The sequence below is a fragment of the Robiginitalea myxolifaciens genome (genome assembly GCF_900115205.1).
Classification (GTDB): domain Bacteria; phylum Bacteroidota; class Bacteroidia; order Flavobacteriales; family Flavobacteriaceae; genus Robiginitalea; species Robiginitalea myxolifaciens.
In genome coordinates, this window is record NZ_FOYQ01000001.1 from 1,383,982 (window position 1) to 1,499,324 (window position 115,343).

Genomic DNA, 115,343 nt, shown 5'->3' on the forward strand with positions numbered 1-115,343 from the left:
TTATCGGGGCCACCGGCGACCAGATCGACAAAATGGGCGATAAGGCAACGGCGAAGGCTACGATGAAAAAGGCAGGCGTGCCGACGATACCCGGTTCGGAAGGACTCCTCAAAGACTTGGATGACGCTAAAAAAGTTGCTGCGAAAATGGGCTATCCCGTGATGATCAAAGCCACGGCAGGTGGTGGAGGAAAGGGAATGCGCGCCATCTGGAAAGAAGAGGAAATGGAAAAGAATTTCGAAAGTGCTGTCAAAGAAGCGACAGCGGCTTTCGGAAATGGCGGGATGTATATGGAGAAGCTTATCGAAGAGCCGCGCCATATCGAAATCCAGGTGGTCGGTGACCAGTTTGGAAAGGCCTGTCACCTCTCTGAGCGGGATTGTTCTGTGCAACGTCGCCACCAAAAACTCACCGAGGAAACTCCTTCTCCTTTTATGACGGACAAGCTCCGGGATGCCATGGGGAAGGCCGCAGTTAAAGCTGCGGAATACATCAAGTACGAAGGTGCCGGAACCGTTGAATTCCTGGTAGATAAGCACCGGAATTTCTACTTCATGGAGATGAATACACGGATCCAGGTAGAGCACCCAATTACCGAGCAGGTAATTGATTATGACCTGATTCGCGAACAGATCCTGGTAGCTGCAGGAGTTCCGATTTCCGGAAAGAACTATGTTCCGAAATTGCACTCCATCGAATGCCGTATCAACGCGGAGGATCCTTATAACGATTTCCGACCCTCACCGGGGCGCATTACGACCCTGCACACGCCGGGAGGCCACGGGGTTCGTCTGGACACTCACGTTTACAGTGGATACATTATCCCCCCGAACTACGACTCCATGATCGCCAAATTGATTACCACCGCCCAGACCCGGGAGGAGGCTATCAACAAAATGAAGCGTGCCCTGGATGAGTTTGTGATCGAAGGGATCAAGACCACCATTCCGTTCCACCGGCAACTTATGGACCACCCCGATTACCTGGCTGGGAATTACACCACCAAGTTTATGGAGGACTTCAAGATTAAGCCCGAGGAGGAGTAAAATTTTCCTCAGATGAGCCAGTCGGGAGCGCTTTCTTTTAGCTACTGGGAAACCAAAACCTGGTTGGCGGGTATTGACTATTGCATTGTCGGCAGTGGAATTACAGGACTCAGTTGTGCCCTGAAATTGCGCCAACTGAAGCCGGATGCCCGGATCGCAATCCTGGAACGAGGCGTATTGCCCTATGGGGCCAGTACACGGAATGCCGGGTTTGCTTGTTTTGGTAGTCCTACCGAAATCCTCGACGATCTCAACACCCACTCCGAAGCGGAATTGATCGCCCTTGTAACACAACGGTACCAGGGCATTCAACGATTGCGATCTTTGGTAGGGGATGCAGCAATGGCCTTTCAGCAACAGGGAGGTTATGAAGTGTTTCGGGAACACGAAGCTGCTTTGTACGAAGAAGTCCTCGAGCAGCTTCCCTATTTAAACGACTTACTTCGTCCTGTATTTGGCCAGGATGCTTTTCTGCGGCGCAGCACCCGTTTTGGTATGGGTAAAATCCTTCCGGAAACGATTTGCAATCCGCTGGAGGGACAGCTGAATCCGGGGCTGATGATCCGGGAATTGATCCGTAAGGCCCAAGAGGCAAACATCGATATCTTTTACGGGATGCAACTCTTGCGCTATGAAGATGCAGGGGACAGTGTTAGTTTGGAAGTGGGGAGGGGCGGAGCCCCCGGCAAAAACGAAGCGTCCCTTCAAATTCGATGCAAAAATCTGCTTCTGGCGACCAATGGATTCGCCGCACTGCAGGCTCCAGAGCTTGCGGTTGAGCCGGCCCGCGCCCAGGTACTCATTACCGAACCGATTCCGGAGCTACACATAAAGGGGACCTTTCATCTCGAGGCCGGGTATTACTATTTCCGAAATGTAGGAGATCGGGTTCTTTTGGGAGGTGGAAGGAACCTGGACAAGGCAGGAGAAACCACGACTGAATTTGGTACAACCGACAGGATCCAGGAGCAACTCGAATCCCTCCTCAGCGAGGTCATTCTACCCGAGCAAAAGGCGAAAATTGCACAACGCTGGAGTGGAATTATGGGTGTGGGTCCCCAGAAGAAACCCATACTCAGAAAGCTTTCCCAAAGGGTATGCTGCGGGGTTCGCCTGGGAGGTATGGGCGTTGCCATAGGTAGCCATACCGGAGCAGCACTGGCCAATCTGGCTGTTTCCGATGCTTCTCCAAAATAGTAGTTCGCTGCCTTAAGGTCTGCGCCTTTCCGAACTTTATGTATTTTACAGGTATCCAACGCCTAAATACCTACCCTATGGAGTTCCTGTATCTAATCCTGGCAGTTTTGGCCATCATCGGCATGACGGCCTATCTCAAGTGGCATCCCTTTCTGGCATTGCTGCTGGTTTCCATAATCTATGCGATTGCCTCCGGGATGTCGCTTTCCTCCCTGATAGAGGCCATTAACACCGGCTTTGGCGGAACCCTGGGAAAGATTGGCCTGATCATCGTGATCGGGGTAATAATCGGGGCATTCCTGGAACATAGCGGTGGGGCACGTACCCTGGCCAGGACGGTATTGAAATGGATTGGAAGCCGGCGAATCCCCCTGGCAATGGGCGTATTGGGATATGTGGTATCTATCCCGGTGTTTTGCGATAGTGGGTTTATGTTATTGGATCCGCTTGGAAAGAGCCTGAGCCGAAATGCAAAAGTTAGCCTTGCCGGGGCGGCCGTTGCCCTGGGATTGGGTCTTATGGCCACGCATGTTCTTGTTCCCCCTACGCCGGGACCGATTGCCGCCGCAGGAATCCTCCAGGCCGATTTGGGGCTGGTCATTTTATATGCACTTCCAGTGAGCTTACTGGCTATGGTGGCAGCTGTTTTGTTTGCCTCCCGCTACGCTTCCCGAACCTATCTCGATCCGGGAACTGCCATAGCTGAGGATGCAGCGCAGCAAGAAAAGGCGACTCCTGAAAAGGATCCCCCTTTCGCCAAAGCAGTATTGCCGATTATCATCCCCATCTTGTTAATCGTCCTGAAATCCACGCTTTGGGATAAAGCCGGGGAGGGCACGGTAAACACCTTGATTGGATTTCTGGGGGAACCCGTGATCGCTTTGCTGATCGGGATGTTCCTCTCTTTTACCCTGCCCGCGCAGTGGGATTCCAAGATGCTATCAGCCTCGGGCTGGGTGGGCAAGGGAATTCGCGATTCTTCCTCCATTCTACTCATTACCGGAGCGGGAGGAATTTTCGGACAGGTGCTGGAAATGTCCGGAATCGCTGCTTCTCTCGGGAGTTCGCTGCAAGGCCTGGAGTTGGGCATATTACTCCCATTCCTGCTGGCAGCGGCCTTAAAAACAGCTCAGGGATCGTCCACCGTTGCCTTGGTTACAGGAGCCTCAATTTTATTTCCGATGCTCGCCGACCTGGGGCTTACCTCTGAGACGGACAAAGCACTTAGCGTGGTGGCTCTCGGAGCAGGATCGGCGGTGATTTCCCATGCCAATGACAGCTTTTTCTGGGTTGTTACGCAGATGAGCGGGATGGATGTGCGGACGGGGTATCGACTCTTTAGCCTGGGAACCCTTGTCCTGGGGACTACCGCTGCCCTCGGGGTGTTTATCTGCTCAATGATCGTGGGGTAAGGGGACCGATTTTTCGGTCTGGTCGCTTCCCTAAATCGGCAATCGCTTGTTGATGGTTTCCAGCGAGGCATTGAGGAAAACTTCTTTTCCTGCTTCGAGGGGCGTCTCGCTTTGAAAATAGACGTAGGTGTCTTGTTCGGTTTTCCCCTTGATGCTGTAATAGCCCCCCATGAAATAAGAAGTTTCGACTACCACTTTCAGCCCAGATTTAGAGGAGGCCTTTAATTCGTGCGCATATACGACAATGCGCCGTGTGGTAGACGCGTAGGACTTGAGGATATCAATGGGAATCAGGTTGGCCTCTCCCAGAAGCGATGCCGTATACAGCCTGCCCGGCTGTTGATATACCGCTGCCGTTTCGCGTTGGTCCAGGAGTTCGCCCTCTTTCAAAATAATTACCTGATCGGCAAAAGGAAGTACGTCCTGATGATCGTGTGTGGCATAGAGACAGGTAATTCCTTCGGATTTCAGGTAACCAAAAAGGTTTCTGCGAAGCTGATTCCTCCTGAAATAATCGATATGGCTAAACGGCTCGTCGAGCAAAAGTAGTTCCGGAGGATTCGCCAGAACCCGCGCCAGAGCAACACGCTGTTGTTGCCCGCCACTCAAGGTTTTGACCTTGCGGTTACGCACCTCGGTCAGCTCCATGAGCTCCAGTAACTCCTCAGTTTTCTGGTTCGCGGCCTCCACGGGATGGATCGGTAGGAATTTGCGGATGTTTTCCTCGGCAGTTATGAATGGCATGAGGTCAAAATCCTGTGCCAGGTACTTCATAAAGGGAGCTCCGGGCAGGAGTTGATAATCCGGACCCCTCAAGGCGTGTTCCTTCCAGTGGACCGTCCCCTGATCAAAAGGGAGTTCGCCGTAAATAAGCCGCAACAAGGTGCTTTTTCCACAACCGCTTTCCCCCATAAGAGCAACTTGCTGTCCTGCTGGGATTTCGAAGTCGACCTCCTGAAGTACAGGGGATTTATCGTAAGCAAAGGTTAAGGCTTGGACCTTGAGCATGCGCTAATCCATTTACCTGAAAACGGAAATTCCGGTTGATTATTCCTTAAACTCCTTTAGTACTGCCTGGTTGGGGAGTTCTTTAACCCCCATATTGAACAAGGTAAACCCATAGATATCGGCGTACTGTTCAATGGTCTTACTAATTGGAGTTCCGGCTCCGTGCCCGGCATTGGTTTCGATACGGATTATTACAGGATCACTTCCGCTGTGCTTCTCCTGCAGGGAAGCGGCAAACTTAAAACTGTGCGCAGGTACCACCCGGTCATCGTGGTCGGCTGTAGTGACCAGGGTGGCCGGATATTCGGTTCCTTCCTTCAGGTTGTGCAGCGGAGAATACCCTTTCAGATATTCAAACATCTCCGGGCTGTCTTCCGAAGTTCCGTAATCGTAGGACCAACCCGCACCTGCCGTAAACGTATGATAGCGAAGCATGTCCAGTACACCTACGGCCGGCAGGGCTACCTGCATTAAATCGGGACGTTGGGTCATCACAGCACCAACGAGTAATCCGCCATTGGAGCCGCCTCGAATGGCCAGGTATTCTGAGGAGGTATATCCTTCGGCGATCAGGTACTCGGCAGCGGCGATAAAGTCATCAAATACATTTTGTTTCTGCATCTGTGTTCCTGCATCGTGCCAGGCCTTTCCATATTCTCCCCCGCCGCGGATATTGGGAACGGCATATATCCCGCCCTGTTCCATCCAAACAGCATTTGCCGTGCTGAATCCCGGAGTAAGGCTAATGTTGAATCCGCCGTAACCATAAAGGATCGTAGGATTCTTACCATTGCGTTCCACTCCTTTTTTATGTGTAATGATCATCGGAACCCGCGTGCCATCTTTGGAGGTATAGAATACCTGCTCAGAGGTGTAATCGTCCGGGTTGAAATCGATATCCGGTTTCCAGTACTGGGAATATTCACCGCTGTCTACATTAAACTTGTAGTAGGAGCCTGGGGTATTGGAATTGGTAAAACTGAAATACAGATCTTTTTCTTCCATACGACCACTGAAACCACCAGCACTTCCAACTCCGGGGAGTTCCACCTCCCGAATGAAATTCCCATCGTAATCGTACTGCATAATCTTAGAGATCGCATCGACCATGTATTCTGCAAAGAAATAACCACCCCCGGTACTCGGGCTGAGTACGTGTTCTGTTTCCGGCAGGAAGTCTTCCCAGTTTTCCGGTCCGGGATTGGAAGCGTCTACCGTCACGATTCTTTTATTGGGTGCGTCCAGATCGGTAACCAGATAAAGTTTACTCCCTACATTCTCGATCAGGTAGGTCCGGCTGTCTTCGTGATCCAGGATCGGAACAAACGGGCTGCCTTCCGTCTGAAGATCTTTGATAAATAATTTACCGCCGGCTGTGGTATTGCGAGCAGATACGAGCAGATACCGCTGGTCTTCGGTAACCTGGGCTCCGATATAGCGGTGCTTTTCCTCCGGGGTTCCTCCAAAGATCAGTTCATCTTGGGACTGCGGTTGCCCCAGGGTATGGAAATACACTTTGTGCTGGTCTGTTTTTGCCGAAAGCTCGCTGCCTTCTGGTTTGTCGTATGAGGAATAATAGAATCCTTCATTCCCCCGCCAGCTTACTCCACTGAACTTGATATCGACCAGGGTGTCTTCTACAATTTCTTTGCTTGCAGCGTCCATGACGATCACCTTTCTCCAGTCACTCCCCGCTTCGGAAATCGAGTAGGCTGCCAGAGAACCATCTTTAGTGAAGCTAAGGCCAGCCAGGGAAGTAGTCCCATCTTCTGAGAATGTGTTGGGATCGAGGAATACCTCGGCATCCCCTGAGTCGTTGGCTGCATCTCCCTGCTCGCCCGTGTCTTTTCGCCGGTAGACCACATACTGGTCCTGCAGGCCGTCATTCTTATAGAAATAAGTGTAATCGCCCTCCCGATATGGAGTGCCGATTTTTTCATAGTTCCACAACTTTTCAAGGCGATTCTTGAGTGCTTCGCGGTAGGGGATATTATCCAGATACCCGAAGGTTACCGCATTTTGCTGTTTCACCCACTCCTCGGTTTCGGCAGAGCGGTCGTCTTCCAGCCAGCGATAGGGATCGGGAACTTCAGTGTCAAAATACACGTCTACCGTGTCGACCTTTGCGGTCTGGGGATAGTTTAAGGGCATTGATTTTTCGTTTTGGCAGGCGCTCAGTACAATCAGGAGGCCGCACAAGGGAAGTAGCGTTTTCATAGTTTTGTTTTGGCTGCCCTAAAATACCATAAATAAGCGGCTACAAGGCCTGGGGTGGCCTTGATTTAACAGTTTTTTAAGTGGGTATTCGTGCGCTGAGCCAGCCTTATACCAGGGAGTTAGCTGCCAGATATTCTGCAATTTGCACCGCATTGGTGGCAGCCCCTTTTCTCAGGTTGTCTGCAACAATCCAAAGATTCAGGGATTTTTCCTGAGTGAGATCACGGCGAATGCGACCTACAAAGACCTCATCTTTATCGTGGGCGGTAACGGGCATGGGGTAGAGGTTGGAATCCGGGTCGTCCTGCAGGATAACCCCTGGGGTATTGCCGAGGATTTCACGTACTTCCTCCAGGGAGAAATCTTCGCGAAATTCGATGTTCACCGACTCGGAGTGACCGCCAGCTGTGGGTATGCGCACGGCAGTGGCCGTTACGGAAAAAGTCCGGTCGTCCAGGATTTTCTGTGGTTCCCGGGCGAGTTTCATTTCCTCTTTGGTATACCCATTTTCAGAAAACACATCGCAGTGGGGCAGGGCGTTCTTGTGGATGGGGTGCGGATAAGCTTTCTCTCCGTCTCGTCCTGCAATCTCGTCTTCAAGCTGTTGTACCGCCTTGACTCCGGTTCCGGATACAGATTGGTAGGTGGAAACCACCACCCGCTTCATGCTGAAGCGCCGATGCAAGGGCGCCAGTACCATAACGAGTTGAATGGTGGAGCAATTGGGGTTGGCAATGATTTTATCATCGGCATTCAGCTCGCCAGCATTGATTTCGGGTACCACCAGCTTTTTTGTGGGGTCCATACGCCAGGCCGAGGAATTGTCGATTACCGTGGTTCCCGCATCGGCGAACTTCGGAGCCCACTCCAGGGAAGTAGATCCGCCAGCGGAAAATATTGCAATGTCCGGTTTAGCCGCTACTGCTTCTTCCAGTCCGATAACGGTATGGTCAACTCCTTTGAAGGGAAGCGTTTTACCTACGGATCGCTCTGAAGCCACCAACAGGAGCTCTGTAATCGGAAACGCCCTTTCTTCCAGCACTTTTAGCATTACGGCGCCTACCATTCCGGTAGCCCCTACAACTGCAACTCGCATAGTCTTAATTTAGAGCTGCCAAAGGTAGGTCAGGGATATAAGGTGCACAAGACTTCGATGGAATACTTTAAATAAATAACAAATTGTTATAAAAAACACAATTAAGACTACAGGCTTCCACAAAAAAACCGCCGGATGGGATTCCAAACGGCGGCTTAAATTTAACGTGGTGTAGCGGTTGCCGGCTACGCGGCAAGGAATATTATTTCTTCAGCAAGTCGCGGATTTCCGCCAATAATTCTTCCTGAGTGGGTCCTTTTGGTGCTTCCGGAGCTGGTTCTTCTTTTGTTCGCACTTTGTTGTACGACTTTACAATCATAAACAACACAAAGCCTACAATGATCAGGTTGATGATGGAATTGATCCAGGCTCCATAGCGAATAGCGCTCGCGGGCTTTTCGACCGTTCCGTCTGCAGCGACCACGGCTTCGGAAAGGACGTACTGCATGTCTGCAAAATCCATTCCTCCTGCAAAGTGCCCTACAATAGGCATCATGATGTCGTTTACAAAGCCATTGACAACGAGGCCTACAGCCCCTGCGAGGATTACCGCAACTGCCAGGTCAATGACGTTGCCGGTCATGATAAAATTCTTGAATTCTTTAAGCATGGTTAAAGCGTTTATTGGTTAACTGAAGCGAAAGGTATAAAAAATGGCCAGAATGCAGCGATTTTAACCGCCAATTATCTCTCGACGAATGCGTTGGGAAATACCGGTAAGCAATTCATAGCTGATGGTTCCGGCCTGGCTTGCCTGGGTCTCTGCAGAAATTTCCGGACCAAAGAACAGCGCTTGATCCCCTTCCTTACACGGAATCCCACTCACCTCAACCATGACCATATCCATGCAAACGTTCCCAATGATAGGTGCGCGTTGCCCACCGATTATGAAGCTCCCTCTTTCCTGCCCGTATTGCCGCCCGATCCCATCGGCATGTCCCACGGGTAGCGTGGCGATTTTTCCTCCTTTTGGCGATTGATAGCCCATATTATATCCCACATATTCCCCTGGTTCTATGAGGTGCAGCTGGGAAATATGGGTCCGTAAGCGAGCTACCGGCCGCAGGGCGTTATCGTACTGCGGCGCGTTCCCGTAGCCATACAACCCAATCCCGCATCGCACCATATCCCACTGGCCTTCCGGGTAATTGAGTACTCCGGAGGTGTTGAGCAGGTGCTTAAAGGGTTTGCCGGGAAGTTTAGTGGCTACCTCCCTGACAATAGCGGCAAAGGATTCGATTTGGCGTAGCGTAAAATCACGGGCTTTCGGATCGTCTGAGGCGGCCAGGTGTGAAAAAACAGAGCATATTTCAATCGCGCTAGAACCTTCCAGGGCCTCTGCAATCCAGTCCACATCGTTTTCCCAGAATCCAACCCGGTTCAGTCCCGTATTGAATTCCAGATGAACGGGATAGTGTTCCAGCCCGGTTTCACCAGCGAGGCTGAGAAACAGTTTCAACAACCTTGGACTATACAGATTAGGTTCCAGGCGATGCTCCGCCAGGAACTTCAAATCGGCCGGCTGCGGGTGCAGGACCAGTATGGGCAGGCTAATGCCAGCTTCGCGCAGGTGGATACCTTCCCGGGTGAATGCCACAGCCAGGTAGTCGGCACCGAGGGCTTCGAGCTTCCGGGCTATGGCGATGCTATCGCTCCCGTAAGCATAGGCCTTCACCACACCTAAGAAGTTGGTCTCGGGCTTGAGGCGGCTGCGCAGGAAATGGTAATTGTGCTCCAGGGCATCCAGATCTATTTCCAGGCAGGTTAGCGGGTCAACAGACATAGCCGGTGAGATTAGGAAGCATTGGATGAATTCTTCTGGGAAAGGACTACAGGGTCCCGAACTTCCAGCTTGCTGATTTTCTCCTTTAGCATGGCTTTATAAAAGGCTGCCCGACTCAGGGGTTCATACTCCTCGGTTTCTCCAAGGACCACCAGGCGTTCATTTTCGGACTTCCGAAAACTGTAGTTAGCCAGGTTGCCGGTTCGAGTACAGATGGCGTGTACTTTGGTCACGTATTCGGCAGTGGCCATCAGGGCAGGCATGGGACCAAAGGGATTGCCTTTAAAATCCATATCCAGTCCGGCAACAACAACACGTATGCCTCTGTTAGCCAGATCATTGCATACCGTCACGATTTCGTCATCGAAAAATTGTGCCTCGTCTATTCCAACTACCTGACAGTCATCGGCAAGCAATCGGATATTGGCGGCGGCGGGCACAGGGGTGGAGCGAATCTGGTTTTCGTCGTGGCTGACCACGTTTTCTTCGTGATATCTCGTATCTACAATTGGCTTGAAGATTTCCACCTTCTGACGGGCAAACTGAGCCCGCTTTAACCGGCGTATCAATTCCTCCGTTTTCCCCGAAAACATGGACCCGCAGATCACTTCGATCCAGCCGAATTGTTCTTTAGGGTTAACAGTGTTTTCGAGAAACATTTTGTAATTTTAGACGAAACCTTTCGGGGGTTCCGTTATTAAGATACAGAAGGTATAAAAGTAACAAAAAGGCGACCCCGATAACAACGGGAATTGGAAAATAGCTATGAAATGAGCTTAAACTTTTTTAATCATACCTTACAATAAGGATTAAAATAGGTTTAAGCGAATTACTGAAAATGCAGAAATTTTTAATTCATTTTCAGGAGATTAAAAATTTCAAATTGATGAAACGCAAACTAAAAGAAGAACTCAACCGCATCGCTACCGATATAATTACCAGTCGGGGCACCGAAGATCTGGGGGAATTGTACCTGCGTACACGCGAGCTTTATGAAAAGCTCGCTGTCCTGAAATTTATTGAAGAGAAACTCAGCGATGTTGAGGTAGACGTTACCAAAAGCGAGGTGGCTTCTAAGTTTGAGACGATTGCCAATGCCGTGCTTAATGAAAACAAGGAAGTTCCTGAATCCAACCCGCACGAAGAGGATATCATGGTCCCCGGCATGGATACGATCCGGCACATTGTATCGGAAATGCCAGGGGGAGAGGAATTGGAAGAAGTACTTGCCCGATTGATCGGCAAGAATGAATTTGTCAAGAATGACCGGGACGAAGTAACACCCAAACCTTCAGACATAGCCCAAAATGCCATTGCTAATCCTTCTCGAGATACGACGCAAATTACCAACGAAGTAAAGGCCACCCTTGGCGATTTACCCAAGCCGCCGGCAGCGCGTTCCCTGAATGATACCCTCACGGAGCGCGAGATTAGTATTGGCCTGAACGACAGGCTGGCTTTTATTAAGCACCTCTTTCAAGACAATGCGGAGGCCTATAACCAGGCCTTGTCTGCATTGAACGGTTTGGAATCCATGGCGGCCCTGGAAAAATTTATCGATGGGGAGCTCAAACCCCAATTCAATAACTGGGAAGGCAAGGAAGACTATGAATTGCGGTTCCGCGCCCTGGTCGAACGCAGGTTCAATTAAACGATGGCGGCTTCCCTTGGCGAACTCACTTTAGTTCCCACTCCTATTGGTAACCTCGGGGATTTTAGCCCACGCAGCCGGGAAGCGCTTGAAAAAGCCGACATTATTCTGGCCGAGGACACCCGAACCAGCGGCAAACTCCTGAAACATTTCGAAATTACCACGCCAATGCGATCCTATCATATGCACAACGAGCATAAGGTAGTCGAGGGCATTATTACAGCACTTGAGCAAGGGGCGAACTACGCTTTAATTTCGGATGCCGGGACGCCCGGGATCTCCGATCCGGGATTCCTGTTAGTCCGTGCCTGCGTGGAAGCGGGGATTTCGGTGCAGTGCCTCCCTGGTCCGGTAGCCCTGATCCCAGCCCTGGTTTTGAGTGGCTTTCCCTCAGACCGGTTTGTATTCGAAGGGTTTTTGCCGGTTAAGAAGGGCCGGCAAACACGACTGATGTCCTTGCAGGAGGAAACACGAACCATGGTTTTCTATGAATCCCCGCATAAACTAATTAAGACCCTGAAGGACTTTGTTTCCGTCTTTGGCGCGTCCCGCAAAGTATCTGTGAGCCGGGAGCTTTCCAAACTTTATGAGGAAACCATTCGGGGAAGCCTTGCAGAGGTCCTTGAACATTTTGAGCAACAGGCGCCCCGGGGGGAATTTGTCCTGGTGCTGCAGGGAGGGGGGTAAAAAGCTGGTTAGTAGTTACCCATGTTTCCCGGGAACCCAGCCGTGCTTGCCCAGGTATTGCTCTCCGCTTTCAACAGCGCCTTCTTCGATAGCCGTTCCCATAGAATCGTTCCAGCGGTTGAGATATCCGAACAGGGAGATTACCCCAAGCATCTCCACGATTTCCCCTTCGTCCCAGTGCTCGTACAGTCGTTTTTTAATGTCCTCATCTACCGCATTGGGGACTTGTGAAGCCGCCAGCGAGAAGTCGAGGGCGGCACGCTCGGCTTCCGAAAAAGCAGGATGGGTACGATACTCCCAAATGTTGTCGAGTTGCTCGGCTTCAGCCCCGTAACGTTCTGCTGCGCGAATGGCATGCGCCTGGCAATACCGGCAGCCGGTTGCATTACTGCTGACCCAGGCAATCATGCGTTTGAGCGCAGAGGTAACCCGCCCTTCATTAGCCATTACGGCTTTATTCAGGCCAATAAAGGCTTTGGAAATGGCAGGTCTGCGCTGCATAGTAAGCACGGAATTCGGGCAAAAACCGAGGGTTTCATTAAAGAATTCTGCAAGCTTCCAGGTTTCCGGATCGGTATTCGGATCAAGGGGTGTTACCAGTGGCATAAACGTTGGGTTTTATTGTATTTTTATCCCACCCAAGAAACGAAAAAAATGGCAGCTACCCATGAAATAACGACGCATTGGCTGGGCGACATGGCCTTTGAAAGCACCAACCCTTCCGGGAAGACCCTGAAGATAGATGCCGGACCCGAAGACGGGGGCCAGGGAGATGGTTTGCGGCCCAAAGCGCTTATGCTCAGTGGGCTTGCCGGTTGTTCGGGCCTGGATGTGGCCTCGCTGATAAAGAAAATGCGCCTCGAGGTAGATGATTTCCGTATGGAGACCCGGGGGGAATTGAGCGATTCCCATCCCCAGACTTATACGAAGGTTACGCTGGAATATCACTTTACAGGGGGAAACCTGAACCGGGAAAAATTAGAGAAGGCCGTTGAGCTTTCTGTGGAAAAGTATTGCGGGGTCTTTGCTATGTTCCGCGATTTCGCGGAAATGAACACGGAGCTTTTCTTTCACGCTAGTTAAGGAAAAACAAACCGCCTCCTGCTCATTCGCTCCTGACGCCCTGATAGGATTTTTCATCCTGAGGGCGTAATTCGAAATTATGGCAACGCTATCTGACGCTGGAAATATTGATTATCGTTCGCAAACGGAAACCCGGTGGACCTTTAAAACCCCGCCCGATCAGGCCAGTTCTGAAAACCTGGCTGCGGCACTGGGTGTAAGTCCTTCCATAGCCGGACTACTGGTTCAGCGCGGAATCACTTCCTTTGAAGAGGCCCGATTATTTTTCAGGCCACAATGGGAACATCTCCACGATCCTTTTTTGATGAAGGACATGGAAACTGCCGTAACCCGGATCCAAGAAGCTTTGAATGCGGGGGAACGGATCCTGGTCTATGGCGATTACGATGTGGACGGCACAACTTCCGTGGCCCTGATGACCACATTTTTAAGGGCACGCGATGCCGAGGTGGCCTATTATATCCCCGATCGCTATAAGGAAGGTTATGGTCTTTCAATGTCGGGGATCGATTTTGCGGAGGACAACGGATTTACCCTGATCATTGCATTGGACTGTGGGATTAAAGCCCTGGAACAATCTGCATACGCAAGCGCTAAGGCTATAGACCTGATCATTTGTGATCACCACCGGCCGGGCCCAGAGCTGCCGCTGGCTGATGCTATATTGAATCCGAAGCGGGAGGATTGTAAGTACCCGTATAAAGAACTTTGCGGTTGTGGCGTGGGCTTTAAATTGATTCAGGCGCTGCAGCGGCATATGGGATTGCCGGAAACTTTGCTCTACCCGTATCTGGATCTGGTTGCCGTGGCCATAGGGGCCGATATCGTCCCGATTACCGGGGAAAACCGGATCCTGGCCAAGCTGGGCCTGGAGGTCGTCAACAACAATCCCCGGCCTGGGATAGCGGCCCTTTTAGACGACCAGCGAGCCGGGAACCTGGGAATCTCAGACCTCGTTTTCCGGATTGCCCCCCGGATCAATGCAGCAGGCCGCATGGAACACGGGGAGTTGGCTGTAGACTTGCTTATCGAAGCAAATCCAAACCGGGCCAGACAATTAGCTCAGGGGATCGAGCAGCTCAATACCGAGCGGCGGGAAGCCGATGGAAGGATCACCGATGAAGCGCTGGCGCAGATTCAGGCTACGGGGGCCCGGGAGCATACAACCACTGTGGTATTTAATCCCGATTGGCACAAGGGGGTCATTGGCATCGTTGCATCCCGATTGATGGAAACCTATTACCGGCCCACCCTGGTTTTCACTAAATCGGGGGATAAGCTGGCTGCCTCGGCACGTTCGGTTCGCGGCTTCGACATCTATCAGGCCCTGGAGCAGTGCAGCGATTATCTGGAACAATTTGGAGGGCATACCTATGCCGCGGGACTTACCCTCCACCCGGATCAATATGAAGGATTTAAGGCGCACTTTGAGACTGTGGTAAGCCGAAGCATATCCCCCGAGCTATTGCATCCCGAAGTACAGATCGACGCTGTGCTTCCTCTTGAAGCCATCAGTCCGAAACTCCTGCGCATCCTGGACCAGTTCGCTCCTTTTGGTCCCGGGAATCCCAGGCCGGTCTTTTTTACCGCTGGCCTGCGCGATACCGGATATGCGCAGACGGTCGGGGCAGACGGGAACCACCTGAAGTTTCAGGTAACTACCGAAAGCGGGCAACCGAGATATGGGGCTATTGGATTCGGGCAGGGCGAAGCGTTGCCCATTGTCAGGGGTGCTGTACCTTTTGAATTGGCCTATTCCCTGGAAGAAAACCGATGGAACGGCAGAAGCGAAATTCAGCTTAAGGTGAAGGGGATTCGAAATACTCCAGCGACATAGATTCCCCATCAAAGACGCCATAGCTGAAATAAGAGATCCAATCCCCCAGGTTGAGGTATCGGGATTGCTCCTTGAGCTGGATATCCAGGGGGAGGTGCCGGTGGCCAAAGACAAAATAGTCGTAATGCTTTTGCTCTAGTTTTCGATGGGCGTATTGCACCAGCCATTCTTTGTCTTCCCCCAGGAACTTCACGTCTTCGTCCCCGGAAATCAGGCGGTTCTTTACCGAAAAGTACTGGGCCAGCCGCACTCCGATATCCGGATGTACCCATCGAAATAATCCCTGTGCAATCCTATTGGTAAATACCTTTTTCATGCGCTTAAAGCCCTTATCGCCGGGGCCTAATCCGTCGCCATGGCCTATGAAGAAACGCTTGCCACCCATCTCAAAGACCTGGGGTTTGTGGAAGACGGGAATCCCCAATTCCTCTTCAAAATATCCCCGCATCCAGAGGTCGTGGTTCCCTACAAAATAATAGATCGGAATGCCCGAATCGGCTAGAAAGGCCAGGCTTCCCAGGGTCCGCGTAAATCCCTTGGGGACAACCCGTTTGTACTCAAACCAAAAATCAAAGAGATCCCCCAGCAGGATTATTGCTGCCGCGTCCTTCTCGACGGTTCGCAACCAGCGCACGAATTTTTTTTCCCGGGGAAGGCTATCCTCACGGGTTGGTGCCCCGAGGTGGTTGTCACTGGCGAAGAAAACCTTTTTCCCTTTGGGGATTTCCAGGGGGATAACCCCTAAACCAGAGGTATTCTTCTCGCTTGCAGACATCAGGAGGCAGACTCTGGATTATCGGCGGCCACCCATTCGGCGTAGGCCGTCCCGGTTTCCCGTAGTTTGAGGGAGTGCAGCTGGATATTTGCCGGCAACCTTTTTGAGATACGCTCGGCGAAATCGATCACCATATTTTCGCTGGTGGGCTGATAATCGGCCAGGATTACCCGATGTCCCTGAGATTCGAGGGTCCGGGCCAGTTCAATATGCGGGCTGTTTTTGTTGAAGACTGTGGCGTGGTCAAAGAGGTCTACCACTTCTTCATTGACAATCTTTTTGAGATCGCCAAAATCCATCACCATCCCTAGCTTGATATGTCCGGTTTCGGTAATGGGGGTTCCGATGATCGTTACGGACAGGTGATAGCTGTGGCCATGGACATTACGACACTTCCCATCGTAGCCATACAGGGCATGTCCGGTCTCAAAATTAAATTCCTTGGTAATGCGAATACGACTCATAAATCTGGCGACTCCCTGCAAAAGTAGCAATTATCCTTCTGGCCTATTGCGTAACTTTGCGTAAAAAGCAGTGGCCGCTCCCCGACTTCGTTCTATAACCGACTCCGACTCCCCTTCCCTTAAAGAGTCTTTCAGGGCCTGGAAATCCCTGCCGCGTTTTTTCCGTGAAATATTCCGCGCAAGCCCGGCTTTGTTTTCTGCCAACCTGCTTTGCCGGCTGCTCAAGGGCCTGACGCCGGTAGTACTGCTATGGGTGGGCAAACTCATTATCGATGAGATTGTGCGCCTGATGCAGACCTCGGGGCTGGACCTGGAGAATTGGGAAGCCATGCAGGGACTGTGGACCTATGTGGGGCTTGAATTGCTCATTGCCCTGGTAGCCGATCTGCTCAATCGGGCGGTTACCCTCACCGATGGTTTATTGGGCGACCGCTATTCCAACGATTCCTCGGAACGCATTATCCTGAAGACCCGGGAGCTTACCATGGCGCAGCTGGAAGACCCGGTATTTTACGACAAACTGGAGCGAGCCCGGATGGAAACCAATCGCAGGGTATCCCTGATGAGCAATGTACTGAGCCAGGTGGAAAGCTTGCTCTCCATAGGAAGCTTAATTGCCGGTCTGATCTATTTTGAACCCTGGTTGATCGTGTTGTTGGCTATCAGCATCCTGCCTGCCTTTATCAACGAACTCAAATTCTCTTCGGATCGTTATTCCCTGGCACGCAGCTGGACCAGCGAACGCCGGGAATTGGATTACCTGAGGTATATCGGAGCCAACAATCGCACCGCCCAGGAGGTAAAGCTGTTTGGGCTTACGGATTTTATTGCGGGCCGCTTCCGCAAACTCGCCTGGGAGTATTACAAATTAACGCGGCGGCTGGCTATTCGCCAGAGCCTGTTCGGCGCCCTGTTCAATATCCTGGGCATACTGGCCTATTACGGGGCCTATGTCCTGATTATCCTCAGGACTATTGGCGGGGTGTTGACCCTGGGGGAACTGACCTTCCTTTCGGGTTCTTTCAACCGGTTGCAATCCCAGATGCAGATGCTATTTTCCCGCTTCACCCGTATTTCGGAAAGCGCGCTGTACCTGCAGGACTATTTTGATTTCCTGGATCTGGAACCGGAGGCCCAGGGGACCGGCGATGTTGCCTTACCCGATAAAATCCGCGAAGGGTTTGAATTCAGGGATGTCTATTTTACCTACCCGGAAGGGAAGGCCCCTGTTTTGGATGGATTGAGCTTTAAACTAAAAGCCGGGGAGAAAATGGCCTTTGTAGGCCAGAACGGGGCAGGAAAAACCACCCTGATCAAACTCATCCTGCGGTTTTATGAGCCCACTTCCGGAAGTATCCTGCTAGACGGGATTGACATCCGGCGGTTCGACAAAGAGGCTTATCGGGCCCGTTTCGGCGTAATCTTCCAGGACTATTTCCGCTATGAGTTTACGTTACGGGAAAATATTGCCGTAGGGAATATCGGAGCCCTTAGCGAGGAGGAACGCATTCGCGAGGCCGCCCGAAAGAGTCTTGCCGATAGTGTAATTGCGGAAATGACGGACGGTTTGGACCAGCAGTTAGGCAGGCGTTTTGCACGGGGACAGGACCTCAGTGGTGGACAATGGCAAAAGGTGGCCCTGGCCAGGGCTTACATGAAGAATGCCGATGTGATGATCCTGGACGAACCCACAGCCTCCCTGGATGCCCGGGCCGAATACGAAGTTTTTGAGCGTTTTATGGCCCTGACGCAGGAACGTACCAGCATCATTATCTCGCATCGATTCAGTACCGTACGTATGGCCGATAGGATTATGGTTCTGGAAAGCGGGAAGCTGGTTTCCCTGGGCACGCATGAGGAACTCATGGAACAAGGGGGATTGTATGCCGACCTCTTTACACTACAGGCGGCGGGGTATCAGTAGCATGAAAATCAAGACTTATTCTTAAAGGCGCGGAGTCGCTCCTGGGTGGTCTCAGACAAGGCCAATTTCCCGGTAGCAATGGCCCGTTCCATCAGCAGGCTTTCCCAGTGCTCCGTTCCTTCCCAAAGGGCTCGCTTCAGGGCTACCAGGGCTGCAGGGGCTTGCCGGGATAACTGGACGGCAAAATTTTCAGCTTCCTCATCAAGGGCTGCCCGACTCTCAAATACCCGGGCGTATAAACCTTTTTCTTTGGCCCAGTAGGCGCTTTTCCAGGATGTTGGGTCCAGGGAAAGTTCGGCGAGACCGGAAGCTCCTGTTTTACGGGAAACGGCTGGAGCAATTACCAGGGGAGCGATGCCGATGGCAATTTCGGACAAACGAATCGCGGAAGCTTCTGAGGCAAATACGTAATCACAGGCCGCTATGAGGCCTACGCCTCCACCCACAGCTTTACCGTGTACCCGGCCAACAATCGGTTTTTCACAACGGCGCATGGCATTGATAAGCCGGGCGAATCCACTGAAGAATTCGCGACTTTCCTCGGGCGAACTGACCTGGAGTAACTCATCAAAAGAAGCCCCGGCACAGAATGCCCGGTCCCCTTCGGATTGCAACAAGATAGCAGCTACCTGATCATCTGCTGATAATTCATTCACAGCCTTGATGAGTCGGTTCAGCAATTCGGAATTCAGGGAATTGCTTGCAGGATGCCCGAATTCGACCAGCGCCAGTGCCCCGGTTTTGCGAACATATAAACTGCCTTGCTGTCTTGTGGTACCCATAAGCTCAAAGTTAGGTCTTTTGTAAAAGTGGGCGAAATTTCCTTCGGAACTTCACCACCAGGGCCAGGCCGCGAACCAACATCCATAGGGTTAGGGCAAACCAGATACCATATAGTCCCCATTCCAACCATTTCCCCAGATACAGGGCGGGAATAAAAGCAAGGAAAGTGGCAGAAAGGAGTACGTTTCTAAGAAATCGCATTTCCCCCAGGCCTTTAAAAATCCCGTCGTAGACGAAAGCCAGGGTATTGATGGGCATGGTCAGGATTACCACAAAGAAAATGGAATAGAAGGCCTGGAGGACCCTGGGGTCTGAAGAGAAAATCCTGCCCATGGGGTAGTAGGCAATAGCGCCGGTCAACATCAGACCTGCGGCTACAAGCCACCCGTAGACCAATACCTTGCGGGCCAGGGTCCACAGTCGGTTGTAGTCTCCTGCGCCCAAAAACCTTCCTCCCAGAATTTTACCAGCGGCCGAATAACCGTCGATAAAAAAGGCCGAGAACAACCAGAGGTTGATGGCAATGGTATGTGCCCCGATGATTTCGTCCCCGAGGGCAGTGGCTTCGCGTACCGCGAGTAATAGGGCAATATTCAGCGATAAGGTGCGCACAAACAGGTTCAGGGCCATCCCGATTAATCGTTTTAACTCCGGGTGGAGTGGACCTTTTGGAAGGATACTGATGGAACTGTTCCGCCAAAGTAAGACCAGGGCCATCAGGGCCATTACTCCCTGGGCGATCAGGCTGGCCCATGCTGCCCCTTCGAGGTACATCGCCGGGATAAACCCCTCCCAACCATAGACCAGTAAGAGATCGAGCAGGATGTTGAGGATGGTGCCGGTTAGGGCAATGATCATGGGGTAATAGGTGTTTTGCAACCCCTGGAAGATCCCCATTATGGCAAAGGTGAACAGGGTAAGGGGGAAGCCCCAAACGCGGATATTGTAGTAATTCACGCTAAGGTCCAGAATGGTTCCTGAAGCGTTGAGGAGTTTAAAAATTTCTGTGCTTAAAGGGAGGGTCCCCAGCAGGATCAAAATGCTAATTCCAATATTCAGGGCAATGGCCTGGGCCGGGAGTGTTTTGATAGCATCCAGTTTATTGGCGCCTAAGTATTGTGAAATCAGTGCGGAGATGGCAGAACGGGTTTGTCCCAGGATCCAGATGAGCATCGACAGAAACGAACCGACAATTCCGGCGGCTGCAAGCGACTCCAGGCCCTGTTCAGGGATATTCCCCACGATGGCTGTGTCGGTAATACTCAGGACTGGTTCCGCAATCCCGGCGAAAACGGCAGGGATGGCCAGGCGATTGATGTTTCGACGACTCAATACGGGATCCATGGGTGCGAAGATAAGGCGTAGCCGGGCCTCGTTCGCGCTAATTGGCGTACTTTTGCGGCGTAATCTGCGGCATTAACATTTTACGTACATTTAAGAAGAAAACTGGAGCAATATGAAAAATATCCTCGTACCTGTAGGTAATCCGGAAAGCGCATCGGATACCCTGAAATACGCTGTCGATTTCGCAGCGCAATTCTCGGCACAAGTTTATGTCATTGAGGCCTTAACCCTGGGGTCCCGCGCTGGGGATTTAACCAATGTCAAGGAAAAGGCTGTGGAAAGCAGCCAGGAACGCATGCGGGCATTGATTGGTGAACTGGGCGATAAGGGTAAAGGGATCAAAATAGCCACCTATGCAGGGGATATTGTAGACGGGATAATAGAGGTTGCTGCAGAGTTAGAGATCGACCTGATGATCATTGCCTCTCGCAGCGTAGCCGTAGACGATGACCTGTATTTAGGCAATACTTCCGGACGGGTCATTAAGCGAACCGATGTACCTACCCTCATCATTCCCCGAGGCGCGGTTTTTGCTCCCTATAAAAGTATTCTGACGGCCTTTCGTTCCGGGGTGCTGAAACGCAAGCGCATCCTCTATCCGCTGATCGCCATCAAGGAGAAATTCGAAGCGACAGTGAACCTCTTACTGGTCAAAACACCGAATTATACGGATGACGATTTAAAGATCAATACAGCCCTTATTGATCTGGCGGCTCAGGTAACCATGACCGAGCACGCTTCCACCTACCTGGGGACCTTAGAGCATTTGCAAATCCAAAACCCGGATATGCTTTGTGTATTCCGTCGCAAGCGCGGCTTTTTCAAGAATCTTTGGGAAAAGAACACTATCGCCAAATCTGAGTTTTCTGCACGTATTCCCGTGCTGGTGCTTAGTGTGAAGAAGTAGTACTTAAGTTACCGGTGATTGGTGTTGAGGAATGGTCATTATTGATGACCGGAGTCGCTTCGCAGCTCCGGTGATCTCCAGTCCTGCAAATGCAATTTTCATTGGTCCAATTTCGCCTGAAGGCTCAAGCGCTTCAAAAACAAAAAAACCGCTCAAGTACTACTTGGCGGTTTTTATTTTTCGAATCGCGCAATGAAAATTGCGAGTGATCGTGGAGAATACCGGAGTCGAACCGGTGACCTCTTGCATGCCATGCAAGCGCTCTAGCCAGCTGAGCTAATCCCCCTGAAACTAGACCGCAAAGGAAATGTTTTTTGGGCCAACTTCCAAAAGCTCCCGAGTTTTTTTACCGTCTCCTCAGGCCTTGTTATCTTTAGGTTGAACAAAGAATTATGTGATGGATTTGAAAGATAAAGTAGCCTATATCACCGGGGGTTCCAAGGGAATAGGGCTGGGGATTGCACGGGTGCTCACAGCTCAGGGAATGCGCGTGGCGATCAGCGGCCGCAATGAAGGGGTACTTCAGGATGCTGCCAGTAGCCTGAACCCGGAATTGGTGATGACCGTTGTCTCCGATGTGACCAGCCTGGAGGATGAAGAGCGCGCTATTCAAGCCATATTGGCGCATTGGGGTCGGATAGACCTGGTTGTTGCCAATGCGGGATTGGGCCACTTTGCGTCAGTAGATGAGCTTACTACCGAGCAGTGGAATTCCATGATCAACACCAATTTAACCGGGGCCTTTTATACGCTGAAGGCTTCTTTACCAGCCTTGAAGGATAGTAAAGGATATTACATTACAGTCGCCAGCCTGGCCGGTACAAACTTCTTTGCCAACGGGGCCGGGTACAACGCCACCAAATTTGGGGTGGTAGGCTTTACCCAGGCAGTGATGCTGGATTTAAGGCCTTTCGACATAAAAGTTTCTACCATAATGCCCGGCTCGGTAGCCACACACTTCAACGACAACGAACCCTCAGAAAAGGATTCCTGGAAGATCCAGCCCGATGACATTGGGCAATTGGTCCTGGACTTACTTAAGATGCATCCCAGAACACTTCCCAGCAAGATCGAAGTTCGCCCCTCAAGGCCTGATAAGCGCAGCTGACGACAGTATTTATGGTTGGGCAACCAACGCGCCCTCAGGATCGAATAATGCCCTTAATAATGCTTGCAAAACCGCTTCGAAGGCGATGACATCGCTTTGGGAGATGCGTTGGGGGTCACGGCCTTTTTCCATTGCCAGGCGAACCCATTGCCGCCCCATGCTGAGGTTCTTGAATGAAATGTTAGCGGCTTGCAGCGAATCACATTCGGAATGTCTGGCGTATAACCAGGAATAACAGAGTAATTGAAATGCCTTGGCGCGCTTATCTCCATTGATGAGCTCCTCCCAGGAAGGAACGCGAAGCTGACTACTCGTTACGGCTCCCGACTTGTAATCAATGATGTGGATCTGGCCATCGACCTCTTCGATGCGATCTACCGTTCCTTTGAGGAATACGGGAAAATCGAGATTGGGGATTGGGAAGGGGAGTTTTATTTTCTCTTCCACCGCGAGCAAACGAACCCTGTGGTTTTTGATATAGGTCATCTCGGCCTGAAGGAAAAGCCTGGCGTATTGCTTGAGAACTTCAAGGGCGATTAGATTTCTACCCTCGATTCGGCTGTGACTTAAGTAGTGTTTTTGATAGGCCGTCTCAATAGCGCCAGCTGCTTTGGTTTGCATATCGGAAATGTGCTGCGACTGCAGCAGGTCGCCGACATAAGGCCGGTACAACTGCTCTAAGGCTTCGTGCAACACCGTTCCGAAGGTATTATGGGCAATGGTACTCTCCAGGGTATCTGATTCCTGAATTTCCAGGACATTTCGGGTATAGAACACCATGGGCTCTGCAATCAGACGGGAGAGTGCTGTGGGCGAAAAACCCCGTTCCCCCAGTTCTTTTAAGCGTTCCAACAGGGCTGGTGAATTGGGGATACTGAATTTGCCCTCTTGGATTCGCGGAGCCTGCGGGGCTATGGCGTGTTCCCGGACATAAGGGGAAAGTAGGGGATCGGTCCGAAGTTGCTGAATAAACCGGCTCGGTTCGCTGCCTTCCAGGACTTCGGGCTCCGTATTATAGCAGATATAGATCTTTTTTGCCCGTTGCAACAGCCTATAAAAGTGATAGGTATAAACCGCATCTTTCTCTTTGAAGGTGGGCATCTCATATTGCTTCTTGAGGGCATAGGGAATAAAGGAAGCATGCGATTTACCTGCTGGAAGTATACCCTCGTTTACTGAAGTCAGGATCACCGTATCAAAATCCAGGTTACGGCTCTCCAACATTCCCATAAGTTGCAGGCCCTTCAGAGGCTCCCCTTCGAAATCTACCTGTTGCTCGGCCAGCAATTCTTTGTACAGGTTGTGAAGGCCTTTGAGATCGGTAACAAAGCCATAGGTACGCAGCAGCGAATCCAGACGCGTGAACAGCTTGAAAAAGCGGTGTAAATAAGCGAGCCCCAGGGATTCTCCTTTTTCTGAAAAGCTTTCTTTGAGTGCCTCGATCAGTTCCAGAAAATGCTGAATAATATTTGCGGCTTTGGGTTTTGGATTTTCAGGAAGGAGCATATTGGCTACTGCCGAAGGAAGCCCTGCTTCGATAAGCTGATCGGGCGAAGTATAGGAGAAATTTGCATTGAGGAGTTGGTTTCTCAGTTGTTCCGGGCGCACTCCTTCCCCTTTTAACCAAAGAATTATATCGGGTTCTGCGAGGAGGTTTAAGAGTTTGGAGGTGCGATAGCCTGAAGGTCGATATTCCAATAGCAACTCAAAAATGGTCTGGAAAACCTGCGCAAAGGAACTGCCGGAAATGGGATATCCCATGGTGATATTCACCGCCCCGGCACTAGCCGGGATACTGTGCAACATGGGCTGAAGCAGGCCTTCGTCTGCTAATACCACAGCAAGACGATCAACAGGGGTGCCCGATTGCAATAAATCCTGAATCAGGGCCCCACAGTATTTGGCCTGAGAAACTGCCTTAGGCAGGCCAACCAGATGTATTTCCCTGGGGGACTCCCAATAGTTGCCTGTACCTTGTAACGCTCCCTGGAGTTCAGGCCATTGCTTGAGGTGCTGTCGCATAAACAAACCGGCATCATGAATAGGATCTTCGATAAAAGAACGATCGGCATCCCAGAAAATCTTAGCCCTCCCAGCGGATAGAAACTCCCGCACTATAAATTGTTCAGCAGCATTCATGGCATTAAACCCAAGGAATACAAATTGCTGCTGTTGATATTCCTCGAGATAGGCAGGAACCTTTTTGGTAGCTTCCCGGAAGAGTATGCCGGAATAGGCGAGCCCCTCGCTCAACAGACTTGCGCGAAAATGCTCGTAGATAGGCCAGAAATGCTTCCAGAACTCAAGCTGTCGCTGTATAAGCGGGGTCAGGGAATCCGCTTCGCCCCAGTGGCGTATCTCATTGAGTGCTGCCAGTGTTTCGAAGAGGGATTCTGCCGGGACCAGGTAACGGTCGATCTCATTGAAATCCTGGAGCAATGTATTCCCCCAGCCGATAAAGTCATTAAAGCCTTCTTTTTCTTCGGGACCAGCGTCCAGATAACTTTGATAGAGTCGGAAAAGCAGATCTGTCGAAGACAGCAGGGACAGGCCGGCAATGTCCGCCACAAATTCCTCGATACTTAGTACCCGAGGTGCAATCAAGGTCCGGGAAGCTCGGGCAGCCATCTTTTGCCGAAGGAAAAACCCGGAACGTTTACTGGGGACTATAAAAACTACGGTATCGGAGGAGGATTCCCATTCGGGAATTTCGTCCAGTACCGAGTCCAGGAAGGATTGCATACACTAAAAATAAAAAAGCCCCGGCGAATTTCGCCGGGGCTTTTACAGATTATCGTGTGTGCTACTTAGTTTTTAACCAAGTTGATCTCAACGCGGCGGTTTTGAGTTCTACCGGCACGTGTATTGTTAGAAGCGATTGGGCGATCTTCACCGTATCCAACTGCAGTCAGACGAGCAGCGTCGATACCTTCGTTGATCAGGAAGTCGCGAACACTGTTAGCGCGCTCTTCAGAGAGTTTCTGGTTCAGGCTAGCAGAACCTACGCTGTCAGTGTGACCTTCTACAGTAAAGTTAGCAGTTGGGTACTCTTCCAGGATTCGGATGATATCTACGAATACGGAAGTAGACTCAGGCTTCAGGGATGCTTTACCAGTATCGAAGAGGATGGTACGAGCGTAGTCGTTCAACTGCTTCTGTACTTCTTCAGTTACTTCAGGACATCCGTTGTTAGCAACAGTTCCAGCTACGTCAGGACATTGATCGTCTTTGTCCAGAACTCCGTCACCGTCAGTGTCAGGCCAAGGGCATCCGTTGTTTTCGGAAGGACCAGCTTCGCTTGGGCACTCATCGTCTTTGTCAGCAACACCGTCTCCGTCAGCGTCAGGGCATCCGGAAAGAGCAGGCAGACCAGCTTCGTTAGGACAGGCATCGTCTTTGTCAGCAACACCGTCTCCGTCAGAATCAGGGCATCCGTTCATTTCAGCAGAACCTGGTTGGTTCGGGCAGCTATCTTTTGCATCTTCGATACCGTCTCCGTCAGAATCAGGACATCCGTTGAAGGCTTCAAGACCAGCAACTTCTGGACAAGCATCGTCTTTGTCGTAGATTCCGTCACCGTCAGTGTCAGTTCCACCAAAGCGGATAGAAACACCGGCAGAGTGCTGGAAGTGCTTGATACCGTAATCTTCGAAAGCGTGCTTGTACTGGCTTTGGAGGGTCAGACCTACAAAGTCGTTCAGCCAAAGGTTAACACCAATACCTCCGTTTACAGTTCCGAAACCAATTTCGTTAACCCAGGTATAACCACCACCTACATTAATGAAGGGATCAATAGTGGTTCCCTTAAGGATGTTGTACTTAATGTTACCGTCAACGGCGTAGTGAGATAGATCGTCAGCAACTACATCTCCAAGTTTTTCGATGCGGTTCAGGGATCCAGTTACACCGAATACAAATCCGTCGCCGATGTAACGGCTAACGTTGATGTACGATACGGAAGGAAGAATATTATAGTGATCGTTTACATTGAAGTACTCGTCGAAGAGTCCTCCGGTTGGGTAAGCTGCATCAGCGTCGTTGGTTGGATAAACGTCAATGGCATTTATACCAACGGTAAACTGCCATGGATTATTCTCATCCTGCGCTTGAATGTTGTTCAAGCCTAAGACAAGAAGGCCAACAACCAATAATCTGCTAAGCTGTTTCATGTTCAAATTTTTAAGTTTAAGTGTTTATCAGAGGCAAATGTAAGTTGTTAAATATTATTAACAAAATCAAAACCCTATTTTTTTCAAGGGGTTTTCCTAGTGTTTTCGGGGCTCAGATAACCCCCAATTCACGACCCACTTCAGTGAATGCCGCAATGGCCTTATCGAGGTGTTCGCGGGTATGGGCAGCGCTTAATTGAACCCGGATTCTGGCTTTCCCTTTGGGAACTACCGGATAGAAGAACCCGATAACGTAAATGCCCCGCTCCAATAATTTGTCGGCCATATCCTGTGAGAGTTTGGCGTCGTAAAGCATTACAGGCACAATGGCACTATCTCCATCGATTATATCAAAGCCCCGCGCTTTCATTTCTTTTTTGAAATACGCCGTGTTCTCGTCGAGCTTCAGCTTTAGAGAGTTATCGGAAGACAACAATTCAAAAACTTTGATGGATGCACCGACTATAGCGGGCGCCAGACTGTTCGAAAACAAATAGGGACGGGAACATTGTCGGAGCATTTCAATAATTTCCTTCTTACCCGTGGTATATCCTCCCATAGCGCCTCCCATAGCTTTACCCAGGGTACCGGTAATAATATCGATGCGACCCAATACCCCTTTTTCCTCCAGGGTACCAATTCCGGTTTCTCCTATAAAACCGGTGGCGTGGCACTCGTCGATCATGACCAGCGCATCATAAGCATCTGCCAAATCACAAATCTCATCCAGGGGAGCCACCAGCCCATCCATGGAAAATACCCCGTCGGTTACAATGATCTTAAATCGAGCACCGTCGGCCTGAGCCTGTTTGAGCTGGGCTTCCAGGGAAGTCATATCTCCATTGTCATAACGATACCGCTTGGCCTTACACAGCCGAACACCATCGATAATAGAAGCGTGATTCAGGGAATCCGAGATAATGGCATCCTCAGGTCCCAGCAAGGGTTCAAAGACTCCCCCGTTGGCATCAAATGCAGCAGCATATAATATGGTATCCTCGGTACCGTAGAAATCTGCAATGGTTTGCTCTAACTTTTTGTGGATGTCCTGGGTCCCGCAGATAAATCGCACTGAAGACATCCCAAAACCATGAGAATCGAGGGTGTCCTTGGCGGCCTGTACCACGTCAGGATGGGCCGAAAGCCCGAGATAGTTATTCGCGCAAAAGTTCAGCACCTCCTGTCCGGTGGAAATTCGGATCACCGGACCCTGCGGGGAGGTAATTACCCGCTCCTTTTTAAATAGCCCCGCTTCGCGTATGGCCTCGAGTTCTTCAGTCAGATAGTCTTTAATTGTTCCGTACATAGCTGGATATTCTGTTTACAGATAGTCTAAGTTAATTTGATTGGCCTGGGTATATACTAAAATAGCAGCTTCCATTTCCAGGCCCATGGCTTCGATGGCATCGGCGTATGATTGCAACTGCATCCGGTGCTCCGGTTTGGGCTGGCCGGTCTTGTAATCAAGAATGGCCGCTTTTGACCCAATAAGCACGAGCCGATCCGGCCGTAAAATTACCGCTTTTCCAGAGAAGAGTTCGCGTTCGTTAAGGACCGTAAGGCCTTCCTCGAAATAGGGGGCCAATTCGGGATGATTTACTATGTCCGCCATCATCCTGCGCACTTCGGGAATGTCTTCAGCCATAAGTTCTCCTTCCCGTACTAATTGATCCAGTGCGGTTGGTACATCTTGTGCGGTATGGATCAGGCTCATGCCGTAGTGCAGCAGGTTTCCGAACTCTTTTGCTTTACCCTGATCCCGGGCCCAATCGGTGCCAGGCCGGGTGACTACGCGGAGCTTCAGGTCCTCATACTGGGTAGGGGTAAAAGGGATGGATTCACCCGGAGGGATTGTACCCGAAGTTCCCGGGGGGAGTTTCCCGAAAGTATAAACGTTGTTTTCTGCTGTCCATAACCCCTTAGTTTTTAAAAATTCGGCGTACAGACCCGGATAGTTCTGCAAGGGATCCGACTTGCCTTTACCAGGCGGTTCGCTCAATACGAACAACGCATCCCTGGCCCGGGTATGCGCTACATACAGGACATTCAGGAAATCGAGTTTCATGTGTTCCCGCTCCTGAATAAAGGTTGCTGTTGCCGGGGGATAGTGCTCCAGATCTGCTTTGTTGTTCACGCGTAAAAAAGGGAAATCGGCAAATTCGCTTTTGGGTAGGGGGACCCAGATTTTATCTCCGGGACGTCTGGACAACCGGTGGGTGGCAAAGGGCAGGATTACCACGGGGAATTCCAGGCCCTTGGATTTATGAATGGTCATTAGCCTCACGGCGCGCTGACCGTCGGGAGATTTAAGGCTGAGGTCATTATTGCGGAGCGTCCAGGCCTCCAGGAAACTATGGATCCCCTTATCTCCTCGATTTCCCGTTTCCAGGCAAAAATCCAGCAAGGCTGTGACATAGGGAGTGGCATCCCCGGCCAGGTCAAATCGGGCTGTTGCCGTTTCGAGGATATCATATACCGATTCCCCGGTAAACGCCGACGTCCTGAAATTGTACTCCCTTTCCAGAAAGGTCGGAAGGGCGGGCAGTTTTTCGATGATCCATGCATGGGCGTTTTCTGATTCCGGACAGAGGAAGCGCAGTAGCCCTAGGCGGAAATTTGCGTCTTCGGGATTCCTCAAATGCTCCAGCAAATCGATCAAAAACTGTATTGCCGGGTGGTTCCGGAGCAACAAGGTTTCCGAGGAAATAATGGGGATGTCGGCCTCGGTAAGGGCAAGGGAGAGTTTTTCTCCTTCCTTTCGGCTGCGTGTCAGGATGCAAATAGCCTCCCAGCCGTATCCCGCATCCTGTAATTCCTGTAGGATTTCGATAACCCGGGTTGCATGGATGTTGTCTTCGTCAGCCTCATCATTGGACAGTAACTCCAGACGCACCAGTCCGATCTGATCGGATTGGCCTTGTTGCCGGCTGGTTGTCGCGTACAGCTGCGCGTAGTCTTCCCGATCAAAAATCCGTGAGGCGAACTCGAAGAGCTCATTGTTGAATTCAACCAGCGTTTTCCTACTTCTGTAATTGTGTTCCAGGGTTTGCTGGGCAACAGGAAGGCTAAAAGGCCGTTCGGCACCTGAAGCCAGGTCAATGAACTGCTCCGCGTCCCCGCCCCGCCAACGATAGATCGCTTGCTTGGCATCACCAACCAGGATAAGCTGGCCCTGATCCTCCGGGCGTTCTGCACTGGTAAGGGCATGATCGACCAGGGGGATGAGGTTTTTCCACTGCATTCGCGAGGTATCCTGAAATTCGTCGATCAGGTAATACCGGAATTGCTCCCCTAGTTTTTCGTACAGGTATGGAGCAGGCTGATCGGACAATTCATCCGCAATGATGCGGTTGAAGTAGGCAATGGGAAGCAGGCCCTCCTCTGCTTCGAGTTGATTCAGTTCGGCCCCCAGTAAACCAATAAGCGTGAAGGGGCCGAAATTGCGTTTGGCATTTTCATAGAAGGCATGGGCATATAGCACTTCCTTAACGCGCTGGAACATGGGAGTGAATTCCTCCAGTAAACCATCCATGATGGCTTTCTTTTCAGGTTCCCGGGATTTGGGGTACAGGGGCTCGTTTCCAAAATTTTGTTTCCATTTGGCTTCGAAGTCCGGGGTAAAATCACCAGCTGCAATCTTTTGCAGGAAAGCCGGGAAAAAGCCCCGGGTAAAATCAGCGGGTTCCAGCCCTGTTGTTGCAATGCGTTCTAACATCTCCCGGACCAGGGTCACGACTTCTTTTTCAGAGGCTTTCAGGTGCGCCTCTATGGCGGCATTAAGTTCCAGGTAGTCCTCAATTTTTTTATCCCGCAGGGCGCGCAAGAAGGGCATGTCCACTTCGCTGAAGACCGAAGCGCCCATGTCCTGGAGGTCCAGGGACAGGTCCCAATGCCTGTCCTCTGCCGATTTTTCCAGGGCAAAATTCAGCAGCAACTCGGTGATTACCGGTTCATTCCCCGCTTTTTCCACCAAATGTGCTACCGCCCTGCTGAGCAGGTCGTCTGTGTCCAGCACCACCTCAAATCCTGAGGAAAGGCCCAACTCCCGGGAAAAAGTCCTTAGGATCCTGTGGTTGAACGTGTCTATGGTCGAGACATCAAAGTAGGCGTAGTTATGCAGGATAAGACGGAGCATGCGCTGGGAACGCCGCTGTAGTGCTTCAGCGGAGATTCCCAATTCTTGTTTGAGATCCTCAAAAAGGGGCAGGAATTTTTCCTCCGGGTTGTCCTTTCCAAAGGCCATCAGGGCGTTGAGTATCCGGGACTTTAGTTCACCTACCGCTTTATTGGTAAAGGTTATAGCCAGGATATTTCTGAAGCGCAGAGATTCCGGTGCGGAAAACAGGAGGAAGAGGTAGGTCCGGGTAAGAGTGTACGTCTTCCCGGAACCCGCCGAAGCGTTATAGATTTGAAACGGGGAAGTATCCTGTGGCATCCCTTGCAAAATAAGCAAACGCGCGGGGTTCTTAACAATATCTTAGCGGAAAGTAACTGTTAAAACCCTTAACTTTGAGCTTTATCGAATTTCACACCTAAAAACAGAAAATATATGTCATTTCAGTTACCTAATTTGCCGTACGCTTATGACGCTTTGGAGCCTCATATCGACGCGCGCACTATGGAAATCCACCATACAAAACACCACAACGGATACACCACCAAACTCAACGGAGCTATTGAAGGGACAGACCTCGCCGGGCAGTCTATTGAAGATATCCTCGGCGGACTCGATATGAATAATGGAGCTGTAAGGAATAATGGAGGCGGTTTTTATAACCACTGCTTATTCTGGGAAGTTATGTCACCCGATGGTGGCGGGGAGCCTTCTGGCGAACTGGCAGCAGCCATCAATGATGCGTTCGGGAGTTTCGAAGGATTTAAAGAAAAGTTCAGTTCAGCCGCGGGAACGCGATTCGGTTCCGGATGGGCCTGGCTATGCGTCCACCCTGGAGGTAAATTGGAAGTTTGCTCAACACCAAACCAGGACAATCCACTAATGCCCGGTGTAGGATGTGAGGGCTACCCAATCCTCGGGATTGATGTTTGGGAACACGCCTATTATCTGAACTATCAGAATCGTCGCCCGGATTATATTGCGGCATTTTTCAACGTCGTCAACTGGGATAAGGTTTCTGCTGAGTACGCCAGTCATAAATAGAACAATACCGCTTAAAGAGAAAACCCCGGGGTATTCCCTCGGGGTTTTTTTATGCGATACCTTAAATAGAAAAGGGCGGAGCAAGCTCCACCCTTTTCATCCCAAATCTTACCATAAACTTAACCTACTTATGCTATGGCAGGGACTAAATTACTGGTATTAAGAGAAATAACAAAGAAATTAAGGGAAATTTTAAGTTCTTCGCCCCTTGTCAGCTGCGGTAATTTAAGTCGAAACGGACTACAGAGGCGTTAATTCTTTGGGTATCAACAAATAAAAAAGGCAAGGTTATCCCTTGCCTTTTTCCCCAAATCTTACCATGAACTTAACCTACTTATGCTATGGTGATCCGAAAATAAGGCGGGCTTCCGGATGCCGAAAAGGTTTTGGATAAACGGGGGAGAAAACCGATGAATGACCCGATCCCAATACAATATGTAAGAACCGGTATTTTTTGTTGTGGAAATTACGCGCAAAAAATGTAAGAAGGCCAAAGGGTGCGCGGGGTTCAGAAAATAAAAAAGGTGGAGAAACTCCACCTTTTTTGCCCCAAATCTTACCATGAACTTAACCTACTTATGCTATGGCATTTCTAAGGTATGCAGGGTTGCTCCGGATAGGTCGATTAATCCGATTAAAGGTGAATTTTATCGATGAAATGCAGTTTTTTGTGCATTTCATCGATTTTTCTAGTACGCTCGTTGATTTTTCCCCTCGTAAAAATTCATAAACGCACGGTTTACCACGCGGTTTCCGCCGGGTGTAGGATAATCACCGGTAAAGTACCAGTCGCCCAGGTTATGCGGGCAAGCCTGGTGCAGGTTTTCGATGGTTTGGTAGATTATCTGCACCTCAGCTTTTATTTCAGTAGGACTGAGTAATTCTGCGATCTTAACGGATAATTCCTCAGCGGTAAACGGTTCGTAGAATGCCTTGACAAAATTTTCTGGTTCTGCCTCTTCAGCAGACGCCTGGCACTGCTTGTATATGTCTTCGATGACCTCTGTCGTGCCCCGATCCTGGTGCAGCGCGTAGGCAGCCCGGAAGGCGATGAAGTCTTCCAGCTTTGCCATATCGATTCCGTAACAATCCGGATAACGGATTTGAGGAGCAGAGGAAATGACAATGATCTTTTTAGGGCCCAAGCGGTCCAAAATACGGAGGATACTTTTTTTCAGGGTGGTTCCCCGAACAATACTATCGTCTATAATCGCCAGATAATCGCCGGGGTTTACAGAACCGTATGAAATATCGTAAACGTGGGCGACCAGATCGTCCCGGCTGCTATCCTGAGTGATAAAGGTCCTCAGCTTGGCATCTTTGATCGCTACTTTTTCGATCCGGGGCCGAACATCCAGGATCTCGTGAAGTTCCTCACGGGTCATCTCAGGTCCCCGGGCCAGGATTTGTTCTTCCTTTTTCGCATTGAGGTAATTCTGAGCTTCCCGCAGCATTCCCAAAAAGGAAGTTTCCGCCGTGTTGGGGATGTAAGAGAATACCGTGTGCCGCAAATCTTCGTCAATAGCCTTCAGGATTTGTGGAAATAGCAACCGCCCCAGTTCTTTACGCTCTTCGTAGATCTCTTTGTCGTTACCACGTGAGAAATATATGCGTTCAAAAGAACAGGCTTTGCGCTGTCTGGGTTCCTGGATTTGCTCGACGGAAAGCCCGCCGTCTTTTTTGACGATCACGGCTGCTCCCGGAGGCAACTCCTTTACCTGGTCATAAGAGGTATTGAAAACGGTTTGAATCGCCGGCCGTTCTGAGGCAACCACAACCACTTCGTCGTCCTGATAGTAATAGGCAGGGCGAATCCCGGATGGATCCCTGAGGACAAAGGCATCCCCATGGCCCACCAAACCGGCCATGGCGTATCCGCCATCCCAGTTCTTAGACGATTTTCTCAGGATTTTCCCCAATTTGAGTCGTTCTGCGATAAGCGGGGTTGCTTCGAGCTTGGTGAATCCCTCTTTCTTGATTTGCTTGTAAAGCTTGGCTACGGCATCGTCCAGAAAGTGTCCGATTTTCTCCATCACCGTAATGGTGTCGGCCATTTCCTTAGGATGCTGACCCAGGGTCACGAGGTTGTCAAAAAGTTCCCGGACATTGGTCATGTTGAAATTCCCTGCAACGATCAGGTTCCGGTGCATCCAGTTGTTTTGGCGGAGGAAAGGGTGAACACTCTCGATACTGTTTTTCCCAAAGGTGCCGTAGCGCACATGTCCGAGGAGTAGTTCCCCTACATAGGGAATATGCTCCTTTTGCCATTGTGTATCGGTAGTGCGGTCCGGGTTTTCTTTCAGGGCCGTATTGATCCGTGCGTTGATCTGGTCAAAGATATCCTGGATCGGCTGAGAGGCATTTGACCGTACCCGACTCATGTAGCGTTGGCCGGGAGCCATATCCAGTTTGATGCTCGCAAAGCCCGCACCGTCCTGACCGCGATTGTGCTGCTTTTCCATCATCAGGTACATTTTGTTTACCCCGTAAAAGGCCGTACCATATTTTTCCTGATAGTATTCGAGGGGTTTAAGAAGGCGGATTAATGAGATCCCGCATTCGTGTTTGATGGCGTCGCTCATGCTCGCAATAATGTCAATTTAGCCTGTGGCCGGTTAGGGTTCAATCTCGATATCAAATTGGGTTAGTTCGCGGAAAGCCGCTAACCTTTCAGCCAGCTCGCCTGGGGTTACTTCCTGCAAGCGTTCCGTTCCAAATCGTTCTACGCAAAAAGAGGCCAGGTTAGAGCCATGGATAATCGCGTTTTTAAGCTGGTCAAAGGACAAATTCCCGGATTGTGCCAGGTAACCCGCAAATCCTCCGGCAAAGGTGTCCCCGGCCCCGGTAGGGTCAAAGACTTCTTCGAGGGGCAGGGCCGGAGCAAAGAAGATCCGGTCGTTCTCAAACAGCAGGGCCCCGTTCTCTCCTTTCTTGATTACGACAAACCGCGGTCCCATCGCTGAGATTTTAGTGGCGGCCCTGACCAGGGAATATTCCCCACTGAGTTGCCGGGCTTCCTCGTCGTTGATCGTGATTACATCGCAGCGACTGATGACTTCCATTAAGGTATCCCAGGTGTGCTCCATCCAAAAATTCATGGTATCCAGTACAACCAGCCTGGGGCTGGGTTCCATCTGTTCGATTACCTGAAGTTGTACCTGGGGATGCAGGTTACCCAGCATTAGGATATCTGCATCGCGGTAATCTTCGGGAACCTGCGGGTCAAAATCAGCGAGGACATTGAGTTCGGTAACCAGGGTATCCCTCTTGTTGAGATCGTTGTGATAACGACCACTCCAGAAAAAGGTTTTACCCCCATTGACGATTTCTACCCCACTGAGATCGATACCCCGGTCCTTGAGCAGATCCAGGTATACAGGTGGAAAATCGTCGCCCACAACGGAAACGATGGCGGCGTCGGTTTTGAAGTGGGAAGCGGCCAGGCCAATAAATGTAGCGGCTCCCCCTAGTATTTTATCAGTTTTTCCGAAAGGCGTTTCAATAGCGTCAAAAGCCAGTGTGCCCACAATCAGAAGTTTGCCCATTCGCGGCGCTTAAATTTTGCTGCAAATATACGCTTTTACAATGGGATCATTTCCGTCCGAAATCTGCCGGGATTTCTCCCCAGGCTTTGGTCTCCCACTTGACTATTTTGTTGGGGTAGGTATTGGTCTTGAGCCAGGTCTCGGCCCTTGTGATAAGTTCAAAAAGCGGGGCATTCTGTTCGCTGCGTTCCAGTTTGGTATTGCAGTGTTTTTTACGTACCCAACTCATTGCCGTACGCGAATCGGTATAAATTAGCCGATCGCTTTTATGTTGCTGGAGGAAGGCCAGGCCGTGGACAATGGCAAGAAATTCACCAATGTTGTTCGTTCCTTCTTCAAATGGCCCCTGATGAAAAAGCCTTTTTCCCGTTCCGGTTACCACACCCTGATATTCCATTTTGCCAGGATTCCCGCTGGAGGCGGCATCCACAGCAATGGAGTTCATATTGGGCTGGCCGTATTTTTTTAAGTCTGCAGGGTTGGGTTTTTTTGCCTTCTTGCGCGCAGCAAGGGCAGCTTTGTATCCTTTATCAAGTGCCTCTTGGGCGGCAGCCCGCGTGGGGAAACCCATGTACTGGGCCCCTTTGATGCCTTTTATTTGTTTTTTGCAGTTTTCCCAACCGGTATAAATGCCAGGCTTGTCGCCGTTCCAGATGGTGTAGTATTTATTCTTGACGGCCATCGCTAAACAATAATTCGGCAATAACTTGCGGATAATAGGTGTATTCCAGCTCGTGCACCTTGGCTGCGATGCGGTCGGGATCCTCCCCGGCCTTTATGTTCACATGTTCCTGCCGAATGATATTACCCTCATCATAAGCGGCATTAACCCAGTGGATGGTAATGCCCGTAGCCGTGTCTCCAGCCTCGCTAACTGCCTGGTGAACGTGGGCGCCATACATGCCTTTGCCACCGTATTTAGGGAGTAAGGCAGGATGAATATTGATTATTTGGTTGGGAAATTCCCTGACGAAACGCTCGGGTATTTTCCAGAGAAAGCCCGCAAGGACAAGGAGGTCGGGGTTCAGACCTTTAAGCAATGCAAGTAGCCCGGATTCTTCCTTAAAGGCTTCCCGATTAAAGCAGTACAGGGGGATTTTCAGGCGGTGGCACCGCTCAATAACACCCGCATTGGTTTTGTTGCAGAGCACTCCGGCGATTCGAACCTGGTTGTTGTCGCGGAAGTAATCCGCAATATTTTCCACATTACTTCCTGATCCTGATGCAAATAGGACAATGTTTTTGATGGGATCGGACATGGGCGGGAAGGCTGTATATTCGGGACTAAAAGTAGTATTCTTGTTGTTTATATGGGTAATTTGGAGTACATTTTAGCGGGATTTTCTGTATTTAATCCAAGAGTTTCTTATTTTTGCCATCAATTTAAATTTTAAAACCAAACAATATGTCAGACATTGCATCACGAGTAAAGGCTATCATAGTGGACAAGCTCGGTGTAGACGAGAATGAAGTTGTTGCTGAAGCTAGCTTTACGAACGACCTGGGTGCAGATTCCCTCGACACAGTAGAGTTGATCATGGAATTTGAAAAAGAATTCGACATCCAGATCCCTGACGATCAAGCAGAAAACATTGCAACTGTAGGACAGGCCATCAGCTACATAGAGGAGGCCAAGTAACTACATGTTTCGCTCACATACGAATTAACAATTATCCATGCGGTGATCAGGCTGCATGGATAATTTTTTTTAATTTACGCTTAGGTTAACGCGCCATCTAAACGAAATCTCTTCATGGAGTTAAAACGAGTAGTGGTTACCGGACTGGGAGCCCTGACACCTATCGGAAATAATAAGGACGCCTATTGGGAAGGCCTTAAAAATGGCGTCAGCGGATGCGCTCCCATTACCTATTTTGACACCGAAAAGTTCAAAACCAAGTTCGCCTGCGAACTCAAGGGCTACGACCCCAATGACTTTTTTGACCGAAAGGAAGCTCGCAAACTAGACCGTTTTGCCCAGTATGCTCTGGTTTCTTCAGACGAAGCCATTGCCGATGCTGGCCTGGATCTTGAGCACATAGACAAGTTTCGCGTGGGGGTAATCTGGGGAGCCGGGATCGGAGGTTTGGAAACCTTCCAGACCGAAGTCCTGAACTTTGCCTCCGGAGATGGAACTCCCCGCTTTAATCCCTTCTTTATCCCGAAAATGATCGCCGATATTGCCCCGGGTAATATCTCCATCAAACACGGGTTTATGGGACCGAACTATACCACCGTTTCTGCCTGCGCAAGCTCAGCAAATGCCCTGATTGATGCGCTGAATTATATCCGATTGGGCCACTGCGATGTAGTGGTTACAGGAGGAAGTGAAGCGGCAGTAACGATAGCGGGAATGGGCGGGTTTAATGCCATGCATGCGCTTTCCACCCGAAATGAAAGCCCGGAGACAGCCTCCAGGCCTTTCGACGCTACCCGCGACGGTTTTGTACTTGGAGAGGGGGCAGGAGCCCTGATCCTGGAAGAGTACGAACATGCTAAGGCACGTGGAGCCAAGATATATGCAGAAGTTGCGGGAGGGGGACTCTCCAGCGATGCCTATCATATGACCGCTCCCCATCCGGATGGAATCGGAGTGGTTCAAGTAATGAAGAACTGCCTTCGGGATGCCGGGGTAGCTCCCGAAGAAGTAGATGCCATCAATACCCATGGTACCTCAACGCCTTTGGGAGATGTTGCCGAATTGAAAGCGATTTCACAGGTTTTCGGCAAACACGCTTCGAACATCAATATCAATTCCACCAAATCCATGACCGGTCACTTACTGGGGGCCGCGGGAGCTATTGAAGCCATTGCTTCTATCCTGGCCATGGAACACGGCCTGGTGCCACCGACCATTAATCACTCGGTAGTAGACGAGAATATTGATCCCACCCTGAACCTGACGCTCAATAAGGCGGAGGCCCGGGAGGTAAATGTAGCCATGAGTAATACCTTTGGTTTCGGCGGTCACAACGCCTGTGTTTTGTTTAAGAAACTATCCTGATTCATAGCATGACGTTTCCCGGAAACATCTTTAATTCCCATTCCAAAGCGGATGGGGATTTTTTTTTGGGAATCAGCAGAATACTCGGATTTAAGCCCCGCAAGCTCGATATATACAAGCGTGCTTTCCTGCACCGATCGGCCAATAAGAAGGACAAGAAAGGGAATCCGATGAATTATGAACGCCTGGAATTCCTGGGAGACTCCATGCTGGGCACGATAATTTCAAAACACCTCTTTAAAGAGGTACCGGCAGGGGATGAAGGGTATTTAACCAAGATGCGTTCCAAGATCGTAAGCCGGAAGCACCTCAATGAACTGGGGAAGGACCTGGGCCTGTTGCAGTATGTGGAAAGCCGGATACCCAAAACACATTTTGGGGAAAACATCCACGGCAATGTCTTCGAGGCCCTGGTTGGGGCCATTTACCTGGACCGCGGGTACAGCTACTGCGAGAAGTTCATCAATAGCCGGGTTATTGAGCCTTACGTGGATATTGAACAACTCGAGGGTCAGGTGATCAGTTATAAAAGCCTGGTCATCGAATGGTGCCAGAAGCAGAAAAAGGAATTCGATTTTGAGGTTTATGAGGACAGTGGAAACGACCCGATCAAACATTTTGCTGTAAAATTGCGAATCGACGGCAGGATGATGGCAAAGGCGCGTGCCACTTCCAAAAAGAAAGCCGAAGAGAAGGCTTCCAAGCGGGCTTACTTCGCCCTCCAGGAAAAAATCGACAAATAATTACAATTTCATAAAGGCCTGAGTGCCGCCCTTCTAGGTGAAATCAGTCATATCCTGTATATTTGAGATTCGTCAATGAGGCAAATGGGCACAACGCATTCGATATGGGAGGACCTGTTAGAGGAAACTTCCTTTACCTTGTTCGCCTTACATAGTAATCTGGAGGATTACGCCTTGGCCTATCACCTGAACCTCGGGTGCGGTTTACGGCTTTCGAGGTATAAGGAGGATTTGGAGTTGGCCTCAGATGTGGCCTTTCCGTTCTTTCATTGGGATGATGAGGTCAATCAGCGGGAGTGGACCCTCTTTGCAAATCGGGCCGATATCCTGGAAACCCAGCAGACCGGAGGGTTATTTTCAGAAGCTGGTGCAGCGAGGCGCCACTACCTGATCCCGGAGCGTAAGAATGTGGATTACTTCCTGAAGATCGAGGGCGATGTTTCTGAGAGCCAGGTACACGAAAGCCTCCGATCCCTGCCCCAATTGACGACTGCCTATGCCCTTGAGCCCGACGGGCTTAAGTCCAAACTAAATCTAATTCTATAGCAGCACATGCCAAACCAGAAAAAGACCAAGATCGTTGCCACCTTAGGGCCAGCGACCAGTGATAAAGAGACGCTAAAAGCCATGATCCTGGCCGGTGTTGACGTATTCCGGATCAATTTTTCCCATGCCAATTACGACGATGTCCGGGAGCGAGTCGAAATGATTCGCGCCCTGAGCGAAGAACTCGGGTTGTATACGGCAATTCTGGCCGACCTTCAGGGGCCAAAACTCCGGGTAGGGGTAATGTCCGGGGAGGTGGTTGTTTCGCCGGGAGATACCATAACGTTCCGTACCGGGAAGCCTTTTGAAGGAAATGCCGAAGAGGTCTACATGAATTACGAAAGTTTCCCCCAGGATGTAAAACCCGGAGAACGCGTATTACTGGACGATGGGAAGCTCATTTTTGAGATTGAATCCACCGACAAAAAGGAAAAGGTAGTTGCTAAAGTAGTTCAGGGAGGCCCGTTGAAATCCAAGAAAGGGGTTAACCTGCCCAACACCAATATCTCCTTGCCGGCGCTGACCGAAAAAGATGTCAAGGATGCCATTTTTGCCTGTTCCCTTAAGGTAGACTGGATGGCGTTGTCATTCGTAAGGCATAGCGAGGACCTGATGGACCTGCAAAAACTCATCGAGGAGCATGCGGAACACAAGATTCCGATTATTGCCAAAATAGAGAAGCCCGAAGCGGTTGAAAACATCGACAAAATCGTAGCCTATTGCGACGGACTTATGGTTGCCCGGGGCGACCTCGGAGTCGAGGTTCCTGCCCAGGAAGTGCCCTTGATACAGAAGCGCCTGGTTATCCGGGCCAAGAAAGCGCGGATTCCGGTCATCATCGCAACCCAAATGATGGAAACGATGATTACCTCCCTGACCCCGACACGCGCCGAGGTCAATGATGTGGCTAACTCCGTAATGGATGGGGCCGATGCCGTGATGCTTTCCGGAGAAACCTCTGTGGGGAACTACCCGGTGCAGGTTATTGAAAAAATGACCAGTATTCTTAAAAGCGTAGAGGGATCCGAGCTCATTAAGGTGCCTCATGATCCACCGCAGATCCGAACCGTCCGCTACATAACCAAATCGGTTTGTTATCACGCAGCCTTAATGGCCAATGAAATTGGGGCCAAAGCCATTTCGACCCTGACTAATAGCGGGTACACCGCTTTCCAGATTTCTGCCTGGCGCCCAAGCGCACACATCCTGGTATTTACTTCGAACAAGGCTATCCTTTCCCAGCTCAACCTCTTGTGGGGGGTAAAGGCATTTTATTACGACCGCTTTGTCTCTACGGATGAAACCATCGAAGATGTGAATGCCATTGCCTGTAAAAAAGGATTTCTCGATGTAGGAGACATGCTTATTAGCCTGGCGGCAATGCCCATCAAGGATAAGGGGATGGTCAATACCCTGAGGGTTACCGAAATCGAATCCTGCCCGGTCTGATAAAGGCAGTATTCCGCAACGACTTAAGGTTAAAAGTCGAAGCGCAGTTGCACGGAGACATCTTCCGCTGCAGGGGCAGACGAGTCTTGCTCCGTATTGAGATTGGAGAGTGAGATTCCCAGCAGCCGAACCGATTCCCGGAGGGGTTGTTGGTATAGCAGTTCCCGTGCAATGGCCAGAATCTCTGCTTTTTTCGACACAAAATGCCCCCCGGTGTGCGAGCGGGTCTGCAATTGAAAATCCGAGTATTTGATCTTGAGCGTAATCGTCTTTCCGGCCCGGTCCTTCGATCCCAGGCGTTTTTCCAGCTCCTCCGCAATACCCTCGAGTTTTTCCAACATAAAAATTTCGCTGCTCAGATTCTCCCGGAAGGTGCGTTCCGCCCCAATAGACTTGGGAATACGGCTGGGTTGAACCGGGCTGTTGTGGATTCCCCGCACCACCTTATAGTAGTGTGCCCCGCTATTCCCGAAATGGGTAGTTAGAAAGTCCTCGTCCTTACTGTGGAGATCGGCCCCGGTAAAGATGCCCAGGCGGTACATTTTCTCAGCGGTAACCTTGCCAACACCGAAAAATTTCCGGACTTCCAGTTGCATTAGGAAATCATGGACTTCTTCAGGAGGAATTGTCTTTTGCCCGTTGGGTTTGTTTACATCACTGGCAATCTTAGCCAGGAACTTATTTACAGAGATTCCCGCCGACGCGGTAAGCCCGGTGGTTTTCAGGATCCGTTGCCGGATTTCCCGGGCGAGCAGGGTAGCCGAGGGCATCCCGGTTTTATTCTGGCTAACATCGAGATAGGCTTCATCGAGGGAGAGGGGTTCTACCAGGTCGGTATATTCAAAGAAGATCTCCCGGATGCTATGAGAAATCTCGCGGTACCGGTTGAATCGGGGACTTACAAAGATGAGCTCAGGACACTTCTTACGAGCCAGTTGACCGCTCATAGCGGAATGGACCCCGAATTTGCGCGCTTCATAACTCGCAGCAGCGACCACCCCACGGGCGCCCCCACCGCCCACGGCCAGTGGTTTCCCTTTCAGTTCGGGATTATCCAATTGTTCTACGGAGGCGTAGAAGGCGTCCATATCTACATGGATTATCTTGCGACTTTCCTCAGCCATACCCAAAATTACGGTATATTGAACTCAAGACCAGTTTATTTAATTCCATCGATGCATCTGGAAATTGAACGTAAATTTTTGGTCCGGGGGGAAGCCTTCAAATCTATGGCCTCCCACACCCTGGAAATGGTACAGGCCTTCCTGAGTACTGACCCGGAGCGAACGGTTCGCGTTCGGAAGATAGACGATCGGGGTTGGCTGACTATCAAAGGAATTACTGAGGCAGGCGGAACAACACGGCGGGAGTGGGAGTTTCCCATTTCGGGAGAAGAGGCCGAGACCTTGCTGGAAATTTGCCTGCCAGGGGCTATCCACAAAACCCGCTATCGGGTACCTTTTGAGGGGTTGGACTTCGAGGTCGATGAATTCCACGATCAGAATGAGGGCCTGGTCCTGGCGGAAGTGGAGCTTTCCAGTGAAGCCCAGGAGGTAGCCTTACCGGATTGGATCGATGAGGAAGTTACCGGCGATCCGGCCTATTACAATTCGCAATTAAGCATAAAACCGTATACCACATGGAACAAATAAAAGTACTGATCGGAGCTGTTGCAATCCTGCTCCTGCTGGGCAGTTGCGGGCAGCAGGCCACAGAAACCAATGCTGATCCTCAATCTGAAGCTGAAGTTGTGGATCAACAGCTGGGCAAGCAGGATGGCGTCAGCACCACGGGGGAATCTTATGCCGCCCTTAGCGCACGGTTAAAGTCGGAAGGCTTTGAAATCTTTGATTATATCGATGAAGCCAGCGGGGATACCGTCTTGATGCAACAGTATTATATCGCTTTTTTAAAACGCGGGCCGTCCCGCTCCCAAACCGATGCGGAAGCAGATAGCCTCCAGATCCTCCATATGGATCACCTTTCGAAAATGTATGAGCTCGGCTACGCCGACATTTCAGGGCCCTTCGGGGATGATGGCGATATCCGGGGAATAACGATTTACAATGTACCTACCCTGGCCATGGCGGATAGTCTTGCCAATGCCGACCCTATGGTTAAGGCCGGGCGTTTGGTAATTGAAGTACACCCCTGGTGGGCTGCTAAAGGCTTTCCCTTGCGCTGAGTCTAGGGCGCGCTCTTGAATTGCTTGAGGAAACGCATATCGTTTTCACTCAGCAGACGAATATCCGGAATTTGATAAAGTAGGAGGGCAATACGATCTATCCCCATCCCAAAGGCATAGCCGGAGTAGGTTTTGGAATCGATCCCGCAATTGTCCAGGACATTGGGATCGACCATCCCACAGCCCATGATTTCGAGCCATCCGGTTCCCTTGGTCATCTTATAATCCGTTTCAGTTTCCAGACCCCAGTAAACATCGACTTCTGCACTGGGTTCGGTAAAGGGAAAGTAGGAAGGCCGAAGGCGAATACGGGACTTGCCAAACAACGCCTGGGTAAAATACTGCAGGGTCTGTTTTAAATCTGCGAAGGAAACCCCCTTATCGATGTAAAGGCCCTCCACCTGATGGAAAAAACAATGGGAACGCGCCGATATGGCCTCATTTCGGTACACGCGTCCGGGAGAAATGGTCCGGATGGGCGGTTTGTGGTTTTCCATGTAGCGGACCTGTACAGAAGAGGTATGGGTACGCAGCAGGATATCCGGGTCGGTTTGCAGGAAGAACGTATCCTGCATGTCCCGGGCCGGATGGTATTCCGGAAGGTTCAGTGCCGTAAAATTATGCCAGTCGTCTTCGATTTCAGGTCCTTCGGAAACGGTAAAACCAATTCGGGAAAAGATATCGATGATTCGGGAGCGAACAATGGATATTGGATGGGCAGATCCCAGAGGTAGCGGCTCACCGGGGCGCGTTAAATCCCCGTATTGGGTTTGCCTGGCCTTAGACGAACCAGCAGTAGCCTTCAGAGCGGCTACTTTCTCGGTTGCTGCCTGTTTCAGTGCGTTTACCGTTTGCCCGAATTCCTTTTTTTCGGCAGGGGGTACATTCTTTAACTCCGCAAAGAATGTGGTCAGGACACCCTTTTTACCCAAATACTTGATGCGGAACTCCTCAATTTCGGCTTCCGTTTTGGCGGTAAAGGCTTCTACCTCTTTTATGTGTTGCTGTAATTGCTCAATCATAGCTTCCCAGGCATCTGGCCTCTTTTCAAGGCAGCGACAAAGGTAAACATTTCTTTAAACCGCAACAGCGAAAGTGCAGCTTGTCCGCAGGGTACGGATCAGGCCATGAAGGAGACCTTGCCTGTAGCGATATCGTACATGGCTCCGACAATACTGATTTCTCCGTTATCCTCCATTTCTTTGAGGACGGCACTTTGTTTCCGGATGTTGTCGAGGGTAAGGCGGACATTGGTTTCGGCTACCGTATCGACAAAAGAAGCATTTTTAGAATTTCGCAGCGCTTCATCTTCGGGTTCCTTAACGGCATGGACGGCCGGTTTGATTTTGGATACCAGGGCCGTGAGATTTCCCAGGCGGGCATCGTCGCAGGCACCTTTTACAGCACCGCAGGCCGTGTGCCCCAAAACCACCACCACCTTGGTGCCGGCAAGTTTGCAGGCAAATTCCATACTACCCAGGACATCTTCATTGACGATATTCCCGGCCACCCGGGCGCTGAAAATATCCCCAACCCCCTGATCAAAGACCAACTCTGCGCTTACCCGGGAATCGATACAACTCAGGATAGTTGCAAAAGGGTACTGTCCATCGGCAGTTTGCTTAACCTGTTCGAGCAGATCGCGATCTGCCAGTTTACGTTGTACAAATCTCTGGTTGCCCTCTTGAAGCAGGGCAATGGCGCCTGAAGGGCTAATCTGGTCCTGGGACTCTTTAGTATGTGCAATCATGGATGTTTATTTTAGGTTTTAGGGGGTTTCTCCAGCTTGAAGAATTCGATATAACTCGGCGGATTCTCTACAGTCCCCCGCTCGGAGATCAACTTGATATTAATATTGCGATTTTTCGCTTTAAAGGCAAAGTCTTCCAGGATTTCAATGATGTCATTATCCAGATACCGTGTTTTGCGCACATCCAATTCCAGGAAAGAATCTTCCGGAATGGCATCCAATTCCTTCAGGATGGCACCCTTGTTAAAGAAAGTTACTTCTTCGGCCAGGGTCATCTGCAAATGGTGTCCGCCGGAGTCCGGGGTTTTAATGTGCAGGAAGTGGGAATTCTGGTAACTCTTGATCAGGATTACCACGATTCCAACAGCCAACCCAAGGCCTATACCGATGAGTAAGTCTGTAAAGACAATTCCAACAACGGTTACCACGAAAGGCACCCATTGCTTCCAGCCCTTGTGGTACATTTCTTTGAATAGCTGGGGCTTGGCCAGTTTATAGCCTACCAGAAACAGTATAGCGGCCAGAACAGAGAGCGGAATGAGATTCAGCAAGGTGGGAATCAGCATTACGGAAAGCAACAGGAAGATTCCGTGAATGATCGCAGAGGCTTTTGTTTTTCCACCCGACTGGATGTTCGCCGAACTGCGGACAATTACCTGGGTTATTGGGAGCCCGCCGATCAGGCCGGACAATATATTCCCAGTACCCTGGGCCAACAATTCCCGGTTGGTCGGGGTTACCCGTTTCTCCGGATCTAATTTATCGGTCGCCTCAACACAGAGCAGGGTTTCCAGACTGGCCACCAGCGCAATGGTAAATGCGGTAACCCAAATGGCGGGGTTGGTAATTACCCCGAAATTCGGGAACTGGAATTGCCCGAAAAAGGAGGCAGCATCTTCAGGAACTGGTACGCTAACCAGGTGTTCTGTAGCGATCGCCAGGGTTTCGTGGGAACGCGTCAGTACGTAAAAAATAATTCCGGTTACAACAGCAACCAAGGGTCCCTGGATGAGTTGAAAAATCTTAGCTTTCTTGGAAAGCACCTTTTCCCAGAGGATCAGGATCGCCATCGCTATCAGGGCAATCAGGGTTGCCCCGGGGGAAATGTTATCTACAATATTAAAAAGCTCCGAAAACGTATTTTCGCCATCGACCTGGGAGAAGGCAAAATCTCCTTCCGGATCTGCATCGTATCCGAAGAAGTGCGGGATCTGTTTCAGGATAATGATGATACCAATTCCGGTAAGCATCCCCTTAATCACAGAAGACGGGAAATAATACCCGATAATTCCGGCTTTCAGGACACCGAACAAAATTTGAATGGCCCCTCCGAGCACAACGGCAACCAAGAAATTCTCCCAGCCACCCAGGGCTCCAATAGCACTGAGCACAATGGCAGCCAGACCTGCGGCCGGTCCGCTAACTCCGATCTCGGATCCGCTTAATGAGCCTACGACAATCCCCCCGATAATCCCTGCAATCAAGCCGGAAAACAATGGGGCTCCACTGGCCAGGGCAATCCCGAGACAGAGCGGGATCGCTACAAAAAAGACTACGATACTTGCGGGGAGGTCCCGCCGAAGCGATGCGAACATAAAGTTGGTATTAGGTTGTAGGTGGCTAAGACTTAAATAAAGAGGTAATATACAAAGATTACCCGGCAGGAGTCCTGAATACTTCGCAAGAAGTGCTAAAAATCCTTCAATTGCCGAAGCCCTTCGGCAGGCATCCAGCCGGTTTGACCATCGGCCAGTTCAATTTTTTTCCAGGTGGTCAGGGAATCGAGCACCTGCACTTTGGTGCCTTCATGGAGGAGGAAGGCTTCCGAGGCGTTATCATTGGGTTCTGCGCGGACGGTTACCACTTCGCTAAAGATAATCGCGGGCTGGTCCTGAAGGTAGGCATTGTAACTCAGGTAGGCCGCTGCAGTACTCAACAGGGAGAGGACCAGCATAAAAAATCCTGCGATAAGCGAAATGCGTTTCAGGTTGGGCTGGGACAGACCAAAGTATAGCAGGTATGCGATTACAAATAGCGACATCAGGACAATTCCGACAATTGCCCACTGATCCATGCTAAGACTACCGATCAGTCCTCGGAAGGCGCGCCCAATTTCGGTCTCCGGAATGGGTTGTATGGCATCGACGGTCATATTTTGGGCAAAGGCCAGGTTGGATTTGATTTCCTGATCTGCAGGATCCAATAAAAGGGCCTTTTCGAAGTAGTAGATACTCGGGGCGATATCGCCGAGCTTGTAGTGGGCATTCCCCATATTAAAATATAGGGCAGCGGAATGTTTTCCGGATTTCAGAATCTCTTCATAGTACCCGAGCGCTTCCTGATAGGATCCGGAATTGTAGGCTTCCGTAGCCTTTTCAAAATTACTGTCCCCCTGACTTGCCCGTAGGGAGTCCGGAACAACCAGGCATATAAGGAGCGCTATGAAGAGGAGGTTACGCATGCTACAGATTTTTATCAAGGGCATTAATGACCTGGCTGGCCGTTTCGTAATCCTGTTCCATTTGCACCCTGGAAAAGGGGCTGTACCGGGCCATCTCACAGTTCTCCAAAAGCCCGAGGAATTCGCCGATAACGGCATCATCGGCTCCGCGACTACTGAGCAATTCCCGGATTTTGTCTTTGCTGAATTCCGAGGTTTCAATTTTAAGGCGGGCTTTCAGGTAATTGTGAAGCGCCTTTTCCAAAGCCACGTAAAAGGCCTCTTTGTCTCCCAGGGTTTTGCGTGCGGCAGAAAGGTATTTGCGCGCCAGGCGGTTGGCTCTCCGGATCTTGTTGCCCTCCACATCTTGCTGTGATTTCTCCCGTCTTTTTCTGACCAGGAGGAAAAGTGGAATCAGCGCCAGGGGTCCCAGCCAGGAAATCCAGTGGGTACTTGTCCCGAAGAACGGGGTCCAGGCCCTGGGTTCCAGATTAGGCCGCAACTTGATAAAGTGAAACTGATCCGAGCTCACCACTGGTGTCCGGGTGCTTACCGCAGGAGGTGTTCCCGGGGTAGGTACTGCGGTGGGTCCCTCGGCGACTTCAATAGTCAGCTCATTGGAGGAGCGCCTTTCATATCGCTGGGTTCTCGGATTAAAATAACTAAAGCTGATTTCCGGAATGGGATACTTCCCCCGGTAGCTCGGCACGATGGTATAATTTTCACTGACTTCCCCACGCATGCCCGAAAGCGTTGTCCGGACCTCTTCCTCAAATTCGGGTTCATAGACTTCCAAAGCGCTTGGGAGGTTGAGCTTGGGCAATTCGAACAGTTTGAGATTTCCCGATCCCTTTACCCGAACCTTCGCCTGAAGGGATTCGGAAGCGTTGAGGATCCGGCGGCTAACGTCTACGGTGAACTCAAAATCTCCCACAGCTCCGCTGAAGTCTTCCGGCTTCCCTTCTTCGGGCAGGGGCTTGGCCTGAATGAGGCGTTTCCCTGCTGAAACCGTCTTTTCTGTGCTCGCATAGAGGCGTTCCCCAAAGAAGTTGCGCCGTTCGGTAGGTACCTCAAGATTAACCTTCAACACCATAGGCTCGATCTCGAGTTCCCCACTTTTCTGGGGGTAAAGTACCATGCGCTTGATTACGATGAAATATGCCGGCTGCCCCTGATACATCCCGTTTTCAATACGGTATTTGCTGAACGGGATTTCCTGGTTCCAAAAGTTGTTATACTTGGGATTATCGAGAAAATCGAAGTTGGTTACCACCAGCGAATTGCGGAAATACAACTTGTAGACCACACTGATGGGTTCGTTCAGATAGGGATTGGTATCAGAGACTTCGGCAACCAGGTGAAGATTTTCATCGGCTATATCTGCAACGGTAGGTGGAGCGTTCGGGGTATCCACCGCGTCGGTAACCACTACTTTCTTAGGGATGGTTTTATAGGTATTCCCGGCGATAACGATGGTTCCCTGTCCGATGGTAAAAGTCCCTTTAGATTCAGGAGCCAGGATATAGGAATAGGTTTTGGAATAATACCGCTTTCGGTTGGCGAAGGTAGAACTCACCGCCTGGGTGGGGCCCATTACTATCCGGAATCCATTGAAATCAGGGGGAATGAAATTATCCCCATCCTGGTTCATGCTAAAATCCACGCGCAGCTTCTCGTTTACCCCGAGTTTCTCCTTGCTGAGCTTCAACTCAAAGCTTACCTCCTCCTGTTCCTCCTGGGCCCATAACGGCCCTGTAAAACACAGGAGAGCGTAAATCCAGATATGAAACAGTTTGCGAATCATTTACCAGTCCTTTTCAGTAGTCGGTGGACCGCCTTTAATTTTTTGGGCGTCTATTTTTTCTTTTACTTTCTTCTCTTCATTTTCCATGGCCTGCAACAAATTTGCAATTTGCTCTTTGGAAAGCTGGTTGGGCCTGGGTTGCTGGTCCGAAGGTTTGGGCTGGTCCTTGGAGTCTTGCTTTTCGTCCTGGTTCTGGCTTTTTTTCTCTTCTTCCTCCTTCTTCATATCATCTTCCGATTCCCCTTCCTGAGCTTTATCGGATTCGCCATTATCCCCTTCCTGGTTCTCCTTATCCTCAGCGTCATCTTCATCTCCGGAGTCTTGTTGATCCTGTTGATCCTGGTCTTGTTGCTCCTGCTCATTTTCACCCCCGTCGTCCTGTTTTTGCTCCTCCTGCTCTTTCTTGAGCATTTCCTTGGCGAGGGCCAGGTTGTAGCGGGTTTCTTCGTCTGTGGGATCGTTGCGAAGGGATTCTTTGTACGCCTCTACAGCGTTCTGATATTGTTTTTGCTGCATGTAGACATTCCCCATATTGTGATAGGCCTTGTGTTTGTCGCCCTTGGCTCCGGCACGGTCTCCGGCTTCCTTGTAGCGTCCAAAAGCTTCGCCGTAACTTCCATCGGTGTAATAGGCATTCCCCAGGTTGTATGGAGCCGCACTGTTGGCTTCGCTTTTAGCGATCGCCCTGCGAAATTTGGCTTCGGCCTGAACAAAATCGCTATCGGCCAGATCTTCATTGGCTTCCGCAGTCAGGGCCTGGGAGCTTCGAATAGCCTCGGGATTTGGTACTTGTTCTGCTGAAGGGTTCCCGGAATTCGAGCGCGCGGGGTCCCCGCCTTCCTGAGCGTGGGCCAGGAGGGAAAAACCAAATACAAAAATGAGGATCAACTGCTTCATCTATGCTGCATTTTTTCGTTCGTCAAATAAATCCAGGCGCCTGAGCCATGCCGTTTTGCGCTCCAAAACGAAAAGGTCCAAAAATAACAAGATCAGCGCAGCCGCGAGAAACCACTGAAACTGATCTTTGAAATCGGCGAATTGCTGGGCTTCGAATTCGGTGCGGTCCATTCGATCCAGAATCTCTGAAAAGGCAGCCACAGCACCGGCCGTGTTCGCGCCATCTATGTAGGCTCCATCTCCGTCACTGGCGATTTCTTCCAGGATATCCGGGTTGAGCTTGGTAATCACCACTTCCCCCTGCATGTCTTTCTTCAGGCTCTCCAGGACCCCGTTGCGCTTGATCGGGATGGGCGCACCTTTGGTTTGTCCCACGCCTATCGTAAATACCCGGATGCCCTTTTCCCGTGCCAGATCTACAGCATCGGTTACCGCACCTTCGCTATGGTCTTCCCCATCGGAGATGATGACCAATACCCGGTTGGTCTGAAATTCATCATCGAAATATTCAGTGGCAAGCTCTATGGCTTCTCCGATGGCAGTTCCCTGGGAGGAAAGCATATCGGTGTTCATACTTTGCAGGAACATCTTGGCGGCACCATAGTCCGTGGTAATGGGCAGTTGCGGGTAGGCCTGCGCTGCGTAGGCAATGATTCCGATCCTATCCGCGGTGAGTTCGTTGATAATCTCGCTCACCAGCCGCTTAGCTTTCTCCAGTCGGTTGGGAGCGATATCTTCGGCCAGCATGCTCTTGGAAACATCGACAGCAAACACGATATCCACGCCTTCCCGCTTCACGGTTTCCAGTTTCGTGCCCATTTTTGGATTTACCAGACCAATAATCAAAAAGAACAGGGCAGCCACATACAAAATTAGCTTTAGTGCCGGTTTGAAACGGGAACGATCCGGCGCCAGCCTGTCGAGCAGGGCCGGGTCGGCAAAGCGTCGCTGAACACGTCGTTTCCACAACTGATACCCCACGAACATGAGGATGATCAGCGGGATAACCGCCAGCAGATAGAAATATATTTTTTCGTCCAGTTGAATCATGTTCCAATCAGATAAAACTCCGCATAAGTGTAAACTTCAGGAGGAGTTCGAGCAGCAATAACCCGCCTGCCAGGAAAATCCAGGAACGGTATTTTTCCTCGTAACGGGAATACTTGATCTCTTCAATCTCTGTTTTTTCCAGCTTATTGATCTCGTCGTATATCGCCTCGAGCTGGTCGTTGTCGGTTGCCCGGAAGTACTGACCCCCGGTAACCTGTGCAATCTCCTGCAGCAGGGCCTCGTCGATTTCCACCTGCCGCATGCCAAAGCGGAAACTGCCGTCGGCGTTATAACCAACAGGCGAGGGAGCATTGCCATTGGTCCCAAGCCCAATGGTATAGGTTTTTATTCCGTACTCCAACGCGAGGTCGGCGGCTGTTTTTGGTTCTATAAAGCCGGTATTATTCACTCCGTCGGTAAGCAGGATGATAACTTTTGAGATGGCCTTGCTGTCTTTGAGACGGTTTACTGAAGTAGCCAGCCCCATCCCAATAGCCGTTCCATCGTTGAGCTGACCGTAGGAGATTTCTTTTAGGGCACGCAGCACAATAGCCTTGTCCGTGGTAATCGGAGTTTTGGTATAACTCTCACCGGCGTAGACCACGAGTCCGATACGGTCGTTCGGCCGTTTACCAATAAATTCTGTCGCTACCCCTTTCAATGCCGCCAGGCGGTTTGGTTTCAGGTCGCGGGCAAGCATACTTGTACTCACGTCAATGGCCATAACAATATCGATACCCCGCGTGGTCTTCGTACGGGTGCTGACATCCAGGGTTTGTGGCCGGGCCATGCCGGTAATGACGGCTGCCAGCGCCAATAAACGAAGGGCAAAAGGCAGCGCCTGCAGTTTGCTGAGTAAGGACGACTTTCCAAAACCGCTCAACCCGGGCATTTTCAAGGTCGGGCTGAATTTCTCCCGTTTGAAGATGTACCAAAGGATGGCTGCCGGAAGTAGTAGAAGCAACCAGAAAAACTCCGGATTCGCAAAGGCGATGTTTTCTCCGATCATACCGAAAGTTTTACATCCAGGTTTTCGAGAATACGCTCGATCGTCGCTTCGTTATAGGTGTTGTCGGTGCGCCAGGACAGGATAATTTGCTGCATGAAGCCTTTGCCGCCGAAAATTAGAATGGTGTACTCGCCTTCGTGCTGTTCATCTGAATCGGGCAGAGTAAAACGGCCGCTTCCAAAGACCTTTAACCCCTTAACCCCGGATTTGGTTTCATATTCCTCCTGCTTGGTGATCAGGTTCTTCGCTCCCTGGGCTTCCATCTGGGTCAGCACTTCCTCGACGTTTTGCGCAAAGTCGGGTTCTTTTTCCCTGTCGGCAAAAGCCATTGATCTGGCAAAGATGGAAACGCCTGCCCCAGGATCGCTGAACATGAAGACATCCATATCCTGGATTCCGGCTTTGATCAGCCTTTCTTCGGGTACCTCCTGGCGGAGTAGGACTTCAGGGGTCTCCAAGAGAATAGGGGGGTAGCCGTAGGAACTCGCAATCCATTCCCCTTCCAGCAAAGACTTGCTCGGACTGCCAAAAATGGATTCTTTCACGGTTTGGAAACCGTAGAGGGAGACAGCGCCGACAAACCCAAGGACCAGCACACCAGCCAGGCTTATACCTGCAATGCGCAGGCGCTTTTTGCGTTTTTCGGCCTCCAGGGCTTCCCGATAAGCTTCCTGTTGGAGTAGTTCTTCTTCGGTCGGTTCAGGGATGGCTTCATGGGTGCGCTCCACAATGTTGCGTATGGCCTCCCGATCGGCTTCTGCCTGTTTCATTTCCGGGCGGGAACGCGCGAACTTAACCAAATCTGCAGTCTGCAGTATTTTCTGAAACTGGATCAGGGTCCCGGGCTCCAGATTTAACTTTCCGGCATCCCGCATAATTTCCAACTTCGTAATTAATTGGTCCGTGGTACTTTCCAGGGCGTCTACTTCGATTTCCTCCTCCAGATAGGAACGGACAATACCAGTAAGTTCGGTGTAATAGGGTTTAAAGGCGTCTTGTATGAGATAGGGGGATTCTTCCAGTTTTTTGAGATTCAGCATCGCCCGTTCGTAAGGAGGAAGTAGGGCCTCCTGTTCTTCCTCGGTCAGCGGCTTTTCCCGAAAGAAAAAATAATAAACGCCTCCGCCAATAAGTGCGAGAACGGCCAATCCCAGTAACCAGGGCCATAAGCGCATCGGTGGGGCTTCCACTTCCCGGGAAGCCTTAATGTCGTAGAGTTTCTGAGCCGTGGTATCGACTGCAACATCACCGACAGCAATCCGAAGGGAGTCGGTGAAAAATCCAGCCCCATCTACTTCGATTCGCTGGGTGGGTAAGAGGTAGTTTCCGGAATCGAATTGGGTCAGGGCATAGGTCTTGATCAATTCCATTCGCCCGTCGCGGATGGTCGTATCTGTTTTTAGAGCTTCCACCGTTTCCAGTGGGGCAAAGGTCTGCCCTTCAGGAAAGATGACCTGTGCGGTAGTATCGGCTTCGACCCGTACCGTAAAGCGAATCTGTTCCCCGATCCGGATGTTCGTGGTATCGACCTCGGACCGGATTACCGGGCCTTCCTGAGCCCGAGCCAAACTCAGGGACAACAGGCAGAGGGCAAGCAGGAAGACGCGCTGCCTTTCCCTTGCCATCAATGACCATATGTCCATGTTATAGTTCACTATCCGCGTTGTTTGAAATACCCTAAAAGTTTACGAACGTAACTCTCATCTACCCGGCAATCCAGACTTCCGGACCCGGCCCGGGTAAAGCTTTCCCGGAAGTAATTTTCCCGTTCCCGGAATTGCTCGGCATACTGGCGCCGCAAACGAGCCGACTGGGTATTGACCAATCGGGTGCGCCCCGTTTCATTATCATACATGCGTACTAACCCCAGATTGGGTATTTCCCGCTCTTTGGGATCGTAAACCCGGATCCCGGTTACATCGTGTTTCTTCCCGGTTATACTGAGGGTTTGGTCATAGTCTTCGGCCATAAAATCCGACAGGATAAAGACAATTGACTTTTTCTTCAGGACATTGGACAGGAATTTCAGGGCCCCGGCCAGGTCTGTCTTGCGGCTCGAGGGCTCAAATTCCAGCAATTCGCGAATTATGCGAAGCATGTGGCTCTTTCCCTTTTTAGGCGGAATAAATAATTCCACCTCGTCGGAGAAGAGGATTAATCCAACCTTATCGTTGTTTTGCAAGGCCGAAAAAGCGAGGGTTGCCGAAATCTCGGTCAGGACCTCCTGCTTGAATTGCGCAACGGTTCCAAAGTATTCCGAACCACTGACGTCGACCATGAGCATAAGGGTCAGTTCCCGTTCCTCCTCAAAAACTTTTACAAAGGGTTCGTTGTAACGCGCGGTCACGTTCCAGTCTATGGCCCGTACGTCGTCTCCATACTGGTACTGCCGAACTTCACTAAAGGTCATACCCCGCCCCTTGAAGGTGGAATGGTATTCCCCTCCGAAGATATGATCGGACAGACGCCGCGTCTTGATCTCGATCTTACGGACTTTTCTAAGAAGTTCTTTGGTATCCATGTCTGATCCCGGTTTAGCGCGTTGGCAGTTTTAGTTGGCTTGTGGTTGGCCGAACCTAAAATTTACGGGACTTCGATCTCGTTTACGATACGGTTGATGATCTCTTCCGTGGTTACGTTTTCAGCCTCCGCCTCATAGGTTAATCCGATACGGTGGCGCAGCACATCGTGAACAATGGCACGGACATCCTCGGGGATCACATAACCCCTGCGTTTGATGAAGGCGTAACACTTTGCGGCATTGGCCATGTTGATACTACCCCTTGGCGAGGCTCCGAAACTGATCAGTGGTTTCAATTCGGACAACCCGTATTTTTCAGGGTAACGCGTGGCGAAAACAATATCCAGGATATAGCGTTCAATTTTCTCATCCATGTAGACCTCGCGCACCATTTGCTGCCCCTGAAGAATTTGCTTCAGACTCACCACCGGGCGGATCTCTGCCGGTTTACCCTGCAGGTTCTGGCGAATAATCATTTGCTCTTCGCTCAAACGCGGGTAGTCGATGATGGTTTTTAGCATGAAACGGTCTACCTGGGCTTCAGGCAGCGGATAGGTCCCTTCCTGCTCTACCGGGTTCTGGGTGGCCATAACCAGAAATGGGTCGTCGAGGGGGAAGGTAGTGTCTCCAATGGTTACCTGCCGCTCCTGCATGGCCTCCAAAAGCGCCGATTGAACTTTGGCGGGAGCCCGGTTGATCTCATCGGCGAGGATGAAGTTGGCGAAAACCGGTCCGCGCTTAATCGAGAAGTCGTTTTCCTTTATGTTGTAAATCATGGTCCCGATGACATCTGCGGGTAACAGGTCCGGGGTAAACTGGATTCGGGAAAAGCTTCCCTTAACTGCCTTGGAAAGGGTATTGATCGCAAGGGTCTTGGCCAGACCCGGAACTCCTTCCAACAGAATGTGACCGCGCCCGAGCAGGCCGATCAGTAGTCGTTCCACCATATGGCGCTGTCCGACAATGGATTTCTCCATCTCCTGTACCAGCAGGTCGATAAAAGCGCTGCTCTCTTGAATTTTCTCATTCACGGCGCTGATGTCTACCGTCTTGGTTTCTTCCATAGAATTGGTTTAGTAATCGTGTTTCAATAAGCTGTTTAGTTGTGCCTCGCAAATTGAAAATTTATTTCAGTTCCCCCTGTTAATGATTGGTTAAAAAATCCGCAAAACCCCCAGTTTTATAATGGTTTTAAGAGATTTTATTTCTACTTTCACTTCCTATGCAAGACTATTGGAAAACGGCTGATATTATCGCCGGAACAATGACCTGGGGAGTGTGGGGCAAAGGGTATTCCACAAAGGTAATGGCAGACCTTATCGAAAGCTGTCTCGATATGGGCATTACGGTCTTTGACCATGCGGATATCTATGGCGGCTATACCACGGAAGCCGACTTTGGAAAAGCCCTAACAGCGAGCGGTGTTGCCAGGGACAGATTCAGTCTGATCAGTAAGTGCGGGATCCAGTACGCCTGCGAGGCTCGACCCAATATCATCAAGCACTATCAGTACGACACAGCGTACATCATCGCTTCCGCGGAAGCCTCCCTGAAAAATCTGGAAACCGAATACCTGGATCTTTTGTTGCTGCATCGCCCCAGCCCTCTGATGCATCCTGAGGAAGTGGCTGCGGCCTTTGACAAGCTCAGGAGCTCGGGAAAAGTCAGGGCTTTCGGGGTCTCAAATTTCACGCCATCCCAGATTGCTTTAATCGAATCGGGGAGCCCTTTGGAGGCCCATCAATTCGAGTGTTCCCTGACGGCACGGGACGCCCTTTACGACGGAACCCTCGACGATTGTTTGCTCCACGGGCGAACGGCGATGGCCTGGAGTCCGCTGGGAAGTTATTTCAGGGAAGAATCCGAAACCACGGAGCGAATCCGGCAGGTTCTCGACCCGTTGTGTGCTAAATATGAAGCCACGGCCGATCAGCTTTTACTCGCCTGGCTACTGCGTCATCCCGCGCGCATCCGACCGGTTGTTGGGACGACCCGGGAAGATCGTATTGCCATGGCACTGGAGGCAGCAAAAATTACCTTGGAACGTGAGGAGTGGTTTTCACTGCTGGTGGCCGCCCAGGGACACAAGGTGCCTTAAGCCTTGAAAAACAGGACATTCACGAATACCAAACAAGAATAATACGTTACATAATGGGAATTATATGCATCACCGGGGCAAGTAGTGGAATCGGAAGGGCAACGGCTTTCCATATGGCCCGATTGGGGTGGAAAATTGTTGCGTGTGGCCGTCGGGAAGAGCGCCTTGAAGAATTGGTTGCTGCCTTTCCCAAGCAGGTGCACCCCTTGGTGTTTGATGTACGGGATCGGGCAGCAGTAGAAGCGGCCTTTGCCAGCCTTCCCCCTGAATTTAGCGCAGTTGAGGTCCTGATCAATAACGCCGGTAATGCCCACGGTCTTGATCCCATTCAGGAAGGTAACCCGGACGACTGGGATGCCATGATGGATATAAATGTCAAAGGACTGCTCTATGTAACCCGGGCACTCCTGCCCATACTGCAGCAACAGGAGAACGCCCAAATCCTCAATATCGGTTCTACCGCCGGCAAGGAGGTCTATCCCAAAGGGAATGTGTATTGCGCCAGCAAGCACGCCGTAGATGCGATAAACCAGGGCCTGCGTATGGATCTCAACGAAACCGGTATCCGGGTAGGAGCAATCAATCCGGGTCTGGTGGAAACAGAATTCAGCGAGGTGCGTTTTAAAGGAGATTCCCAAAGGGCTTCCGGGGTCTATCAAGGGTATCAACCCCTGACCCCTGAGGATATCGCCGAGGTCATCGCTTTCGCCATAAGCCGCCCGGCCCACGTTAACATCGCCGACCTGGTTGTCATGCCAACCGCCCAGGCCAGTAGCACCATCATCCGCAAGACATGATCAATAAGCGGCTGTTGATCAAAAACCTGCTGGCCCACAATGATGAGAACAGTTTTTACGACAAAAAACGGATCATCGATATAGGCCAGAAGCAGGGGAAGGCGAAATTTCTGAAACACGTCTGCGCCTTGGCCAACAGTAATCCAAACAACCTTTCCTATATCGTCATTGGTGTAGAAGACGACGACAATTCCATTCCCGGGGTAGACTTCTTCGACGACAGTAAGATTCAGAACCTGGTAAACGCCTACCTGGAAAATCCACCCCGGATTACGTACGAGAATGTGCTCTTTCCCCATCTTCCGGAAGGAAAAGTTGTTGGCCTGGTCAGCATTCTTTCGTCCGGGAAGCGCTGTTCCCTGAAAAAGGGAATTTGGAAGTACCGCTCGGGGATGTCTTTTATCCGGGCCGGGAGTATCAGCAAGCCGGCTGAAGATATCGGGGAGCTACGCGATACAAATGCAGCGCTGGTATCGGAAATTGAAAACAATGCCCGAAACAATATTGAGCTTACCCTGGACGGAGTTATCGATTTCATCAATCACCGACATAGCGACCTGCCTAGTTTTTATAAGGTTTTTAAGGAACAGTTCGTGGTATGCTGGGCGGGGAACCGAAAGAAAGTTGGGACAGAGGAGTATTTTTCGCGCGTCGACATCGAACTGATCAACGAACAGGTTAAGCTCTTTTATTCCGCCCTGGACGAGGTGAGTATCCTCTCAGGGGAATCGACTTTCGAAATCACCGAGTACGTCTATATGGGTCTGGAAAGCGAGAAGCGATACTATCCGCTGGAACGGGTAGCGATTGAGTTTTCGGATAACGGAACCTATCAGATCCGAAGCGAACTGATCTTTGAGCCTCCGCAGTACGACAAGAAAACCTTACTGCACCTGATCAATGCCCACAAGGCTTTGCTGGGTAAGATGGAGAAACAACGGCCTTTGTTGCCGAGGGAAAAGAACGACCTGCGCCAGATGCCGGCCACCTTACTTATTTGCTATCTCAATGGTTTTGAAAAAGCCGCGACCCTCATGCAGCAGGCCCGCCAACCCTTAAAGGACAACGACCCTGCAGCCTATACTTCCCTGAAAGAGGCCCTGAGGATTTTACGAAAAGTGAGGTATAATTAGTCTTCCCCTGTAGCTTCCATTTGCTCCAACCACAGCAATCCCAGGGGTTCCATTTCCAAAAGTCCGCTGCGAACCGCTCCGCTACTACCCGCGAGAAGATCCCGGTATTTGCCGGCTTTGAGGTATCCGATGCGCTCCAGCCAACCCGCGTTCACAACCTGACGGGTGCGGTCAAAATTCGCAATACACAAGACGCCTGGTGCTCCGATGCGTTCCAGAATAAACAGGTGGTTATTCCCGGAATTATGAATTCGGGTGTTCGAGGTGTCAGCAAAAACAGCAAGGGATTTCCGAAGCGCAATCATGTCCCGTAAGATGTTGAAAATCCGGGTTGAGGGTAATTGTTCCTGATCGAGTGCAGCCACTTTATCCCAATCGTGGAAGGGACGATTCAACCAGCGGCTGTCATCGGCCTGGTCTGGGTTCTTCAAATAGCTGTAATCATTGAGCATGCCTATTTCATCCCCGGCATAAACCAGGGGAATCCCCGGTGCGGCAAGGACGATTCCATACAGCAGTTTTATAGCGTCAATGGCTCGGGCAACGGAGCCTGCATCGCCATCTTCCAGCGCTTTTTCAAGCCCTAAAAGCGATGCGGCGGAGCCGGTTATCCGGCCATCTCCCGTTTCGGGATTGTACATGAATATGGCCCCTTTAGCCGGTGACCAGTCCAGGCGCTGGCAAAAATAGTCCAGCAGGAATTTGCGATGGCTGTCTGGATTCCACCCCAGAGCCGCGATATGGGAATCATCAAACCCAAGGCCAATATCGTCGTGGCAGCGCACGTAATTGATCCAGGTACCTTCCCTGGGTTTCTCCGGCATATGTTCCAGGCTGTGCCGGAGTAAGGTGGATTTTTTTGTGGCAATAGAATTCCACAGGCAGGCCATAAAGGTTGCGTGATATGCGATTTCACATTCATTGCCTTCACGGGAACCTTCACCAAAATAGCGGACAATTTCTTTTGGTGCCACTATGGCTTCAGCCAGTAAAATGGCCCCCGGAGCCACCACCTGGAGGCAAAGGCGGAAAAGCGATATCAACGTATGCGCTTCGGGAAGGTTTTGGGAGTCTGTGCCAATGCGCTTCCATAAAAACGCAAGCGCATCAAAACGAACAATGTCTACCCCAAGGTTTACCAGGGCAGCCAAATTTTCGAACATGGCCAAAAATACCCTGGGGTTGGTGTAGTTCAGATCCCATTGGTAGCTATTGAATACTGTCATTACCCAGCGTTCCATTTCGGGGATCCAGGTAAAGTTTCCCGGGGAGGTTGCGGGGAAGACCTCGGGTAAGGATTCCTCGAACTGGTCCGGGATGTGGCGGTTTGGATAGGTATAATAATATTCCCTGAATTCGGTTTCCCCAGCCTTTGCTTTGAGCGCCCAAGGGAACTCATCAGAAGTGTGATTTACCACAAAATCCAGCATGAGTATGATTCCTTTTTCACGAAATCGCGCCGTGAGTCGCTGCAAGTCCTCGTCTGAACCAAATTTTGGATCGATCTCGGTATAGCTGCTCACGGCATAACCCCCATCGTTTTCTCCTGCAGGGCGTTTAGTAAGGGGCATTAAATGGAGAAAGTTGATTCCCAGGGATTGGAAGTATGGGATTTTGCGTTCCAAAGTAGCCAGGTCGCCACAAAAACGATCCACATAGAGTTGCATCCCTACCCAGTGTTGTTGCTGGTACCAATCATCTTCCAAAACCCTTTTGGAATCGACTTCACGCAGCTGCGGACCCCGGTTTTTAAAGGAGGCTTCGAGGAGCTGTATTAAATCTTTGAAGCGTTCTTCCTGTCCGGGATAAAGTTGCAGGAAGAGCGACTGCATTAAGCTGAGATTGGCAGCCAGGCGAGATTCGAAATAGTCCCGGGCAGTTGGTTTTCGCTTGCCCTTTTTCCCATTCTCGGCCAGAAAGCGATGTATCGCGCTTTGATTCATAGATTACTTCAGGGAGGTTTTAGATTACGGCCGTAAGCTGCTCCTGGTGAGGCAGGGCTTCAATGGCTCCGAATTTAGTAGTGGTCAGGGCTCCGGCAGCATTGGCGCGTTTCACCATCTCAGCAAAAGCGTCAAAATCACTAGCCGCCTCATGGGCGTTCTCCAAGGTACTTATCTGGTACAAAAGACAACCGATAAAGGCATCACCGGCACCTGTTGTATCTACCGGATTGACAGCAATACTGGGGATAGTGGCGGTTTGACCTCCGGAACTCAAATAGGTGCCTTCGCCCCCAAGGGTAACTACAATAGTTGCTGTGCCCATTTCGTGTAAGGACCGGCAGGCCTCCTCCAGATTGTGTGCCCCGCTCAGTAAAAGGGCTTCTTCCAGGCTAAACTTGCAGAGGTCGGATTTTTCAATAAAGGGGGTGCATTTTTTAATGAACTCTTTCTCGTTGTCTCTCCAGAGGTCCTGGCGGAAGTTGGGATCAAAGGAAATAAAGGAGCGTTCGGTTAGTGCGTCGAAGAAATAGTGCCCGTAAGCCGCTTCTAGGGGGCCTCCCAGAAGGGCAGTGGCTGCTCCAAGATGTACCATATGCGATTTGAATCCGGTCCGGATTTTGGAATTATAAGTGAGTTCCCGGTCTGCGCCCCTACTAAATACGAAGTCCCGCTCGCCATCTTCTGCAATGGAGACAAAGGCCAGTGTGGTAAAGGTTTTACTCTGCTGCATTTGCCGGATATCTACCCGGTTTTCTTCTAATACCCGGGAGAGGAAAACGCCGAAGGGATCATCCCCAACACAGCCGATAAAAGCGCTGTTGCCTCCAAGGCGTGCAATAGCACAGGCCACATTTGCCGGAGCACCTCCCGCCTTTTTGGTAAAGGTATTTGCCCGCGAGAGGTCACTGCCCTGATTCTCTGCAACAAAGTCTATCAGCAATTCCCCGATACAATATACTTTCTTCATTTTTTGTAGCGCTTCGAGCGGTTTCGATCCCGAAATGTACTTAAGTTTAAGGGTTTGCCCTAAAATTTCCCCGAATTATATAATTCGCCTTTTATCTGTTGGGCAAAGGACGTAAATTCATGGGCACTTAAAAACGAGCAGAAAAAACTACTGGAGCATCCAGAAGGAAAACCTTACCATTAACACCTAGCATCATGGGACTTTTTGACGAGATTAAAAAAAAGCTGAGTCATGAATTCATCGATATTGTCGAATGGCTCGACGATTCACAGGATACGATTGTGCATCGTTTTGAACGCTACCAGAACGAGATTAAAAACGGGGCTAAGCTCGTGGTTCGCGAAGGGCAGCAGGCGGTTTTTGTGAATGAAGGGCAACTGGCCGATGTCTTCGGGCCGGGAACCTATGAACTGACGACCAAGAATCTACCTATCCTGACCACATTAAAGGGCTGGAAATACGGATTCAACAGCCCGTTCAAGGCAGAAGTTTACTTTGTGAATACCCGATTGTTTACCGATGAGAAATGGGGGACTAAAAACCCTGTAATGCTCAGCGATGACCGTTTTGGACTCACAGAAATCCGCGCCTTTGGAACCTACAGTTTCCGGATTTCAGATCCCGGAAATTTTGTAATCAATGTCGTGGGAACAGATAGCAATTTCACCAATTACGAGGTCAATGAACACCTGAAAAGCCTCATCGTAACCCGCTTTACCGATACCGTCGGGGAGGCCAATTTGCCGCTCGAACTGTACGCAGCAAACACCAGTGAACTTTCGGAAACCTGCCAGGAGGTTATGCATCCTGAATTTGAGCGGATCGGAATAGACCTGGAGAAATTCTACATCGAGAATGTTTCCATGCCGGAAGAACTCAAGAAGGAAATCTTCGAATACAGCCGGCTCGATAAGCTCGACATGGGTAAACTGGCACAGTTCAAGGCTGCGAAGGCCATGGAAGCCGCCGCCAAGAATGAAGGCGGCACGGCTGGCGCAGGTATGGGGATGGGTATGGGCTTTGTCCTCGCACAACAAATGGGGGGTCTGGTTAGTCCGGCACCTGTTGCTGCGACTGGTGCAGCAGCCCAGCAGGCGGCTCCACCACCAATACCCCAATTGGCCTATTTCTATGCCCTGGAAGGGAAACAACAGGGACCGGTTAGTTTTGAGCGCCTGGGAGAGTTGTTTGCAGCCCGAAGTATCAACCGGGACACGCTTATCTGGAAACAGGGCATGGCTGCCTGGACAGCGCTAAGCGAGGTGGACGAATTAAAATCTTTCCTGGGAGGAAATACTCCGCCACCCCTTCCCGGAGCCTGATCCTGAACGACGACGGCCCTTTAGGTAATTCACTTAATGGACGAGATCCTACAATCGGAAGTAAAGAAATCCTGCGAGAGCTGTGGTGCAGAGTTAACCTATGCGCCCGGTTCCGATCATATCCAGTGTGCGTATTGCGGCTATGAAGCGTTCATCAACGCGGCCAAAAACAGTTTTGAGGAGCTGGAATTGCGCCATTATTTGGAGACTACCGGGGAGCACCGTTTTACGGAAACAGTAGAAATTCTCCACTGTAAAAACTGCGGAGCCAATCAGAATGTGCAGGAGAACTTCAAATCCCTGAGTTGCGTTTACTGTGGCGAACCCTTGATCAGGGAGGACAGCGATAAAGAGCTCTGGATCCGCCCGGGGGCTCTGGTTCCTTTTCAACTCACCACCGAGCAGGCCAGGCGCCTTTTTCGCAAATGGGTGCAGGGGCTTTGGTTTGCGCCGGGTGCGGTAAAACGGGCTGCCCTGGATCCCGAAGGGATGCATGGATTATACTTGCCCTTCTGGACCTTTGATGCCCAGATGGAGGCTTCGTACCGGGGGCAACGCGGAGACTACTATTACGAGACCAAACGCGTTCGCACCAAAGATGGGGTCCGGACCCAACAAGTACGCAAAACCCGGTGGACCCCGGCTTCCGGAAAGGTGTCCGGCTTTGTCGACGACATCCTGATCCTTGCGGCTTCCGGCAGGGGCAAGCAGCTGCCACAGGGCTTGTTTTTCTGGGACCTGAAAGCGCTCAAACCCTTCCACTCGGATTACCTCTCCGGATTTGTAACCGAAAAATACACCCTGTCCTTGAAGGATGGGCACCATCAGTCCTTTAAGAAGGCCAAAGAGATTGCCCGAACCTGGATCCGACGTGATATCGGGGGCGATACCCAGCGGATACTCGACATGGACATTGGCCTGGATCAGGAGACCTTTAAGCACATCCTATTACCGATATATATCAGTAGCTATCGCTACAAGGGCAAGGAGTATAGTTTTTATGTCAATGGACAAACCGGGAAGGTCCACGGCAGCCGACCCTACAGTTTTTGGAAAATATTCCTGACTGTAGTGGGCGCCCTCTTGATTTTTGCGCTATTGATTTTTGTCCTGAAATGAAAACCTTTGTAGTAGGCGATATTCACGCGGGATTGCGCGGGCTGGAGCAGGTCCTGGAACGGCTACAGGCCAATACTGCGGACCACTTCATTTTTCTAGGAGACTACGTAGACGGCTGGAGTACGGCTGTGGAAACGATTGAGTTTCTCATGGCATTCTCCCAGAAGTATAACTGTACGTTTCTCAGGGGGAATCACGACGCCCTGACCCTGGATTGGCTGCGGGACAAAAAAGACAATCCGCTCTGGCTCGCTTCGGGAGGAGCGGCAACCCAACAATCCTATCGGGGAGTCGGACAGGAAACCCGGGGAAAGCATATTCATTTTCTGGAGTCCCTGGCAGACTACTACCTCGATGCGCAAAACAGACTTTATCTGCATGCGGGATTTACCCATCCCAAGGGGATCGATTATGAGTACTTTACGGTTAATTTTTATTGGGACCGGACCCTTTGGGAAATGGCATTATCGCTCAATCCTGCCCTGGATCCTGCCGATAAAAAATACCCGGCACGGCTGCGATGTTACCGGGAAATCTACATTGGTCATACCCCGGTTACCCGCCTGGGGAAAACCCTTCCGCTGCAAGCCGGAAATGTTTGGAATGTAGATACCGGGGCTGCCTTTAAAGGGCCGCTTTCTATTATCGATGTGGATAGTAAAGCCGTAGTTCAGAGCGATCCGGTTTACGAACTTTACCCGGAAGAACAAGGACGCAACCCGGGCTAACGAACCCCGCGGAGTGAATTACAGTTTCCCGTGATCGTGCTGGTCCTGCCACTTCTTCAACTCCTTCCATTTGCCTTCATAGGCCATACGGGCTTGCATGGGCCAGGAGGAAGGGTCGTGGATTTTATAGCGGTCGCCCCCGGAATCGAGGACTTCCTGACATTTAGCCACGCTGACTTCTGAAAGTGATTTCCAGGTTTTGATATCGTAGTTGTGGAAGAGGCTTTCGATTTTGGGGCCGATCCCTTCCACCAGTTTTAAATCATCCTCTTTAATACGCTTGCCAAAGGCTGCCTTTGCGCTAGCAGCGTTGAAGGCGATAGCTGGGGCAACGGCGGCTGCCAGGGACGCCGAAGCCGATAGTTTTTCCCTGCAGGCCTCAAGCTCGGCCTGAAGGCGATTGTGGTCTACTTCCATACTGGTCAGGCGGGCGCTGAGGTCTTTTGCATTGCCACTGCCCTTTCCCCAGAAATAACCAATAATGCCACAGATTAGCCCTACCAGCAATAGGATAACCCAGTACCATATACTTGTGTTCGCGAAATCCATATCAACGGTTTAGTGTTTGAAATACAATGTATTAAAAAAATACGAGCTGGACTAAGCCCCGTTTTTGACGCACAAAACCAGTAATACAGATTTTGCTGCAGACTATACAAAGTCATAGGCAGACTTCGCAGGTGCAACTTAATTTTAAGCTATTCCCACATTCCGGTCCACAGTGGGATGTTTTGGATTAGTTTGGTTAGCTGGAAACCTGCCAATCACCTTGCTAAGCGGTGAAGGCAGGTTTTCCACGTTTCTAACCCCTTGTACCGGCTGTTAAGAAGGTATTACAGATCGAATTTGATCCCTTGAGCCAACGGTAATTCAGTGGAGTAGTTTATCGTATTGGTTTGGCGTCTCATATAGACTTTCCAGGCGTCAGAACCAGATTCGCGACCCCCGCCGGTTTCTTTTTCCCCACCAAAGGCACCACCGATTTCCGCCCCGGAAGTACCTATATTGACGTTGGCGATACCACAATCGCTACCTGCTGCGGAGAGGAAGGCTTCTGCCTCTCGCAAATCGCGGGTCATGATGGCTGATGAAAGCCCCTGACGTACACCGTTCTGAAGGGCGATGGCTTCCCGAACATCCCCGCTGTATTTCAACAGATAGAGGATGGGGGCAAAGGTTTCCTCCTGAACAATGTCAAAATGGTTTTCTGCTTCGGCAATCGCAGGTTTTACGTAGCATCCGCTTTCATAACCCGAACCTTGGAGCACACCTCCCGGAACCAGGATGTTTCCCCCTTCGGCTTCAACTTTTTCTAAAGCACTTTCGTATTGGGCTACGGCATCGGTATCGATCAGCGGCCCAACATGGTTGTTCTCGTCCAGGGGATTCCCGATTTTAAGTTGTGCGTAAGCATCGGTTAAAGCCTGCTTTACTTCATCGTAACGGGATTCGTGAACGATGAGCCTTCGTGTGGAGGTACAGCGTTGGCCACAGGTTCCCACCGCACCGAAGACAGCTCCGATAACGGTCATTTTCAGGTCGGCTTCGGGACTGACGATAATGGCGTTGTTTCCTCCTAACTCCAGGAGCGATTTCCCCAAACGTGCCCCAACAGCCTGAGCCACTAGTTTACCCATCCGGATAGACCCGGTTGCAGAGATCAGGGGTAGGCGGGTGTCGGAGGTCATCCACTGACCCACTTGAGCGTCTCCGGTTATCAGACAGGAAATTCCTTCCGGCAAGCCGTTCTCGGCAAATACTTCTGCCGCAATTCGCTGGCAGGCAATACCACAAAGGGGGGTTTTCTCGGAGGGTTTCCAGATACATACATCACCGCACACCCAGGCCAGGGCAGTATTCCAGGCCCAGACGGCAACCGGAAAATTGAAAGCTGAAATTATACCGACGATACCCAGGGGGTGGTACTGTTCATACATCCGGTGTCCGGGGCGTTCGGAATGCATGGTCAGTCCGTGCAATTGCCGGGAAAGCCCCACAGCAAAGTCACAGATATCGATCATCTCCTGGACTTCTCCCAGCCCTTCCTGGTACGATTTCCCCATTTCGTAGGAAACCAGTTTCCCGAGGGGCTCCTTGAGTTCGCGTAGTTTTTCGCCGAATTGCCGGACAATTTCACCGCGCTTTGGGGCTGGCATCATACGCCATTGTTCAAAGGCCGAAACTGCCGTGGCTACTACTTTGTCGTAATCGGCACGGGTTGTGGTATTGACTCGTGCAATAGCTGCCCCATCGACCGGGGAAGAAGATATTATTTCCGGGCCGGAGCCGAAATTGTCCACTCCCGTGGATGTGCCGGCATTGGCAGCATTGATACCCAGCTGTTTCAGGGCGTTATCGATTCCAAAATCCGTTGCGACATCCATGTATTTATAACTTTTTGGGGTTCTATTGTTAGATTTCGCACAAAATTACGAAATCTTACTGGCTCAAAAGCAAGCCAAATAAGGCAGCTGCAGGAATTCCCTGAATCCAGAATATTTTTCGGCTTGCGGTAAGGCCGCCGTATATGCCTGCGACGGCAACACAACCGGCAAAGAATAGCCCCACGTTCCTAGACCAGTCGGCATCCGCGATAAATAAGGACCAGATGAGTCCAGCCGCCAGGAAGCCGTTATAAAGGCCCTGATTTGCTGCTAGGGTCTTGGTTGGCGGAAATAATTCTTTGGGAAAACTCCGGAACACTTTGGGTCCCCGCGTGGTCCAGGCAAACATTTCAAGCCACAGAAAGTACAGGTGTTGTAAGGCGATCAACGCGGTAAGTCCGATAATGACGTATTCCATAACTACGAATTTTCGTTAAAGCAATTAGGTGGCCACAAGGTTAAACTTTGGGAATCAATCTCCCGTAAAGCGCTCATCCACCTCCATGACGGTCCCACAATTGGAACAGGTGCGCAAGTCTTCGGAGCCGTAAAAGTGTTTGAAATGTTGCAGGAAATCCCGTTCGATATCTTCCAGGGTAAAGTAGGCCTCGTAGAGTTTTTGATTGCAATTGTCGCAAAACCAAAGCAGCCCATCCCGGGCATCTGACTCATTGCGTTTTCGTTCTACCACCAGACCCAGGGAACCCTTGTGGCGCACCGGAGAATGCGGTATGCCGGCCGGGTGTAAATACATATCGCCGGGTCCCAGGTGGAAAGTGCGTTTTTCTCCTTCGTCCTGGATGTGGACTTCTATTTCGCCTTCCAGCTGATAGAAAAGTTCTTCAGTTTCGTTGTAGTGATAATCCTTTCTGGCATTCGGACCAGCCACAATCATTACGATGTAATCCCCGGATTCTTTGTACAGGTTTTTATTCCCGACAGGGGGTTTTAACAGGTCGCGGTTCTCTTCGATCCAGGCATTGAGGTTGAAAGGGGGGGATACAGCCATAGGTTTCCTTTTGGTCATCTGCGCTGATTAAGCGCTGTGGCCTAAAGGTATGAAATTGCGGGCTGCTCTACTCCAGGAAGAATATCTGGGTGTAGTAGAGGGTGCCGTCCGGGGCCTCCTTTACACTTATAGCCGTATGGGAGAAATTACCTTCCATGGTGGAGCGGTGGCTCGGACTGTCAATCCAGCCCTGGAGGGCCATCTCCGCCGAGGGATAATCTTTGGCCACATTTTCCGCCACAGCCTTAGCATTGGTCTGTTGACTGATCTGAGAGGCTCTGGAAGTGAAGTTATCGTGACTTAGATTTCCGGAAGCGATCATATAATCCGTATGCGTATTGGCATACTGATAGGCCACCGCACTAAAGGTGAGCGGCTCCATTCCGGAAGTGGTCCGAAAGTTATTGACAAGACTAAGTAGTTCGCCCTCGAGGGCAACGCGATTCTCGGCTTGCGGAACTTCTGTTACGGATACCGTTTCCTTACTACAGGAAGCAACTACCAGCGCAAAGCATACCGAGAAGGCCAAAAGCATTCTCCGTTTCATATAGTGTTCTTTCTCGCAGGTAGGCGTAATGGCGAAGATTGGGGGATCTTCTGGAAATCCGTGTTCTCGAATTTCTACCCACTCTCCAGCTTGCGGCGAGCAGGGTCTGTAATAATACGCATAAAGAGAACAAGGGGATGTCTCCGGATAGGCTTATTCGTTAAAAAGCACAATTCTATCGAATAAAAGCAAGGGGGTAACGGGCTAATCTTCAGCGGAAAAGTCTGCCGGTTTTCGCCGATCCGGCTCCAGTACCCAGTCGAAAACGAAAGCCCCGGTTTCCATAAGCGGAGCATAAAGAACGGAATTAGCGATGTAATCCGATTTAACCACATTGAGGGAGCTGTTCGCCCGATCAAAAAAGATCAATATTGCACCGAGGATTACGGCAGCCTTCAGGACACCAAAAACGCCACCGGCCAACTTATTCAACCATCCCACGAATGCGAAATCCGCAACCTTGGTAAGCGCTTTGCCCAACAGGTGCACCACCCCGACAATACATAAAAAGGTAATGATAAAAGCGGCAATTTTCAGGGTTCGAAGCTCCCAGTTCACGCGTTCGCTCAAGTAGTCTGCCGTGATATAGGAAAAGTGGATGGCTCCATAAATTCCGGCGATCAGGGCTATGATCGAAGCTAGCTCCAGAAAGAGGCCGTTCTTTAAACCCTTGTACAAGCCCAATGCGAGCAACGCACCCAATATAATATCCAATAGTCCCATACTCGCAAATATAGAACATCGCTTTGTACCTTTGGGGGGAATTAGCTCCGTAAGCTATGTCGCGTGACCTTGACCTGAAGAAGCGCTGGGACCAGTTGCTTTCAAAGCTTTCCGAACAATTTGCCGATGGGGATACCCTGGACCTGGACGCGGTAATCTACCTCGTGGGCGTACAGGAATTGGGACAGCTGGGCAGAACGTTTAAAAAGGACGAGAAAGTGAACCTCATGCACATTGCCATCTGCCGTTTGTTAGAGCCCTACGGCTATTATGCCTTTGAATATTTTGATCCCGATGGATGGCCCCATTATCGCTTATTGGAACCGTTGCCTGCTCTGAAAGCCGGAGAGCAATCGGTTTTGATGAAAGAGGCAATCGTAAATTATTTCCTGGCGAATAGTTACATCGAATAACGGAGGAACAATGAATAACGGAGCACCTTACTACGCCGTAATCTTTACCAGCAAACGAACGCAAGCCGATCCGGAAGGCTATGGACAAATGGCGGAACAAATGATGGAACTTGCCGCCCGTCAACCCGGGTATCTCGGTGTTGATCACGCCCGGGAAGACATCGGGATTACGATCAGCTATTGGGATTCCCTCCAGGCCATTTCCAACTGGAAACAGCAAGAAGACCACCTTCAGGCACAACGACTCGGCCGGGAACGCTGGTATGAACATTTCACCCTGCGCATTTGCCGCGTGGAACGGGAGTATGGCTTCAATGGCCCCGAATCGGACTAATAAAAATCCCAAATTCCAAATCCGAGGTTACAGATTCCAAATCCCAAATCTCAGATCCAAATCCCTGACTATCCGTAGCGGGACTTGAATGGTCCTGGTATATGTTGTAACTTTAGGGAGCTAAAAATGACTATGAAAAAGCCTATTGCCTTTAGCGGAACAGACCGCCAAAACCAACTTACTAACCTGGGTGCAGAGACCTATGATCTCATCGTTATCGGCGGGGGGATTACCGGAGCCGGAATAGCCCTCGACGCCAGTTCCAGGGGCTTGAAAACACTCTTGCTGGAAAAGGGGGATTTTGCCTCTGGCACCAGTAGTAAATCCACCAAACTCATCCACGGCGGGTTGCGGTACCTGAAGCAATTCGATTTTTGGTTGGTCAAGGAAGTTGGCTCAGAACGCGCTATCGTTCATAAGCTGGCACCCCACCTGGTGATTCCCGAGAAAATGCTGCTACCCCTTATCGAAGGGGGGTCCTATGGGAAATGGCTAACCTCCATAGGCCTGAAAGTTTACGATATCCTGGCACAGGTCGAGGGCGATGACAAACGCCGGATGCTGGAAAAGAAAGAGGCCCTTAAAAAAGAGCCTTTGCTTCCCAAAAAACGACTCAAGGGAGCCGGATTCTATGCGGAATACCGTACGGACGACGCACGCCTCACGATTGAGCTCCTGAAAACAAGCCTGCAATATGGGGTAACGGCCCTGAACTACATGCGCGTAGAGTCTTTTTCCTATGATAAAGACGGGCAGGTCAATGGCCTGAGCGCTAAAGACCTCTTGTCGGACACTGTGGTAGACTGCAAGGCCAAAAATATCATAAACGCCGCCGGTCCCTGGGTAGATGAATTGCGGGGTGTGGATAAGAGCCGGCGGGGCAAACGCCTCCACTTAACCAAAGGCGTACACCTGGTTTTTCCTCATGAAAAATTGCCGGTGGAGCAGTCGGTTTACTTCGATGTTCCGGATGGCCGGATGATCTTTGCCATTCCGCGAGGAGGGATTACCTATGTCGGGACTACAGATACCAATTACGATGGGGACAAGAATGAGGTGCGTACCGACCTTGCCGATGCCATCTATCTGATCTCGGCGGTAAACAATATGTTCCCGGATATAGAATTGGGCCTTGAGGACATACAATCGTCCTGGGCAGGGCTCAGGCCACTGATCCACGAAGAGGGAAAATCGGCATCTGAACTATCCCGTAAAGACGAAATTTTCGTTTCGCATTCCGGGCTGGTAAGTATTGCCGGGGGGAAACTGACCGGCTATCGCAAAATGGCTGAGCGAGCAGTAAACCGGGTCTCCCGCCGTATGGAAGATGCCGGTGGAAAAGCGCTCCAACCATCCAAAACCGACCAGATTGCTATTTGCGGGAACGATTTTAAAAATTTTAAGGCCGTTAAGAAATACATAGATCAGGTGGCCGAACGCCTGGAGCCGGCCGGGATACCTCCCCTGGAGGCCCGACGTCTGGTGACTACCTATGGCATTCAGACCGATAGTATCCTGGATGCTTTTGAAGGGTATTCGGACGGGGATGCCTCCTGGAATCTCGTGCGTGCCGAACTCGAATTCGGCATTGCCTATGAACAGGTGCAAAATCCCATGGACTTTTTTATTCGCCGCACCGGCCGATTGTATTTCAATATTGAAAGCATGCGCGCGCACAAGGAAGCAGCGGCTAAGTTATGCGGGAAAATACTGGGGGCTAAGAAGAGCGAGGTAGACAGCTGGATCCAGGAAATGGACAGGGAACTACACCACCACAGTGCCTTTGACCTGGAGGAATTCCGGGTCTAATCCGGACTTGCAGGAGCCAGGTCTATTTCAGACCATTTTTTCGGAGAGTTGAGCAAATTCCTTTCGGGGATTCTTTTTCTCGTACAGAATACCGTAGACGGCATCGATTATCGGGGTTTTTACTTTCTTGGTAAAGCTCTTTTTTATCTCATAAGCGCTTCGGGTCGCATAATACCCTTCTGCGACCATATTCATTTCCATCATCGCGCTTTTAACGGTGTATCCCTTCCCGATCATATTGCCAAACATCCGGTTCCGGCTAAAAGTAGAGTATCCGGTTACCAGCAGATCGCCCAGGTAGGCCGAGTGGTTGATGTTCCTGTCGATGTTATAACGCCTTTTTACATAGCGCTTCATCTCGCGGATGGCGTTACTCATTAACACCGCCTGGTAGTTATCTCCATATCCCAGGCCATGAGCAATCCCTGCAGCAAGGGCGTAGATATTCTTGAGCATTGCGGCGTATTCTGTTCCGATGATGTCTTTAGAGACGGCCGTATTGATGTAGTCGCATTGCAGGCAATCGCTCATTATTTCTGCCTTATCAGTATCGGCACAGGCCAGGGTAAGATAAGAGAGGCGTTCCAGGGCTACCTCTTCGGCATGGCAGGGACCGGCGATAACCCCGATATTTTCATAAGGAATGTCAAAATGTTCGTGAAGATGCTCTCCCACAATCTGGCCACTTTCCGGCACGATTCCTTTTACGGCAGAAAAGAGGACCTTATCCTTGAGGGGAATTTGAAGCTTTTCGAGTTCCTGAACTAAAAATGCCGACGGGATGGCCAGAATAAGCCAATCGCAAGCAGCAACGGCACTATTGATATCGTTAGTAAGCTGAAGCTTCCCGGGATCCAATTCCGCAGCACTGATGTAATTGGGATTGTTCCCGTAGCGTCTGATATGATCGGCAGCCGATTCGCTGCGCATGTACCAATGAAGGGAATCCAAATTTTCACTCAGGATTTTCACCAGGGCGGTCGCCCAGCTTCCTCCGCCCAGCACCGCGATATTCGGGTAATTCACCTCCTTTTTTTTGGATTGTTCTTTGCTGTCCTTTTTATTTTTCTTCATCGTGATCCAGGCGATTATTGAACTTGTTCCGCAATAAACAGTAGTCCCAAAGGTAGTCAATTGCCTTTGCCCGGAATTCAAAGGTTGCCGCAAAAACTGTATCTTGAGGGGAGTGAACCAACTACTTCGGTTATGACTTCTGGTGAATTGACAAACTCCGGGAAAGACAAGGGAGCATCCATGGCTCCGGTTCCCGGCAACACGGCTCATAAGGATATCCCGGGAAACCCTTCCACAGCGAAGAGCAGCAAGAAAAAACTGAACGATCGCAGTAATGGGGAGGAATTAAGGATACTGTCGGAGGAGGATTGGGATTTCTGGCAACGCGAAGGTTATATTGTCATTAAGAGTGCGATATCCCGGGAACAGGCCCGGCGAACCGCTGACTTTCTCTGGGAATTCGAAGAGAAAGATCCGGCCGACCCGGCTACCTGGTATGCGCCTCCCCGGGCCGAAATGCAAATGAAGGAATTGGCCGGCACGGGCATGGTGGAAGTCTATAACCACCAGTTGCTTTGGGAGAATCGCCAAAGCCCGAAAATCCACCAGGCCTTTGCAGATATCTGGGGTACCGAGAAATTATGGGTAACCATCGATAGGGCAAACCTCAACGTCCCTAACCGACCTGGCCATGTTCAGAAAGGATTTATCCATTGGGATTACGATCCGGAAACGCGCCCCCAAAATGTTCAGGGAGTACTGGCTCTTGCAGACCAGACCGATCCGGCTATGGGTGGATTCCAGTGTATCCCCTGGCTTTATCGCAATTACGACTCCTGGAAAAAGAGTCAGCCGGAAGACCGGGATCGCTTTCAACCCGATATCACCGGGTTGGAGGATAAATTGGTGAAAGTGCCTCTGGAGGCCGGGGATTTATTGATTTTCAATAGTCTGCTGGCTCATGGGATACGCCCCAACCAATCCAGGGACAAAGTACGCCTGGCGCAATATATTTCCATGATGCCGGCCGAACCTGAGAATGAAGAAATCCTCAATTGGCGCATACACAGTTGGAAGCACCGAATTGCCCCGGAAGGCTATGCCTTTCCAGGAGATCCACGCAACTGGGAGCAGGACAGATATACCACGGCTGAGCTTACTTCCCTTGGAGAGAAGCTATTGGGGCTTACCCCCTGGGCGTAGCTTTTCTTTCCAACAACCTGTTTAAGGGATAAAAACTAAAACGACCTCCCGCAGTTAGCCGAAGGTCGTTTTAAAAATAAATTTATTGGATTTCCTATAGCGTTCTGAGGTACTCCGCCAAGGCTCGCGCCTCATCCTCGGTGAGGTTTTGGTTGAGCATTACCATGCCGTTGTATTCTTCGTAAAGCGCAATGGCAATTGGGTCTTCCTTGAGCATCCCGTCAGGATTCAGGATCATATTCATTACCCATTCCGGGCTGCGTCGCTCGTAAATACCCTTCATGGCAGGTCCGATCATCCGCTGCTCTATCTGGTGGCAAGCTGTACAAATAGCGTTGAATTTGGCCTCTCCCTCAGCGGCGAGTGCCGCATCGATCTCATCGGGAAAAGTGAGGTCTTTGATAGGGCCAATCCCTTTGTTGTCCATATCCACAGCAACACCTTCTGAGGCTTTAGTTTCGGTCTTTTCCTCTTTAGTCCGGCTCATCTCAAAACCGTCTTCAGATTTTTCCTCCTTTTTTTCACCACAACCTACAGCCAGCGTAAGGGCCGCACATAGTATCCAAATTCTTTTCATTGTCAGGAATGTTTAGACCCCTAAGATAAGAAATACAGGCTTATTTACCTGCCGGGATTTGGGACTTAAAAAATTCCAGGGTTCTGAGCTCATTGTAGTAGGTGCCTTTGCCCTGAACGAATCCTACATGACCCCCAAAATCAGGACATTCCAGGTACAGGTAATCGTGCGATCGGGCAAGTGCTTCCGGGTAGCAATAGGGCCCGAGGAAACTATCGTTCCGGGCATTGAGCAGCAGACTTGGAGTAGTCAGGGCGGAAAGGAAAGGAAGGGAGCTAGACCGGGTATAATAATCACCAGCGTCCATAAATCCATGGGCCTGACTGGTATAAACTTCGTCAAAGTCCCGCAGGGTTTTAATTTGCTCAATAGATTGCCGGCTGAGCCTTTCCGGGAACTGCGCACGCTTTTCCCATAATTTTGCTTTCAGACTCTTGAGGAATCTGCGCGCGTAGAGGATGTTTTCGGGCTGGTTGAGTTGATGCAGGGAATCGTGTAGGTCGCAGGGAACGGAGATAGCACTGGCAGCATGGATTTTTTTATTCGAATCCCAGGCCTCTCCGAGATATTTTAACAACAGGTTTCCCCCAAGGCTAAAACCAAGGAGGTAAATTTCGCTCACATTGGGACGTTTCGACACATGGCGTACTACCGCATCGAGATCCTGGGTTGCCCCGGAATGATAGGAAGCGTATTTGCGATTGGGGCTTCCGCTGCACCCGCGTAAGTTTACCGCACAGCAACTAAACCCATTCTGGGATAACAGCCGGATACTGCCCAGCATATAGGGTCGCTGCGCATTCCCTTCCAGCCCGTGTAACAGGATAACGACACGCTCGGAGGGTTCCCCGGAATGCGTCCAGTCTAAATCCAGGAAATCACCGTCTTCCAGTTCCAGGCGTTCGCGCTGAAAACCCGAAACCCTGACCTTCCGGACAATGGCGGAATATATGGTCGAAATATGCCCATTGTTCATGGGCCAGCCTGGACGATAATCAGCGGGAATCAGCGGCATAAAACGCTAGTATAGGATACCATCCTTAGGCCCGACCTTAGCAGGCAACGCTTCCTCGTCCAGCATGTCGCGCAAATCGATTTCTATGGTTCGGCATAGTGCGGTCATAGGGACATCGTTGATTCTTCCCTCGAAAGGGTCTTCACTATTGGAACCAACCTTCTCCATGGTCACAAAAATCCATGAGATCAGCACGGAGAATGGCACCAGCAACCAGCGGTATATCAGTTGGGCTTCTTCGGTCAGGGAAAGGACCTGCCCATGGAAAACATCCAGGAGCCCAAAGGGAATCAGCAGCACGAAAATCCAACAGAAAACGGTACTGAAATAAGCATACTGCCTGGGGAAAGGGGTATTTTTAATACGCTCGCATTTTCCCTGCAGGTTGTAGAGTTCCTCCAGTACACCGTGCATCAACTGCTTGTCGAATTCAGTGATCTTATCCTCCTTCAGGAGCCGATCGATTTCGAGGGCCTGTTTTTTAACGAGGTGGGTGGCTACATTTTTCCGTTCTTCCAAATCAGCAATTTCGTCTGGCTGCAAAAAAGAGGTCGTCACGTCGCATACCGGGTTGCGTTCCCCGTGTCGTTTGAATAGGGCTTCAACGGCCCTGTTCTCCCGAATGGTAAAGGAGGTGGGTTGCCTTAGCTGAACCCGCAGGGCATTGATCCATGCGAGATGGCGATAAACCAGCTGTTGGTGTTCGCCTTTATCCTGGACCAGGCCCAGCACTTGAATGGTCCAGGTACGGCTGTAGTTAACAATACCTCCCCAAATTTTACGCCCCTCCCAAAACCTGTCGTAACTCTGACTGTTTTTAAATCCGATATAGAAGGCTACCGCAATACCGATTACGCTCAAAGGTTGAAAGGGTATGCGCAGAAAATCCCATCCGAGTTCCTGGAACAGGAAGAAGGCAAGCCCTGCCCAGAAAACAAAGAAGATTACATTCTTCCATGCGTAACGCAGGATGATCCCAAAACTTATATTTCTCTTAATGTACATGGCGTATTGGTCAGATGGATGGGAGGAAAATTAGCGGAATTACCGGGCGTACTTCGCCAGGCGTGTTGCCTGTTCTTCCAGGGCTTCTATGAATTCATTTTCAAGGCGGTCTATGAGCGCTGCGGTGGGCAGGCTATCGTCTATGCTGGTAACCCCCTGACCTGCGGACCAGATGGTTTTCCAGGCTTTGGCCTCGCTGTCCAGTTCTTTCCCAAAATCGATTTTATGATCTTTTTCCAGATCGGCCTGGCTCAGGCCGGCTGCTTCCAGGCTTTTCGCCAGGAAGTTGGCATGTACACCAGAGATGGCCGCGGTATAGACCACATCGGAGGCCCCGGCATCGGAAATCATATCGCGGTATTCCTCAGGAGCATTACTTTCGGTAGTATTGATAAATCGGGTTCCCATATAGGCCAGATCGGCACCCATCTGCAGGGCCGAGGCAATATCCCGACCGGTGCTGATACAACCGGAAAGCAGGATGGTTTTCTTGTAAAATGCCCGGACTTCTGACAACAGGCTCATCGGATTCAGGGTTCCTGCATGTCCACCAGCCCCGGCAGCTACGAGGATCAACCCATCGACTCCAGCAGCGGCTGCTTTTTCGGCATGTCGCTTCTTGATTATATCGTGGAAGACCAGTCCGCCGTAACTATGCACGGCATCGACGACTTCTGAAACGGCCCCCAGGGAAGTAATTATCAATGGAACACGGTGTTTCATGCACAGCCTCAAATCGGCTTCCAGCCTGGGATTGGTCGGATGGACAATGAGATTTACCCCAAAGGGTGCCGGCTTTTTACCGGTTGTTTCTTCGTAGGCTTTTAATTCCTCCTGGATTTCAATGAGCCAGGCCTCGAACCCTTCACTGCTGCGTTGGTTGAGCGCCGGGAAAGTTCCCACGATTCCATTTTTACAACATTCCACGACCAGGGCGGGGTTTGAAATCAGGAACATAGGTGCGGCCACTGCTGGCAAACGCAGGTCAGGGATAAAAGAAGCTTTTTCGGACATGATTTGATTTTAGGCCGGGAGGTTAGCATATTTTCCACGGCGCTTAAAAATACAATTTATGCGCAATCCATGACGGGATTTGACAGCTGCCCCTCGAATTCTGCTACTTTTGTAACCCTAATACAAAAGCCCTATATGTATTCTAAGTCTTTTGAAGTCCGATGGAGCGACCTCGACGCGAACTGGCATCTGGCCAACAGCGCCTACACCAATTTCATGAGCCATACCCGGATGTCTTACTTCTACGACAATGGTTTTACCCCGCTCGCGATGAAAGAAGCAGGGATTGGCCCGGTAGTATTTTATGAGCATATGTATTATTTCCGCGAAGTCCTTCCCGGTCCGCCCATTCGTGTTACGCTGGAATTAAAGGGTCTCAGTAAGGACGGGATGTTCTTTGAATTCCTCCATAATTTTTACGATTTCACCGGGAAACACAAGGCCCAGTGTGAAATGATGGGCGGATGGATCGATATGAAGGCTCGTAAACTGTGCAGTCTCCAAGGAGATTTGCTGGAGGCTACCATGGCCGTGGAAAAAGCCGAAGACTTTCGCTGGTTAACCCGGGAGGACACCCGAAAATTTGCACGCAGGCCAAAGGATCTGGAATAGCCGTTTAAGTTCTGGGTGGAATCCGGGGCCTCCGGCTCGCCAAATACACCCCGCTGAGCACTAGGATCATTGCAATGGTATTGAGCAGTGTGAGTTTGTCCTTTCCCGTTAGCAGGGCAAAGGCAATACCAATTAAGGGTTGGGCATAGATAAAGGCGCTAACCGTGGAAGCCTTGAGTTGGGTCAGCGCAAAAACATTGAAGAGGTAGGTCAGAAATGTGGTTCCCAGAATAACAAAGGCAATGGCTGCCAGCCCGTCCCCGGGGATTTCCGCCCATGGAATTTCCAGGAATTCCGGCAAGGTGATCGGAAAATTAATAATAAAGGCAAGGGTAAATAACCATTTCATCAGGACCAGGGGATGGTATTTTTCGATGAGTTTCTTGGCCAGAATGAGGTAAAGCCCATAGCTGGTTGCATTGACCACGAACAGGGTGTTCCCCAGGGGAATATTCGGGGCATTAAATCCTTCGGGCTTATTGAGGAAGATCAATCCCAAGGCACCCAACCCGCCAAGTAGTATGCCCAAGGCCTTGTACAGGGTAATGCGCTCCCGGATCAAAAAGAACGAAAGGCCAACCACGATAATCGGGGTCAGGGTAACCAGCACCGCACTATTCACCGGAGTGGATAGCTCCAGTCCTTTGAAAAAGGCAAGCATATTGATGACCATCCCGAATATCGCACATACCAGGATTCTTCCCCAGTCCTTTCGCTCGATGCGTTGTTTTGGCCCAAGGCTGGAAAACAACCAGAAAAGGAGGGCGGCCCCGCTTACCCGAAGGAAAATGAAACCGAATGGCTGCACGTAATGCGGCATTACTCCTTTGGCTATGGTGTGATTGAGCCCGTAGATGGTGGTTGCCCCAAGGGCGGCGAGGATGGCCAGGGTTCTTTTGCTCATGAGGCTAGTGCCGCGGTGGCTGCTGCCACAGTCTTGGCAGTATTCCCGATGAATATTTGATCGCCGGCTACGATGACCGGACGTTTCAGGAAGGTATAATGTTCGAGGATCAGCGCTTTGTATTCGGCTTCCCCTAAAGTTTTTTCATGTAGGCCGCGTTGCCGGTAAAGCCTGGCACGCTTACTGAAAAGCGCTTCATAACTACCCGCCAGGGCTTTCATGGCCTCGAGTTCTTCAGGAGTTATGGATTCGTCTTTGATATCCCGCAGGGTAAAATCACTTCCCAGGTTCAGGGTTTTCAGGATACGCTGACAGGTATTGCAGGTACTCAGGTGGTAAATGGCCTTCATGGCGATGTAGTATTGACAGGTGAATATTCCGGATTCAGGAATGGCGCCGCTTCGCGGTATGGGATTGTCAGGGACAGCGGTCCATCGGCATAGGAGGCGACCTCGTAAGGATCGTAATGCAACAATACTCCGGCTTCCCCAAAACCAATGGATTCCGGGAGGGAAAAACGGTTGTCTTCAAACATGAATCCCGTACTGTTGATATCCTGGTCGGCAGGCACTTCGTATTGTTTTCTGAAAGCCATCTCGGCCAGGGAAGTGAACCCGGCTATATCGGCAAATAATTCAGCCGACTCCAGTTCGCGGGCATTTTCCGCGTCGAAATTGAGATAGCGCAGGGAAGAATAACCGTGGGCTCCTCCTGTAAAGAGGTATCCTTCCAGGGAAATACACAACAACAGTGGGCTGGAATAGGAAACCTCCCCTTGAATATCCGCTTCCCAGGGGGCGGTCTCATCCGGAAATTTCTCCTGCAATTCTGCATGCCCGGCCGTAAAAGAGGCTATGGCTTCCCGGATAGTAGTGGCTTTGTTAGACTCCGCATAGTCGAGCCAGTAGATAATCTCTTCCTCCAGGCTGGTCTTCACCTGCCGGGCGAGGCGATTGTCTTCAGGGCCCATTGGGATTCGGATGTTTACCGACGGACAATTCGAACAGCTATCCCCCGAATATTCTTTTTCCTGCCATTCCAGCGTATGGGGTTCGTCGCCACAGGATAAGAACAGAAGTAGCGTAAAAAGAAGGAGGGCAAAGCCTGGTTTACGGTGCATAAAATTCAAATGCTGAGTTGCGAGCCCAAAGGTACAATTTCCCGTAAGGTGGTTGGACTTCGACCGACATAATCCTAGCTTTGTAAAAAACAAGAGAGAAACACATGAACGAGGAATTGAAATTCGATACGCGTTCCATCCATGGAGGGCAGGAGCCGGATAAAGCCTATGGGGCGGTAATGCCACCCATTTATCAGGTTTCCACATTTGCCCAGTCGGCACCCGGAGACCACCAGGGTTATGAATATTCCAGAAGTGGGAATCCTACGCGCGCAGCCCTTGAGCGTTCCCTGGCGAGCATCGAATCCGGAAATTACGGCCTTGCTTTTGCCAGTGGGCTGGCGGCCATGGATGCCGTTATTAAACTATTGTCGCCTGGAGATGAGGTGCTATCCACCAATGACCTGTACGGCGGTAGTTATCGCTTGTTCCGAAGGGTATTTGAACCCCTGGGGATAAAATTCAACTTTACCGGGATGCAGGATGTGGCTGCCCTGGAACCGCTGATCAATGAGCATACACGGCTCATATGGGTGGAAACGCCGACCAACCCCATGATGAATGTCATCGATATTGAGGCGGTAGCCGCCCTGGCTAAAAAACACAACATCCTGTTGGCTGTGGATAATACTTTTGCCACCCCTTACCTGCAGCGGCCCCTGGAACTTGGCGCCGATATCGTGATGCATTCGGCTACCAAATACCTCGGAGGCCACAGCGATGTGGTAGCCGGCGGCCTTGTCGTGCGAGACAAGGACCTGGCCGACAAATTGTACTTCCTGCAAAACGCAAGCGGAGGAGTATGCGGCCCCATGGACAGCTACCTGGTGCTGCGGGGGATCAAAACCCTCCACCTGCGAATGCAACGCCATTGTGAAAACGGGGAAGCCATCGCCAAATACCTCGAAACACATCCCAAAATTGACCGGGTTTACTGGCCTGGTTTTCCAACGCACCCCAATCATGATATTGCAAAGCGGCAAATGGACGGCTTTGGCGGGATGATTTCCTTTGTGACCAAAAAGGGAGATCTGGAAGATGCGCGCCGAATAGTCAGTGCCCTGAAAGTATTTACCCTGGCGGAATCGCTCGGAGGGGTAGAGAGCCTGGCGGGACATCCAGCCAGTATGACTCACGCCAGTATACCCAAAGAAGAACGGGAGAAAAGTGGGGTAACGGATGGCCTGGTTCGATTGAGTGTGGGCATTGAGCATGCAGACGATTTAATCGCAGACCTGGCACAGGCCCTGGGTTAATTGCTCAGGATTGGATTAAGGATTTTTCACTGGCAACCCTATTATTCGGAAGTCAATTATCAAATTTTCAAAAATGTGTAGTTGATATTGGGGAAAACCCATAATTTTACCTTCAAATTTTTAATTCCATAATCACAGGTGTAGTTATGACCGAGATCGAAAAGAAAATCGCGGATTTCATGGAGGAAGTGAAAACCCGAAACGGCCATGAGCCGGAATTTATTCAGGCCGTTCAGGAAGTTGCTGATACGGTCATTCCTTACATTGCCCAACATGAGATTTACAACGGGAAAAACATCCTGCTTCGCATGGTTGAACCTGAGCGATTGCTGTCTTTCCGTGTAGCCTGGGTCGATGACGATGGGGAGATCCACGTAAACCGGGGATATCGAATCCAAATGAACTCCGCCATCGGACCTTATAAAGGTGGATTGCGTTTTCACCCGACCGTAAACGCGAGTATCCTGAAATTCCTGGCCTTTGAGCAGGTCTTCAAGAACAGTCTTACAACCCTGCCCATGGGTGGCGGTAAAGGGGGCTCAGATTTTGACCCTAAAGGAAAATCCGACGATGAGGTAATGCGGTTCTGTCATGCTTTCATGACCGAGTTGTGCCGGCATATCGGACCCAATACCGATGTTCCTGCAGGGGATATCGGAGTCGGTTCGCGGGAAATTGGATTCCTCTTTGGGATGTACAAGAAACTGCGCAACGAATTTACCGGGGTATTGACCGGGAAGGGACTCTCCTGGGGAGGCTCTAAAATCAGACCGGAAGCAACCGGGTATGGGACTGTTTATTTTGCCCAGAATATGTTGGAGACCCGAAAGGATTCCATGGAAGGTAAGGATGTTGTAATCTCCGGATCCGGGAATGTGGCCCAGTTTGCCGCGGAAAAAGTGCTCCAACTTGGAGGAAAAGTACTCACCCTCTCCGATTCCGGTGGCTATATCCACGACGCCGATGGCATCGACGAAGAAAAGTTGGCCTGGGTAATGGATCTGAAAAACAATCGCCGCGGGCGAATTAGTGAGTATGTGGAGCAATATCCTTCGGCTACCTACCACGAAGGGAAAACCCCGTGGGAAGTTAAATGTACCGTTGCTCTGCCCTGTGCTACTCAGAACGAACTGGACGGAGATGATGCCAAGGCATTGATAGCCAATGGCTGCGTCTGTGTTGCCGAGGGGGCCAATATGCCCTCGACCCCGGAAGCTATCCACGCCTTCCACGATGCCCAAATCCTCTTTGCACCCGGAAAGGCTTCCAATGCCGGAGGGGTAGCAACTTCAGGTTTGGAGATGTCTCAGAATTCCCTGCGGATCAGCTGGACCCGGGAAGAGGTTGACCAACGCCTTAAGGCAATCATGTCCGATATTCACGACAGCTGTATTGAATATGGAATGGAAGGGGAAGACTATTGCAACTACGTTAAGGGAGCAAACATTGCTGGCTTTGTGAAAGTTGCCGATGCGATGTTGGCCCAGGGGGTAATCTGATTCCAAACAAAAATTTACAATTGCGAAAGGCCGGGTTACCGGCCTTTTTGCTTTTCCGGCCGCGCCTCGAGTAAAATGCTTCTATCTTTGAGGGAATTAAATTTGGATAGCATGGCCCTGGCCACCCCTGCCATTGTTCTTTCCTCGATTAAGTACGGGGACAACAGTTTGATTGTGCGGTTGTATGGTCAGGAAACCGGACTGTTGCAATGCATGCTCAAAGGCATCCTGGGCAGGAGAAAAGGAAAGTTAAGCCCCGGACTATTTCAACCCTTATCGCAGTTAGAGGTAATTGCCGTGCCCGGGCGAAACGGCAAATTGGGTTACCTGAAGGAAGCGACCCTGGGAATTCCCTACACGACTATTCCCACAGACATCCATAAAAGCGCTATCGCGATCTTCCTGGCAGAAACCCTAAGTCAATCCTTGCGGGAGGAGGCTCCCGACCCCATGCTCTACCGGTATATCCAATCGGCGCTGACCTGGCTGGACGGCTCCAATCCCATCGCAAATTTCCACGTGTTATTCTTAATCGGACTTACCCGATATCTGGGGTTTTACCCGGACGATTCCTACCAGGAAGGCGGGTATTTCGATATGGTCGAAGGAGCATTTACAACTTACCCGCCCGCCGGGCCGGGAATTAGTGGGGAACAAGTTTCTCTCTTCAGACAGCTCTTAGGCATAAATTTTGATGGTATTGAAACAGTAAAAATGAACAAAATGCAACGGCGGGAGCTACTCCGCTCGCTGATTAATTATTACGAGATACATTTGCAGGGATTTCGCAAACCCAGATCATTAGACGTATTGGATGAGGTGTTTTCCTAACGGTTGCAGGCTACTCGTACTGCTTCTTTTATATCCTGTTTTTCTCTTTGGCCAGCAAATAACCATTCTGGACCGGGAAAGCGGTATGCCCCTGGGGGATGTCGCCGTCTTTAACCGGGACCGGACCAAAACGGCTATTTCTGAGGCAGATGGGACTTGTGACCTGAGCGCCTTTTCGTCCCGCGAACGGATAAGCTTCAGACATATCGGTTATCAAACCCTGATCGAAACCAAAAACGCCATTTTGCGTAGCGGCGGCCGGTTATATATGGAAATAAAACCGGAGGAACTTCCTGAAGTGGTTATGTCAGTCTCCCGCTGGGAACAACAAAAACGGGAGGTTCCTCAGAAGGTGGAATCGATAGACGCATCCAGCATTGCATTGGCCAATCCTCAAACTGCGGCCGATGTGCTTATGCAGTCTGGCAAAGTGTTCGTTCAAAAGAGCCAGTTTGGCGGTGGGAGTCCTATGATCCGCGGATTTGCCACTAATCGCGTGCTGCTTTCAGTCGATGGGGTGCGGATGAACAATGCAATTTTCCGAGGGGGGAACCTGCAGAATGTGATTTCGATAGACCCCTATACCCTCAGTAATACAGAGGTCCTCTTTGGACCCGGATCGGTGATCTACGGGAGTGATGCCATTGGAGGGGTAATGAATTTTTACACCCGTTCCCCCCGTCTGATCGCAGAGGATTCCCTGAGGGTTAGCGGTACGGCGGCATATCGAACGGCGACCGCTTCCTGGGAACAAACCCTGCATGGCAAGCTCGAGCTGAGCAGGCAAAAATGGGCTTCCCTCTCCAGTTTAACCTTCAATAGTTTTGGTGACCTGAGGATGGGTTCCCATGGGCCCGAAGAATACCTGAGGCCTTTCTATGTAGTCCCCGGTCGGGAGGCCGACCAGCTCGTTCCTAATCCCAATCCCCGAAGACAGCTTCCAAGCGGGTATTCCCAGTGGAATGCCATGCAAAAGTTAATTTACCGGCCAGGCAGGCAATGGGAGTATAAACTGGGATTACACTGGTCCGAAACCTCGGATTTTGATCGCTACGACCGCCTTATCCGCCCCGGAACCGAACCGGGAACCCTGCGTTCCGCAGAATGGTACTATGGCCCCCAGCAGTGGTTTATGAGTAATTTTCAGGCCAAACATACCGGGAGGGGAAAGCTATACGAGGGGCTGAAAATTGGCCTGGCCTACCAGCGGTTTGGGGAAAGCAGGAATGAACGGAACTTTAACGAGGACACCCTATTCAGAACCGAAGAGAACGTAGATGCCTTATCCTTTAACCTGGATTTGGAGACGCGAAAAAATGGTCCATGGCAAGTCTTTTACGGACTTGAGTATCTCTTTAACGGGGTAGGCTCTGAGGGGTCGGCCATCAATCGGTCAGACGGTAGTGTCCAGCCTGCTGCCTCCCGTTATCCCGATGGTTCTACCTGGCAGAGTGCAGCAGGGTACCTGAATCTCATCTACAAACCGGATCCTGCGCTCTCCTTCCTGGCCGGGGCGCGTTACAACCATACCTGGATCAGTGCAACTTTTGACCAGGAGTTCTACGATTTCCCCTTTCAGGATGCCAACCTCGATAATGGAGCCCTTACCGGTAGTGTAGGGATGAGTTGGTTCCCTGCGCGCAACACCCAGATAACCCTGAACGGCTCCACGGCTTTCCGCGCCCCCAACATCGACGACATCGGCAAGATCTTCGATTCGGAGCCCGGTTCAGTGGTGGTCCCGAACCCCGAGCTGGAAGCGGAGTATGCTTATAATGCAGAGGTGGGCTTGCGGCAAAATTTTGGGGACAAATTGATACTCAAAGGGGCAGCCTACTACACCTACCTCGTAGATGCCCTGGTTCGCCGGGATTTCGAACTCAACGGCCAGCGCACCATATTTTATAATGGGGTGCTGAGTAATGTTCAGGCGATTCAAAATGCAGCCCGGGCGTACATTTATGGTTTCGAATTTGGATTCGATGCCATTATGAATGAATCCCTGGGGATGAGTGGAAATCTTACCCTATCGGAAGGTGTTGAGGAGGACGATAGCGGGGCGGAGTATGCAGCCCGGCATGTAGCTCCCACCTTTGCCGACCTGTCCCTGAATTACAACGCCTATCCGCTCAAGGCAGCCCTGGTCCTGAATTACAACGGTGAGATTCCCTTTGATGATTTGGCACTTTCGGAACGCAATAAGGCCTTTATTTACGCCACAGACGCCCAGGGCAATCCTTATAGCCCTTCATGGTATACCATCAATCTGCGTTCCGCCTATACCTTCCGGCAGCGGTATCACCTGAGTCTGGTTCTTGAGAATATTACCGATCAGCGCTATCGAACCTATTCATCGGGGATTGCCGCCCCGGGCTTTAACCTGATCGCCGGTCTGCGCGTAGAACTCTGACATAAAAAAACCGGGAGCAAATGTCCCGGTTTTGTAGTATTTCAATGCTGAGGTTACAAGCTGTCGACAGCCTTTTTCATCTCCTCTTTGGCGTCGTTGGCAGCGTCTTTCATTTTCTCGCCAGCTTCTTCCATTTTGTCGCCCATCTCATCAGCGGCGTCTTTCATGCCATCTACGGCATCTTCACCAGCTTGCTTCATACCATCGGCAGCTTCTTCAATGCCTTCTTTGGCGTCATCGGCGGCGTTTTTCATGTCTTCTCCAAGTTGCTCCATGGTCTCTTCTGCCTCGGTTTTTTCAGCAGTTTCCCGACAGGAAACGGCAGTTGCAGAGATAAAAGTCAGGGTCAACAGGGTAAAAAATAGCTTCTTCATAATGTTACTTTAGTGTTTAGTTCTGTAAAGATATACGTAAAAATGAGGTTTTTGGACGTTTAGCACCGTCGCTAATTCCATTGAAATCACTAATTTTGCGCACTTTAAGATTCAGACCTTAGTTTACAATTGCCATGAAATTCCGCGAGTACAAACAACTCGATTTACCGGCCGTTGCCGAAGAAACGCTTGAGCTTTGGAAAGCCAAAAAGGTTTTTGAGCAAAGCGTTAGTATTCGGGAAGGCGGGCCGTCCTATGTTTTTTACGAAGGACCTCCATCGGCGAACGGAATGCCGGGAATTCACCACGTAATGGCACGGGCGATCAAGGATATCTTCCCCCGTTATAAGACCATGAAGGGATTTCAGGTAAAGCGCAAAGCGGGATGGGATACCCATGGGTTACCCATTGAACTTGGCGTAGAAAAGGAACTGGGGATCACCAAGGAGGACATCGGCACGAAGATTACGGTAGAAGAGTATAATGAAGCCTGTCGTAAGGCCGTGATGCGCTACACGGATGTCTGGAACGATATGACCGAGAAGATAGGTTATTGGGTAGACATGGACGATCCCTATATCACCTACACCTCCAAATACATGGAGACGGTTTGGTGGCTTCTGGAACAGATATATAACAAAGACCTCCTTTACAAAGGGTATACGATTCAGCCCTATTCGCCCAAGGCCGGAACGGGGCTCAGCTCGCATGAGCTGAACCAACCCGGAACCTACCAGGATGTAACGGACACGACCGTAACGGCTCAGTTTGCTGCAATCCCGGAAACCCTGCCTGAGGAACTACAGGGGTTGGACAAGCCAATTTACTTGCTGGCCTGGACCACTACACCCTGGACCCTGCCCTCAAATACAGCCCTGACCGTAGGGCCAAAGATTGATTACAGCCTGGTGGAAACCTATAACCGCTACACCGGTAGCCCGATGCTGGCCATACTTGCAGAGGCCCTGGTGGCCAAGCAATTTGACCAGCATTATGTGGAAATTGCTGAGGGAGAGCCATTCCCAAGCTATTCCACCAGCGATAAAAAAATACCTTATCGCAGGCTTAAAAATATAAAAGGGGAAGCCCTGATCGGCATCCGGTACGAACAACTACTCAACTACGCGCTGCCGTATCAGAATGCGGAGCATGCCTTTCGCGTGATCGGCGGAGATTTTGTTACTACGGAGGACGGTACAGGGATTGTTCATACCGCGCCTACTTTCGGGGCAGACGATATGAAGGCTGCGCAGGCAGCAGAACCTCAGGTACCGCCCATGCTTGTGCTCGATGAGGAGGGAACAGCAGTCCCCCTGGTTGATCTCCAGGGACGTTTCCGCCCGGAGCTAAAGGAATTGGCAGGGAAGTATGTTAAGAATGAGTACTACGAGGAGGGAAAGGCCCCGGAGCGCTCGGTAGATGTGGAAATTGCCATTCGCCTGAAAGAAGAAGACAAGGCTTTTAAAGTCGAAAAATATACCCACAGTTACCCGAATTGCTGGCGGACCGATAAGCCTGTACTCTATTATCCGCTGGACTCCTGGTTTATCAAGATTACCGAAGTGCGGGATCGGATGCATGCCCTGAACAACGAGATTAACTGGAAACCCAAAGCCACCGGAGAGGGGCGCTTTGGTAACTGGCTGGCCGCCGCCAACGACTGGAACCTGAGCCGCTCGCGATTCTGGGGGATTCCTTTGCCGATCTGGCGGACGGAAGATGGCAAAGAGGAACGGATCATCGGTTCGGCCGCTGCCTTGAAGGAGGCCATAGCCGAATCCATTGCCGCCGGCCTGATGGAAACCGACCCATTCCCGGACTTTGTTCCCGGGGACATGAGTGAAGCGAATTACGAAAAGATAGACCTGCATAAAAACCGGGTCGATGCCATTGTTTTGCGTTCTGCTTCCGGACAACCCATGTATCGGGAATCCGACCTGATCGATGTTTGGTTCGATAGCGGATCCATGCCCTATGCCCAGTGGCACTATCCTTTCGAAAACCGGGAATTGATCGATACCGGGGCTACCTTCCCAGCCGACTTTATCGCCGAAGGAGTAGACCAAACCCGCGGATGGTTCTATACCCTGCATGCTATCGGCACCATGGTATTTGATTCGGTAGCCTACCGGAATGTCGTTTCCAATGGCCTGGTCCTGGATAAGGAGGGCAAGAAAATGTCCAAGCGCCTGGGGAATGCCGTAGACCCCTTTACTACGGTAGCCACCCACGGGGCAGATGCGACGCGTTGGTATATGATTGCCAATGCCAACCCCTGGGACAACCTGAAGTTTGATATGGACGGGGTGGTCGAAGTAAAACGAAAGTTTTTCGGCACCCTGTACAATACGTATTCCTTTTTCGCACTCTATGCGAATATCGACGCGTTTACCAACCAGGAGGATCAAATCCCCCTGTCGGAGCGCCCGGAAATTGACCGTTGGATCCTTTCCGAACTCAACAGCCTGATCACAGCTGTTGACGGCTACTACGCCGATTATGAACCCACCCGTGCCGCCCGTGCCATTTCGGATTTCGTACAGGAAAATCTGAGTAACTGGTATGTTCGCCTGTGTCGCCGCCGCTTTTGGAAAGGGCAGTATGGCCCGGATAAGATTGCCGCTTACCAGACACTCTGGACTTGTTTGGAGACAGTATCGCGTTTAGGAGCGCCTATTGCCCCGTTCTATATGGATCGGCTTTATTCCGATTTGCATGGGACAGAAAACAGTGTGCACCTGGCCGATTTTCCGGTTGCTGACCCAAAAGCTATAGATAAAGCCTTAGAGCGCCGCATGGAACGGGCTCAAACCATTTCCTCCCTGGTGCTTTCCATTCGCCAGAAGGAGAAAATCAAGGTGCGCCAGCCCCTGAAAAAGGTTATGATCCCTATTCGTGACCAGCAGGAGCGCGAAGAGATCCAAGCCGTTGCGAATTTGATCCAGGCCGAGGTCAACGTTAAGGAAATCAGTCTATTGGATGATGCCTCGGATATCCTGGTAAAACAGATAAAGCCCAATTTCAAGACCCTTGGACCTAAATACGGCGCCGACATGAAGGCCATTGCTGCCGCTGTTGCCCGTCTGGGCCAGGAGGATATCCAAAAAATTGAGCGGGAGGGCGAATTCGTGCTGGAATTGGATACTAAAAACATTATATTACAGTTACAAGACGTAGAAATAAGCTCTCAGGACATTGAAGGATGGCTGGTAGCTTCCTCAGGGTCCACCACCGTAGCCCTGGATATAACGATAGATGAGGACCTGAAGCAAGAGGGCATCGCCCGGGAGCTGGTCAATCGCATTCAGAATTTGCGAAAGGAATCGGGACTTGAGGTTACCGATAGGATCGACATTAAATTTTTAAAGGACGATTTACTCGAGCGGGCTGTAAAGAGCAATCTGGGGTACATAAAATCCGAAACACTTACCGACGAATTGCAATTCGAAGAGCGTTTAGAAGAAGGAACGGCTATTGCATTTGATGAGGTAAGCACCAAATTATTGATTAAAAAAAATTAGGATATGGCACAGGATACAAAAGTTCGTTACTCGGACAAGGACCTGGAGGAATTCCGGGGAATAATCGAAGAGAAGATAGAGAAAGCTCAACAGCATTTGGAGCTCTTAAAAAGCGCATATATGAACGACGGGAATAATGGTACCGATGATACCTCTCCTACGTTCAAGGCGTTTGAAGAAGGCTCCGAAACCATGAGTAAGGAAGCCAACACCCAGTTGGCCATCCGTCAGGAGAAGTTTATCCGCGACCTGAAGAATGCCCTCTTGCGCATTGAGAACAAAACGTACGGGATTTGCCGCGTTACCGGAAAGCTCATTAATAAAGAACGCCTGAAACTCGTTCCCCATGCCACGCTTAGTATCGAGGCCAAGAACATGCAGAAGTAATCAAAAACGCCCGCCAGGGCGTTTTTTTTGCTCCCTGCTACTGCTGCTTATATTCGGGACTTTGGGGGTACATGCCCAGAAAACCGTTAGTCAGGTAGTATTGGAGCAGGAGATCGACCGCTTGCTGGTGCAGGGGGAAGACTGCTTTCGCATCCGAATCCTGAGCCAGGCCAGCCGCGAAGTCCGCCTGGAAGCGGAGATGCAGGGCGAATACCAGGAAGCCCTCGTGGTGCGGACAGAAAAACTGGGCACTACGTTGCGCATAGGCACTGAATTCGCACCCGGTTTTAACTTACCCAACGACAAGCTCGGAGCTCATAAAGTGTTCTCCGTAGATCTGTTACTGGTTGTCCCTGAGGATCTTGAAATAGTCCTTACCGCCCGAAACTGTGAATTGCGTACTTCAGGGAATTTACAATCCTTTGAGGCCACCGTGGATGGTGGTATCTGTATCCTGGACCACCAGGGAACTTCGACCTGGGTCCGAACCCAACGCGCCGGAATCGAGGCACATGTGGCCCGGGGAACGGTCACTGCAAATTCCCAATTCGGGACAACCCGGATAGCTGAGATTCCCGAAGGTCCCCAATCCTATCGCTTCGAAAGCACCCACGGCGGGATTACGGTCTCCCACAAACCTTGAGTTGATCACTTGAACTATCTGCCGGAGAATACCTATTTTTGCCCGAATTAACTGCTATCCATGTACCTGAGGAAGACCTTGATAATTGTGTTTTTGATCCTGCTTGCAGATCAGATCAGCAAGATTTATGTAAAGACGCATTTTCAGCTGGAGGAATCCGTTGAGGTGTTCTCCTGGTTTCGCATTTCCTTCATCGAGAATCCAGGAGCTGCCTGGGGCACTAAACTCAGCGACATCCTTCCCATATCGGAGCGTACGGGGAAGCTGTTATTGACCTTGTTCCGCTTAGTGGCTATCGGGGGAATAGGATATTGGCTTTGGGACCTGATACGCAAAGGAGCTAATAACTATCTGCGTGTTGCGGTAAGCCTCATCTTTGCCGGCGCGGTAGGAAATATTATTGATTCCCTGTTTTACGGACTGATCTTCAATCACAGTGTGGGGCAGGTGGCCACCTTTATGGCCGAGGATAATTACGGGGGACTTTTTTACGGGAAAGTGGTAGATATGCTTTATTTCCCGATGGTCGATACGACCTGGCCCGATTGGGTTCCCGGTGTCGGGGGGAACCGATTCCGGTTCTTTGCTCCCGTCTTCAACATAGCCGATACCGCCATCAGCACAGGTGTGGGAATCCTGCTGGTATTCAATAAACGCGCATTTGCCAAGCCAGATCCGGCCGAGACCCAGACCGAAACAGCGATGGCTCAGGCACAGGAAGCAGCCCCGGAAGGTCCCGAGTCCGGCGAAGCTGCCAAGCCGGAATAGGCAAGGCGTCTCCTTAAAAGCTATTCACTGGAATTTTATGATCCCGTCCGGATTTATGCAATAATCCATGGGCAAGTCGGTGGGCTCCAGATCTGAAATGGCTGCTGCAGGAGGAAAAAAGGAGAGTCCTATCAAAAGGGTTTCGGGTCTGCATTGCGCCAGGAACCGATCGTAGTATCCACCGCCATACCCCACCCGATGTCCATGAGGGTCGTAAGCCAATAAGGGCAAAAAGACCACATCGATTTCCCCGGATGCGACCACCTGTCCCGATACGGGCTCAGGAATCCCCCAGGGATTCTTCTTTAGTGTCGTATTTGGCTCCAGCAAATAGTTTTCCAATAGGCCGCTGCCGATAATCTTGGGAATAACCACGCGCTTACCGAGTGTATTCAAATGGGATATAAACAGGTTTGTCTGTACTTCCCTTTTCTCTGGGATGCTTAAAAAAACATGAAAGATCTGGTGATTCCAGATGGGTAAATTGAGGGATTGCCGGAGTAGGTCCTTGCTTTTTAGCAGGACTTCCGAGTCGGAGAGTTGATCTCTTAGTTGCAGATGGCTTAACCGAAGGTCTTGTTTAAGCATGGGGGTCTTGATCAATGAGGTGAAGTGGGGTGGGCTGATCGTTTAGTCCCGTGCTGAAACGGCATAATAGACCTTGAAAAAAAGCATCAAGATTAAATATGTCCCCAATGTGATGAGGTAATTGTCCATAGTGCCCGTGTATGACGCATTAAAAATAGGTAAAAATTGTGTACGCTTAATGTTAAACGGATCAAAAAATCCGACGAAATGCACAATTTTGAGAAAACTTTAGCACTTCATCGCTTCGTTTGGATTTCAATAGAACCCAGGGGCAAGGATAAACGCCCGGGCTGCAAATTTCCAGCAGCATCCCGTCCGATGCAATACATGACTATCTTTGCAGGTACAAGTGGCTATGGAGCAAACCCCTTTGGAAATACAACTCAAGACCCTGCCGGAGAGCCCCGGTGTATATCAGTTCTTTGATCGGGAGGGAAAAATGCTCTACGTAGGGAAAGCGAAGAGCCTCAAAAAAAGGGTGAGCTCCTACTTCAACAAGCGCCTCGAAAATGGCAAGACCCGTGTTCTGGTAGGTAAGATCGATAGCATCCGCCATATCGTGGTGCGTACCGAATCGGATGCACTTTTACTGGAGAATAACCTCATTAAGGAGCACCAGCCGCGTTACAATATCCTCCTGCGGGACGATAAGACCTATCCCTGGCTTTGCATTAAAAATGAACGCTTCCCCCGGATTTTCCCCACGCGGAAACGCATTGAGGACGGGTCTGAATATTTTGGCCCCTATACCCAGATGCGCACCGTCAGAGCTCTGCTCGACCTTATCCGCAGCGTGTACCCCTTGCGGACCTGCAATTATGACCTCTCGGAAGAAAAAGTAGCGGCGGGGAAATACAAGAAATGTCTTGAATACCACCTCGGGAATTGCCTGGCTCCCTGTGAAGGCTTGCAGGACGAAGCTTCCTATCACAACCAGGTTGACGATATCCGGGAGATCATCAAAGGGAATTTCGGCGCCTCCCTGACTTATTTCAGGCACCGGATGAAGGAATTGGCTGTTGAGATGGCTTTTGAACAGGCCCAGGCGATCAAAGAAAAGATCGAGATACTCGAGAATTACCAGGCCAAATCTACCGTAGTCAATCCCAAAATTGACCAGGTCGACGTCTTTTCCATCGTTTCGGACCCAACCCACGCCTACGTCAATTTTATGCAGGTCAGTCATGGATTGGTGGTGCGTTCCCATACTATGGAGATCAAGAAGAAACTGGAAGAAGCGGATGCGGATTTACTGCCCCTGGCCATTTTAGAGTTGCGGGAGCGCTTCAATTCCGACACCCGGGAATTGTATCTGCCCTTTCCGGTTTCCCTGCCGGAGGACCTGAAAGTGGTAGTGCCTCAAAAGGGAGATAAACGAAAACTGGTGGAATTTTCGGAGCGCAATGCCCGGTTCTACCGCCAGGATCGCTTTAAGCAAATCCGGATTATCGATCCCGACCGGCATGTGAAACGCCTGATGCAGCAGATGAAGACTGATCTCAGGCTTTCCGAGGAGCCCCGGCATATCGAGTGTTTTGACAACTCCAATATTCAAGGGAGCAATCCGGTTGCCGCCTGTGTCGTATTCCGGGACGGAAAGCCGGCAAAAAAAGAATACCGGCACTTCAATATCAAAACAGTCGAAGGCCCTGATGATTTTGCCTCCATGACTGAAGTAGTCCACCGCCGGTACCGCCGGCTCCTTCAAGAAGGGGAATCGCTGCCCCAACTCATCGTTATCGATGGGGGTAAGGGGCAATTGTCGGCAGCCTTAAAAAGCCTGGATGAACTCAGTCTGCGGGGGACGATTGCAATCATTGGCATTGCCAAACGCCTCGAAGAGATTTACTTTCCCGGAGACCCCATCCCCCTGTACCTAGATAAAAAATCAGAGACTCTGCGCGTGATCCAGCAATTGCGCAACGAGGCACACCGATTTGGAATTACCCACCACCGGAATCGTCGCAGCAAGTCGGCCATTAGTTCCGTACTTGAGGGGATAGACGGAATTGGAGAGAAAACTGCCAGGGACCTCCTGCGAAAATTCAAGTCGGTCAAACGGATCCGCCAGGCTTCGGTCGACGATCTGGCTGAAGTTGTTGGTCCATCCCGGGCCCGGAAGGTCTATGAAAGTTTAAGGGAATGAAGTACCTTCGGGATATGCGTTGCTTACTCCCGATCTTAATCGCCTGCTTGGTCCTGCATTCCGGTTTCTCCCAGAGCACTCCGGAGCGGGAGGAGCCGCTCCGGGTTGGCCTCGTTTTAAGCGGGGGTGGAGCCAAGGGGCTTGCCCATGTCGGCGCCCTGAAGGTCCTGGAAGAAGCTGGGGTACGCATCGATTATATTGGGGGGACCAGTATGGGAGCGATTGTCGGGGCACTCTACGCTTCGGGATATTCGGCAGATGCGCTGGATTCGCTCTTTATGTCTACGGACTTTACCTCGCTCATACAGGACGTCCTGCCCCGAAGTGCCAAGACCTTCTATGAAAAAGAGGATAGCGAGCGGTACGCACTTACCCTTCCTTTTAACAAGTTTCGGGTAACCTTTCCACAGGCCATTTCCGGTGGCCAAAATATTTACAATGAATTGGTACAGGCCTTGTACCACGTGCGGGATGTACGTGATTTCAGGGAGCTTCCCATTCCCTTTTACTGCATCGCCACCGATGTGGAAACGGGTGAGGAACTCCATTTGGAATCCGGGTATCTCCCCGAAGCTATCATGGCCAGTGGAACCCTGCCATCTCTTTTTGAACCGGCGGAAGTCGATGGACGCATCCTGATCGATGGGGGAGTCCTCAACAACTTCCCGGTAGATGAAATGCGGGAAAAGGGGGTAGACGTGGTCATTGGAATTGACGTGCAACACGGGCTGCGCGATCGGGAGGCCCTGCTTTCTGCTACGGAAATCCTGCTGCAGATCAACAGTTACCGAACCTTGGGCAACCTCCCGGACAAGGTAGACAAAACGGATATTTACATCCGCCCTGAGATCGACGACTATTCCGTAATTTCTTTCGATGAGAAAGCAGCCATCATTGCAACCGGGGAGGAAGCAGCGGGGAAATTCCGGGAGGATTTTAAATCTCTTGCCCGGGATCAGGCTGGAGTAAAAGACTACCAGCTACGGGAACGCCCTGAGATACTGGCTGCAGACAGCCTTACCGTTAACCGCTTGGTTATTCAGGGAAACAACAACTACAGCCGGGGGTATGTAAAGGGAAAACTGCGTTTTGACCTTGCGGAGCCCATCGCCTTTGACCAACTCCGGCAGGGGATTGGGAACCTGGCCGCAACCGGGAATTTCAAGACCATCCGATACCAGTTAAGCTCCAATGGGCTGGGACAGGATTTAGTCCTGAAACTGCAGGAGAATCCCACCAAGACGTTGATCCGTTTGGGCGCCCACTACGACGACCTTTACAAAAGTGCAGCCCTGATCAACCTGACCCAGAAGAACTTTTTGCTGGACGACGATGTGGCTTCTTTTGATTTGATTCTGGGGGATAACCTTCGATACAATGCCCAGTACTACCTGGACAAAGGTTCTTACTGGAGTTTCGGCTTCAATTCCCGTTTGAATAGTTTTGAGCATGGCGTGCCCTATGAGGTGATCCAATCGAATTTCGAGGTTCCCGACGACCCGGGAATCAACCGGATTGGTCTGGATGTCACCGACCTCACCAATCAGATCTACCTGCAGACGGTTTGGCGGGAGGAATTTGCGTTTAGCCTGGGCCTGGAGCACAAGTGGTTGCGGTATTCCACCGAAACCCTCAACGAGCAGCTGGATGGGGGCGATTCCGGTTTTGCGATCGGGGAAGGCACCCGTACATTTTTCGAAAACAGTACGTATTTCAGCACCTTTGGTCGCCTTACCCTGGACACCTACGACGATCGTTATTTTCCAACCCGTGGCTTGTTTTTTGACGGGGATTTCCACCTCTATGTGTTCTCTTCCGACTTTAACGATAACTTCAAGGAATTCGCCATTGCCAAAGCCCGGATGGGGACGGCTTTTCCCCTGACACATACCCTGAGTCTCAACCTGGAGACTGAGGGAGGTTTTAAACTGGGGACTTCCCGCGTGGCAGCCCTGGATTTCATCCTTGGGGGGTATGGCAGCCTGGCGATTAACAACTTTGCCCCTTTCGTGGGGTATGATTTTCTGAGCTTACCCGGGAATAGCTATGTTAAGGCCTATGCTCGCCTGGATTGGGAATTCTATCAGGAGAATCACCTGATGTTTATCGCCAATTACGCCAATGTAGAAGACGACATATTCCGCACCGGGGAGTGGTTTACCGCTCCGGACTTTTCGGGATATGCCCTGGGATACGGATGGGAGTCCTTTTTCGGTCCGGTTCAGGCCTTGTATTCCTGGTCCCCCGAAGGAAATACCAGTGGATTCTATTTCAGTATAGGGTACTGGTTCTGAGGCAACTGTGGTTTTGGCTCCTCCTCGGGTTTTTACGATATTTGCAGTGTGAAAAGGCCATTATCCAAAACGACATCTCAGCTGGGACAAGCCATCCCTGGAATTGGGGGCTACCTGGCATGTCACAGTCGGGCCATGTGGTAAACAGCACAAAGGATTTCGGTTGTAAGCGGCCTCCAAACGCCGGTAACCCGCTTGCCTTCCTCTTGCTGTAAAGGCGTAGTTATTACCCATTTTAAATCGACAAATCATGTCAGTTACAGATAATACCTCATTAAAATTAACCAAAGAAGTACCTGCAGCGGAAGACTTTCTACCCCTGTTGGGAACTGACCACGTAGAACTATATGTAGGCAATGCCAAACAGGCCGCCCATTACTACATGGCTGCCTGGGGCTTTCAGCCGCTGGCCTATGCGGGCCTGGAAACCGGACTTAAAGACCGGACATCCTACGTGTTGCAACAGGACAAGATCCGGTTGGTCCTGACCGCCCCAATGAAACCCGGAGGTGAAATCAACCGCCACATTGAACAACACGGGGATGGCGTAAAGGCTATCGCCCTATGGGTAGATGATGCCCGGAAGAGTTTTGAAGAAACCTTTAAGCGCGGTGCAGAACCCTATATGGAACCAGAAGTTCGCGAGGACGAGAACGGGAAAGTAATCCTTTCCGGGATCCACACCTACGGGGAAACTGTACATATTTTCGTGGAGCGTTCGGCTTACCAGGGCACTTTCCTGCCGGGTTATCGCGCCTGGAATCCCCATTACCAGCCCGAGTCTACCGGATTGAAATATATCGACCATATGGTGGGTAATGTCGGATGGAACGAAATGAATAAGTGGTGTGAATTTTACGCCAAGGTGATGGGCTTTGCCCAACTGGTTTCTTTCGATGATAAGGACATATCTACCGAATATACCGCGCTTATGAGTAAGGTAATGAGCAATGGCAACGGGAGAATCAAGTTTCCGATCAACGAACCTGCCGAAGGGCGGAAAAAGTCCCAGATCGAAGAATACATCGAATTTTACAACGGGGCAGGCGTACAGCATATGGCCCTGGCCACGGATAATATCATCGAGACCGTATCCGGCCTGCGCGACCGCGGGGTGGAATTCCTGCGCGTTCCCGGCGAATACTACGAAGATGTCCTGGATCGGGTAGGAGAAATCGATGAAGACCTCGAACCTTTACGCGAACTGGGAATCCTGATCGATCGGGACGACGAGGGATACCTCTTGCAGATCTTTACCAAGCCAATCCTGGACCGCCCCACGCTTTTTATCGAAATCATCCAGCGAAAAGGGGCCAAATCCTTTGGGAAAGGCAATTTCAAGGCGCTTTTTGAGGCTATCGAACGGGAGCAGGAATCCCGGGGAACCCTTTAAATCCGGCCGGAACCGATAAAGTTGTGTTAAACCTGAAGTTAAAAACCGTTAAAGGGGAACATCCGGGTAAAATGATGTTCTACATTTGATATCAACAAGGGGTGGTTCCCTTGTAACTTTAAGTATTGGTTTTTCATAATTTAAAGTTTGGTTGGTTATTTAGGAAAAGCTCTGATCGCTAGATCGGGGCTTTTTTTTTTGGAACCGCTATGCTTCAAAAGGCCAACGCACCAGCCCCCTTGGAATTTGGGATTTGGTGGCTGGAGTTTACCACCGCGCGCAGCGGTTTGTAATATTTTGGAACAAATCTTGTTTAAATAGTAGTTATGAAAAGGTTCCTTCCCCCTGGGGAAAGAAAATTTTAATGAAATTTGTAGGAAATGAAAGCGCTCAAAATCATATTGATATCCATGCTGCTATGGACCCCCCAGACCGAAGGGCAGGCCCAGGCAGAATTGGTGGCCAATTCCGACAAACCCGTCAGTCACAGCCCGAAACCTGCTGAACGGAATCCGGTTCCGGCTTTTAAATCCGGGGAATGGCTCAAGTTCAGGATACATTATGGCATCTTCAATGCCAGCTATGCCACCCTGCACCTGACCAGTGATAATTTGGATGGAAAGCCGGTGTACCACGTTACCGGGAAAGGACAAACTACAGGATTGGCGCGTTTGTTTTTTAAAGTAGACGACACTTACGAAAGTTATTTTGGTAAGGATAACGGCCAACCGTACCGGTTTATCCGCAAAATCGATGAAGGGGGCTACACCAAGGATATTGAAATAAATTTTGATTACCCGAAACAGGAAGCCGAACTACACGATAAGAAGGCCAAAAAGAAGATGGACTTTGAAATTGAGCCAGGCATACAGGACCTGATTTCCGGTTTCTATTACCTTAGGGATTATTACGAGGTAAGCGACTTGCGCATAGGCGAGAGCATTGAACTGGACATGCTCTATGACGATGATGGGATTTTCAAATTCCGCCTGAAATACCTGGGGAAAGAGATCTTAAAAACCAAATTCGGCAAAGTCGAATGCCTGAAATTCCGTCCGTATGTACAAAACGGACGTGTGTTTAAAGAGCAGGAAAGCCTATCTTTGTGGGTGTCCAATGATATGAATAAGATTCCTATCCGAATCGAGGCCGATCTGCGTGTCGGATCTATTAAAGCCGATTTGGACGGATACAATGCCCTGAGGAATCAATTCAAGATTATCATGGACTAAGGGTTCATGAAAGACGAGCAGGATAAGGATCACATCGATCAGCAGATACGTAAACTGGAGGCCAAGTACCGGGATTCCGGCCAGGACCTCAGCTCCTACCTCGATGGCCTGCTTTACCAGCGTTACCTCACCTACTGGGATTACATCCACCTAGATACCTTGTTGAGCTTGCAGGTTCCCCGCACCCACTTTCCGGATGAGGAGATCTTTATCATGTACCATCAGATTACGGAGCTCTACTTTAAACTCATCCTGCATGAGCAAAAGCAGATCATCGACGATAAATCCCAGGACATTGCTTTTTTTACCGGAAAAGTTAACCGCATTAACAGCTATTACAAGGCGCTTATTACTTCCTTCGGGATCATGGTCAGGGGGATGGAAAAAGAGCAGTTCATCCGCTATCGCATGGCGCTCTTGCCCGCCAGTGGATTCCAATCTGCCCAGTATCGGATGATCGAATTGTATGCCACGCCGCTGGAACTGCTGGTACACGATTCCCGCCGCGATCAGGTAAGCAGTGAAGACTCGCTGGAGGAACTCTACGAGCAGATTTACTGGAAGCGCGGGGCTACCGATTTGACCTCTGGCGAGAAAACCCTGACCCTGAAGCAGTTCGAATATCGGTACACGCCCCGGTTTATCCGGATTGCCCGGGAAGTTAAAAACAACACCATTTACCATAAATATTTAAATTTACCGCCCGAAGGGCGGAATAATAAAGGCTTGAAGTCCGCGTTACAACTCATGGACATCAATGCTAATGTCAATTGGCCGTTGATGCACTTGGGCTCAGCCCATCGTTATTTGGACGACGAAAACAATACCCTGGAAGCTACAGGAGGTACGAACTGGAAATCCTACCTTCCTCCCGGGTTTCAGAGAATCATATTTTTTCCAGAGGTTCATTCAGACGAAACTCTGGAGCATTGGGGCAAAGAGTGGGTAGAACACCACTTGAATCCGCATAAATCTTAGGGACATAGAGATGCGAACATATTGGGGCTTTTTACTACTGGCAGTGTGTCTGGTATATTCCTGTAAGGATAAAACCGAGACTTCCGTCAAGGAAGTTGTACAGGAAGAATTATTGGCTGAGGCCGAACCACAAATGCTTTACGGCTTTAACCTGGACGAATTTACCGTGCAGGCCGACACCGTGAGATCCGGCGATAGCTTCGGGGAACTGATGCTGCAACACAAGGTGGAATACCCTAAGATTACCACCCTGGCCGAACAGTATCGGGACACCTTTGATATCCGGAAAATCCGGGTTGGCAAACCTTACGTGATCCTCAAATCCAGGGATACCTCAGAAACTGCCCAGGTATTTATCTACCAAAATGACGCCATCAACTATACGGTAGTCGATTTCAGGGATTCCGTAGTAGCCTATCGCAAGCAGCGCGAGATTACCTTGCGCGAGCGTGAGGTAGCTGGTGAAATCACTGAAGGCGGTGCCCTTTCGCTGGTTCTGGATGAGCAGGGGGTCGATTTCCAGGTTACCCTGGATTTATCTCAGGTATATGCCTGGACCGTGGATTTTTCCAAATTAGACGTCGGGGATAAATTCAGGATCATCTTTGACGAAAAGTATATCCAGGATAGTCTGTACGCCGGGGCGGGACGAATCAAAGCAGCCTATTTTGAGCACAAGGGTACGCCCTTATATGCCTTTGCGTACCACAACGATTCCCTGGACATCATGGAATACTACGACGACGAGGCGGAGAACCTGCGCAGGACTTTCCTGAGTATGCCGATCAAGTTTGGCCGACTATCCTCCCGATACAATCTCAAGCGACGTATCCGATATTACGGCTATAAGGTCCGGCCGCACCGTGGAACGGACTATGCAGCGCCAATAGGGACCCCAATCCTGGCTACCGCCGACGGCGTGGTCACAGAATCTACGCGAAGAGGGGGGAATGGGAAATACGTGAAGATCCGCCACAACGAAACCTACAGTACCCAGTATTTACATATGAAAGCCCAAAACGTTAAGCGGGGTGATTATGTGCGCCAGGGCGATGTTATTGGCTGGGTGGGAATGACCGGAAATACCGGAGGCCCTCATGTTTGCTATCGCTTCTGGAAGAATGGCCGTCAGGTAGATCCACTTCGGCAAGAATTACCCAAGGCGGAACCCCTGGCCGAAGCGTCTCAGCCAGCATATTTTGACTATATCAAACCCCTGAAGCTTCAGCTGGATTGCATCGCTTATCCTGAGCAACCAGCAGCCGAAGAACAGGAGGATCTGATTACTTACAATACTGACCAAAATGCCCTTACCAAAGATTGACCCGACCGGGACCAAGGCTTGGAAGCAGCTTCGGGAACACCACGAGCGAACCAAAAACCAACATCTAAAAGACCTTTTCCTCCAGGACCCGGATAGAGCGGGCAGATACAGCCTTAACTGGGAGGATTTTTTCCTGGATTATTCCAAAAACCGCATCGACAACCGCACCCTGGAGTTGCTCTTTGAGCTGGCAGGGGAGTGCAATCTCGAAGCGGCGATCCAGGCGTACTTTGGAGGTGAAACCATTAACCAGACCGAAGGGCGGGCCGTATTACACACCGCGCTGCGTGCGGATACCTCAGGATCCCTTTCCCTGGAGGGGGTGGATATCCTCGAGGAAGTAGCCGGTGTAAAAAAGCAAATCTCAGCCTTTGCCAATAGCATTATCAGTGGCGAAAAAAGAGGGTTTACCGGAAAGGCCTTCACCGATGTAGTAAATATCGGGATCGGCGGCTCCGATCTGGGCCCGGTAATGGTCACGGAAGCCCTGGCCTACTATTCCAACCACCTGAACCTGCATTTTGTCAGTAATGTCGATGGCGATCATGTGCAGGAGGTGCTTAAAAAACTAGATCCGGAGACCACATTCTTTGTGGTGGTTTCCAAGAGTTTTACCACTCAGGAAACCCTGGCCAATGCGCTGACCATTAAGGAATGGTTCCTCACCCACGCCGCTCAGAAAGACATCGCTTCCCATTTTGCGGCGGTGAGTACCAACCTCAAACAAATTGAATCCTTTGGCATAAGCCCGGATCATGTGTTTCCAATGTGGGATTGGGTAGGTGGACGTTTTTCGCTTTGGAGTGCCGTTGGGCTTTCCATTGCCCTGGCCATTGGCCCGGAGCGCTTTGAGGACTTACTCACAGGTGCCCGGGAGATGGACGCGCATTTCAGGGATACCCCAATGCAGCAGAATATTCCGGTGATCCTGGCCCTGCTCAGCATCTGGTACAATAATTTTTACGGGGCCGAGACCGAAGCCGTCATCCCCTACACCCAATACCTGCACCGACTTCCCGCTTACCTTCAGCAAGGGATCATGGAAAGTAACGGAAAGTACGTAAACCGGGCAGGTAAACCCGTGGACTACCAGACCGGAACTATTATCTGGGGCGAACCCGGGACGAATTCGCAACACGCCTTCTTTCAGCTGATCCATCAGGGAACCAAACTGATCCCTGCAGATTTTATCGGGTTTAAGCAATCCCTGCATGGCAGTACCGACCATCACGAGAAGCTGATGGCGAATTTCTTTGCACAAACTGAGGCCCTGATGCAAGGCAAGGACCAGCACCAGGTGCGCGCCGAACTTCAGGCCAAAGGCCTGCAAGGGGAAGCCCTGGAACAGTTGGTACCCTTCAAAGTTTTTGAGGGGAACAAGCCTACCAATACGCTACTGATTGATAAGCTTACGCCCAAAACGCTGGGGGCCCTGGTGGCGCTCTACGAGCATAAAATCTTTGTCCAGGGGATTATCTGGAACATTTTCAGCTACGACCAATGGGGTGTGGAGCTGGGAAAAGAACTCGCGGGTTCTATCCTGCGGGAATGGGCCGATTCGCAAGTAGGCAACCACGACAGCTCTACAATGCGACTTTTGCAAATATTTAAGGGTTAAACTTAACGATCAGCAAAAGTTTATAATCTTTCATAAGTTCTTGTTTTACAGGGCGCATTCTCGATTTTCGATTGTATTTTAGGAGGAGGGAATTTAACATTTCCTTAATGCTCAACTGGCTTTTCTGGGCCACTTTTGCACTGCGATTAACCTAAATAACTCGAAAATGAAAAAATTACTTTTAACACTTGTACTGGTGCTCGGAACCAGTGCTGCTTTCGCTCAGGGGGTAACCACCTCGGCGATTAGCGGACAGGTAACAGATCCTGCGGGAGAGCCACTCGCCGGAGCGTCTGTTGTCGCTGTTCACACGCCCACAGGGACCACCTATGGAGCTGCTGCCGATTTTGACGGTTTCTACCGTATTTCTGGTATGCGTGCCGGGGGACCTTACCGCATTACCTTCTCCTATATTGGATTTGAGGAGAATGTAAAGGAGAATATCTCCCTGACACTGGGTCGTACTTCCCAATTTAATGTAGCCCTCTCGGAATCGGCCACAGCGCTGGAAGAGGTTGTGGTTACGGCACAGGGAAGTGGGATTTTCGGGGGTAACAAGACCGGAACGGAGACCACGATTAACTCCCGTCAGGTAGCCACCCTGCCTGCGGCTTCCCGATCCATTGCGGATTTTGTTCGTACCACGCCACAGGCCCAGGTAACTGAAGGGAACGATGGATTCTCAATTTCCCTGGCTGGTCAGAACAACCGTTACAACGCCATCTACATCGACGGTGCTGTAAATAACGATGTTTTTGGACTTGCCGGATCAGGTACCAATGGAGGTCAGACCGGGGTTAACCCGCTGTCTGTTGACGCCATCGAGACCTTTCAGATCAACATTGCTCCTTTTGATGTTCGCCAGTCCGGATTCTCCGGAGGATCGATCAACGCGATTACGCGTTCCGGATCCAACAATTGGGAAGGATCGGCATATGCTTTCGTTCGTAACCAGAGCCTGGTAGGTAAAACACCACCTTCACTGGTAGGCGACGGAGAGGAAAGAGAAAAAGTTTCTGACTTCAGCGCCCTTACCTATGGTGCGCGTATTGGAGGACCTATTATCGAGGATAAACTCTTCTTCTTCCTGAACTACGAGCGTCAGGAGGACGAGACTCCCCAGCCTTTTAACTTCAGTAACTACGATGGGGGATCCAGCCTTGCTGATTTAGACAACTTACGAAGCTTCCTCATTAATACCTACGGCTACGATCCAGGGATTTTTAACAACAATACCCGTACTCTTGAGAGTAACCGTATTACCGCAAAAATAGACTGGAACATTAACCAGGATCACAAGTTATCGCTGCGATACGGACTCACCACGGCCGACAACCTGGAAGCCCGGAATTCCGGAGACCGTTTTATTGGCTTTATCAATGGTTCTGAGTCTTTCGAATCCCGGACTACTTCTGTAGCTCTGGAATTGAACTCCCGTTTTGGAAACAAATTTGCGAATAACTTTATCCTGGGATATACCCGCGTTCGCGACGACCGCGATCCAGCCGGGGATCCTTTCCCAACCGTAGACATCCAGGATCAGGGGGGAACTATTTCCTTTGGTTCTGAGCCATTCTCTACAGCAAACTTGTTGGATCAGGACGTATTCACCATTACCAATAACTTTGAGATCTACGCCGGTCCCCACACAGTGACCCTGGGTGCCAACCTGGAGTTTGCCAAGATGAAGAACCTGTTCTTCGCCTTTAACTTCGGAGACTATACTTTCGAAGACCAATTCGATGACGATGGTAACCTGCTGTCCTCCGGTCTGAATCAATTCCTTACCGGACAGGACGCCGATGTGTACCAGCACGGTTATTCCCTGGTTGGAGACGGAGCTGTGGGTGATGAATCAGCCGGTGCTTCTGAGTTCGATACCTTCCAGGCTGGATTCTACATTCAGGACGAATATCAAATGGCGGACAATTTCCGGTTAACCCTGGGAGCCCGTATCGATATTCCTTACTGGAGCGACGGTGTTGAAAACGACGACTTCAACGATCGGACCATTCCAATCCTGGAGTCCTTCGGGAAAGACCTGCAGGGAGCTCGTGTTGGACAAGGAATCGATCCTACGCCAATGTTTGCCCCTCGCTTAGGGTTTAACTGGGATGTCAACAACGACTACACCACCCAAATTCGTGGTGGAATCGGGGTATTTACCTCGCGTCTGCCACTGGTATGGCCTGGAGGAACCTACAACAACAACGGGGTTACCGGAGGTTTCATGTTCGAATTCGGACAACCTTTCGAAGCCAATGTGAACAATCAGTTCGAAGATCCTGCGCCTGGTTCAGGAGGAACAGGGGGTAATGTTGACCTGATTGCGAAGGATTTCAAATTGCCTCAGGTAGTTAAGTACAACCTCGCTCTTGATCAGAAACTCCCTTGGTGGAACCTGATCGCAACAGTAGACTTCCTGTATACCGATGTCATTACCGACGTATACTACGAGAACCTGAACCTGAGAGGACCAGTAGGTAACTACCAGGGAGTCGATAACCGTCCGTTCTACGATCGTCGTGACGAAATCGATCCAACCTACCAGGGGATTTACCTTGCCTCGAACACCGGTGGAGGATACGCGCGAAACCTGACTTTTGCCCTGACCAAGCCCTTTGAGAATGGATTTGCCGGTTCTGTTGCGTACACCTATGGAGACTCCTTTAAGGTATTTGACGGAACTTCTTCACAAAACAGTTCCCAATGGAGAAACATCCAGACGGTTAACGGTAAGAACACACAGATTCCAGTTTCACGATCTGACTTTGCCCTGGGGAATCGTATTACGGCCAGCGCTTCGTATGAGATTCCATGGAATGACAATGTCAAGACTACTGTAGCGGTATTCTACGAAGGATCTCAGAGTGGCCCATACAGCTTCATCTACAACGAAGGACGTGACCTGCTCAATGATGATTCCCGTGACAATGCCCTGATCTACATTCCCGAATTTGAGAATGAGATTGTACTTGTTGGAGACGATCCGGCAGCAGAGTGGGAGCGTCTGGACACCTTCATCAACAGCGTGGAGTACTTGCGTGAGAATCGCGGTAACTACGCAGAGCGTAATGGTTCCCGTGGTCCATGGAGTCATATTTTAGACTTGAAAGTTCTGCAGGATTTCAGCCTGAACTTTGGTGGGAAGAACCATACCTTCCAGTTTTCTGCGGACATATTCAACTTCACCAACTTGTTGAACAAGGAATGGGGAAAACGCAGGTTTGTTCGTAGTGAGGTAAGCCCGCTTACGACTATCTCTACCGGCGATACGCCTACTTTCGAGATTAACGATGCGGTGGTTGCACCAGATGGAACACCTGACTTTGAGGAAATCGGAGACCAGGGATTCTTTTCTTCCCGTTGGCAAGCACAAATCGGTCTGCGCTACATCTTTAACTAAGTAGCAATGGCTTCCCTGCGATAATCAATGCAGGCATAAAATTAAACCCGGCAATATTTGCCGGGTTTTTTTTGTTCCAAAACCGTAACTTTAGCCAAAACCCTCGCACATGGAAATTCTCCAATCCGTTCACTCTTATCTGGCCTATGTGGCCCTTGGCTTATTAATTCTCGCTGTGTTGAATGCAGTCTCGGGATGGATGGGCAATAAGGTGTTCACAATGGGGCGCGACTTGCGCCTGAGCCTGTTTACGCTCATCATTTGCCATATCCAGCTCGTCCTTGGCTTGCTGCTATGGGCGTTTTCGTCAAATGGCCTGGCTGCCTTAAACGAATTTGGTGTCGGTGGCCTGAACGCCCCGGCCCGCCTGCTGGCTCTAGAGCATCCGCTTATCAATATTATCGCCATCGCCTTGATCACCATTGGCTGGTCGCGGCACAAAAAATTCCTGGACGGGAAACCCAAGTTTAAGAGTATTGCCATCTTTTATGGTTTAGGACTCGTGCTGATTTTAAGCAGGATTCCCTGGGGTCAATGGTTTGGGTAATCCTCGGATTAAACCGGAACAAAACAATTTAGCTACCATACGATGAAACAGCTGACATCTTCGCAATTACTCCTCGCTTTTCTGGCCGGGTTTGTTTTTACGACTTCCCAGGCGCAAATCGATTTATTTAACGGGAAAAACCTGGACGGGTGGACGGCATACGGCACCGAACGCTGGTATGTAGAAGACGGTCTCCTGATTTCTGAAAGCGGTCCGGATGCTCAGTATGGTTATCTGGCAACCGATGACTACTATAAAGACTTTGAATTGAGCCTGGAGTTCCTGCAGGAGGCCGATGGCAATAGTGGTGTTTTTGTACGCTCCACCGTGGAAGGCACCAAGGTCAGCGGATGGCAGGTCGAAGTTGCTCCTCCTGGAAAACATACCGGGGGAGTCTATGAATCCTATGGAAGGGGCTGGCTCATTAAGCCCGATCCATCCAAGGAATCTGTATTGAAAGAAGGGGAGTGGAATACCCTTAAAATCCGCATGAATGGGGATACCCTCACGTCCTGGCTCAATGGGGTGGAGATGGTGTCCATTACCGATGCCAAAATCGGGGCCGGGGAAGGTTCAATAGCCCTTCAAATACACGATGGTGGCGGGATTCGTGTCAAATGGCGGAATATCCAGCTTACCGTTCCGGAATAGGTCGGATCAGCAGGGCATAAACCGGGAAATGGTCGCTGAAGCCCCCTAAATAATTTCCACCTGCATAAGTCCGATAAGGATATCCCTTAAAAGGGCCTTCCGGAGTCTTCAGGTAGTCTGGATTATATATCCCCGCCTTCCAGAATTTATATCCTCCATCGCCTTCAAACCAACACCCATTAAATAGAACCTGATCGAACAGGCTCCACTGATCCCGGTAGGCCAGGGTACCTGCACCCTTTTTATAAAACGCTCCCATAGGGTTATAGGTTAACCAGGCGGGAAGGCTATCCCGAAACTCTCTGGTCCCCAGGCCATACCGCAAGCTGGGATCGTCAGGGTTGTCATTGTAGTCGCCCATCGAAATGAACCGGGCTTTGGGGTCAAACTTCAGCAGGGAATCCAAAATGGCGCGTTGCAAAGCGGCTGCCTGCATGCGGTAAAGCTCCGTACTACCTTGCCCCCCGCTTCTCGAAGGCCAATGATTTACAGCCAGGTATAGTGGCTCCCCATTGAGTAATCCGCTTACAATAAGTTGATCCCTGGTCTTTCTGTGACGGTTTTCCCGTGTTCTTAGCTTGAGTTCCCGGAATTGTTGTTCGAGCACGATAAACTGGGATCTTCGGTACAACAAGGCCACATCAATTCCCCTATGGTCCGGAGAGTCTTCATGGACAATCCCATAGCCTCCATCCCGTAAGGGAGCCTGGCGAATTAAATCTTCCAGGACCTGCCGGTTTTCTACCTCGCACAGTCCAATAAGATCGGGAAGGCGCCGGGCCTCATCCCTCCCGATTTCGGCGAGTACCCGGGCGATATGCTGCAGCTTCTTTTCATAGCGATCCCGGGTCCATTGCAGCGGGCTTTCCGGGGTGCGCTCGTCATCATCGGTCAGGCTATCATTGCGGGTATCAAAGAGGTTTTCGACATTGTAGAACGCCAGGGTGCGCACCTGATACTTGGGACCGGATTCCTGCTGGGAAGGCGGAGGATCGCAGGATAGCAGGACTATGGAAAGCAGGGCTGAAATATGGGTGCTCGATATAAACTTCATTGCCGATAGGATTCGTTGTAGCTTGTGGCAGTTAAGCGGGGGCAATTTAGGCTCCAGACATGAATGGAGCTTGCACACCGGGCGTCTAGGTTTGCCCCATGCGATACCCTCGGACCTGTTTATTGTTGCTGTTGTGCCTTCAGGCGGCTTTCGAGTTAGTTGCGCAGCGAGATGAGTTCTTGCTAACTACCGCTTTGGTGGAGGGTGGGGAACAAGAGGATCAGGGCACCGAATTGTTGGGCAGGGCCAATGATTTTTTCCTCAGGCGTGCCGCTTTTGATTTTGGGGCAGTATGGTTCCGATTGCGCGGCTTGGGGCAGGAGGAGCAAAAGCTCTTTTTGAATGGACTTGGTCTGAACAGTCCATTCGATGGTCGTCCGGACTGGAATCGACTTGGAGGCCTCACGGATATTGGTCGCAATCCGGGACAGGCATTGGGATTGGCTTTTAATGGGAATGGATTTGGCAGCCTCGGGGAGCTTCGGGCCCTGAAAGCACGACCAAATGCTTTGCGACCAGGAATACGCCTGACGCTTTCGTCTGCGAACCGGAATTACCGCTGGCGTCAAATGATTACCTACAATTCCGGGTCGCGGCCAAATGGCTTGAACCTGTTGCTGTCTTTCTCCCATCGCCATGCGGCAACGGGCTATGTACACGGAACTCCCTACCGATCCGTTGGGGCCTATGGGATGCTCCAGTGGGCACCGACAAAATCGCATGAAGTAGGCATTTTTGGATTACTGGCCGCAATCAAAAGGGGGACACGTCCCGCGCTAACCGAGGAGGTCCTGAGCCATGCCGGAGCCCGGTACAATCCGCAGTGGGGCTGGGACCATGGGGAAATCAGAAATGCGCGCTTGCGTTCAGAAAATCTCCCCTTGATCGGTTTGCAATACCGCTACCGTGGCAGTCGGTTAAAAGCCGATGTGGTATTGGGCTATCTGGGCGGGGAGGAAGGCCGGGAGCGGTTAAACTATTTCGGGGCATCGAATCCGGATCCGGTTTATTACCGAAATCTCCCGTCCTTCTATCTGAACAGTCCGCTGGGATCGAATTACTGGAATGCCTGGGTTGCTGAGACCAACCTGGTCAATCAACCGCAACTCAACTGGAACCGCCTAAGGCAAGCCAACACGTTGGCTGGATCGGAGCAAGCGGCGCGTTATGCGGTTCTCGCCGATTTTATGGCCACCCGGATGTGGAGCCTGCGTTCAACGCTTGCTTACCTCCCGGCTTACCCCTGGGAATTTACTGGGTTTATTGAAGCGGCGAACACCCGCCTTGAATTTGGACAGGAACTAAAGGATTTACTGGGAGCTTCATATCACCGGGATTGGGATCCATTTTCGAAGACCGCAAACGACCTGGGGGGTAAGACCGATAAAAAAGTTGGGGAGCGGGTAGGGTATTCCTATCATTTATTCAAGCGCGATTGGAAGCTGGGGTTTCAGGCACAACGACAACTTGCCCATTGGGAATTTGCCCTGGGATTGTCCTTTGGTATGCGGGCTTACCATCGTACAGGCCTCTTCAGAAACGAAAGATATCCCGAAGAATCTCTGGGTAGATCCGCAGTTCAGCAATTTACCTCCCAGGCCTTGAAAGTTGGATTGGGGTATCGCCTCAGCGGGCGACACTGGTTTTTCGCGTATTATACTTATCGCTCCCTTCCACCTGAATTACACCAGGCTTATGTCGATTCCAGACAACGCGATCTGCCCTTTCCGGATACAAGTCCCCGGGTTCATACCGGGGGAAGCCTGAACTGGTTTCTCCGCCATCCACGGGTTAAAGGCAGGGTAAGTGGATATTATTTCCGGGTTAATGGAGGTCGGGATTTGAAATCCTATTTTACAGAAACTGCCGTGGGATCCGCCTTTGTTCGGGAGGCCAGCTGGGGCTACAGCAGCTTGCACTTCGGGATAGAAACCGGTTTGGAAATTCAGCTCGACCCTGAGTTTACTCTTGGCCTCGCAGTTTCTGCTGGAAGATGGAGACACCTGGCCAACCCAAGGGTTCAACTCTTTACCCGGCCCGATAGGCAGGCCACGGATCCCTTGCCCAGCTCGGGCTTTTTGGATGCAGGAAAGGCACAGTTGAAAGGACAGTCCATACCCAATGCTCCAGAACTGGCCGGATCGCTCAGCCTGGCCTATCGCAGTCCGCGGTTCTGGTGGATGGATTTGCGACTCAGCTACCTGGGCTCCCGTCCGCTTATCCCGGCCCTGATGCGACGAACAGCAACCTTCCTCACCGAAGCGATTACGCTTGAGGACTCCACGATTCCTCCTGGGGTCATCGCGCAGTCTAAGCGGTCTGAAACACTGGATGGGGTATATCTCCTGAATCTTAGCCTGGGAAAATCCTGGCGCTTTCATGGCAAGTATCTCAGTGCTTTCCTGGGACTGAATAACCTGTTAAACCGACCGTATCGCTCCGGGGGATATCAGCAGGGCAGATTGGCCTCCCTTCCTGTTTATGCCGAAGATACACGGGGAGGACGGCCTTCATTTGGCCCGAAGTTCTGGAATGGCTACGGGCGGACCTATTTTCTTAATCTAAGCCTGAATCTATGACCTTACGAACGAGCTCTATTTCTTTGCTTACCCTTGTGGTAGCCCTTCATTTTCTCTGGAATTGTAATCCCGCGTCAGAGGAAGCCCAAATCCCGGATCCCTGTGAAACAGTGGATTCTCTTGAAATAATTCCGCTGGACAGTCTGTTGTCCCTGTACCGGGGATCGGCCAGTGCCATTGATCGCCCATATTTCCTTGAATTGCGTGTAGTCTCCTCCGATTTGCCGGGAAATATTTTTGGCGCCCTTTACCTTCAGGAAAAACCAGGAGGTCCGGGGCTCTTGGTGAAAACGGATTTGTTGGATACCCATGCCTATTTCCCCGAAGGAAGCCTGGTTCGGCTCGATTTGCAAGGCTTATTTCTGGACAAGGAAGGCTCCGGATTGGCCCTGGGGAGTCCCAGGGAGGTTTTTGGTAACATCACCCTGGATCGCATTCCGGCCGCAGTGACCCTGGAACGTCTGTCCCTGGCTTGCGGCGCAGCCGAAATGATCTCACCGCTACCGATTCCACTGGATTCACTCAAAGCGATTCAAGTACATAGTCTGGTCGCCTTGAAAGGCCTGGAAATCGATCCGGAAAACACCATTCCTACCTATGCCGAATATCAACAGGAAACCCTGATTCCCCTGGTCGATTGTTTCGGGGGGAAGTTGAACCTGGTCAACAGTGGGTACTCGGATTTTTATCAGGACACCCTTCCGGCTGGTAATGGTACGGTAACCGGCATATTGCGGGGTAGCCCGGGGGAATACCAAATCTTGTTGCGGGATGCGGAAGACTTGGAATTTGACCAACCAGATTGCAACACCCAGTATCCTCCTATGCAATCCGACCGGATCCTGATTTCCGAAATTGCGGATCCCGAAAACGATGCGGGGGCACGGTTCATTGAATTGTACAATTCCGATGCAACACCGGTTCGGTTAGATGCCTGGAAATTGGTCCGATTTACCAACGGTAACGACACCCCTGGGGGTATGGTACCCTTAGATGGTTTGCGCTTATTGCCCGGGGAAACCCTGGTGATCGCTGCCCGGGGAGACAATTTCAGCGCGGTTTACGGGATAATGGCAGATTTGCTGGTTCGGACCAACGGCCCTGCGGATTCCAATGGCGATGATAACATTGTGCTGTTGGATCCCTTTGACCAGGTGGTCGATGTCTTTGGAATCCCGGGGGAAGATGGCAGCGGAACTGCCCATGAGTTTGAAGATGGCCGGGCACTTCGCAGGGCTGAAATAGAAACGGCATCACCGGTGTTTTTACCGGAACAGTGGATTATATCGAATGATACGGGTGCCGCCGGGACATTGCTTCAACCCGGGCAGGCCCCGGAGGATTATACCCCTGGAAAACACCCGGATTCCAATTGATTCCGCCCCTTTTGACCGGGATAGTTTTCGTACCTTTAGCTTATGAATGCGAATGCTTTTTTTGATTTGGTGCGGGATGGAAACTTGTTTGCTTCCAAGCAAGCGTTGGCAGAAGATCCCAAGCTCGCCGAACAACGCGATCCCAGGGGTTCTACCCCCCTCATTCTCGCCGCTTACTACAACCACCATGAACTCGTCCAACACCTGTTGGGTCTGGGGATAGCTGTAGATGCTACGGATGCTTCTGGTAATACGGCCCTGATGGGTGCCTGTTTTAAAGGCCATACGGAATCTGCTAGAGTCTTGATCGAGGCCGGAGCCGATGTTAATGCGCGCAGCGGAATGGGTGCCACCTGCCTGATCTTTGCGGTAAGTTTCAACAAGTTCGAAATAGCCCGTATGCTGGTAGAGCATGGGGCAGATTTATCCGCGAAAGATGCCCGCGGTCATACCGCCTTATTCCATGCCCGGAGCCAGGGCTTGCCCGAAATGGAGGCCCTGTTGACCGAAGCCGGTTAATCCGGCACGGAAAGCCGAAAAAGATCATGAAGTTACACCTTGCCCTGCTTCAGTCCGACCTCGTTTGGGAATCCCCAGATAAGAACCTGGAGAATTTTGACCGCATGTTGGCTGCTGTATCGGAGCAAACCGATTTGGTTGTGCTACCGGAAATGTTCAGCACTGGTTTTACAATGAATCCCGAACGCGTTGAGCGCGACGCTGCTGCCCGTACCCTGGAATGGATGCGGGACCGCGCAGCTTCCATGAATATTGCGTTGGCGGGCAGCCTTGTCTGGCCTTTGGAAACCGGTTACGCTAATCGCTTTATTTTTATGTGTCCGGACGGACAATTCCATTTTTATGATAAGCGCCACACCTTTACACTTACCGGGGAACACAAGGCGTATAAAAGCGGGGATCAGAAAGTAGTTTGGCAGTACAAGGGATTTAGGATATGCCCCCAAATCTGCTATGATTTGAGATTCCCTGTCTTTAGCCGGAACACCGAAGATTACGACCTCTTGCTTTATGTGGCCAATTGGCCGGAGCCCCGCGTATTGGCCTGGGACACCTTACTCAGGGCAAGAGCAATTGAAAACATGGCCTATGTAGTGGGGGTAAACCGTTTGGGCAACGATCAAAACGGCCTGACTTTTATCGGACATACAAGCGCCTACAATGCTTTAGGGGAACAATTGGCCTATTCCGAGCAACAAGAGGTGGTTTCCGTGTCCCTGGACCGTGAAAAACTTCTTGAAATTCGCCAAAAACTACCATTTCTCAACGACCGGGATAGCTTTACTCCCGGATGGTAAAGACCTCGCGATTGTCCCAATTCGCCCGCATTTCGATGGGTCTTGGGAAATGAAGTACATTTTCGGGCTGCCTTCTTTCCAGAAAATTCCCTGTATCCCAGCGGCCATTGCCGTTTTCATCAAAGATCACCCGCAGCCGATACGTATCCGGCCTGAGCCATGCAAAGGTAATTTCCCCGGCTTCCTCCTGAATTAACCTGCGAGCCAACTCATTCCGAGAATTGGTCAATTCAAGGATCACGGGATAGGTGACCGCCCCCGCAAGGGTAAACCGAAGCGTTCCGTAGTCGGCCGCATTGCCAACGGCCCAACGGGTATTGATGGTATCGTTCTGGCTGGCGAAAAAGTCGGTAATTCCCCCGGGTAGGATTTCGAGGCTGTATTGTCTGTTCAGCTCCTTTTCAAAATTGACGTTTACCCGATTCTTCAGCGTATCCAGGGTAAGGGTGAAATCGACCGGAAGGGTGTCCTGATCAACCAACCGAAATCTAGAGGAATCAACAGCTGCCAGGGGAACGGTAGCCGAAACAAAGAGGCTGTCGATGGGTACGACCTCCCCGCGTTTGTTCCATTGCAGCAGCAGGGAATCCGGATCCGACTTGGTCGGTTTAATACTGAAGGTGTCCCGAACTATCAGGGATTCCTCGTTACCCAGGGAGTCCCTGAACACTCGTGGCTCCGGACTGTTTACAGTGAATATCAGGGAGTCTACTTCCATAGGGGTAAACCAGAAATTCAGGCTATCCTTCCCGGGCACGGGTCGCAGT

102 protein-coding genes and 1 tRNA gene (2 of these 103 only partly in view) are annotated in these 115,343 nt (G+C 50.7%); 51 read left to right on the forward strand and 52 right to left on the reverse strand.

The window, feature by feature from the left end; translation table 11 throughout:
- The 3 genes from accC to BM318_RS06080 all read left to right on the forward strand — a co-directional run.
- Positions 1-1,046, forward strand: the 3' portion of a protein-coding gene (accC, locus tag BM318_RS06070) for an acetyl-CoA carboxylase biotin carboxylase subunit (protein WP_092981502.1). The gene continues 304 nt to the left of window position 1, outside the view; 1,046 of the gene's 1,350 nt are visible here — the last part of the coding sequence; its start codon lies off the left edge, out of view; the stop codon is at positions 1,044-1,046.
- Positions 1,047-1,058: 12 nt separating this feature from the next.
- Positions 1,059-2,243, forward strand: a complete 1,185-nt coding sequence (locus BM318_RS06075) for an NAD(P)/FAD-dependent oxidoreductase (RefSeq protein WP_092981504.1) — start codon at positions 1,059-1,061, stop codon at positions 2,241-2,243.
- A 77-nt stretch (positions 2,244-2,320) separates the two neighbouring features.
- On the forward strand, positions 2,321-3,655 hold the full coding sequence (locus tag BM318_RS06080; RefSeq protein WP_092982096.1) for a GntP family permease: 1,335 nt from the start codon (positions 2,321-2,323) through the stop codon (positions 3,653-3,655).
- 30 nt (positions 3,656-3,685) lie between these two features.
- Here BM318_RS06080 and BM318_RS06085 read toward each other — a convergent pair whose 3' ends face one another.
- The 6 genes from BM318_RS06085 to BM318_RS06110 all read right to left on the reverse strand — a co-directional run bounded on the left by BM318_RS06085 (position 3,686) and on the right by BM318_RS06110 (position 10,418).
- Positions 3,686-4,663 carry an ABC transporter ATP-binding protein gene (locus tag BM318_RS06085; RefSeq protein ID WP_092981506.1) on the reverse strand — a complete coding sequence of 326 codons (978 nt, stop codon included), beginning with the start codon at positions 4,661-4,663 and terminating at the stop codon, positions 3,686-3,688.
- Positions 4,664-4,702: 39 nt separating this feature from the next.
- Complete coding sequence (locus tag BM318_RS06090) at positions 4,703-6,880, reverse strand: prolyl oligopeptidase family serine peptidase (RefSeq protein WP_092981508.1); 2,178 nt, start codon at positions 6,878-6,880, stop codon at positions 4,703-4,705.
- A gap of 106 nt (positions 6,881-6,986) precedes the next feature.
- Positions 6,987-7,976 carry an aspartate-semialdehyde dehydrogenase gene (locus BM318_RS06095; protein ID WP_092981510.1) on the reverse strand — a complete coding sequence of 330 codons (990 nt, stop codon included), beginning with the start codon at positions 7,974-7,976 and terminating at the stop codon, positions 6,987-6,989.
- A gap of 202 nt (positions 7,977-8,178) precedes the next feature.
- Positions 8,179-8,586 carry a large conductance mechanosensitive channel protein MscL gene (mscL, locus tag BM318_RS06100; protein ID WP_092981511.1) on the reverse strand — a complete coding sequence of 136 codons (408 nt, stop codon included), beginning with the start codon at positions 8,584-8,586 and terminating at the stop codon, positions 8,179-8,181.
- A gap of 63 nt (positions 8,587-8,649) precedes the next feature.
- Positions 8,650-9,759 carry an alanine racemase gene (gene alr, locus BM318_RS06105; protein ID WP_092981512.1) on the reverse strand — a complete coding sequence of 370 codons (1,110 nt, stop codon included), beginning with the start codon at positions 9,757-9,759 and terminating at the stop codon, positions 8,650-8,652.
- An 11-nt stretch (positions 9,760-9,770) separates the two neighbouring features.
- The gene (locus BM318_RS06110) at positions 9,771-10,418 is read right to left on the reverse strand and encodes a thymidine kinase (RefSeq protein ID WP_092981514.1); all 648 of its coding nucleotides are present in this window, start codon (positions 10,416-10,418) and stop codon (positions 9,771-9,773) included.
- 227 nt (positions 10,419-10,645) lie between these two features.
- On the opposite strand from BM318_RS06110, the gene BM318_RS06115 reads away from it, so the two are divergent.
- A complete protein-coding gene (locus tag BM318_RS06115) occupies positions 10,646-11,410 on the forward strand; it encodes a hypothetical protein (RefSeq protein WP_092982097.1) in 765 nt (254 codons plus the stop codon).
- 3 nt (positions 11,411-11,413) lie between these two features.
- The gene (gene rsmI / locus BM318_RS06120) at positions 11,414-12,097 is read left to right on the forward strand and encodes a 16S rRNA (cytidine(1402)-2'-O)-methyltransferase (RefSeq protein WP_092981516.1); all 684 of its coding nucleotides are present in this window, start codon (positions 11,414-11,416) and stop codon (positions 12,095-12,097) included.
- A 15-nt stretch (positions 12,098-12,112) separates the two neighbouring features.
- Here rsmI and BM318_RS06125 read toward each other — a convergent pair whose 3' ends face one another.
- Positions 12,113-12,703, reverse strand: coding sequence for a carboxymuconolactone decarboxylase family protein (locus BM318_RS06125; protein WP_092981517.1), 591 nt, complete (start codon positions 12,701-12,703; stop codon positions 12,113-12,115).
- Positions 12,704-12,751: 48 nt separating this feature from the next.
- On the opposite strand from BM318_RS06125, the gene BM318_RS06130 reads away from it, so the two are divergent.
- Both BM318_RS06130 and recJ read left to right on the forward strand, forming a co-directional pair.
- On the forward strand, positions 12,752-13,180 hold the full coding sequence (locus tag BM318_RS06130) for an OsmC family protein (protein ID WP_092981518.1): 429 nt from the start codon (positions 12,752-12,754) through the stop codon (positions 13,178-13,180).
- Between the two features lie 79 nt (positions 13,181-13,259).
- Positions 13,260-15,017 carry a single-stranded-DNA-specific exonuclease RecJ gene (recJ, locus tag BM318_RS06135; protein WP_092981520.1) on the forward strand — a complete coding sequence of 586 codons (1,758 nt, stop codon included), beginning with the start codon at positions 13,260-13,262 and terminating at the stop codon, positions 15,015-15,017.
- Here recJ and BM318_RS06140 read toward each other — a convergent pair.
- On the reverse strand, positions 14,980-15,792 hold the full coding sequence (locus tag BM318_RS06140; RefSeq protein ID WP_245759757.1) for a UDP-2,3-diacylglucosamine diphosphatase: 813 nt from the start codon (positions 15,790-15,792) through the stop codon (positions 14,980-14,982). The genes recJ and BM318_RS06140 overlap by 38 nt on opposite strands.
- On the reverse strand, positions 15,792-16,256 hold the full coding sequence (locus tag BM318_RS06145; protein WP_092981523.1) for a 6-pyruvoyl trahydropterin synthase family protein: 465 nt from the start codon (positions 16,254-16,256) through the stop codon (positions 15,792-15,794). The genes BM318_RS06140 and BM318_RS06145 overlap by 1 nt, the downstream gene beginning before the upstream one ends.
- Positions 16,257-16,326: 70 nt before the next feature.
- Between BM318_RS06145 and BM318_RS06150 the strand changes: the two genes are divergently transcribed.
- Positions 16,327-18,180 (forward strand): ABC transporter ATP-binding protein, encoded by a 1,854-nt coding sequence (locus BM318_RS06150; RefSeq protein ID WP_092981524.1) that lies wholly within the window; start codon positions 16,327-16,329, stop codon positions 18,178-18,180.
- Positions 18,181-18,188: 8 nt separating this feature from the next.
- On the opposite strand, the gene BM318_RS06155 is transcribed toward BM318_RS06150, so the two are convergent.
- Both BM318_RS06155 and BM318_RS06160 read right to left on the reverse strand, forming a co-directional pair.
- Positions 18,189-18,962, reverse strand: coding sequence for an enoyl-CoA hydratase/isomerase family protein (locus tag BM318_RS06155; protein ID WP_092981526.1), 774 nt, complete (start codon positions 18,960-18,962; stop codon positions 18,189-18,191).
- Between the two features lie 10 nt (positions 18,963-18,972).
- A complete protein-coding gene (locus BM318_RS06160) occupies positions 18,973-20,307 on the reverse strand; it encodes an MATE family efflux transporter (protein ID WP_092981528.1) in 1,335 nt (444 codons plus the stop codon).
- Between the two features lie 112 nt (positions 20,308-20,419).
- On the opposite strand from BM318_RS06160, the gene BM318_RS06165 reads away from it, so the two are divergent.
- Positions 20,420-21,214 (forward strand): universal stress protein, encoded by a 795-nt coding sequence (locus BM318_RS06165; RefSeq protein WP_092981530.1) that lies wholly within the window; start codon positions 20,420-20,422, stop codon positions 21,212-21,214.
- Between the two features lie 212 nt (positions 21,215-21,426).
- Here the strand turns inward: BM318_RS06165 and BM318_RS06170 are convergent.
- Positions 21,427-21,500: transfer RNA gene (locus tag BM318_RS06170), tRNA-Ala, on the reverse strand.
- Positions 21,501-21,611: 111 nt separating this feature from the next.
- Between BM318_RS06170 and BM318_RS06175 the strand changes: the two genes are divergently transcribed.
- The gene (locus tag BM318_RS06175; RefSeq protein WP_092981532.1) at positions 21,612-22,322 is read left to right on the forward strand and encodes an SDR family oxidoreductase; all 711 of its coding nucleotides are present in this window, start codon (positions 21,612-21,614) and stop codon (positions 22,320-22,322) included.
- A gap of 9 nt (positions 22,323-22,331) precedes the next feature.
- On the opposite strand, the gene BM318_RS06180 is transcribed toward BM318_RS06175, so the two are convergent.
- The 4 genes from BM318_RS06180 to BM318_RS06195 form a co-directional block, all read right to left on the reverse strand.
- Positions 22,332-25,064, reverse strand: a complete 2,733-nt coding sequence (locus BM318_RS06180; protein WP_092981534.1) for a PD-(D/E)XK nuclease family protein — start codon at positions 25,062-25,064, stop codon at positions 22,332-22,334.
- Positions 25,065-25,129: 65 nt separating this feature from the next.
- Entirely contained in the window at positions 25,130-26,491 is a 1,362-nt protein-coding gene (locus BM318_RS06185; RefSeq protein ID WP_092981536.1) for an OmpA family protein, read from the reverse strand.
- Between the two features lie 112 nt (positions 26,492-26,603).
- Positions 26,604-27,797, reverse strand: coding sequence for a glycine C-acetyltransferase (kbl, locus tag BM318_RS06190; RefSeq protein ID WP_092981538.1), 1,194 nt, complete (start codon positions 27,795-27,797; stop codon positions 26,604-26,606).
- A 15-nt stretch (positions 27,798-27,812) separates the two neighbouring features.
- Positions 27,813-30,944: a UvrD-helicase domain-containing protein gene (locus BM318_RS06195; RefSeq protein WP_143099932.1), complete on the reverse strand. Its 3,132-nt coding sequence runs from the start codon at positions 30,942-30,944 to the stop codon at positions 27,813-27,815.
- Between the two features lie 96 nt (positions 30,945-31,040).
- On the opposite strand from BM318_RS06195, the gene BM318_RS06200 reads away from it, so the two are divergent.
- Positions 31,041-31,649: a superoxide dismutase gene (locus tag BM318_RS06200; RefSeq protein WP_092981542.1), complete on the forward strand. Its 609-nt coding sequence runs from the start codon at positions 31,041-31,043 to the stop codon at positions 31,647-31,649.
- A gap of 689 nt (positions 31,650-32,338) precedes the next feature.
- On the opposite strand, the gene BM318_RS06205 is transcribed toward BM318_RS06200, so the two are convergent.
- Genes BM318_RS06205 through purN form a run of 4 tightly spaced genes read right to left on the reverse strand, consistent with a single transcriptional unit; the run spans position 32,339 to position 36,453 of the window.
- A complete protein-coding gene (locus tag BM318_RS06205; protein WP_092981543.1) occupies positions 32,339-34,231 on the reverse strand; it encodes an amidophosphoribosyltransferase in 1,893 nt (630 codons plus the stop codon).
- A gap of 33 nt (positions 34,232-34,264) precedes the next feature.
- Entirely contained in the window at positions 34,265-35,194 is a 930-nt protein-coding gene (locus BM318_RS06210; RefSeq protein ID WP_092981544.1) for a PfkB family carbohydrate kinase, read from the reverse strand.
- 46 nt (positions 35,195-35,240) lie between these two features.
- On the reverse strand, positions 35,241-35,876 hold the full coding sequence (locus BM318_RS06215; RefSeq protein ID WP_092981546.1) for a ribonuclease H1 domain-containing protein: 636 nt from the start codon (positions 35,874-35,876) through the stop codon (positions 35,241-35,243).
- Positions 35,860-36,453 (reverse strand): phosphoribosylglycinamide formyltransferase, encoded by a 594-nt coding sequence (gene purN, locus BM318_RS06220; RefSeq protein WP_092981547.1) that lies wholly within the window; start codon positions 36,451-36,453, stop codon positions 35,860-35,862. The genes BM318_RS06215 and purN overlap by 17 nt, the downstream gene beginning before the upstream one ends.
- Before the next feature lie 146 nt (positions 36,454-36,599).
- Between purN and BM318_RS06225 the strand changes: the two genes are divergently transcribed.
- From BM318_RS06225 to pyk, 5 genes are all read left to right on the forward strand, one after another.
- Positions 36,600-36,833 (forward strand): acyl carrier protein, encoded by a 234-nt coding sequence (locus tag BM318_RS06225; RefSeq protein WP_009778413.1) that lies wholly within the window; start codon positions 36,600-36,602, stop codon positions 36,831-36,833.
- A 114-nt stretch (positions 36,834-36,947) separates the two neighbouring features.
- On the forward strand, positions 36,948-38,198 hold the full coding sequence (gene fabF / locus BM318_RS06230; RefSeq protein WP_092981548.1) for a beta-ketoacyl-ACP synthase II: 1,251 nt from the start codon (positions 36,948-36,950) through the stop codon (positions 38,196-38,198).
- Positions 38,199-38,206: 8 nt separating this feature from the next.
- A complete protein-coding gene (gene rnc, locus BM318_RS06235) occupies positions 38,207-38,941 on the forward strand; it encodes a ribonuclease III (RefSeq protein ID WP_092981550.1) in 735 nt (244 codons plus the stop codon).
- 84 nt (positions 38,942-39,025) lie between these two features.
- Positions 39,026-39,487: an IPExxxVDY family protein gene (locus BM318_RS06240; RefSeq protein ID WP_092981551.1), complete on the forward strand. Its 462-nt coding sequence runs from the start codon at positions 39,026-39,028 to the stop codon at positions 39,485-39,487.
- Positions 39,488-39,493: 6 nt separating this feature from the next.
- Positions 39,494-40,936 carry a pyruvate kinase gene (gene pyk / locus BM318_RS06245; protein WP_092981553.1) on the forward strand — a complete coding sequence of 481 codons (1,443 nt, stop codon included), beginning with the start codon at positions 39,494-39,496 and terminating at the stop codon, positions 40,934-40,936.
- A gap of 29 nt (positions 40,937-40,965) precedes the next feature.
- Here the strand turns inward: pyk and dinB are convergent, their stop codons facing one another.
- Positions 40,966-42,060, reverse strand: coding sequence for a DNA polymerase IV (gene dinB / locus BM318_RS06250; RefSeq protein WP_092981554.1), 1,095 nt, complete (start codon positions 42,058-42,060; stop codon positions 40,966-40,968).
- A gap of 51 nt (positions 42,061-42,111) precedes the next feature.
- On the opposite strand from dinB, the gene BM318_RS06255 reads away from it, so the two are divergent.
- Both BM318_RS06255 and BM318_RS06260 read left to right on the forward strand, forming a co-directional pair.
- A complete protein-coding gene (locus BM318_RS06255; RefSeq protein WP_092981555.1) occupies positions 42,112-42,588 on the forward strand; it encodes a CYTH domain-containing protein in 477 nt (158 codons plus the stop codon).
- Entirely contained in the window at positions 42,576-43,121 is a 546-nt protein-coding gene (locus tag BM318_RS06260; RefSeq protein WP_092981557.1) for a YciI family protein, read from the forward strand. Before BM318_RS06255 ends, BM318_RS06260 begins: the two co-directional genes overlap by 13 nt.
- A 2-nt stretch (positions 43,122-43,123) precedes the next feature.
- Here BM318_RS06260 and pheS read toward each other — a convergent pair whose 3' ends face one another.
- The 11 genes from pheS to BM318_RS06315 all read right to left on the reverse strand — a co-directional run bounded on the left by pheS (position 43,124) and on the right by BM318_RS06315 (position 55,656).
- Positions 43,124-44,143 (reverse strand): phenylalanine--tRNA ligase subunit alpha, encoded by a 1,020-nt coding sequence (gene pheS / locus BM318_RS06265; protein ID WP_092981558.1) that lies wholly within the window; start codon positions 44,141-44,143, stop codon positions 43,124-43,126.
- A gap of 98 nt (positions 44,144-44,241) precedes the next feature.
- A complete protein-coding gene (locus BM318_RS06270; RefSeq protein WP_092981560.1) occupies positions 44,242-44,871 on the reverse strand; it encodes a carbonic anhydrase family protein in 630 nt (209 codons plus the stop codon).
- Between the two features lie 11 nt (positions 44,872-44,882).
- Positions 44,883-46,466 (reverse strand): SulP family inorganic anion transporter, encoded by a 1,584-nt coding sequence (locus tag BM318_RS06275; RefSeq protein ID WP_092981562.1) that lies wholly within the window; start codon positions 46,464-46,466, stop codon positions 44,883-44,885.
- A gap of 95 nt (positions 46,467-46,561) precedes the next feature.
- Positions 46,562-47,332, reverse strand: a complete 771-nt coding sequence (locus tag BM318_RS06280; protein WP_092981563.1) for a tetratricopeptide repeat protein — start codon at positions 47,330-47,332, stop codon at positions 46,562-46,564.
- Position 47,333: 1 nt separating this feature from the next.
- The gene (locus BM318_RS06285; RefSeq protein WP_092981565.1) at positions 47,334-49,115 is read right to left on the reverse strand and encodes a BatD family protein; all 1,782 of its coding nucleotides are present in this window, start codon (positions 49,113-49,115) and stop codon (positions 47,334-47,336) included.
- Positions 49,116-50,012 (reverse strand): tetratricopeptide repeat protein, encoded by an 897-nt coding sequence (locus tag BM318_RS06290; RefSeq protein ID WP_092981566.1) that lies wholly within the window; start codon positions 50,010-50,012, stop codon positions 49,116-49,118.
- Positions 50,013-51,062: a vWA domain-containing protein gene (locus BM318_RS06295; RefSeq protein ID WP_092981568.1), complete on the reverse strand. Its 1,050-nt coding sequence runs from the start codon at positions 51,060-51,062 to the stop codon at positions 50,013-50,015. It lies immediately after the preceding gene.
- Positions 51,063-51,069: 7 nt separating this feature from the next.
- The gene (locus BM318_RS06300; protein WP_092982099.1) at positions 51,070-52,068 is read right to left on the reverse strand and encodes a vWA domain-containing protein; all 999 of its coding nucleotides are present in this window, start codon (positions 52,066-52,068) and stop codon (positions 51,070-51,072) included.
- On the reverse strand, positions 52,068-53,696 hold the full coding sequence (locus tag BM318_RS06305) for a BatD family protein (protein ID WP_245759758.1): 1,629 nt from the start codon (positions 53,694-53,696) through the stop codon (positions 52,068-52,070). Before BM318_RS06305 ends, BM318_RS06300 begins: the two co-directional genes overlap by 1 nt.
- Positions 53,697-53,725: 29 nt before the next feature.
- Positions 53,726-54,592 (reverse strand): DUF58 domain-containing protein, encoded by an 867-nt coding sequence (locus BM318_RS06310; protein ID WP_092981570.1) that lies wholly within the window; start codon positions 54,590-54,592, stop codon positions 53,726-53,728.
- 62 nt (positions 54,593-54,654) lie between these two features.
- Positions 54,655-55,656, reverse strand: coding sequence for an AAA family ATPase (locus BM318_RS06315; protein WP_092981572.1), 1,002 nt, complete (start codon positions 55,654-55,656; stop codon positions 54,655-54,657).
- 158 nt (positions 55,657-55,814) lie between these two features.
- Between BM318_RS06315 and BM318_RS06320 the strand changes: the two genes are divergently transcribed.
- Genes BM318_RS06320 through BM318_RS06330 form a run of 3 tightly spaced genes read left to right on the forward strand, consistent with a single transcriptional unit; the run spans position 55,815 to position 58,620 of the window.
- Complete coding sequence (locus BM318_RS06320) at positions 55,815-56,690, forward strand: aldo/keto reductase (protein WP_092981574.1); 876 nt, start codon at positions 55,815-55,817, stop codon at positions 56,688-56,690.
- A 53-nt stretch (positions 56,691-56,743) separates the two neighbouring features.
- Positions 56,744-57,487: an SDR family NAD(P)-dependent oxidoreductase gene (locus BM318_RS06325; protein ID WP_092981576.1), complete on the forward strand. Its 744-nt coding sequence runs from the start codon at positions 56,744-56,746 to the stop codon at positions 57,485-57,487.
- Positions 57,484-58,620 (forward strand): ATP-binding protein, encoded by a 1,137-nt coding sequence (locus BM318_RS06330; protein WP_092981578.1) that lies wholly within the window; start codon positions 57,484-57,486, stop codon positions 58,618-58,620. The genes BM318_RS06325 and BM318_RS06330 overlap by 4 nt, the downstream gene beginning before the upstream one ends.
- Here BM318_RS06330 and BM318_RS06335 read toward each other — a convergent pair.
- Together BM318_RS06335 and BM318_RS06340 are read right to left on the reverse strand one after the other, a co-directional pair.
- On the reverse strand, positions 58,617-60,563 hold the full coding sequence (locus BM318_RS06335; protein WP_092981580.1) for an alpha-amylase family protein: 1,947 nt from the start codon (positions 60,561-60,563) through the stop codon (positions 58,617-58,619). The genes BM318_RS06330 and BM318_RS06335 overlap by 4 nt on opposite strands.
- 19 nt (positions 60,564-60,582) lie before the next feature.
- The gene (locus tag BM318_RS06340) at positions 60,583-61,533 is read right to left on the reverse strand and encodes a carbohydrate kinase family protein (RefSeq protein ID WP_092981582.1); all 951 of its coding nucleotides are present in this window, start codon (positions 61,531-61,533) and stop codon (positions 60,583-60,585) included.
- A 194-nt stretch (positions 61,534-61,727) separates the two neighbouring features.
- On the opposite strand from BM318_RS06340, the gene BM318_RS06345 reads away from it, so the two are divergent.
- Genes BM318_RS06345 through BM318_RS06355 form a run of 3 tightly spaced genes read left to right on the forward strand, consistent with a single transcriptional unit; the run spans position 61,728 to position 64,702 of the window.
- Complete coding sequence (locus BM318_RS06345; RefSeq protein ID WP_092981584.1) at positions 61,728-62,855, forward strand: SPFH domain-containing protein; 1,128 nt, start codon at positions 61,728-61,730, stop codon at positions 62,853-62,855.
- Between the two features lie 36 nt (positions 62,856-62,891).
- The gene (locus tag BM318_RS06350; protein WP_092981585.1) at positions 62,892-63,974 is read left to right on the forward strand and encodes a TFIIB-type zinc ribbon-containing protein; all 1,083 of its coding nucleotides are present in this window, start codon (positions 62,892-62,894) and stop codon (positions 63,972-63,974) included.
- On the forward strand, positions 63,971-64,702 hold the full coding sequence (locus BM318_RS06355; protein ID WP_092981586.1) for a metallophosphoesterase: 732 nt from the start codon (positions 63,971-63,973) through the stop codon (positions 64,700-64,702). Before BM318_RS06350 ends, BM318_RS06355 begins: the two co-directional genes overlap by 4 nt.
- Before the next feature lie 18 nt (positions 64,703-64,720).
- Here the strand turns inward: BM318_RS06355 and BM318_RS06360 are convergent, their stop codons facing one another.
- The 6 genes from BM318_RS06360 to BM318_RS06385 form a co-directional block, all read right to left on the reverse strand.
- Entirely contained in the window at positions 64,721-65,251 is a 531-nt protein-coding gene (locus tag BM318_RS06360; protein ID WP_092981588.1) for a hypothetical protein, read from the reverse strand.
- A 284-nt stretch (positions 65,252-65,535) separates the two neighbouring features.
- Positions 65,536-67,086, reverse strand: a complete 1,551-nt coding sequence (gene amaB / locus BM318_RS06365; RefSeq protein ID WP_092981589.1) for an L-piperidine-6-carboxylate dehydrogenase — start codon at positions 67,084-67,086, stop codon at positions 65,536-65,538.
- A 55-nt stretch (positions 67,087-67,141) separates the two neighbouring features.
- Entirely contained in the window at positions 67,142-67,504 is a 363-nt protein-coding gene (locus BM318_RS06370) for a DUF1304 domain-containing protein (protein ID WP_092981590.1), read from the reverse strand.
- 54 nt (positions 67,505-67,558) lie between these two features.
- Positions 67,559-68,095: a 3-hydroxyanthranilate 3,4-dioxygenase gene (locus tag BM318_RS06375; RefSeq protein ID WP_092982101.1), complete on the reverse strand. Its 537-nt coding sequence runs from the start codon at positions 68,093-68,095 to the stop codon at positions 67,559-67,561.
- A 67-nt stretch (positions 68,096-68,162) separates the two neighbouring features.
- Complete coding sequence (locus tag BM318_RS06380) at positions 68,163-68,642, reverse strand: CAP domain-containing protein (RefSeq protein ID WP_092981591.1); 480 nt, start codon at positions 68,640-68,642, stop codon at positions 68,163-68,165.
- Between the two features lie 204 nt (positions 68,643-68,846).
- Complete coding sequence (locus BM318_RS06385; protein WP_092981593.1) at positions 68,847-69,365, reverse strand: CvpA family protein; 519 nt, start codon at positions 69,363-69,365, stop codon at positions 68,847-68,849.
- Between the two features lie 56 nt (positions 69,366-69,421).
- On the opposite strand from BM318_RS06385, the gene BM318_RS06390 reads away from it, so the two are divergent.
- The 3 genes from BM318_RS06390 to BM318_RS06400 all read left to right on the forward strand — a co-directional run bounded on the left by BM318_RS06390 (position 69,422) and on the right by BM318_RS06400 (position 71,921).
- Positions 69,422-69,778, forward strand: coding sequence for a hypothetical protein (locus BM318_RS06390; protein ID WP_092981594.1), 357 nt, complete (start codon positions 69,422-69,424; stop codon positions 69,776-69,778).
- 10 nt (positions 69,779-69,788) lie between these two features.
- Positions 69,789-70,112, forward strand: a complete 324-nt coding sequence (locus BM318_RS06395; protein ID WP_092981596.1) for an antibiotic biosynthesis monooxygenase family protein — start codon at positions 69,789-69,791, stop codon at positions 70,110-70,112.
- Positions 70,113-70,244: 132 nt separating this feature from the next.
- On the forward strand, positions 70,245-71,921 hold the full coding sequence (locus tag BM318_RS06400) for a glycerol-3-phosphate dehydrogenase/oxidase (RefSeq protein WP_092981597.1): 1,677 nt from the start codon (positions 70,245-70,247) through the stop codon (positions 71,919-71,921).
- A gap of 27 nt (positions 71,922-71,948) precedes the next feature.
- Here BM318_RS06400 and BM318_RS06405 read toward each other — a convergent pair whose 3' ends face one another.
- Positions 71,949-72,995: an NAD(P)H-dependent glycerol-3-phosphate dehydrogenase gene (locus BM318_RS06405; RefSeq protein WP_092981598.1), complete on the reverse strand. Its 1,047-nt coding sequence runs from the start codon at positions 72,993-72,995 to the stop codon at positions 71,949-71,951.
- Between the two features lie 132 nt (positions 72,996-73,127).
- On the opposite strand from BM318_RS06405, the gene BM318_RS06410 reads away from it, so the two are divergent.
- Positions 73,128-74,138 (forward strand): phytanoyl-CoA dioxygenase family protein, encoded by a 1,011-nt coding sequence (locus tag BM318_RS06410; RefSeq protein WP_317040345.1) that lies wholly within the window; start codon positions 73,128-73,130, stop codon positions 74,136-74,138.
- 94 nt (positions 74,139-74,232) lie between these two features.
- Here the strand turns inward: BM318_RS06410 and BM318_RS06415 are convergent, their stop codons facing one another.
- The 4 genes from BM318_RS06415 to BM318_RS06430 are packed head-to-tail and all read right to left on the reverse strand — an operon-like array spanning position 74,233 to position 77,749.
- On the reverse strand, positions 74,233-74,715 hold the full coding sequence (locus BM318_RS06415) for a c-type cytochrome (protein ID WP_092981600.1): 483 nt from the start codon (positions 74,713-74,715) through the stop codon (positions 74,233-74,235).
- 40 nt (positions 74,716-74,755) lie between these two features.
- Positions 74,756-75,730, reverse strand: coding sequence for a YheT family hydrolase (locus BM318_RS06420; RefSeq protein ID WP_092981602.1), 975 nt, complete (start codon positions 75,728-75,730; stop codon positions 74,756-74,758).
- Positions 75,731-75,736: 6 nt separating this feature from the next.
- The gene (locus BM318_RS06425) at positions 75,737-76,735 is read right to left on the reverse strand and encodes a bestrophin family protein (RefSeq protein ID WP_092981604.1); all 999 of its coding nucleotides are present in this window, start codon (positions 76,733-76,735) and stop codon (positions 75,737-75,739) included.
- Between the two features lie 39 nt (positions 76,736-76,774).
- Entirely contained in the window at positions 76,775-77,749 is a 975-nt protein-coding gene (locus BM318_RS06430; protein ID WP_092981606.1) for an NAD(P)H-dependent flavin oxidoreductase, read from the reverse strand.
- A gap of 135 nt (positions 77,750-77,884) precedes the next feature.
- Between BM318_RS06430 and BM318_RS06435 the strand changes: the two genes are divergently transcribed.
- The gene (locus BM318_RS06435) at positions 77,885-78,361 is read left to right on the forward strand and encodes an acyl-CoA thioesterase (protein ID WP_092981608.1); all 477 of its coding nucleotides are present in this window, start codon (positions 77,885-77,887) and stop codon (positions 78,359-78,361) included.
- Positions 78,362-78,365: 4 nt separating this feature from the next.
- Here BM318_RS06435 and BM318_RS06440 read toward each other — a convergent pair whose 3' ends face one another.
- Genes BM318_RS06440 through BM318_RS14305 form a run of 3 tightly spaced genes read right to left on the reverse strand, consistent with a single transcriptional unit; the run spans position 78,366 to position 80,385 of the window.
- Positions 78,366-79,265, reverse strand: a complete 900-nt coding sequence (locus BM318_RS06440; protein ID WP_092981610.1) for a DMT family transporter — start codon at positions 79,263-79,265, stop codon at positions 78,366-78,368.
- Positions 79,262-79,615 (reverse strand): arsenate reductase family protein, encoded by a 354-nt coding sequence (locus BM318_RS06445; RefSeq protein ID WP_092981611.1) that lies wholly within the window; start codon positions 79,613-79,615, stop codon positions 79,262-79,264. The genes BM318_RS06440 and BM318_RS06445 overlap by 4 nt, the downstream gene beginning before the upstream one ends.
- Entirely contained in the window at positions 79,612-80,385 is a 774-nt protein-coding gene (locus BM318_RS14305; RefSeq protein WP_177218265.1) for a DUF3298 and DUF4163 domain-containing protein, read from the reverse strand. Before BM318_RS14305 ends, BM318_RS06445 begins: the two co-directional genes overlap by 4 nt.
- 104 nt (positions 80,386-80,489) lie before the next feature.
- Here BM318_RS14305 and BM318_RS06460 point away from each other — a divergent pair, with 104 nt between their 5' ends.
- The 4 genes from BM318_RS06460 to BM318_RS06475 all read left to right on the forward strand — a co-directional run bounded on the left by BM318_RS06460 (position 80,490) and on the right by BM318_RS06475 (position 86,381).
- A complete protein-coding gene (locus BM318_RS06460) occupies positions 80,490-81,641 on the forward strand; it encodes a cystathionine gamma-synthase (RefSeq protein WP_092981613.1) in 1,152 nt (383 codons plus the stop codon).
- Between the two features lie 146 nt (positions 81,642-81,787).
- Positions 81,788-83,140 (forward strand): NADP-specific glutamate dehydrogenase, encoded by a 1,353-nt coding sequence (gene gdhA / locus BM318_RS06465; protein ID WP_177218266.1) that lies wholly within the window; start codon positions 81,788-81,790, stop codon positions 83,138-83,140.
- A gap of 111 nt (positions 83,141-83,251) precedes the next feature.
- The gene (gene recO / locus BM318_RS06470; RefSeq protein WP_092981616.1) at positions 83,252-83,971 is read left to right on the forward strand and encodes a DNA repair protein RecO; all 720 of its coding nucleotides are present in this window, start codon (positions 83,252-83,254) and stop codon (positions 83,969-83,971) included.
- On the forward strand, positions 83,955-86,381 hold the full coding sequence (locus BM318_RS06475; protein WP_092981619.1) for a TonB-dependent receptor: 2,427 nt from the start codon (positions 83,955-83,957) through the stop codon (positions 86,379-86,381). The genes recO and BM318_RS06475 overlap by 17 nt, the downstream gene beginning before the upstream one ends.
- A 53-nt stretch (positions 86,382-86,434) precedes the next feature.
- Here BM318_RS06475 and BM318_RS06480 read toward each other — a convergent pair whose 3' ends face one another.
- A complete protein-coding gene (locus BM318_RS06480; protein WP_092981621.1) occupies positions 86,435-86,755 on the reverse strand; it encodes a hypothetical protein in 321 nt (106 codons plus the stop codon).
- A 134-nt stretch (positions 86,756-86,889) separates the two neighbouring features.
- Here BM318_RS06480 and ileS point away from each other — a divergent pair, with 134 nt between their 5' ends.
- The 4 genes from ileS to BM318_RS06500 all read left to right on the forward strand — a co-directional run bounded on the left by ileS (position 86,890) and on the right by BM318_RS06500 (position 92,074).
- On the forward strand, positions 86,890-90,276 hold the full coding sequence (gene ileS / locus BM318_RS06485; protein WP_092981622.1) for an isoleucine--tRNA ligase: 3,387 nt from the start codon (positions 86,890-86,892) through the stop codon (positions 90,274-90,276).
- A gap of 3 nt (positions 90,277-90,279) precedes the next feature.
- Entirely contained in the window at positions 90,280-90,663 is a 384-nt protein-coding gene (locus tag BM318_RS06490) for a TraR/DksA family transcriptional regulator (protein ID WP_092981624.1), read from the forward strand.
- Positions 90,664-90,724: 61 nt separating this feature from the next.
- On the forward strand, positions 90,725-91,306 hold the full coding sequence (locus BM318_RS06495; RefSeq protein ID WP_092981626.1) for a hypothetical protein: 582 nt from the start codon (positions 90,725-90,727) through the stop codon (positions 91,304-91,306).
- A 60-nt stretch (positions 91,307-91,366) separates the two neighbouring features.
- Entirely contained in the window at positions 91,367-92,074 is a 708-nt protein-coding gene (locus tag BM318_RS06500) for a lipoprotein signal peptidase (protein ID WP_092981627.1), read from the forward strand.
- A 24-nt stretch (positions 92,075-92,098) separates the two neighbouring features.
- On the opposite strand, the gene BM318_RS06505 is transcribed toward BM318_RS06500, so the two are convergent.
- The gene (locus BM318_RS06505) at positions 92,099-92,662 is read right to left on the reverse strand and encodes a 5-formyltetrahydrofolate cyclo-ligase (RefSeq protein WP_092981629.1); all 564 of its coding nucleotides are present in this window, start codon (positions 92,660-92,662) and stop codon (positions 92,099-92,101) included.
- 355 nt (positions 92,663-93,017) lie between these two features.
- On the opposite strand from BM318_RS06505, the gene uvrC reads away from it, so the two are divergent.
- The 10 genes from uvrC (at position 93,018) to BM318_RS06555 (ending at position 108,251) form a co-directional block, all read left to right on the forward strand.
- On the forward strand, positions 93,018-94,808 hold the full coding sequence (gene uvrC / locus BM318_RS06510) for an excinuclease ABC subunit UvrC (protein WP_092981630.1): 1,791 nt from the start codon (positions 93,018-93,020) through the stop codon (positions 94,806-94,808).
- Positions 94,805-97,102: a patatin-like phospholipase family protein gene (locus BM318_RS06515; protein WP_092981631.1), complete on the forward strand. Its 2,298-nt coding sequence runs from the start codon at positions 94,805-94,807 to the stop codon at positions 97,100-97,102. The genes uvrC and BM318_RS06515 overlap by 4 nt, the downstream gene beginning before the upstream one ends.
- A 250-nt stretch (positions 97,103-97,352) precedes the next feature.
- The gene (gene hppD, locus BM318_RS06520; protein ID WP_092981632.1) at positions 97,353-98,495 is read left to right on the forward strand and encodes a 4-hydroxyphenylpyruvate dioxygenase; all 1,143 of its coding nucleotides are present in this window, start codon (positions 97,353-97,355) and stop codon (positions 98,493-98,495) included.
- Between the two features lie 380 nt (positions 98,496-98,875).
- A complete protein-coding gene (locus BM318_RS06525) occupies positions 98,876-99,727 on the forward strand; it encodes a DUF3108 domain-containing protein (RefSeq protein WP_092981633.1) in 852 nt (283 codons plus the stop codon).
- 6 nt (positions 99,728-99,733) lie between these two features.
- On the forward strand, positions 99,734-100,705 hold the full coding sequence (locus tag BM318_RS06530; protein ID WP_092981635.1) for a tryptophan 2,3-dioxygenase family protein: 972 nt from the start codon (positions 99,734-99,736) through the stop codon (positions 100,703-100,705).
- 10 nt (positions 100,706-100,715) lie between these two features.
- Positions 100,716-102,029: a peptidoglycan DD-metalloendopeptidase family protein gene (locus tag BM318_RS06535; protein WP_092981636.1), complete on the forward strand. Its 1,314-nt coding sequence runs from the start codon at positions 100,716-100,718 to the stop codon at positions 102,027-102,029.
- On the forward strand, positions 102,010-103,647 hold the full coding sequence (gene pgi / locus BM318_RS06540) for a glucose-6-phosphate isomerase (RefSeq protein ID WP_092981638.1): 1,638 nt from the start codon (positions 102,010-102,012) through the stop codon (positions 103,645-103,647). The genes BM318_RS06535 and pgi overlap by 20 nt, the downstream gene beginning before the upstream one ends.
- A gap of 166 nt (positions 103,648-103,813) precedes the next feature.
- Positions 103,814-107,053: a TonB-dependent receptor gene (locus tag BM318_RS06545; RefSeq protein WP_092981640.1), complete on the forward strand. Its 3,240-nt coding sequence runs from the start codon at positions 103,814-103,816 to the stop codon at positions 107,051-107,053.
- Between the two features lie 109 nt (positions 107,054-107,162).
- Positions 107,163-107,600: a hypothetical protein gene (locus tag BM318_RS06550; RefSeq protein WP_092981642.1), complete on the forward strand. Its 438-nt coding sequence runs from the start codon at positions 107,163-107,165 to the stop codon at positions 107,598-107,600.
- Between the two features lie 42 nt (positions 107,601-107,642).
- Positions 107,643-108,251 carry a 3-keto-disaccharide hydrolase gene (locus BM318_RS06555; protein ID WP_092981644.1) on the forward strand — a complete coding sequence of 203 codons (609 nt, stop codon included), beginning with the start codon at positions 107,643-107,645 and terminating at the stop codon, positions 108,249-108,251.
- On the opposite strand, the gene BM318_RS06560 is transcribed toward BM318_RS06555, so the two are convergent.
- Positions 108,235-109,305 carry an endonuclease/exonuclease/phosphatase family protein gene (locus BM318_RS06560; RefSeq protein WP_245759759.1) on the reverse strand — a complete coding sequence of 357 codons (1,071 nt, stop codon included), beginning with the start codon at positions 109,303-109,305 and terminating at the stop codon, positions 108,235-108,237. The two genes, BM318_RS06555 and BM318_RS06560, sit on opposite strands and share 17 nt — an antisense overlap.
- Before the next feature lie 98 nt (positions 109,306-109,403).
- Here BM318_RS06560 and BM318_RS06565 point away from each other — a divergent pair, with 98 nt between their 5' ends.
- From BM318_RS06565 to BM318_RS06580, 4 genes are read left to right on the forward strand one after another with little or no spacing between them, the layout of a single operon-like run.
- Entirely contained in the window at positions 109,404-111,884 is a 2,481-nt protein-coding gene (locus tag BM318_RS06565; RefSeq protein WP_143099935.1) for a TonB-dependent receptor, read from the forward strand.
- On the forward strand, positions 111,881-113,260 hold the full coding sequence (locus BM318_RS06570) for a DUF5689 domain-containing protein (protein WP_092981648.1): 1,380 nt from the start codon (positions 111,881-111,883) through the stop codon (positions 113,258-113,260). Before BM318_RS06565 ends, BM318_RS06570 begins: the two co-directional genes overlap by 4 nt.
- Before the next feature lie 42 nt (positions 113,261-113,302).
- Positions 113,303-113,779 carry an ankyrin repeat domain-containing protein gene (locus BM318_RS06575; protein ID WP_092981650.1) on the forward strand — a complete coding sequence of 159 codons (477 nt, stop codon included), beginning with the start codon at positions 113,303-113,305 and terminating at the stop codon, positions 113,777-113,779.
- A gap of 26 nt (positions 113,780-113,805) precedes the next feature.
- A complete protein-coding gene (locus tag BM318_RS06580) occupies positions 113,806-114,576 on the forward strand; it encodes an amidohydrolase (RefSeq protein WP_092981651.1) in 771 nt (256 codons plus the stop codon).
- On the opposite strand, the gene BM318_RS06585 is transcribed toward BM318_RS06580, so the two are convergent.
- Positions 114,560-115,343, reverse strand: partial view of an Ig-like domain-containing domain gene (locus BM318_RS06585; RefSeq protein ID WP_092981652.1) — the 3' end only. 875 nt of this gene lie beyond the right edge of the window; only the last 784 of its 1,659 coding nucleotides appear in the window; its start codon lies beyond the right edge, outside the window — the gene reads right to left on this strand; the stop codon is at positions 114,560-114,562. The genes BM318_RS06580 and BM318_RS06585 overlap by 17 nt on opposite strands.

Coding starts and splice junctions, on each gene's coding strand:
- BM318_RS06130 (WP_092981518.1), top strand. CDS start 12,752: ATGGCAGCTACCCATGAAATAACGACGCATTGGCTGGGCGACATGGCC.
- fabF (WP_092981548.1), top strand. CDS start 36,948: ATGGAGTTAAAACGAGTAGTGGTTACCGGACTGGGAGCCCTGACACCT.
- BM318_RS06475 (WP_092981619.1), top strand. CDS start 83,955: ATGAGGTGTTTTCCTAACGGTTGCAGGCTACTCGTACTGCTTCTTTTA.
- BM318_RS06535 (WP_092981636.1), top strand. CDS start 100,716: ATGCGAACATATTGGGGCTTTTTACTACTGGCAGTGTGTCTGGTATAT.
- BM318_RS06310 (WP_092981570.1), bottom strand. CDS start 54,592: ATGGATACCAAAGAACTTCTTAGAAAAGTCCGTAAGATCGAGATCAAG.
- BM318_RS06305 (WP_245759758.1), bottom strand. CDS start 53,696: ATGGCAAGGGAAAGGCAGCGCGTCTTCCTGCTTGCCCTCTGCCTGTTG.
- BM318_RS06420 (WP_092981602.1), bottom strand. CDS start 75,730: ATGCCGCTGATTCCCGCTGATTATCGTCCAGGCTGGCCCATGAACAAT.
- BM318_RS06225 (WP_009778413.1), top strand. CDS start 36,600: ATGTCAGACATTGCATCACGAGTAAAGGCTATCATAGTGGACAAGCTC.
- BM318_RS06505 (WP_092981629.1), bottom strand. CDS start 92,662: ATGCTTAAACAAGACCTTCGGTTAAGCCATCTGCAACTAAGAGATCAA.
- BM318_RS06210 (WP_092981544.1), bottom strand. CDS start 35,194: ATGGGCAAACTTCTGATTGTGGGCACACTGGCTTTTGACGCTATTGAA.
- BM318_RS06330 (WP_092981578.1), top strand. CDS start 57,484: ATGATCAATAAGCGGCTGTTGATCAAAAACCTGCTGGCCCACAATGAT.
- pyk (WP_092981553.1), top strand. CDS start 39,494: ATGCCAAACCAGAAAAAGACCAAGATCGTTGCCACCTTAGGGCCAGCG.
- gdhA (WP_177218266.1), top strand. CDS start 81,788: ATGACCGAGATCGAAAAGAAAATCGCGGATTTCATGGAGGAAGTGAAA.
- BM318_RS06480 (WP_092981621.1), bottom strand. CDS start 86,755: ATGAAGAAGCTATTTTTTACCCTGTTGACCCTGACTTTTATCTCTGCA.
- BM318_RS06335 (WP_092981580.1), bottom strand. CDS start 60,563: ATGAATCAAAGCGCGATACATCGCTTTCTGGCCGAGAATGGGAAAAAG.
- BM318_RS06575 (WP_092981650.1), top strand. CDS start 113,303: ATGAATGCGAATGCTTTTTTTGATTTGGTGCGGGATGGAAACTTGTTT.
- BM318_RS06390 (WP_092981594.1), top strand. CDS start 69,422: ATGTCGCGTGACCTTGACCTGAAGAAGCGCTGGGACCAGTTGCTTTCA.
- BM318_RS06175 (WP_092981532.1), top strand. CDS start 21,612: ATGGATTTGAAAGATAAAGTAGCCTATATCACCGGGGGTTCCAAGGGA.
- mscL (WP_092981511.1), bottom strand. CDS start 8,586: ATGCTTAAAGAATTCAAGAATTTTATCATGACCGGCAACGTCATTGAC.
- BM318_RS06530 (WP_092981635.1), top strand. CDS start 99,734: ATGAAAGACGAGCAGGATAAGGATCACATCGATCAGCAGATACGTAAA.
- BM318_RS06180 (WP_092981534.1), bottom strand. CDS start 25,064: ATGCAATCCTTCCTGGACTCGGTACTGGACGAAATTCCCGAATGGGAA.
- BM318_RS06085 (WP_092981506.1), bottom strand. CDS start 4,663: ATGCTCAAGGTCCAAGCCTTAACCTTTGCTTACGATAAATCCCCTGTA.
- BM318_RS06400 (WP_092981597.1), top strand. CDS start 70,245: ATGAAAAAGCCTATTGCCTTTAGCGGAACAGACCGCCAAAACCAACTT.
- BM318_RS06415 (WP_092981600.1), bottom strand. CDS start 74,715: ATGAAAAGAATTTGGATACTATGTGCGGCCCTTACGCTGGCTGTAGGT.
- BM318_RS06375 (WP_092982101.1), bottom strand. CDS start 68,095: ATGGCTGTATCCCCCCCTTTCAACCTCAATGCCTGGATCGAAGAGAAC.
- BM318_RS06075 (WP_092981504.1), top strand. CDS start 1,059: ATGAGCCAGTCGGGAGCGCTTTCTTTTAGCTACTGGGAAACCAAAACC.
- BM318_RS06115 (WP_092982097.1), top strand. CDS start 10,646: ATGAAACGCAAACTAAAAGAAGAACTCAACCGCATCGCTACCGATATA.
- BM318_RS06340 (WP_092981582.1), bottom strand. CDS start 61,533: ATGAAGAAAGTATATTGTATCGGGGAATTGCTGATAGACTTTGTTGCA.
- BM318_RS06570 (WP_092981648.1), top strand. CDS start 111,881: ATGACCTTACGAACGAGCTCTATTTCTTTGCTTACCCTTGTGGTAGCC.
- BM318_RS14305 (WP_177218265.1), bottom strand. CDS start 80,385: ATGCACCGTAAACCAGGCTTTGCCCTCCTTCTTTTTACGCTACTTCTG.
- BM318_RS06240 (WP_092981551.1), top strand. CDS start 39,026: ATGGGCACAACGCATTCGATATGGGAGGACCTGTTAGAGGAAACTTCC.
- BM318_RS06560 (WP_245759759.1), bottom strand. CDS start 109,305: ATGAAGTTTATATCGAGCACCCATATTTCAGCCCTGCTTTCCATAGTC.
- BM318_RS06165 (WP_092981530.1), top strand. CDS start 20,420: ATGAAAAATATCCTCGTACCTGTAGGTAATCCGGAAAGCGCATCGGAT.
- BM318_RS06425 (WP_092981604.1), bottom strand. CDS start 76,735: ATGTACATTAAGAGAAATATAAGTTTTGGGATCATCCTGCGTTACGCA.
- recO (WP_092981616.1), top strand. CDS start 83,252: ATGGCCCTGGCCACCCCTGCCATTGTTCTTTCCTCGATTAAGTACGGG.
- BM318_RS06290 (WP_092981566.1), bottom strand. CDS start 50,012: ATGAAGCAGTTGATCCTCATTTTTGTATTTGGTTTTTCCCTCCTGGCC.
- BM318_RS06405 (WP_092981598.1), bottom strand. CDS start 72,995: ATGAAGAAAAATAAAAAGGACAGCAAAGAACAATCCAAAAAAAAGGAG.
- BM318_RS06295 (WP_092981568.1), bottom strand. CDS start 51,062: ATGATTCAACTGGACGAAAAAATATATTTCTATCTGCTGGCGGTTATC.
- BM318_RS06395 (WP_092981596.1), top strand. CDS start 69,789: ATGAATAACGGAGCACCTTACTACGCCGTAATCTTTACCAGCAAACGA.
- BM318_RS06095 (WP_092981510.1), bottom strand. CDS start 7,976: ATGCGAGTTGCAGTTGTAGGGGCTACCGGAATGGTAGGCGCCGTAATG.
- BM318_RS06215 (WP_092981546.1), bottom strand. CDS start 35,876: ATGGCCGTCAAGAATAAATACTACACCATCTGGAACGGCGACAAGCCT.
- BM318_RS06185 (WP_092981536.1), bottom strand. CDS start 26,491: ATGAAACAGCTTAGCAGATTATTGGTTGTTGGCCTTCTTGTCTTAGGC.
- BM318_RS06545 (WP_092981640.1), top strand. CDS start 103,814: ATGAAAAAATTACTTTTAACACTTGTACTGGTGCTCGGAACCAGTGCT.
- BM318_RS06380 (WP_092981591.1), bottom strand. CDS start 68,642: ATGAAACGGAGAATGCTTTTGGCCTTCTCGGTATGCTTTGCGCTGGTA.
- BM318_RS06155 (WP_092981526.1), bottom strand. CDS start 18,962: ATGGGTACCACAAGACAGCAAGGCAGTTTATATGTTCGCAAAACCGGG.
- rsmI (WP_092981516.1), top strand. CDS start 11,414: ATGGCGGCTTCCCTTGGCGAACTCACTTTAGTTCCCACTCCTATTGGT.
- BM318_RS06255 (WP_092981555.1), top strand. CDS start 42,112: ATGCATCTGGAAATTGAACGTAAATTTTTGGTCCGGGGGGAAGCCTTC.
- BM318_RS06315 (WP_092981572.1), bottom strand. CDS start 55,656: ATGGAAGAAACCAAGACGGTAGACATCAGCGCCGTGAATGAGAAAATT.
- uvrC (WP_092981630.1), top strand. CDS start 93,018: ATGGAGCAAACCCCTTTGGAAATACAACTCAAGACCCTGCCGGAGAGC.
- BM318_RS06440 (WP_092981610.1), bottom strand. CDS start 79,265: ATGAGCAAAAGAACCCTGGCCATCCTCGCCGCCCTTGGGGCAACCACC.
- BM318_RS06270 (WP_092981560.1), bottom strand. CDS start 44,871: ATGATTGCACATACTAAAGAGTCCCAGGACCAGATTAGCCCTTCAGGC.
- BM318_RS06205 (WP_092981543.1), bottom strand. CDS start 34,231: ATGAGCGACGCCATCAAACACGAATGCGGGATCTCATTAATCCGCCTT.
- BM318_RS06515 (WP_092981631.1), top strand. CDS start 94,805: ATGAAGTACCTTCGGGATATGCGTTGCTTACTCCCGATCTTAATCGCC.
- BM318_RS06125 (WP_092981517.1), bottom strand. CDS start 12,703: ATGCCACTGGTAACACCCCTTGATCCGAATACCGATCCGGAAACCTGG.
- BM318_RS06580 (WP_092981651.1), top strand. CDS start 113,806: ATGAAGTTACACCTTGCCCTGCTTCAGTCCGACCTCGTTTGGGAATCC.
- BM318_RS06435 (WP_092981608.1), top strand. CDS start 77,885: ATGTATTCTAAGTCTTTTGAAGTCCGATGGAGCGACCTCGACGCGAAC.
- BM318_RS06385 (WP_092981593.1), bottom strand. CDS start 69,365: ATGGGACTATTGGATATTATATTGGGTGCGTTGCTCGCATTGGGCTTG.
- BM318_RS06320 (WP_092981574.1), top strand. CDS start 55,815: ATGCAAGACTATTGGAAAACGGCTGATATTATCGCCGGAACAATGACC.
- alr (WP_092981512.1), bottom strand. CDS start 9,759: ATGTCTGTTGACCCGCTAACCTGCCTGGAAATAGATCTGGATGCCCTG.
- dinB (WP_092981554.1), bottom strand. CDS start 42,060: ATGGCTGAGGAAAGTCGCAAGATAATCCATGTAGATATGGACGCCTTC.
- BM318_RS06460 (WP_092981613.1), top strand. CDS start 80,490: ATGAACGAGGAATTGAAATTCGATACGCGTTCCATCCATGGAGGGCAG.
- BM318_RS06410 (WP_317040345.1), top strand. CDS start 73,128: ATGACTTCTGGTGAATTGACAAACTCCGGGAAAGACAAGGGAGCATCC.
- BM318_RS06350 (WP_092981585.1), top strand. CDS start 62,892: ATGGACGAGATCCTACAATCGGAAGTAAAGAAATCCTGCGAGAGCTGT.
- BM318_RS06555 (WP_092981644.1), top strand. CDS start 107,643: ATGAAACAGCTGACATCTTCGCAATTACTCCTCGCTTTTCTGGCCGGG.
- BM318_RS06490 (WP_092981624.1), top strand. CDS start 90,280: ATGGCACAGGATACAAAAGTTCGTTACTCGGACAAGGACCTGGAGGAA.
- BM318_RS06275 (WP_092981562.1), bottom strand. CDS start 46,466: ATGTTCGCATCGCTTCGGCGGGACCTCCCCGCAAGTATCGTAGTCTTT.
- BM318_RS06550 (WP_092981642.1), top strand. CDS start 107,163: ATGGAAATTCTCCAATCCGTTCACTCTTATCTGGCCTATGTGGCCCTT.
- BM318_RS06355 (WP_092981586.1), top strand. CDS start 63,971: ATGAAAACCTTTGTAGTAGGCGATATTCACGCGGGATTGCGCGGGCTG.
- BM318_RS06430 (WP_092981606.1), bottom strand. CDS start 77,749: ATGTCCGAAAAAGCTTCTTTTATCCCTGACCTGCGTTTGCCAGCAGTG.
- BM318_RS06445 (WP_092981611.1), bottom strand. CDS start 79,615: ATGAAGGCCATTTACCACCTGAGTACCTGCAATACCTGTCAGCGTATC.
- BM318_RS06525 (WP_092981633.1), top strand. CDS start 98,876: ATGAAAGCGCTCAAAATCATATTGATATCCATGCTGCTATGGACCCCC.
- rnc (WP_092981550.1), top strand. CDS start 38,207: ATGACGTTTCCCGGAAACATCTTTAATTCCCATTCCAAAGCGGATGGG.
- BM318_RS06110 (WP_092981514.1), bottom strand. CDS start 10,418: ATGTTTCTCGAAAACACTGTTAACCCTAAAGAACAATTCGGCTGGATC.
- BM318_RS06160 (WP_092981528.1), bottom strand. CDS start 20,307: ATGGATCCCGTATTGAGTCGTCGAAACATCAATCGCCTGGCCATCCCT.
- BM318_RS06280 (WP_092981563.1), bottom strand. CDS start 47,332: ATGCGTAACCTCCTCTTCATAGCGCTCCTTATATGCCTGGTTGTTCCG.
- BM318_RS06080 (WP_092982096.1), top strand. CDS start 2,321: ATGGAGTTCCTGTATCTAATCCTGGCAGTTTTGGCCATCATCGGCATG.
- pheS (WP_092981558.1), bottom strand. CDS start 44,143: ATGATTGAGCAATTACAGCAACACATAAAAGAGGTAGAAGCCTTTACC.
- BM318_RS06500 (WP_092981627.1), top strand. CDS start 91,367: ATGTACCTGAGGAAGACCTTGATAATTGTGTTTTTGATCCTGCTTGCA.
- BM318_RS06370 (WP_092981590.1), bottom strand. CDS start 67,504: ATGGAATACGTCATTATCGGACTTACCGCGTTGATCGCCTTACAACAC.
- BM318_RS06565 (WP_143099935.1), top strand. CDS start 109,404: ATGCGATACCCTCGGACCTGTTTATTGTTGCTGTTGTGCCTTCAGGCG.
- recJ (WP_092981520.1), top strand. CDS start 13,260: ATGGCAACGCTATCTGACGCTGGAAATATTGATTATCGTTCGCAAACG.
- amaB (WP_092981589.1), bottom strand. CDS start 67,086: ATGGATGTCGCAACGGATTTTGGAATCGATAACGCCCTGAAACAGCTG.
- BM318_RS06285 (WP_092981565.1), bottom strand. CDS start 49,115: ATGATTCGCAAACTGTTTCATATCTGGATTTACGCTCTCCTGTGTTTT.
- hppD (WP_092981632.1), top strand. CDS start 97,353: ATGTCAGTTACAGATAATACCTCATTAAAATTAACCAAAGAAGTACCT.
- BM318_RS06260 (WP_092981557.1), top strand. CDS start 42,576: ATGGAACAAATAAAAGTACTGATCGGAGCTGTTGCAATCCTGCTCCTG.
- BM318_RS06345 (WP_092981584.1), top strand. CDS start 61,728: ATGGGACTTTTTGACGAGATTAAAAAAAAGCTGAGTCATGAATTCATC.
- purN (WP_092981547.1), bottom strand. CDS start 36,453: ATGTCCGATCCCATCAAAAACATTGTCCTATTTGCATCAGGATCAGGA.
- pgi (WP_092981638.1), top strand. CDS start 102,010: ATGCCCTTACCAAAGATTGACCCGACCGGGACCAAGGCTTGGAAGCAG.
- BM318_RS06360 (WP_092981588.1), bottom strand. CDS start 65,251: ATGGATTTCGCGAACACAAGTATATGGTACTGGGTTATCCTATTGCTG.
- ileS (WP_092981622.1), top strand. CDS start 86,890: ATGAAATTCCGCGAGTACAAACAACTCGATTTACCGGCCGTTGCCGAA.
- BM318_RS06090 (WP_092981508.1), bottom strand. CDS start 6,880: ATGAAAACGCTACTTCCCTTGTGCGGCCTCCTGATTGTACTGAGCGCC.
- kbl (WP_092981538.1), bottom strand. CDS start 27,797: ATGTACGGAACAATTAAAGACTATCTGACTGAAGAACTCGAGGCCATA.
- BM318_RS06140 (WP_245759757.1), bottom strand. CDS start 15,792: ATGTCTGCAAGCGAGAAGAATACCTCTGGTTTAGGGGTTATCCCCCTG.
- BM318_RS06325 (WP_092981576.1), top strand. CDS start 56,744: ATGGGAATTATATGCATCACCGGGGCAAGTAGTGGAATCGGAAGGGCA.
- BM318_RS06200 (WP_092981542.1), top strand. CDS start 31,041: ATGTCATTTCAGTTACCTAATTTGCCGTACGCTTATGACGCTTTGGAG.
- BM318_RS06145 (WP_092981523.1), bottom strand. CDS start 16,256: ATGAGTCGTATTCGCATTACCAAGGAATTTAATTTTGAGACCGGACAT.